General features: G+C 72.1%; 112 protein-coding genes and 1 pseudogene (2 of these 113 only partly in view). 45 read left to right on the forward strand and 68 right to left on the reverse strand.

Going from position 1 to position 109,520, the window contains the following annotated elements:
* Both ACFT32_RS12980 and ACFT32_RS12985 read right to left on the reverse strand, forming a co-directional pair.
* A protein-coding gene (locus ACFT32_RS12980) for a chemotaxis protein (protein ID WP_382488480.1) crosses the window boundary here: on the reverse strand, positions 1 to 134 show its 5' portion. 961 nt of this gene lie to the left of the window's left edge; the window shows 134 of its 1,095 coding nt (coding positions 1–134); it begins with the start codon at positions 132 to 134; its stop codon lies beyond the left edge, outside the window.
* 77 nt (positions 135 to 211) lie between these two features.
* The gene (locus tag ACFT32_RS12985) at positions 212 to 1,783 is read right to left on the reverse strand and encodes an alpha/beta hydrolase (RefSeq protein WP_382488481.1); all 1,572 of its coding nucleotides are present in this window, start codon (positions 1,781 to 1,783) and stop codon (positions 212 to 214) included.
* Positions 1,784 to 2,057: 274 nt separating this feature from the next.
* On the opposite strand from ACFT32_RS12985, the gene ACFT32_RS12990 reads away from it, so the two are divergent.
* Positions 2,058 to 2,741 (forward strand): chaplin, encoded by a 684-nt coding sequence (locus tag ACFT32_RS12990; protein ID WP_382488482.1) that lies wholly within the window; start codon positions 2,058 to 2,060, stop codon positions 2,739 to 2,741.
* A 500-nt stretch (positions 2,742 to 3,241) separates the two neighbouring features.
* Here the strand turns inward: ACFT32_RS12990 and ACFT32_RS12995 are convergent, their stop codons facing one another.
* Together ACFT32_RS12995 and ACFT32_RS13000 are read right to left on the reverse strand one after the other, a co-directional pair.
* The gene (locus tag ACFT32_RS12995; RefSeq protein ID WP_382488483.1) at positions 3,242 to 3,976 is read right to left on the reverse strand and encodes a class I SAM-dependent methyltransferase; all 735 of its coding nucleotides are present in this window, start codon (positions 3,974 to 3,976) and stop codon (positions 3,242 to 3,244) included.
* Positions 3,977 to 4,140: 164 nt separating this feature from the next.
* Positions 4,141 to 4,626: a nucleoside deaminase gene (locus ACFT32_RS13000; RefSeq protein WP_382488484.1), complete on the reverse strand. Its 486-nt coding sequence runs from the start codon at positions 4,624 to 4,626 to the stop codon at positions 4,141 to 4,143.
* A gap of 135 nt (positions 4,627 to 4,761) precedes the next feature.
* Here ACFT32_RS13000 and ACFT32_RS13005 point away from each other — a divergent pair, with 135 nt between their 5' ends.
* Positions 4,762 to 5,685, forward strand: coding sequence for an NAD-dependent epimerase/dehydratase family protein (locus ACFT32_RS13005; RefSeq protein ID WP_382488890.1), 924 nt, complete (start codon positions 4,762 to 4,764; stop codon positions 5,683 to 5,685).
* A gap of 125 nt (positions 5,686 to 5,810) precedes the next feature.
* Here ACFT32_RS13005 and ACFT32_RS13010 read toward each other — a convergent pair whose 3' ends face one another.
* Positions 5,811 to 6,074 (reverse strand): GlsB/YeaQ/YmgE family stress response membrane protein, encoded by a 264-nt coding sequence (locus ACFT32_RS13010; protein WP_184595905.1) that lies wholly within the window; start codon positions 6,072 to 6,074, stop codon positions 5,811 to 5,813.
* A gap of 161 nt (positions 6,075 to 6,235) precedes the next feature.
* Positions 6,236 to 6,676: an SPW repeat protein gene (locus ACFT32_RS13015; protein ID WP_382488485.1), complete on the reverse strand. Its 441-nt coding sequence runs from the start codon at positions 6,674 to 6,676 to the stop codon at positions 6,236 to 6,238.
* A 228-nt stretch (positions 6,677 to 6,904) separates the two neighbouring features.
* On the opposite strand from ACFT32_RS13015, the gene ACFT32_RS13020 reads away from it, so the two are divergent.
* The 4 genes from ACFT32_RS13020 (at position 6,905) to ACFT32_RS13035 (ending at position 9,272) form a co-directional block, all read left to right on the forward strand.
* Positions 6,905 to 7,084, forward strand: a complete 180-nt coding sequence (locus ACFT32_RS13020) for a hypothetical protein (RefSeq protein WP_189725354.1) — start codon at positions 6,905 to 6,907, stop codon at positions 7,082 to 7,084.
* Positions 7,085 to 7,175: 91 nt separating this feature from the next.
* The gene (locus ACFT32_RS13025; RefSeq protein ID WP_351405193.1) at positions 7,176 to 7,253 is read left to right on the forward strand and encodes a putative leader peptide; all 78 of its coding nucleotides are present in this window, start codon (positions 7,176 to 7,178) and stop codon (positions 7,251 to 7,253) included.
* Positions 7,254 to 7,406: 153 nt separating this feature from the next.
* Positions 7,407 to 7,961: an NADPH-dependent FMN reductase gene (ssuE, locus tag ACFT32_RS13030; RefSeq protein ID WP_382488486.1), complete on the forward strand. Its 555-nt coding sequence runs from the start codon at positions 7,407 to 7,409 to the stop codon at positions 7,959 to 7,961.
* 99 nt (positions 7,962 to 8,060) lie between these two features.
* The gene (locus tag ACFT32_RS13035; protein WP_382488487.1) at positions 8,061 to 9,272 is read left to right on the forward strand and encodes a serine hydrolase domain-containing protein; all 1,212 of its coding nucleotides are present in this window, start codon (positions 8,061 to 8,063) and stop codon (positions 9,270 to 9,272) included.
* On the opposite strand, the gene ACFT32_RS13040 is transcribed toward ACFT32_RS13035, so the two are convergent.
* A complete protein-coding gene (locus tag ACFT32_RS13040) occupies positions 9,269 to 10,318 on the reverse strand; it encodes an acyl-CoA dehydrogenase family protein (protein WP_382488488.1) in 1,050 nt (349 codons plus the stop codon). The genes ACFT32_RS13035 and ACFT32_RS13040 overlap by 4 nt on opposite strands.
* Positions 10,319 to 10,448: 130 nt before the next feature.
* Between ACFT32_RS13040 and ACFT32_RS13045 the strand changes: the two genes are divergently transcribed.
* Together ACFT32_RS13045 and ACFT32_RS13050 are read left to right on the forward strand one after the other, a co-directional pair.
* Positions 10,449 to 10,799 (forward strand): YciI family protein, encoded by a 351-nt coding sequence (locus ACFT32_RS13045; RefSeq protein ID WP_382488489.1) that lies wholly within the window; start codon positions 10,449 to 10,451, stop codon positions 10,797 to 10,799.
* Positions 10,799 to 12,031, forward strand: a complete 1,233-nt coding sequence (locus ACFT32_RS13050) for an RNA polymerase sigma factor (protein ID WP_382488490.1) — start codon at positions 10,799 to 10,801, stop codon at positions 12,029 to 12,031. Before ACFT32_RS13045 ends, ACFT32_RS13050 begins: the two co-directional genes overlap by 1 nt.
* Here the strand turns inward: ACFT32_RS13050 and ACFT32_RS13055 are convergent.
* Positions 12,006 to 13,109, reverse strand: coding sequence for a substrate-binding domain-containing protein (locus ACFT32_RS13055; RefSeq protein ID WP_382488891.1), 1,104 nt, complete (start codon positions 13,107 to 13,109; stop codon positions 12,006 to 12,008). The two genes, ACFT32_RS13050 and ACFT32_RS13055, sit on opposite strands and share 26 nt — an antisense overlap.
* Before the next feature lie 77 nt (positions 13,110 to 13,186).
* Here ACFT32_RS13055 and ACFT32_RS13060 point away from each other — a divergent pair, with 77 nt between their 5' ends.
* The 4 genes from ACFT32_RS13060 (at position 13,187) to ACFT32_RS13075 (ending at position 17,121) form a co-directional block, all read left to right on the forward strand.
* Entirely contained in the window at positions 13,187 to 13,621 is a 435-nt protein-coding gene (locus tag ACFT32_RS13060; protein ID WP_382488491.1) for a MarR family winged helix-turn-helix transcriptional regulator, read from the forward strand.
* Between the two features lie 194 nt (positions 13,622 to 13,815).
* Entirely contained in the window at positions 13,816 to 14,706 is an 891-nt protein-coding gene (locus ACFT32_RS13065; protein ID WP_382488492.1) for a glycoside hydrolase family 19 protein, read from the forward strand.
* A 91-nt stretch (positions 14,707 to 14,797) separates the two neighbouring features.
* Positions 14,798 to 16,162, forward strand: a complete 1,365-nt coding sequence (locus tag ACFT32_RS13070) for a phospholipase (RefSeq protein WP_382488893.1) — start codon at positions 14,798 to 14,800, stop codon at positions 16,160 to 16,162.
* Positions 16,163 to 16,203: 41 nt separating this feature from the next.
* On the forward strand, positions 16,204 to 17,121 hold the full coding sequence (locus ACFT32_RS13075; protein ID WP_382488493.1) for an oxidoreductase: 918 nt from the start codon (positions 16,204 to 16,206) through the stop codon (positions 17,119 to 17,121).
* Here the strand turns inward: ACFT32_RS13075 and ACFT32_RS13080 are convergent.
* Positions 17,118 to 17,576, reverse strand: a complete 459-nt coding sequence (locus ACFT32_RS13080; protein WP_382488494.1) for a pyridoxamine 5'-phosphate oxidase family protein — start codon at positions 17,574 to 17,576, stop codon at positions 17,118 to 17,120. The genes ACFT32_RS13075 and ACFT32_RS13080 overlap by 4 nt on opposite strands.
* 153 nt (positions 17,577 to 17,729) lie before the next feature.
* Between ACFT32_RS13080 and ACFT32_RS13085 the strand changes: the two genes are divergently transcribed.
* Positions 17,730 to 18,122 (forward strand): VOC family protein, encoded by a 393-nt coding sequence (locus ACFT32_RS13085; protein ID WP_382488495.1) that lies wholly within the window; start codon positions 17,730 to 17,732, stop codon positions 18,120 to 18,122.
* Positions 18,123 to 18,168: 46 nt separating this feature from the next.
* Entirely contained in the window at positions 18,169 to 19,248 is a 1,080-nt protein-coding gene (locus tag ACFT32_RS13090) for an adenosine deaminase (RefSeq protein ID WP_382488496.1), read from the forward strand.
* Here ACFT32_RS13090 and ACFT32_RS13095 read toward each other — a convergent pair.
* Together ACFT32_RS13095 and ACFT32_RS13100 are read right to left on the reverse strand one after the other, a co-directional pair.
* Positions 19,230 to 19,745: a DUF664 domain-containing protein gene (locus ACFT32_RS13095; protein WP_382488497.1), complete on the reverse strand. Its 516-nt coding sequence runs from the start codon at positions 19,743 to 19,745 to the stop codon at positions 19,230 to 19,232. The two genes, ACFT32_RS13090 and ACFT32_RS13095, sit on opposite strands and share 19 nt — an antisense overlap.
* A gap of 41 nt (positions 19,746 to 19,786) precedes the next feature.
* Positions 19,787 to 20,671, reverse strand: a complete 885-nt coding sequence (locus tag ACFT32_RS13100; RefSeq protein WP_382488498.1) for a LysR family transcriptional regulator — start codon at positions 20,669 to 20,671, stop codon at positions 19,787 to 19,789.
* Between the two features lie 120 nt (positions 20,672 to 20,791).
* Between ACFT32_RS13100 and mgrA the strand changes: the two genes are divergently transcribed.
* On the forward strand, positions 20,792 to 21,784 hold the full coding sequence (gene mgrA, locus ACFT32_RS13105) for an L-glyceraldehyde 3-phosphate reductase (protein ID WP_382488499.1): 993 nt from the start codon (positions 20,792 to 20,794) through the stop codon (positions 21,782 to 21,784).
* Between the two features lie 45 nt (positions 21,785 to 21,829).
* On the opposite strand, the gene ACFT32_RS13110 is transcribed toward mgrA, so the two are convergent.
* Positions 21,830 to 22,117 carry a DUF1905 domain-containing protein gene (locus tag ACFT32_RS13110; RefSeq protein ID WP_382488500.1) on the reverse strand — a complete coding sequence of 96 codons (288 nt, stop codon included), beginning with the start codon at positions 22,115 to 22,117 and terminating at the stop codon, positions 21,830 to 21,832.
* Positions 22,118 to 22,186: 69 nt separating this feature from the next.
* A complete protein-coding gene (locus ACFT32_RS13115; RefSeq protein WP_382488501.1) occupies positions 22,187 to 22,570 on the reverse strand; it encodes a nuclear transport factor 2 family protein in 384 nt (127 codons plus the stop codon).
* Positions 22,571 to 22,898: 328 nt separating this feature from the next.
* On the opposite strand from ACFT32_RS13115, the gene ACFT32_RS13120 reads away from it, so the two are divergent.
* The 4 genes from ACFT32_RS13120 to ACFT32_RS13135 are packed head-to-tail and all read left to right on the forward strand — an operon-like array spanning position 22,899 to position 27,844.
* Positions 22,899 to 23,309: a hypothetical protein gene (locus ACFT32_RS13120; protein WP_382488502.1), complete on the forward strand. Its 411-nt coding sequence runs from the start codon at positions 22,899 to 22,901 to the stop codon at positions 23,307 to 23,309.
* 45 nt (positions 23,310 to 23,354) lie between these two features.
* Entirely contained in the window at positions 23,355 to 25,685 is a 2,331-nt protein-coding gene (locus ACFT32_RS13125) for an FHA domain-containing protein (protein ID WP_382488503.1), read from the forward strand.
* A 9-nt stretch (positions 25,686 to 25,694) separates the two neighbouring features.
* Positions 25,695 to 26,861 (forward strand): hypothetical protein, encoded by a 1,167-nt coding sequence (locus ACFT32_RS13130; RefSeq protein WP_382488504.1) that lies wholly within the window; start codon positions 25,695 to 25,697, stop codon positions 26,859 to 26,861.
* The gene (locus tag ACFT32_RS13135) at positions 26,858 to 27,844 is read left to right on the forward strand and encodes a serine/threonine-protein kinase (protein ID WP_382488505.1); all 987 of its coding nucleotides are present in this window, start codon (positions 26,858 to 26,860) and stop codon (positions 27,842 to 27,844) included. The genes ACFT32_RS13130 and ACFT32_RS13135 overlap by 4 nt, the downstream gene beginning before the upstream one ends.
* A gap of 10 nt (positions 27,845 to 27,854) precedes the next feature.
* On the opposite strand, the gene ACFT32_RS13140 is transcribed toward ACFT32_RS13135, so the two are convergent.
* A complete protein-coding gene (locus ACFT32_RS13140; RefSeq protein ID WP_382488506.1) occupies positions 27,855 to 29,153 on the reverse strand; it encodes a streptophobe family protein in 1,299 nt (432 codons plus the stop codon).
* 178 nt (positions 29,154 to 29,331) lie between these two features.
* On the opposite strand from ACFT32_RS13140, the gene ACFT32_RS13145 reads away from it, so the two are divergent.
* Positions 29,332 to 30,471, forward strand: a complete 1,140-nt coding sequence (locus tag ACFT32_RS13145; protein ID WP_382488507.1) for a DUF6777 domain-containing protein — start codon at positions 29,332 to 29,334, stop codon at positions 30,469 to 30,471.
* 1 nt (position 30,472) lies between these two features.
* Here ACFT32_RS13145 and ACFT32_RS13150 read toward each other — a convergent pair whose 3' ends face one another.
* From ACFT32_RS13150 to ACFT32_RS13160, 3 genes are read right to left on the reverse strand one after another with little or no spacing between them, the layout of a single operon-like run.
* Positions 30,473 to 30,889: a PRC-barrel domain-containing protein gene (locus tag ACFT32_RS13150; protein ID WP_382488508.1), complete on the reverse strand. Its 417-nt coding sequence runs from the start codon at positions 30,887 to 30,889 to the stop codon at positions 30,473 to 30,475.
* The gene (locus ACFT32_RS13155) at positions 30,886 to 31,470 is read right to left on the reverse strand and encodes a PRC-barrel domain-containing protein (protein ID WP_382488509.1); all 585 of its coding nucleotides are present in this window, start codon (positions 31,468 to 31,470) and stop codon (positions 30,886 to 30,888) included. The genes ACFT32_RS13150 and ACFT32_RS13155 overlap by 4 nt, the downstream gene beginning before the upstream one ends.
* Positions 31,467 to 31,607 (reverse strand): hypothetical protein, encoded by a 141-nt coding sequence (locus tag ACFT32_RS13160; protein ID WP_382488510.1) that lies wholly within the window; start codon positions 31,605 to 31,607, stop codon positions 31,467 to 31,469. Before ACFT32_RS13160 ends, ACFT32_RS13155 begins: the two co-directional genes overlap by 4 nt.
* Before the next feature lie 189 nt (positions 31,608 to 31,796).
* Here ACFT32_RS13160 and ACFT32_RS13165 point away from each other — a divergent pair, with 189 nt between their 5' ends.
* Positions 31,797 to 32,273, forward strand: a complete 477-nt coding sequence (locus ACFT32_RS13165) for an ATP-binding protein (protein WP_382488511.1) — start codon at positions 31,797 to 31,799, stop codon at positions 32,271 to 32,273.
* A 173-nt stretch (positions 32,274 to 32,446) separates the two neighbouring features.
* Here the strand turns inward: ACFT32_RS13165 and ACFT32_RS13170 are convergent, their stop codons facing one another.
* A complete protein-coding gene (locus tag ACFT32_RS13170) occupies positions 32,447 to 33,331 on the reverse strand; it encodes an RNA polymerase sigma factor SigF (protein ID WP_382488512.1) in 885 nt (294 codons plus the stop codon).
* A 244-nt stretch (positions 33,332 to 33,575) separates the two neighbouring features.
* Between ACFT32_RS13170 and ACFT32_RS13175 the strand changes: the two genes are divergently transcribed.
* Positions 33,576 to 33,968, forward strand: coding sequence for a helix-turn-helix domain-containing protein (locus ACFT32_RS13175; RefSeq protein ID WP_382488513.1), 393 nt, complete (start codon positions 33,576 to 33,578; stop codon positions 33,966 to 33,968).
* A 21-nt stretch (positions 33,969 to 33,989) separates the two neighbouring features.
* On the opposite strand, the gene ACFT32_RS13180 is transcribed toward ACFT32_RS13175, so the two are convergent.
* On the reverse strand, positions 33,990 to 34,592 hold the full coding sequence (locus ACFT32_RS13180) for a ClpP family protease (protein ID WP_382488514.1): 603 nt from the start codon (positions 34,590 to 34,592) through the stop codon (positions 33,990 to 33,992).
* A complete protein-coding gene (locus ACFT32_RS13185) occupies positions 34,592 to 35,233 on the reverse strand; it encodes an ATP-dependent Clp protease proteolytic subunit (RefSeq protein WP_382488515.1) in 642 nt (213 codons plus the stop codon). The genes ACFT32_RS13180 and ACFT32_RS13185 overlap by 1 nt, the downstream gene beginning before the upstream one ends.
* 196 nt (positions 35,234 to 35,429) lie before the next feature.
* Here ACFT32_RS13185 and ACFT32_RS13190 point away from each other — a divergent pair, with 196 nt between their 5' ends.
* Positions 35,430 to 35,912: a VOC family protein gene (locus ACFT32_RS13190; protein ID WP_382488516.1), complete on the forward strand. Its 483-nt coding sequence runs from the start codon at positions 35,430 to 35,432 to the stop codon at positions 35,910 to 35,912.
* Positions 35,913 to 35,951: 39 nt separating this feature from the next.
* On the opposite strand, the gene ACFT32_RS13195 is transcribed toward ACFT32_RS13190, so the two are convergent.
* The 5 genes from ACFT32_RS13195 to ACFT32_RS13215 all read right to left on the reverse strand — a co-directional run bounded on the left by ACFT32_RS13195 (position 35,952) and on the right by ACFT32_RS13215 (position 41,863).
* Positions 35,952 to 36,827, reverse strand: coding sequence for an aminoglycoside phosphotransferase family protein (locus ACFT32_RS13195; RefSeq protein ID WP_382488517.1), 876 nt, complete (start codon positions 36,825 to 36,827; stop codon positions 35,952 to 35,954).
* Between the two features lie 32 nt (positions 36,828 to 36,859).
* Entirely contained in the window at positions 36,860 to 37,765 is a 906-nt protein-coding gene (locus ACFT32_RS13200; RefSeq protein WP_382488518.1) for an SGNH/GDSL hydrolase family protein, read from the reverse strand.
* A 114-nt stretch (positions 37,766 to 37,879) separates the two neighbouring features.
* Positions 37,880 to 38,779: a geranyl diphosphate 2-C-methyltransferase gene (locus tag ACFT32_RS13205; protein WP_382488519.1), complete on the reverse strand. Its 900-nt coding sequence runs from the start codon at positions 38,777 to 38,779 to the stop codon at positions 37,880 to 37,882.
* A 44-nt stretch (positions 38,780 to 38,823) separates the two neighbouring features.
* On the reverse strand, positions 38,824 to 39,792 hold the full coding sequence (locus ACFT32_RS13210; RefSeq protein WP_382488520.1) for a family 2 encapsulin nanocompartment cargo protein terpene cyclase: 969 nt from the start codon (positions 39,790 to 39,792) through the stop codon (positions 38,824 to 38,826).
* Positions 39,793 to 40,405: 613 nt separating this feature from the next.
* The gene (locus ACFT32_RS13215; RefSeq protein ID WP_382488521.1) at positions 40,406 to 41,863 is read right to left on the reverse strand and encodes a family 2B encapsulin nanocompartment shell protein; all 1,458 of its coding nucleotides are present in this window, start codon (positions 41,861 to 41,863) and stop codon (positions 40,406 to 40,408) included.
* 296 nt (positions 41,864 to 42,159) lie between these two features.
* On the opposite strand from ACFT32_RS13215, the gene ACFT32_RS13220 reads away from it, so the two are divergent.
* Positions 42,160 to 42,294: a hypothetical protein gene (locus tag ACFT32_RS13220; RefSeq protein ID WP_382488522.1), complete on the forward strand. Its 135-nt coding sequence runs from the start codon at positions 42,160 to 42,162 to the stop codon at positions 42,292 to 42,294.
* Positions 42,295 to 42,312: 18 nt separating this feature from the next.
* On the opposite strand, the gene ACFT32_RS13225 is transcribed toward ACFT32_RS13220, so the two are convergent.
* Positions 42,313 to 43,320: a zinc-binding alcohol dehydrogenase family protein gene (locus ACFT32_RS13225; protein WP_382488895.1), complete on the reverse strand. Its 1,008-nt coding sequence runs from the start codon at positions 43,318 to 43,320 to the stop codon at positions 42,313 to 42,315.
* Between the two features lie 144 nt (positions 43,321 to 43,464).
* Between ACFT32_RS13225 and ACFT32_RS13230 the strand changes: the two genes are divergently transcribed.
* Both ACFT32_RS13230 and ACFT32_RS13235 read left to right on the forward strand, forming a co-directional pair.
* Positions 43,465 to 44,265, forward strand: a complete 801-nt coding sequence (locus tag ACFT32_RS13230) for a VOC family protein (protein ID WP_382488523.1) — start codon at positions 43,465 to 43,467, stop codon at positions 44,263 to 44,265.
* 41 nt (positions 44,266 to 44,306) lie between these two features.
* Positions 44,307 to 45,020, forward strand: coding sequence for a ribonuclease H (locus tag ACFT32_RS13235; protein ID WP_382488524.1), 714 nt, complete (start codon positions 44,307 to 44,309; stop codon positions 45,018 to 45,020).
* Here the strand turns inward: ACFT32_RS13235 and ACFT32_RS13240 are convergent, their stop codons facing one another.
* Both ACFT32_RS13240 and ACFT32_RS13245 read right to left on the reverse strand, forming a co-directional pair.
* Positions 45,021 to 45,842 carry a tyrosinase family protein gene (locus ACFT32_RS13240; RefSeq protein ID WP_382488525.1) on the reverse strand — a complete coding sequence of 274 codons (822 nt, stop codon included), beginning with the start codon at positions 45,840 to 45,842 and terminating at the stop codon, positions 45,021 to 45,023.
* 31 nt (positions 45,843 to 45,873) lie between these two features.
* The gene (locus ACFT32_RS13245) at positions 45,874 to 46,242 is read right to left on the reverse strand and encodes a tyrosinase cofactor (protein WP_382488526.1); all 369 of its coding nucleotides are present in this window, start codon (positions 46,240 to 46,242) and stop codon (positions 45,874 to 45,876) included.
* Between the two features lie 398 nt (positions 46,243 to 46,640).
* On the opposite strand from ACFT32_RS13245, the gene ACFT32_RS13250 reads away from it, so the two are divergent.
* Positions 46,641 to 48,104 (forward strand): MFS transporter, encoded by a 1,464-nt coding sequence (locus ACFT32_RS13250; RefSeq protein WP_382488527.1) that lies wholly within the window; start codon positions 46,641 to 46,643, stop codon positions 48,102 to 48,104.
* Positions 48,101 to 48,685, forward strand: coding sequence for a TetR family transcriptional regulator (locus ACFT32_RS13255; protein WP_382488528.1), 585 nt, complete (start codon positions 48,101 to 48,103; stop codon positions 48,683 to 48,685). Before ACFT32_RS13250 ends, ACFT32_RS13255 begins: the two co-directional genes overlap by 4 nt.
* On the opposite strand, the gene ACFT32_RS13260 is transcribed toward ACFT32_RS13255, so the two are convergent.
* The gene (locus tag ACFT32_RS13260) at positions 48,675 to 50,411 is read right to left on the reverse strand and encodes a cholesterol oxidase substrate-binding domain-containing protein (RefSeq protein WP_382488529.1); all 1,737 of its coding nucleotides are present in this window, start codon (positions 50,409 to 50,411) and stop codon (positions 48,675 to 48,677) included. The genes ACFT32_RS13255 and ACFT32_RS13260 overlap by 11 nt on opposite strands.
* A 138-nt stretch (positions 50,412 to 50,549) precedes the next feature.
* On the opposite strand from ACFT32_RS13260, the gene ACFT32_RS13265 reads away from it, so the two are divergent.
* Positions 50,550 to 51,533, forward strand: a complete 984-nt coding sequence (locus ACFT32_RS13265; protein WP_382488530.1) for an aldo/keto reductase — start codon at positions 50,550 to 50,552, stop codon at positions 51,531 to 51,533.
* 48 nt (positions 51,534 to 51,581) lie between these two features.
* Here the strand turns inward: ACFT32_RS13265 and ACFT32_RS13270 are convergent, their stop codons facing one another.
* Complete coding sequence (locus tag ACFT32_RS13270; RefSeq protein WP_382488531.1) at positions 51,582 to 51,926, reverse strand: hypothetical protein; 345 nt, start codon at positions 51,924 to 51,926, stop codon at positions 51,582 to 51,584.
* 148 nt (positions 51,927 to 52,074) lie between these two features.
* Here ACFT32_RS13270 and ACFT32_RS13275 point away from each other — a divergent pair, with 148 nt between their 5' ends.
* Entirely contained in the window at positions 52,075 to 52,572 is a 498-nt protein-coding gene (locus ACFT32_RS13275) for a DUF6328 family protein (protein ID WP_382488532.1), read from the forward strand.
* Between the two features lie 37 nt (positions 52,573 to 52,609).
* Here the strand turns inward: ACFT32_RS13275 and ACFT32_RS13280 are convergent, their stop codons facing one another.
* From ACFT32_RS13280 to ACFT32_RS13290, 3 genes are all read right to left on the reverse strand, one after another.
* Positions 52,610 to 53,035 (reverse strand): SsgA family sporulation/cell division regulator, encoded by a 426-nt coding sequence (locus ACFT32_RS13280; RefSeq protein ID WP_382488533.1) that lies wholly within the window; start codon positions 53,033 to 53,035, stop codon positions 52,610 to 52,612.
* A 62-nt stretch (positions 53,036 to 53,097) separates the two neighbouring features.
* Complete coding sequence (locus ACFT32_RS13285) at positions 53,098 to 54,129, reverse strand: hypothetical protein (RefSeq protein WP_382488534.1); 1,032 nt, start codon at positions 54,127 to 54,129, stop codon at positions 53,098 to 53,100.
* Positions 54,130 to 54,229: 100 nt separating this feature from the next.
* Complete coding sequence (locus ACFT32_RS13290) at positions 54,230 to 55,201, reverse strand: LLM class F420-dependent oxidoreductase (RefSeq protein ID WP_382488535.1); 972 nt, start codon at positions 55,199 to 55,201, stop codon at positions 54,230 to 54,232.
* 73 nt (positions 55,202 to 55,274) lie between these two features.
* Here ACFT32_RS13290 and ACFT32_RS13295 point away from each other — a divergent pair, with 73 nt between their 5' ends.
* Positions 55,275 to 56,708, forward strand: a complete 1,434-nt coding sequence (locus ACFT32_RS13295; RefSeq protein WP_382488536.1) for a serine hydrolase domain-containing protein — start codon at positions 55,275 to 55,277, stop codon at positions 56,706 to 56,708.
* Here the strand turns inward: ACFT32_RS13295 and ACFT32_RS13300 are convergent.
* The 6 genes from ACFT32_RS13300 to ACFT32_RS13325 all read right to left on the reverse strand — a co-directional run bounded on the left by ACFT32_RS13300 (position 56,700) and on the right by ACFT32_RS13325 (position 64,368).
* Positions 56,700 to 58,337, reverse strand: a complete 1,638-nt coding sequence (locus ACFT32_RS13300; RefSeq protein WP_382488897.1) for a serine/threonine protein kinase — start codon at positions 58,335 to 58,337, stop codon at positions 56,700 to 56,702. The genes ACFT32_RS13295 and ACFT32_RS13300 overlap by 9 nt on opposite strands.
* Before the next feature lie 344 nt (positions 58,338 to 58,681).
* Positions 58,682 to 59,641: a threonine/serine dehydratase gene (locus tag ACFT32_RS13305; protein WP_382488537.1), complete on the reverse strand. Its 960-nt coding sequence runs from the start codon at positions 59,639 to 59,641 to the stop codon at positions 58,682 to 58,684.
* A 101-nt stretch (positions 59,642 to 59,742) separates the two neighbouring features.
* Positions 59,743 to 60,906, reverse strand: coding sequence for a polyprenyl synthetase family protein (locus ACFT32_RS13310; RefSeq protein WP_382488538.1), 1,164 nt, complete (start codon positions 60,904 to 60,906; stop codon positions 59,743 to 59,745).
* Positions 60,903 to 61,970, reverse strand: coding sequence for a tetratricopeptide repeat protein (locus tag ACFT32_RS13315; RefSeq protein WP_382488539.1), 1,068 nt, complete (start codon positions 61,968 to 61,970; stop codon positions 60,903 to 60,905). Before ACFT32_RS13315 ends, ACFT32_RS13310 begins: the two co-directional genes overlap by 4 nt.
* A gap of 182 nt (positions 61,971 to 62,152) precedes the next feature.
* Positions 62,153 to 62,830, reverse strand: coding sequence for an AIM24 family protein (locus tag ACFT32_RS13320; RefSeq protein WP_382488540.1), 678 nt, complete (start codon positions 62,828 to 62,830; stop codon positions 62,153 to 62,155).
* Positions 62,831 to 62,910: 80 nt separating this feature from the next.
* Positions 62,911 to 64,368, reverse strand: coding sequence for a CAP domain-containing protein (locus ACFT32_RS13325; RefSeq protein WP_382488899.1), 1,458 nt, complete (start codon positions 64,366 to 64,368; stop codon positions 62,911 to 62,913).
* Between the two features lie 330 nt (positions 64,369 to 64,698).
* Between ACFT32_RS13325 and ACFT32_RS13330 the strand changes: the two genes are divergently transcribed.
* Positions 64,699 to 65,943 carry an SGNH/GDSL hydrolase family protein gene (locus ACFT32_RS13330; RefSeq protein ID WP_382488541.1) on the forward strand — a complete coding sequence of 415 codons (1,245 nt, stop codon included), beginning with the start codon at positions 64,699 to 64,701 and terminating at the stop codon, positions 65,941 to 65,943.
* 12 nt (positions 65,944 to 65,955) lie between these two features.
* Here ACFT32_RS13330 and ACFT32_RS13335 read toward each other — a convergent pair.
* The 5 genes and pseudogenes from ACFT32_RS13335 to ACFT32_RS13355 form a co-directional block, all read right to left on the reverse strand.
* A pseudogene (locus ACFT32_RS13335) lies at positions 65,956 to 66,240 on the reverse strand (coagulation factor 5/8 type domain-containing protein); the annotation flags it as partial.
* 55 nt (positions 66,241 to 66,295) lie between these two features.
* On the reverse strand, positions 66,296 to 69,232 hold the full coding sequence (locus ACFT32_RS13340; protein ID WP_382488542.1) for an AAA family ATPase: 2,937 nt from the start codon (positions 69,230 to 69,232) through the stop codon (positions 66,296 to 66,298).
* Between the two features lie 91 nt (positions 69,233 to 69,323).
* Positions 69,324 to 69,686, reverse strand: coding sequence for a UBP-type zinc finger domain-containing protein (locus ACFT32_RS13345; RefSeq protein ID WP_382488543.1), 363 nt, complete (start codon positions 69,684 to 69,686; stop codon positions 69,324 to 69,326).
* A complete protein-coding gene (locus tag ACFT32_RS13350; protein WP_382488544.1) occupies positions 69,683 to 71,128 on the reverse strand; it encodes an ATP-binding protein in 1,446 nt (481 codons plus the stop codon). The genes ACFT32_RS13345 and ACFT32_RS13350 overlap by 4 nt, the downstream gene beginning before the upstream one ends.
* Positions 71,125 to 72,801 carry an FAD-dependent oxidoreductase gene (locus tag ACFT32_RS13355; RefSeq protein ID WP_382488545.1) on the reverse strand — a complete coding sequence of 559 codons (1,677 nt, stop codon included), beginning with the start codon at positions 72,799 to 72,801 and terminating at the stop codon, positions 71,125 to 71,127. Before ACFT32_RS13355 ends, ACFT32_RS13350 begins: the two co-directional genes overlap by 4 nt.
* 187 nt (positions 72,802 to 72,988) lie before the next feature.
* Here ACFT32_RS13355 and ACFT32_RS13360 point away from each other — a divergent pair, with 187 nt between their 5' ends.
* Positions 72,989 to 73,870 carry a universal stress protein gene (locus ACFT32_RS13360; RefSeq protein ID WP_382488546.1) on the forward strand — a complete coding sequence of 294 codons (882 nt, stop codon included), beginning with the start codon at positions 72,989 to 72,991 and terminating at the stop codon, positions 73,868 to 73,870.
* Between the two features lie 15 nt (positions 73,871 to 73,885).
* Here ACFT32_RS13360 and ACFT32_RS13365 read toward each other — a convergent pair whose 3' ends face one another.
* The 3 genes from ACFT32_RS13365 to ACFT32_RS13375 all read right to left on the reverse strand — a co-directional run bounded on the left by ACFT32_RS13365 (position 73,886) and on the right by ACFT32_RS13375 (position 76,647).
* The gene (locus tag ACFT32_RS13365; RefSeq protein WP_382488547.1) at positions 73,886 to 75,118 is read right to left on the reverse strand and encodes a DUF4032 domain-containing protein; all 1,233 of its coding nucleotides are present in this window, start codon (positions 75,116 to 75,118) and stop codon (positions 73,886 to 73,888) included.
* Positions 75,119 to 75,159: 41 nt separating this feature from the next.
* Positions 75,160 to 75,906, reverse strand: a complete 747-nt coding sequence (locus tag ACFT32_RS13370; RefSeq protein ID WP_382488548.1) for an MBL fold metallo-hydrolase — start codon at positions 75,904 to 75,906, stop codon at positions 75,160 to 75,162.
* A 117-nt stretch (positions 75,907 to 76,023) separates the two neighbouring features.
* Complete coding sequence (locus ACFT32_RS13375; protein WP_382488549.1) at positions 76,024 to 76,647, reverse strand: alpha-ketoglutarate-dependent dioxygenase AlkB; 624 nt, start codon at positions 76,645 to 76,647, stop codon at positions 76,024 to 76,026.
* 118 nt (positions 76,648 to 76,765) lie between these two features.
* Here ACFT32_RS13375 and ACFT32_RS13380 point away from each other — a divergent pair, with 118 nt between their 5' ends.
* Positions 76,766 to 77,398 (forward strand): TetR/AcrR family transcriptional regulator, encoded by a 633-nt coding sequence (locus ACFT32_RS13380; RefSeq protein WP_382488550.1) that lies wholly within the window; start codon positions 76,766 to 76,768, stop codon positions 77,396 to 77,398.
* 17 nt (positions 77,399 to 77,415) lie between these two features.
* Positions 77,416 to 79,089 carry an FAD-binding dehydrogenase gene (locus ACFT32_RS13385; protein WP_382488551.1) on the forward strand — a complete coding sequence of 558 codons (1,674 nt, stop codon included), beginning with the start codon at positions 77,416 to 77,418 and terminating at the stop codon, positions 79,087 to 79,089.
* Positions 79,090 to 79,107: 18 nt separating this feature from the next.
* Here the strand turns inward: ACFT32_RS13385 and ACFT32_RS13390 are convergent, their stop codons facing one another.
* From ACFT32_RS13390 to ACFT32_RS13400, 3 genes are all read right to left on the reverse strand, one after another.
* The gene (locus tag ACFT32_RS13390; RefSeq protein WP_382488552.1) at positions 79,108 to 79,458 is read right to left on the reverse strand and encodes a DUF488 domain-containing protein; all 351 of its coding nucleotides are present in this window, start codon (positions 79,456 to 79,458) and stop codon (positions 79,108 to 79,110) included.
* A 73-nt stretch (positions 79,459 to 79,531) separates the two neighbouring features.
* Positions 79,532 to 79,783 (reverse strand): WhiB family transcriptional regulator, encoded by a 252-nt coding sequence (locus tag ACFT32_RS13395; RefSeq protein ID WP_193478998.1) that lies wholly within the window; start codon positions 79,781 to 79,783, stop codon positions 79,532 to 79,534.
* Between the two features lie 102 nt (positions 79,784 to 79,885).
* A complete protein-coding gene (locus ACFT32_RS13400) occupies positions 79,886 to 81,103 on the reverse strand; it encodes a saccharopine dehydrogenase family protein (RefSeq protein ID WP_382488553.1) in 1,218 nt (405 codons plus the stop codon).
* A gap of 103 nt (positions 81,104 to 81,206) precedes the next feature.
* On the opposite strand from ACFT32_RS13400, the gene ACFT32_RS13405 reads away from it, so the two are divergent.
* Positions 81,207 to 81,914: a TetR/AcrR family transcriptional regulator gene (locus ACFT32_RS13405; protein ID WP_382488554.1), complete on the forward strand. Its 708-nt coding sequence runs from the start codon at positions 81,207 to 81,209 to the stop codon at positions 81,912 to 81,914.
* Positions 81,915 to 81,924: 10 nt separating this feature from the next.
* On the opposite strand, the gene ACFT32_RS13410 is transcribed toward ACFT32_RS13405, so the two are convergent.
* Positions 81,925 to 82,833: a LysR family transcriptional regulator ArgP gene (locus ACFT32_RS13410; RefSeq protein WP_382488901.1), complete on the reverse strand. Its 909-nt coding sequence runs from the start codon at positions 82,831 to 82,833 to the stop codon at positions 81,925 to 81,927.
* 69 nt (positions 82,834 to 82,902) lie between these two features.
* Here ACFT32_RS13410 and ACFT32_RS13415 point away from each other — a divergent pair, with 69 nt between their 5' ends.
* Positions 82,903 to 83,520 carry a LysE/ArgO family amino acid transporter gene (locus tag ACFT32_RS13415; RefSeq protein ID WP_382488555.1) on the forward strand — a complete coding sequence of 206 codons (618 nt, stop codon included), beginning with the start codon at positions 82,903 to 82,905 and terminating at the stop codon, positions 83,518 to 83,520.
* Positions 83,521 to 83,603: 83 nt separating this feature from the next.
* Positions 83,604 to 84,896 (forward strand): MFS transporter, encoded by a 1,293-nt coding sequence (locus ACFT32_RS13420; RefSeq protein ID WP_382488556.1) that lies wholly within the window; start codon positions 83,604 to 83,606, stop codon positions 84,894 to 84,896.
* Positions 84,897 to 84,909: 13 nt separating this feature from the next.
* On the opposite strand, the gene ACFT32_RS13425 is transcribed toward ACFT32_RS13420, so the two are convergent.
* From ACFT32_RS13425 to ACFT32_RS13435, 3 genes are all read right to left on the reverse strand, one after another.
* Positions 84,910 to 85,365 (reverse strand): cyclic nucleotide-binding domain-containing protein, encoded by a 456-nt coding sequence (locus ACFT32_RS13425; RefSeq protein WP_382488557.1) that lies wholly within the window; start codon positions 85,363 to 85,365, stop codon positions 84,910 to 84,912.
* Positions 85,366 to 85,637: 272 nt separating this feature from the next.
* The gene (locus tag ACFT32_RS13430) at positions 85,638 to 87,116 is read right to left on the reverse strand and encodes an aminotransferase class I/II-fold pyridoxal phosphate-dependent enzyme (RefSeq protein ID WP_382488558.1); all 1,479 of its coding nucleotides are present in this window, start codon (positions 87,114 to 87,116) and stop codon (positions 85,638 to 85,640) included.
* A 69-nt stretch (positions 87,117 to 87,185) separates the two neighbouring features.
* Entirely contained in the window at positions 87,186 to 87,407 is a 222-nt protein-coding gene (locus tag ACFT32_RS13435) for a hypothetical protein (RefSeq protein WP_382488559.1), read from the reverse strand.
* A gap of 273 nt (positions 87,408 to 87,680) precedes the next feature.
* On the opposite strand from ACFT32_RS13435, the gene ACFT32_RS13440 reads away from it, so the two are divergent.
* The 5 genes from ACFT32_RS13440 (at position 87,681) to ACFT32_RS13460 (ending at position 90,914) form a co-directional block, all read left to right on the forward strand.
* Positions 87,681 to 88,115, forward strand: a complete 435-nt coding sequence (locus tag ACFT32_RS13440) for an ATP-binding protein (RefSeq protein WP_382488560.1) — start codon at positions 87,681 to 87,683, stop codon at positions 88,113 to 88,115.
* A 201-nt stretch (positions 88,116 to 88,316) separates the two neighbouring features.
* Positions 88,317 to 89,180: a SigB/SigF/SigG family RNA polymerase sigma factor gene (locus ACFT32_RS13445; RefSeq protein WP_382488561.1), complete on the forward strand. Its 864-nt coding sequence runs from the start codon at positions 88,317 to 88,319 to the stop codon at positions 89,178 to 89,180.
* Between the two features lie 29 nt (positions 89,181 to 89,209).
* A complete protein-coding gene (locus ACFT32_RS13450) occupies positions 89,210 to 89,443 on the forward strand; it encodes a DUF5133 domain-containing protein (RefSeq protein ID WP_382488562.1) in 234 nt (77 codons plus the stop codon).
* A gap of 168 nt (positions 89,444 to 89,611) precedes the next feature.
* Complete coding sequence (locus ACFT32_RS13455) at positions 89,612 to 90,451, forward strand: DUF1206 domain-containing protein (RefSeq protein WP_382488563.1); 840 nt, start codon at positions 89,612 to 89,614, stop codon at positions 90,449 to 90,451.
* A 28-nt stretch (positions 90,452 to 90,479) separates the two neighbouring features.
* On the forward strand, positions 90,480 to 90,914 hold the full coding sequence (locus tag ACFT32_RS13460) for a hypothetical protein (protein WP_382488564.1): 435 nt from the start codon (positions 90,480 to 90,482) through the stop codon (positions 90,912 to 90,914).
* Between the two features lie 34 nt (positions 90,915 to 90,948).
* On the opposite strand, the gene ACFT32_RS13465 is transcribed toward ACFT32_RS13460, so the two are convergent.
* The 8 genes from ACFT32_RS13465 to ACFT32_RS13500 form a co-directional block, all read right to left on the reverse strand.
* Positions 90,949 to 93,192 (reverse strand): FUSC family protein, encoded by a 2,244-nt coding sequence (locus ACFT32_RS13465; protein WP_382488565.1) that lies wholly within the window; start codon positions 93,190 to 93,192, stop codon positions 90,949 to 90,951.
* An 83-nt stretch (positions 93,193 to 93,275) separates the two neighbouring features.
* Positions 93,276 to 94,649 (reverse strand): NAD(P)/FAD-dependent oxidoreductase, encoded by a 1,374-nt coding sequence (locus tag ACFT32_RS13470; protein WP_382488566.1) that lies wholly within the window; start codon positions 94,647 to 94,649, stop codon positions 93,276 to 93,278.
* Positions 94,650 to 94,880: 231 nt separating this feature from the next.
* Positions 94,881 to 96,611: a PP2C family protein-serine/threonine phosphatase gene (locus ACFT32_RS13475; RefSeq protein ID WP_382488567.1), complete on the reverse strand. Its 1,731-nt coding sequence runs from the start codon at positions 96,609 to 96,611 to the stop codon at positions 94,881 to 94,883.
* On the reverse strand, positions 96,608 to 98,005 hold the full coding sequence (locus tag ACFT32_RS13480; protein ID WP_382488568.1) for a SpoIIE family protein phosphatase: 1,398 nt from the start codon (positions 98,003 to 98,005) through the stop codon (positions 96,608 to 96,610). The genes ACFT32_RS13475 and ACFT32_RS13480 overlap by 4 nt, the downstream gene beginning before the upstream one ends.
* Positions 98,005 to 98,445, reverse strand: a complete 441-nt coding sequence (locus tag ACFT32_RS13485; protein WP_382488903.1) for an anti-sigma regulatory factor — start codon at positions 98,443 to 98,445, stop codon at positions 98,005 to 98,007. Before ACFT32_RS13485 ends, ACFT32_RS13480 begins: the two co-directional genes overlap by 1 nt.
* Positions 98,445 to 98,864, reverse strand: a complete 420-nt coding sequence (locus tag ACFT32_RS13490; protein ID WP_382488569.1) for an STAS domain-containing protein — start codon at positions 98,862 to 98,864, stop codon at positions 98,445 to 98,447. The genes ACFT32_RS13485 and ACFT32_RS13490 overlap by 1 nt, the downstream gene beginning before the upstream one ends.
* Positions 98,861 to 99,748 (reverse strand): STAS domain-containing protein, encoded by an 888-nt coding sequence (locus ACFT32_RS13495; RefSeq protein WP_382488570.1) that lies wholly within the window; start codon positions 99,746 to 99,748, stop codon positions 98,861 to 98,863. Before ACFT32_RS13495 ends, ACFT32_RS13490 begins: the two co-directional genes overlap by 4 nt.
* Before the next feature lie 208 nt (positions 99,749 to 99,956).
* Positions 99,957 to 100,358: an STAS domain-containing protein gene (locus tag ACFT32_RS13500; protein ID WP_382488571.1), complete on the reverse strand. Its 402-nt coding sequence runs from the start codon at positions 100,356 to 100,358 to the stop codon at positions 99,957 to 99,959.
* A gap of 343 nt (positions 100,359 to 100,701) precedes the next feature.
* Here ACFT32_RS13500 and ACFT32_RS13505 point away from each other — a divergent pair, with 343 nt between their 5' ends.
* Positions 100,702 to 101,073 (forward strand): PRC-barrel domain containing protein, encoded by a 372-nt coding sequence (locus ACFT32_RS13505; protein WP_382488572.1) that lies wholly within the window; start codon positions 100,702 to 100,704, stop codon positions 101,071 to 101,073.
* Positions 101,074 to 101,134: 61 nt separating this feature from the next.
* Here the strand turns inward: ACFT32_RS13505 and ACFT32_RS13510 are convergent, their stop codons facing one another.
* On the reverse strand, positions 101,135 to 101,569 hold the full coding sequence (locus ACFT32_RS13510; RefSeq protein ID WP_382488573.1) for an ATP-binding protein: 435 nt from the start codon (positions 101,567 to 101,569) through the stop codon (positions 101,135 to 101,137).
* Between the two features lie 114 nt (positions 101,570 to 101,683).
* Positions 101,684 to 103,582 carry an AMP-dependent synthetase/ligase gene (locus ACFT32_RS13515; RefSeq protein ID WP_382488574.1) on the reverse strand — a complete coding sequence of 633 codons (1,899 nt, stop codon included), beginning with the start codon at positions 103,580 to 103,582 and terminating at the stop codon, positions 101,684 to 101,686.
* Positions 103,583 to 103,733: 151 nt separating this feature from the next.
* Here ACFT32_RS13515 and ACFT32_RS13520 point away from each other — a divergent pair, with 151 nt between their 5' ends.
* Complete coding sequence (locus ACFT32_RS13520) at positions 103,734 to 103,967, forward strand: DUF6480 family protein (protein WP_382488575.1); 234 nt, start codon at positions 103,734 to 103,736, stop codon at positions 103,965 to 103,967.
* 52 nt (positions 103,968 to 104,019) lie between these two features.
* Here the strand turns inward: ACFT32_RS13520 and ACFT32_RS13525 are convergent, their stop codons facing one another.
* The 4 genes from ACFT32_RS13525 to treS form a co-directional block, all read right to left on the reverse strand.
* Entirely contained in the window at positions 104,020 to 105,108 is a 1,089-nt protein-coding gene (locus ACFT32_RS13525) for a glutamate--cysteine ligase (protein WP_382488576.1), read from the reverse strand.
* A gap of 112 nt (positions 105,109 to 105,220) precedes the next feature.
* Positions 105,221 to 107,428: a 1,4-alpha-glucan branching enzyme gene (glgB, locus tag ACFT32_RS13530; RefSeq protein ID WP_382488577.1), complete on the reverse strand. Its 2,208-nt coding sequence runs from the start codon at positions 107,426 to 107,428 to the stop codon at positions 105,221 to 105,223.
* A 3-nt stretch (positions 107,429 to 107,431) separates the two neighbouring features.
* Positions 107,432 to 108,802, reverse strand: a complete 1,371-nt coding sequence (locus ACFT32_RS13535; RefSeq protein ID WP_382488578.1) for a maltokinase — start codon at positions 108,800 to 108,802, stop codon at positions 107,432 to 107,434.
* Positions 108,803 to 108,830: 28 nt separating this feature from the next.
* Positions 108,831 to 109,520, reverse strand: partial view of a maltose alpha-D-glucosyltransferase gene (gene treS / locus ACFT32_RS13540; protein WP_382488579.1) — the 3' end only. 1,029 nt of this gene lie beyond the right edge of the window; the window shows 690 of its 1,719 coding nt (coding positions 1,030–1,719); the start codon falls outside the window, past its right edge; its stop codon occupies positions 108,831 to 108,833.

Genomic DNA, 109,520 nt, shown 5'->3' on the forward strand with positions numbered 1-109,520 from the left:
ACATTGCGCAGCCGGACCTGGTCCTGGGCGTTGTAGGGCTCGCGCCGGTGGGTCGGCGTCAGCACGGAGACCGCGGGGTAAGGGCGCGGGCGCCGCAGCTCGGCAAGGGTCGCGGGACTCAGAACGTGCTCCATGACAGAACGATAGAGCCGATTCGCGATTGGGGCATTTGGGGCAATCGGTTCGCCGGTTCGAGTGGGGGAGCGGCGACTCACTCGGTGTCGTGGTCGGAGCCGCAGGAGCTGCCGTCCGGGGGGAGGGTGCCGTACAGCAGGAAGGCGTCGACCTTGGCGTGCACGCACTTGGAGGACCCGTAGCCGGTGTGGCCCTCGCCCCGGTTGTCGAGCACCACGGCCGACGAGCCGAGCCGCTCGGCCGTCTCCACCGTCCAGCGGTACGGCGTGGCGGGGTCGCCACGGGTTCCGACGAGCAGCATCCTCGGCGCGTCGACGTCCTTGACCTCGTCGCGGATGAAGTCGGTGCCCTTGGGGCGGCCGTAGCACAGCAGCACCTGGGTGAGCCGGTACCGGCCGAAGACCGGTGACGCCTGCTCGTAGCGGGCGCGCAGCCGGCCGAGGTCCTTGGTGACCTGCGCGGCGGCGGGGCGGTCGGGATCGTCCGCGCAGTTGATCGCCATCAGCGCCGCCGGCAGGTTGTCCAGGGGCACATCATCCGGGTCGACGAGTCCGCGGTGCTTGCCCCGCAGCGGCGGGAGCGTGACGCCTCCGGACGCGAAGGCCTCCAGGCCACGCGTGTCGCCCTCCTCGAGCAGCTGGGCGATCGCCCGCTGGAGCAAGGGCCACAGCTCCCTGCTGTAGAGGCCCTGCCCGAGCGCGCCCGCGAAGTCCTGGCCGGAGAAGGCCTCGCCGAAGTCCGTCGGCACCGGGTCCTCGTCGAGCGACTGGACCACCTGTACGACGTGTTCCCTGGCCTTTCGCGGATCCTGCCCGAACGGGCAGGCGATGTCCTCCGTGCACCAGGTCAGGAAGTTGTCCAGCGCGGTCTGCAGTCCCCGGGCGCTCACCATGCCCTGCTCGGACAACGGCTCGGTCAGCGTGTCCACGCCGTCCAGCGCCACCCTGCCGACCTTCTCGGGGAACCGGGCCGAGTAGACCGCCCCGAGCCGGCTGCCGTACGAGAAGCCCAGGTAGTTGAGCTTGTCGTCGCCGAGCGCGTCGCGCATGACGTCCAGGTCGCGGGCGGCGTTCACCGTGCCCATGTGACGCAGCACGGGTCCCGAGTGCTCGGCGCACTCGGCCGCAGCCGCGCGCAGCTTCTCGAGCACGGCCTGCGGATCGGCGACCTCGGCGTTCCCGTCTGTCGCGTCCAGTGCGCCGTTGGAGGAGTTTCCGCAGCTCACCGGTGCGGAGCGGCCGACGCCGCGAGGGTCGAAGCCGACGACGTCGTAGCCGTTCGTCAGGCCCATGAAGTGTTTGCCGCCGAGGGCGAGTTGGGTCACGCCCGGGACGCCCGGTCCGCCGAAGTTCAGCAGCACCGAGCCCCGGGACTTGCCCGTGGCCCGGTAGCGGGCCACGGCGAGATCGAGAGTGCCCTTCTCGGGCCTGGCGTAGTCGAGCGGCACGGTGACCTTGCCGCACTGCAGATCCTTGGGCATGTCCATGCCCTCGCACGGCGACCACTTGACCTTCTGGTCGTAGAAGCGCGACAAACCGGGCGGGGGGTCGTCGGCCGCCGGCAGGCCCGCGCCCAGCAGGGCCAGCCCGGCCACGCCGGTGACCGCGCAGCGCCGGATCGAGAGGTGCGTGGACAGCTTGGCCAGCATCAATGCCTCCAGGGGCGCCCCACAGCGGACCGGGAACCGGCGCCCTCGCCCACCATAAGCGGGCCCCTGAAGCGCCGCCTCCGGGCGGGTGCGGCGGCTCGCAGTGCCTCGGAGTGCGCTGCTCCGTGCCGCATACGAAGGGCTTTACCGCTAGTTCGACAACCGGGCCGCTCGATGGAGTGAAAGGCCGATAAGCCATAACTCGGATCGTGCGCCCCGCGTTCTATCCCGTGCGGGTGAGTGCCCGCGACGATGTCTGGAAGGCAGGGAACCTATGAGACGGGTTACCCGAAACGGTGTGTTCGCCGTCGCCGCCGCCTCGGGCGCGATGGCCATGGCCGTCCCCGCGTACGCGGATTCCGCGGCGGACGGATCGGCGGCCGGTTCGCCCGGGGTGGTCTCCGGCAACACCGTTCAGCTGCCGGTGCATGTCCCGGTGAACGTGTGCGGGAACACGGTGAACGTGGTGGGGGTCCTGAACCCCGCCGCGGGCAACAGCTGCGCGAACAAGGGCGACGGGCGGGCGGGCCGGCCGGGCAAGCCCGGCGGTGCGGTCGCCGAGAGCAGCGGAAAGGATTCGCCGGGCGTGGTCTCCGGCAACGGCGTACAGCTGCCGGTCGATGTCCCGGTCAACGTCACCGGCAACAGCGTGAACGTGGTCGGCATCGGCAACGCGGCGACCGGCAACCAGTCCTCCAACACCTCCGGAGGCCGGCCGGTCCGCCCCCACCACCCTCCGAAGCCGGCGGCCCCGAAGCCGTCCGTCCCGCCCCGGGCGCACCCCGCCCCCGACCCTGCCCCTGTCCCGCACTCCGTGCCGCAGGCCACGGGCGCCCTCGCCCACACAGGCTCGGACCACACCCTGCCGGCCGTCGCGGCGAGCGCGGCGCTGGTGCTCGGGGGAGTGGTGCTGCGCCGGCGATTCCGCCCGGCGACGGACGGCGCGCAGCGACGCTGACGCGGCGGAGCCCTGGCGGTCCCTCGGCGCGTTGACACGCGATCCCGCTCCCCTGCCCGGAAACGACAGCGCCCTCGCGGCCCCGCCGTCCGGTGGCAGGCGACACCGGACGGCGGGGCCGCGAGCCGGGGCATCCTGGCGGCGTTGCCGAGTGGTGCTACGTCGTGGCGCTCTCGTGTGGGAAGCCGCGCAGCGTTTCGGTTCCCGTTGGGCGGAGGCATGCGGTGCCGCTGCGGGGCCCGGGGGCTGTGTGGTGCCCGCGGCGTCGCCTGGGCGGCGGCACTCGACATTCCTTCCGGGCCCGGGAGCGGCGACGCTCCGAGCTCGCCGGACCCGAGCTGGTGGGGCCGCGGTCCGGCCGGTGGTCGGCCGCATCGGCGTCGTCAGTGCGCCGTCGGGCGGTGTATCGGGTCGCCGGACGGGCAGATGTCGCAGGCGGCGGTGCCCGGTGTGCGCAGTCGAGGCCCGTGCAAGCGTCGGCGGCCGGCGGAATCGTGTCGTCAGAGCGGCTCCGCCACCCCCGTGAGCAGCACCATTCCGGAGTCGCCGTGGTCCGGCAGGGTGCGGTCGGTGTCGATGTGGGATACGTCCAGGTCGTGGGTCAGAGGGGTGAAGACCTCGGTGACCGTCGTCGGGTTCACCGGGCAGCCCGGCCAGCGGGACGCCGGGCCGATGCGGTAGGTCGGCAGGTTCTCCATGAAGGCGGCGACCAGGTGGCCGCCGGGCGTGACCGTGCGGACGAAGGTGCGGCAGAAGTCGGCGAACTCGGCGAAGTCCTCCGTGGCGCCCTCGGCGACGAAGTGCATGGAGGCGAGTCCGTAGAAGCCGGGCGGCAGGGTCCGGACGTCGGCGTGGACGACGTTCACCGGAGCCAGCGCCCCGGCCAGGGTCGCCGGCACGTCGGGGTTGAGCTCCCGGCACAGCGCGTGGAAGGGGAGCCAGCTCGCGTCGAGGCGGTGACAGATCTGTTCCTGGAGATAGGCGACGCTGCTCGCCCCCGCCTCCACGGCGTCGATCCTGCGGCACGCGGCGGACGCGAGGATCAGCGGGTAGAGGTTGGGGCCCGCCCCGAACTCCACCGAGCGGTCGATGCCGCCGGGCGGGATGCGCCGGTAGAAGGCGCTGTGGTGCGCGATGATCGCCGCGTCCGAGGGATGCACCTCGCGGTACTTCTCCGCGAGGTAGTCCGCGACCGGCCAGCGGTCCCAGTCCACGTCGTCGTTGTGCGTCGTCATGGCCGTTCAGCCCTTCAGCCGCAGCGGGAAGCGCTCGGACAGCCGGGTCAGGGTCCCGTTGAGGTGATCGATGCCAGTGACGCCCGGGAGACTCCAGTTGAATTCGATCGTAGATTCGCCCATGCGGCCCTGCATCTCGGGCGGGCGGGGGGATCAGGGGCGACTCAGCCGCGCCCGCTATGGAACCGCACGTGCAAATCCCGGATCCGTTCCGTCAGTTCGGGCACCGGACCGTCCACGATCACACCGGGTGCCACCTCATGGACGGGGAGTGTCCGCACCGGGGGTGCTGGGACGCCCAACTCGCCCAGCCAGGACACGAGTTGCTCGGACGAGGCGACATAGGCGATGCGTCCCAGACCGACCCAGGCGTGCGCCGCCGCGCACATCGGGCAGTGCTCGCCGGAGGTGTAGACCGTGGCCGCCGCCCGCTCCTCGGGCGTGAGACGGGCGGCCGACCAGCGGGCCAGCTCGAACTCGGGATGCCGGGTGCGGTCGCCCGAGGCCACGCGGTTGCGGTCCTCGGCGAGCACCGTGCCGTCCCTCCCCACCAGCACCGAACCGAACGGTTCGTCCCCGGCGTCCAGTGCCTCGGCCGCGAGTTCCACGCAGCGACGCAGGTGAGGCAGTTCCGTGTCCTTCACGACCATGGTGCCGGGCCCTTCCTCGTGACGAAGTGATCAGCAGGACTGTACGGCGGGCGGGGCGTACGGCCCCACCGGACATCGCGCCGCCCGGTCGCCGTCGGATGTCACATCCACACCCGTCCGATCCGTCGCATGGTCATGACGACGAACCAGAAGCACCAGAGCATCCTCCTCGCCGGCGCGAGCGGTGTCCTCGGCCGGCACATCACCCACGCGCTCACCGAGGAGGGCCACAAGGTCACCGGACTCGGCCGGAGCCGGGACAACGGCATCCGCGCCGACCTCATGGACCGCGACGCGCTGCTGCGCGCCGTCGACGGGCACCACTTCGACACCGTGATCCACGCCGCGACCGCCCTGCGCAAGCCCCCGATGCGCGACCGCGACATGGACGCCACCGACGCGCTGCGCACCCAGGGCACGGCCCACCTCGTCGAGGCCGCCCGCGTCACCGGTGCCCGCCGCTTCGTCGCGGAGTCGATCGTCTTCGGCTACGGCTACGGGGACCACGGCGACCGCCCGCTCACCGAGGACGACCCCTTCGGCCCGCTCGGCAGGACACCGCAGCTGGAGCAGCACATCGCCGGCATGCGGACCAAGGAGCGGCTCACCTTCGAGTCGGAGGCACTGGAGGGCGTCGCGCTCCGCTTCGGCCTGTTCTACGGCCCCGGCGGCACCGACACCCTGCTGCCGCTGCTGCGCCGGAGGCGGTTGCCGATGCCCGGGGACCGCGACCGGGTACTGCCGTGGGTGGAGCTCACCGATGCCGCCCGCGCGGTGGCCGCCGCCGTGGAGCGCGGCCGGCCGGGGCAGGCGTACAACATCGCGGACCGGACACCGCTCGGCTTCCGCGCCCACATCGAGAGCGTGGCCGAGACGTTCGGACTGCCGAAGCCGATGATGGTGCCGCTGTGGCTGATGAAGCCCATGTCGTACGCGCACACCGTGATGGCGTCGCGGCTCCGGGTGTCCTGCGCCAAGGCGGAACGCGAACTGGGCTGGACTGCGCGCTACGCGTCCAGCGGCGAGGGGCTCGCCGCGATGCGGTCGGCGGGCCGTTGACGCCGGGGGAGTACCGGCCGGGTCCGGCTCCGGTGCGCCGGGCCGCAGGGCCGTGACACACCGGTTCCGGTCAACTCCTGGTGTCGCGCACGTACTGTCGATATACGCCGTCGTTCGCTACGCCGTCAGCGGCCTGCCTTCGAACGGTCCAGCGCGGCGACGCCGAGCGCGGCGAGGCCGATCTGGATGAGCCATTCGACCCAGTCGACACCCTTGGTGTCGGCCACGCCGAAGGCGCCGGCGAGTGCGGAGCCGATCAGCGCGGCGATGATGCCGACGACGATCGTCCACAGAATTCCGATGCGCTGACGGCCCGGGACCACGAGCCGGCCCAGGACGCCGATGACGATGCCGATCACGATGGCACTGATGATGCCGTCGACTTCCATCTCCGCCCCTCCTCCTCAGGACCCCCGCTGCAGTGCGTCTGCCCCCTGGCGGCCCGGACACTCCGGGTCCAGCGCCGCTTGGCCGTTCCCGGCGCGGGTGCGGACGCGAAAGGGCCGGTCCGGGAGCGCGGACCGGCCTTCGTTTCCCTTCCGGCGGGGGGCTACGGCTTCGGGGAGGCCTTCGCCGCCGTGCCGGCGCACACCAGGCCGAGGATCACGGCCAGTGCACCGATGATGATGTTGTTCCACACGACCCCGGCGTCCGGGCTCTCGCCGACGATCCACGGCGAGACGATCATCCACACCCCGAGGGCGCACATGGCCCAGCTCAGCCCGTACATACGCTCCGGAGCACGAGTGAACCCGAGCGCCAGCAGACCGATCGCGATCCCCATGATCAGGTTGTGCGTCACGAGCGGCGGCTGACTGGTCGTGTAATGGACTATCCACGGGGAGGCCGCGCAGTACAGACCCAGCAGGAACACCGGTCCGTCCACGAGCGCCACATCGCGTCCACCGAGCATGCGGGCATACCGATCCCGCATCTCGGAGGCATCAGGGTGGCTGGTGATGTCACCTCTGGTGGGCGAGACGTTGGCCATGACTCGTCTCCTTCGTCTTACAGGGCGACCGCGTCTGGTGGGGTATGCGGTAAGCGCCGCGTAAGCACATTCTGCTCTTATTTTTCCTTTATGTGTAGGGGTTGTGCGGGGGTGTGGACTCCTACCGGGCGGTACATGTCCGGGCGGATCGCGGGCAACCGGAGGGATACGGCAGTGACCGATCGACGTCGCCCGGCGGGCGGCGCGGGACAGCGGAGGGCAGCGGACATGTCTACGGCGATCAGCGCGAAGGTGTTGGAGCGGTTCCCGGCGGGAGCCCCGCGCGGATCGTGGCCGGCGGAGGAGTACGCGGCACGCTGCCGCGCCGAGGGTGAGCCCGCCACCGTCGTGATGGACCTGGAGTCGGACGCCTTCCTCGTGGTGGTTCCGTCGGACGACGACGCCTGAGTCCGGCTGGAATCCGGGGTCCGGGATACGAGATGAGCCGCGCGTTCCTTGACGGTCCTCGTCCCCCGCTGCGACGATCCATGGCATGACCATGCGACTGGACCTCACGCGGCGACGCCACGTCGACCTCGCACGCGTCTCCAGCGCTTCCTGTCGCGCAGCAGCCTGAGCCTTCCCGCTCGCAGCTTCCCCGCACGCCTGAATTCGTCGCTCTGTCACGTCCTTCGAACACCGCGGGACGTGGCAGAACGCGGCTCAACCCGGCGTCCCCGATTACGGCTCTGCCGCGCGCAGTCGCGCCTTCTCCCCGGAAAGAGAATCCATGGCCACCGTCCTGTCCGTCTCCGGCAGCCCCTCCGCCTCCTCCCGCACCAGCCGACTGCTGCGCCACCTTGACGAGCGGCTGGCCGCCCAGGGCCATGACGTCATCCCGCTCGACGTCCGCACCATCCCCGCCGAGGCCCTGCTCGGCGCGGACTTCCGGCACCCCGCGATCGTCGAGGCCACCGAACTGTTCGCGCGTGCCGACGGCGTCGTCGTCGGCACACCCGTCTACAAGGCCTCCTACTCCGGTGTCCTCAAGGCCCTGCTGGACCTGCTCCCGCAGTACGCCCTCACCGGCAAGACCGTGCTGCCGCTCGCCACGGGTGGCAGCATCGCCCATGTCCTGGCCATCGACTACGCGCTGCGCCCGGTGCTCACCTCCATGGGCGCGGCCCACACCGTGCAGGGCTGGTTCACCCTCGACAAGGACCTCGCCGTGCAGGACGACGGCACCCTGACCGTCGCGCCGGCCGCCGCCGAGGCACTCACCCAGGTGGTGGACCAGTTCTCCGCGGCGCTCGGCCGCACCCCGCTGCTGGCAGTGGCGGGCTGACGTCTCCGACTCTCCAAAGATCAACCCTGGAGCCCGACTTCGGCGTCATCCGCACCGAGGGGCAGGCCTTGCCCCTCGGTGACCAGGAGGCATACACGCATGAAGCAGCGGGCCGCACACACCGTCTTATTGGCTCTGGCCATGGCACTGTCCGCCGGAACGGCGGCCCTCGCCCCGTCCGCACAGGCAGCACAGTCCGAGCACGGCCACGAGGCGACCCGAACCGCACTGCGGAATCTGGTCGAGAAGGGCGGACTGCCCGGCGTGGCGGCCGAGGTCCGTGACGGCAAGGAGAGTTGGTCGGCCGTGTCCGGTCACTCGGACACCGGCACCGGCCGCGAGCGTTCGCCCGCCGACCACTTCCGCGGCGCCAGCATCACCAAGACGTTCGTCGCGACCGTCCTGCTCCAGTTGGAGGCCGAAGGAAGACTGAGCCTGGACGACACCGTCGAATCGTGGCTGCCCGGCCTGGTGCGGGGCAACGGCTACGACGGAAACGGGATCACCCTGCGCCGGCTCCTCAACCACACCAGCGGCATCGCCAATTACACCGACGACCCCGCGTTCATCCACGACGCCGCCGGCCCCGGCTTCCCGGAGCACCGGTACGACACCCACACGCCCGAGGAACTCGTGGCGATCGCGCTGAAGTACCCGCCACTGCCCGACCCGGAGACGGCGCCGGTGTACTCGAACACCAACTTCGTCATCGCCGGGATGGTCATCGAGAAGGCGACGGGCCGCTCCTACGCGCGGGAGATCACCCGTCGCGTCATCCGGCCGCTGAAGCTGCGCGGGACGTCCTTCCCCGGGACGTCGCCGAGGATGCCGAACCCGCACCCCGTCGGCTACTCCCGGCTCCATGAGGAAGCGCCGGACGCCGAGATCCATGACGCCACCGAACAGAACATGACCTGGCTGGGCGCGGCCGGCGACGTCATCTCCACCAGCGGCGATCTCAACCGCTTCCAACGAGCCCTGATGACGGGCAAGTTGCTGCCACCTGCCCAGATGAAGGAAATGCTCGACGAGGTCCCGTCGGGGGAGGGGCTGGGGTTCGGGCTCGGGGTCGAGTTCGCGGAGCTGTCCTGCGGGGTGAAGGTGGTGGGCAAGTCCGGCCGTACCAACGGCTCGCTGTCCGCGATGGTGGGCACACAGGACGGCAGGCACCAGCTGACGTTCAACATCAACGGTGACTGGCTCCAGAACGGATCGCTCTATGTCGATGTGATCGAAGCGGAGTTCTGCGACAAGGCGCCGTCCCCGGCCGGAAGCCCGACCGACAAGCCGCTCCTGCCTCAGCTCGGCTAGCCGGACGCCAGCGACCCGAGGTGCGTCCGGCGTGCCTCGGCCGTCTGGCCCTGCACCAGCAGGAACATCCCCTCGCGGGCCAGCCGCTGCGCCCGGCTGTCCAGGGCCATGGACCGGCCGCCCCCGGCCACGACCGCCGCGGTCGTGGCCGCGCGCATGAGGTCGTACGCGCGTGTCTTGACGGCCAGTCGTTCCGGGACGCACTCGTGGGGGACCGGATGGTCGGCCAGTGTGTAGGCCTCCTGCCGGACCTCGTCGATCCGGGCCCGCAGCGAGCGGGCCGGCTCCTGGCCGTCCGGGGAATCCGCCACCAGGTCCAGCGCCGCGTACGCCACTCCGAAGACGGCCGGACTGGCGTTGGCGGCCCTGGGCAGGTCGACCAGGGCGAACTCCTTCTGCGGCACACGCAACACGACGGCCTCGTCCGGCACCCACAGGCCGTCCAGTTCCAGAGAGACCGTACGGGCGGCGGTGAGGGCCGCGAGCCGCATCGGCGCCGACGGAGACAGCCCCGGCTGCTCGCGGGCCTCGGCGAGGACGAACACCACCTCGGCCGCGTCCGTCACACCGGCCAGCAGCATCACGTCGTTCAGACCCCAGCCCGTGAACCAGGGCACCGTTCCCTCGAAGCGCCAGCCGCCCCGCTCGGGAACCGCCCGCACAGAGACGCGGGGGAAGGCGCGGACATGGGCGAACGCGATACCGGCCATCACCTCGCCGGTCGCCAGCGGACGCAGGAACTTCTCGCGGACGGGCGAGTCATATGTGGCGATCAGCTTCACCGGAGTGTGGTGCTGTGTCTGCACGAACCATGTGGAGCAGCACGCCCCGGCCAGGATCTCCGCGGTCTCCCGCGCCACGCCGACGGGCGCGTCCGCCCCGCCGTACTCCTCCGGCGCGCCCACGCCGAGCAGCCCCGACCGCTTCACGGCCGCGATATGGCTCGCCGGCACACCCTCCTGGTCGACGCGCTCGGCATGCGGGACGAGGAGATCGTGCGCCAGTCGCTGTGCGCGGGTGACGAGGGGATGGGGTGTGGTGGTCATGGGAGAAATTCTCCCGGTCGCGCGGCGCGGGGTGTCGATCCGGGGGCGTGTCGTTCGTGTAGGAGGTGCAAGGACACCCCGACACCCCCCTACCTCGACAGCCCGACACCCGGACGCCATGGAGGCCGTCATGAAGTACTACCTGCTCAGTGTGATGCAGCCGGTCGGCGATCCACCCGCCCCCGAGGTCCTCGCGGAGATCGGCGAGAACCTCGACTCCTTCCACCAGGAGCTGCGCGAGGCGGGCGCCTGGGTCTTCGCAGGAGGACTGCACGGCCCGGAGTCCTCCACCGTGCTGCGGCCCCGCGACGGCGACGTCCTGATCACCGACGGCCCGTACGCGGAGGGCAAGGAGATGCTCGGCGGCATCTGCCTCGTCAGGGCACCCGACCTGGACGCCGCCCTCGAATGGGGGCGCAAGGCGGCCCTGGCCACCACCCTGCCGATCGAGGTGCGCCCCTTCATGGGGGACGCCGGCTGATGGGCGTGGACGTCGAGGCGGTCTTCCGCGCCGAGTACGGCCGCGCGGTCGCCGTCCTGGTCCGCTTCCTCGGCGACATCGACCTCGCCGAGGAAGCGGTCCAGGACGCCTTCGCCAAGGCCGTGCGGCGCTGGCCGGAGACCGGCGTCCCGCCGAGCCCCGCCGGGTGGATCATCACCACGGCCCGGAACCGGGCCATCGACCGGCTGCGCCGCGAGTCGTCCCGACAGGCCCGGCACGCCGAGGCCGCCCTGCTGCACGCCTCCGACGCACCGCCCGAGGAGGGTCCCGTGCGCGACGACCGGCTCCGCCTGATCTTCACCTGCTGCCACCCCGCGCTCTCCCTCCAGGCCCGGGTCGCCCTGACCCTGCGGCTGCTCGGCGGGCTCACCACCGCGCAGCTCGCCCGCGCCTTCCTGGTGCCGGAGCCGACGATGGCCCAGCGGCTGGTCCGGGCGAAGGCGAAGATCCGCGACGCCGGGATCCCGTACCGGGTGCCCCGCGACGCCGACCTGCCCGACCGGCTCGACGGGGTCCTGGCCGTCGTCTACCTGATCTTCAACCAGGGCTACGAGGGCTCGCCCGACCTGTGCGCCGAAGCCGTAAGGCTCGGCCGTCTCCTGGCCGCGCTCATGCCGGACGAGCCCGAGACGACCGGCCTGCTCGCGCTGATGCTCCTGGCCGAGGCGCGCCGCGACGCCCGCGAGGACGACCAGGGCGAACTGGTGCCGCTGCCCGAGCAGGACCGGGCCCGCTGGGACAGGGAGCTGATCACCGAGGGGCAGACACTCGTCCGCCGCTGCCTGCGCCGCGACCGGCCCGGGCCCTACCAGGTCCAGGCCGCCATCCAGGCCGTGCACAGCGACGCGCCGAGCGCGGACGCCACCGACTGGGCCCAGATCCGGCAGCTGTACGACCAGCTCATGACCCTCGCCCCGAGCCCGGTCGTCGCCCTGAACCGGGCCGTCGCCGTCGCCGAGACCGAGGGCCCCGGGCCTGCCCTCGCCCTGGTGGACGCCCTCGACCTCGCCGGCTACCACGTCCTGCACGCCGTCCGCGCCGACCTGCTGCGCCGCCTGGGCCGGGAAGCCGAGGCCGTAGCGGCGTACCAGGCGGCCATCGCCATCGCGGAGAACCCGGCGGAGCGGGCGTTCCTCGACCGCCGCAGAGAGGCGCTCGTACGGCGGCGCCGGGCGGACAGCCCCTTCAGGGACGGACATCCAGCTCCGTGAGCACGTCGAAGTCGAGACCGTCGGCACGGGCCAGATAGATGCGCTGGCGCACATGACTGCCCTTCAGACGCAGCAGCCCGCGCGGGCCCTCGTACGACACCGTGCCCGCAGTCGCCCCGATCGACGACACATCCAGCGTCCCGGCCCTCCTCAGCAGCGCGGCCAGCAACAGCACGCCCTCGTAGCAGGACTCGCCGAGGCTGCCGAGGGCGGGTGCCTCGACGCCGTACCGGGCCGCGTACCGCCCGTGGAAGTCGAGGGTGTCCCGGTTGGCCAGCGAGGCGAAGAAGCCGGCCGTGCTGTAGAGGTCCTCGGTGGCCGCCGGGCCGCTCGCCATCAGCATGTTCTCGTCCATCAGCGTGCTCAGCCGCAGACAGCGGGCGTGCAGGCCGTACGCCGCGAACGCCCGGTTGAAGCGCACCGCGTCGCTGCCGACGAGCAGCATCAGCACCCCGTCGGCGTCCGCGCGCTCGACCCGGCGCAGCACCGGCTCGAAGTCGTCGGTGCCGAGCGGGAGATAGGCCTCATCTGCCACACACCCGCCGGACGCGCGGGCGTACGCCCGCGCTGCCCGCGCCGTACGCCGCGGCCACACATAGTCGTTCCCGACGACGAACCACCGCCGCACCCCGCGCTCGTGCGCCAGCAGGTCCATCGCGGGCCGCAGTTGATCGCGCGGGGTCTCGCTCGTCAGGAACACGCCCGCCGTGTCCTCCCCGCCCTCGTACAGTGCCGTGTACACATAGGGGACGCGGTGCGCGATCCTCGGCGCCAGCACCTGGCGCACCGAGGAGATGTGCCAGCCCGTGACACCCTGCACGACGCCCAGGTCCACCAGCGCCTCGACCCGGCCGGCGACCTCGTGCGGCGGGCCCGAGCCGTCGACCGGCACCAGCCGCAGCTCCCTGCCGAGCACGCCGCCGTCCCGGTTGACCTCCTCGGCGGCCAGCCGCGCGCACAGCTCGCACGTCGGCCCGAAGATCCCGGCCGGCCCCCGCAGGGGAAACACGAGGGCCACGCCGAGCACGGAGTCGTCGGCCGTGAACCACTCGGGCGCGGGGAGGTCGTGCCGGAACATGGCGTCATGATCCCGGCTCCACCGTACGAACTCCAGTGCGTCTCTTACCATGGACGCACCTCTGAGCTAGGAGCGGCATGCCCACCCCACCCCTGCGTCGGCCCGACGACCTGGTGCAGTTGCTGACGCGGGCGGAGCGGCTCGCGTCGGGGCGGCTGCAGGCCGTTCTGGAGGAGGAGGGCTGCTCGCTCGACGCGTGGCGGGTGCTGGCGCTGCTTTCCGACGGCGAGGGGCGCCATATGACGGCGATCGCGGAGGCCGCCTTCCTGCCGCCTCCGACGCTGACCAAGCTGGTCGACCAGCTCGTCGACCAGAACCTCCTGCACCGCCGGGTCGACCCGTTCGACCGCCGCCGCATCCTCGCCCACCTCACCCCGCGCGGCCGCGAGTACTGGCAGCGCGTGGACCGAGCGGTCCGGGCCGGCCGGCCCACGCTCGGCGACGACGACGAACTGTTGCGGTCCCTGTTGGACCGACTCGCGGCGACCCTGGCGGAGTCGGCCCCCGTGTGAGCCCCCGAGAGCCGCGAACGCGGATGACTGGTCTACACCCTTGACTGGTACAGACCAACGCGGTTGAGTGTGCCTCCACAACCCCCCACCACGGCCGCCCCCACGCCGTGACCGGCCCGGCCGGCGCGTGCGCCGAGGCTCAGCTTCGCCCTGCCCCGCCGGGTGCGGCCGTGCTCCGCAAAGGAGTTGATCCCGTGTCGAGACGCCGTGTGTCCGCCGTCCTGGTCACCCTCGCCCTCGCGGGCACCGCCCCGGTGCTGCTGCCCGCCTCGAACGCCTCCGCCGCCGCGTGCTCCAGCTACCCGAACTGGGTGGCGGGCAAGTCGTACGCGGCCGGCGACATCGTCCGCTACACCGACGGCAAGGCGTACATCGCCGAGCACGCCAACCCGGGCTACGACCCGGTCATCAGCACCTGGTACTGGGAGCCCTACGCCTGCGACAGCGGGCCGGGCACACCCAACGCGCGCTTCGTTGTCACCGAGGCGCAGTTCAACCAGATGTTCCCGAACCGGAATTCCTTCTACACGTACAGCGGCCTCACCGCGGCCCTCAGTGCCTACCCCGGCTTCGCCAACACCGGCAGTGACACGGTGAAGAAGCAGGAGGCCGCGGCCTTCCTCGCCAACGTCAGCCACGAGACCGGCGGTCTGGTGCACGTGGTGGAGCAGAACCAGGCCAACTACCCGCACTACTGCGACTGGAGCCGGCCGTACGGCTGTCCGGCCGGCCAGGCCGCCTACTACGGGCGCGGTCCGATCCAGCTCAGCTGGAACTTCAACTACAAGGCCGCGGGCGACGCGCTCGGCATCGACCTGCTGAACAACCCCTGGCTGGTCCAGAACGACTCGGCCGTCGCCTGGAAGACGGCCCTGTGGTACTGGAACACCCAGACCGGCCCCGGCACCATGACCCCGCACAACGCCATGGTGAACAGCGCCGGCTTCGGCCAGACCATCCGCAGCATCAACGGCTCCCTGGAGTGCGACGGCAAGAACCCGGCGCAGGTGCAGAGCCGCGTCAACAACTACCAGCGGTTCACGCAGATCCTCGGGACGTCACCCGGCGGCAACCTCTACTGCTGACGCCGGACCCCAGGGCGTGGTGTCATGCAGGATGTCATGCACCTGATCAGACCACTCCTGATCGGTACGAGGAAGGACATCCCTCATGCGACTGCGCACCCCCCACGTCCTGTTCGCCACGACCGCCGCGCTGGCCGCCGCGGTCGTGGCCCCGCCGCCCGCCACTGCCGCCGCCGTCCCGGCCCCGGGCACGTACTACGTCCAGAGCGCCACGACCGGGCTCAACGCGGCCGACAGCGGCGGAGCGGTCGAGCAGCACAGACCCCGCGGCAACGAGGACCGCCAGCAGTGGCAGTTGAAGGCGAACGGGCCGGACCACCTGCTGGAGAACACCGACACACCGGGCAGTTGCCTCGGCCGCAACGGCGACCAGGCCGCGGCCGTCGCCTGTACGAGCGCGGACGCCGTCTGGGAGATCGCCCCGGCCGGCACCGACCGCTACACCCTCAAGGCCCCGGGCACCGCGCGCCACCTCACGGTGGCACCCAAGCCGTCCGGCGCCACCTACCCCGCCCGGCTCGCCGTCGGCGGCGCGGGCGACCTCGCAGCGTGGTACCTCACCCCCGTCGACCCCGCCACCGGCCCCATGCCGCCGCAGGGCCAACGCACCCTGGACCAGGTCACGTTCCTCACCTCTCACAACGCCTACGCCAACGGCGTCGACGGCGGCTTCGCACCGCCCTTCATCAACCTCGTGCCCAACCAGACCCGAGGTATCGAGCGGCAACTCACCGACGGAGTGCGTGGATTCATGCTCGACGTCCACCAGACCCCCGACGGCGCGATCCTCTGCCACAACAGCTGCACCCTCGTCAGCAGGCCGGTCGCCCTCTGGGTCGACCTCCAGCGCATGGTGGACTTCCTCAAGGCCCATCCCGACCAGTTCGTCACCGTCTTCCTGGAGGACTACGTCGACCCGGGCGTCCTGCGCGCCGAACTCGCCCGCGTCAACGGCCTGTCGGACGTGCTGTACCGGCCCGACAGCACCGGCGTACGGCAGAACGGCTGGCCGACGATGGCGGACCTGGCCGCGGCCGGCGACCGGCTGCTGATCTTCACCGACCACAGTCGCTCCGCCGACCAGGCGGCGGGCCTGACCCGGGACAGCTTCGGCGTCATGTACCAGCGCGAATGGACCGTCGAGAACTACTGGTCCATGGGCTCGGGCATCGGCTCCTCCGACTGGTCCTGCTACAGCCGCTGGTACGACGCCGGCACGAACATCCCGCTGACCCGCACCGAACCCGGTTTCCGCCCGCTGTTCGTCATGAACCACTTCCGCGACGCCGGAATCACCTCCACGGCCACCACGGACAACACCAAACTCGCCGACCGCGCCCGGCGGTTCTGCCAGCCGGCCGCCCGCAAGAAGCCCAACTTCCTCGCCGTGGACCACTACGACCGGGGCAACCCGGCCTCCGCCGTGGCCACCCTCAACTCGTACACGTATCCGTAAACGACTGAGCCCGTCCGCACGGCGTGTGTGAGACTCCGCCGATGAGCTCACAGACGATCACCGCGGACGCCGCGGGCACCTGGAAACTCGGCGACCTGCCCGTCCACCGCCTCGGCTACGGCGCGATGCGGCTGACGGGCAGCGCCGCCTTCCACCACGGCACACCGAGCGACCGCGACCGGTCGATCGCCGTCCTGCGCAAGGCGGTCGACCTCGGTGTGAACCACATCGACACCGCCGCCTTCTACTTCTCGTCGCTGCGCTCCGCGAACGAGCTCATCAACACCGCGCTGGGGCCCTACCCAGACGACCTCGTCATCGTCACCAAGGTGGGCCCGCACCGGACCCACGACGGGGAGTGGGGCATCTCGGCCCGCCCCGAGGATCTGCGCGGCCACGTCGAGGAGAACCTGCGCCAGCTCGGCCGCGACCACCTGGACGTCGTCAACCTGCGCCGGATGCCGAAGTACGACTCGATCGCCGAGCACTTCGGGGCCCTCGCACAGCTCCGGGAGACGGGTCTGATCCGGCACCTGGGGGTCTCCAACATCGAGCCACGCCACCTCGCCGAGGCACAGGCCATCGCGCCCGTGGTCTGCGTGCAGAACCGGTACGCCCTCGACCGTCCCGACCCGGCGTCCGACGAACTGCTGCGGATCTGCGGCGAACAGGGCATCGCCTTCGTGCCGTTCTACGCCGTCGCCGGCGAGGGCGGGGAGCAGGGTGCCACCACCGCCCACGACAAGGAGGTGCGAGCCGTGGCCCGCGCCCACGGTGCGAGCCCCGCGCAGATCCGCCTCGCCTGGACGCTGCACCAGGGCCCGCACGTCCTCGCCATCCCCGGCACCGGCAACCCCGAGCACCTCGCGGAGAACGTGGCGGCGGGTGCCATCCGCCTCACCGATGAGGAGCTGGACCGGCTGGGCGCACCGCGGCAGAGGGCCGGGGCGACCGGCTAGAGCGCCCAGACCCCGTCCCGCATGAGATGCCTGCGGGGCAGCTCCTGCACCTCGCACCACGCCTGCACCGCACGCGGCCGCACCCGGAAGAACGCGTACGACGCGTGGTCCTCGCGCGGATCCCAGCCGGTCTTCGCGAGGAACGCCTCGGCCGCGGCGGGCGGCACCCCGGCGCATGTGAAGGTCTCCACCTCACCGTCGACGAGCACGACGTCCCGGGTGTCCCCGAGGGCCAGCCGGGCCCGCCGGCCGTCCCGCAGATTGCGGCCGGTGGGGTTGGTCAGCCGGGTGCACAGCCAAACGGCCTCGTCGTGCCGGACGAACCACAGCGGAACCAGACACGGCACCCCTTCGGCGTCGGCCGTGGCGACCCAGATGTCCATCTCCCGCTCCAGCCGGGCCAGCAGGTCCGCCTTGCGCTGTTCCGGGGTGCGAGGTGGCTCGGTGATCTTCATGGAGGGGACGCTAGCGGGCGGGCCCGGGGTCCCGCCTCGGGCCGAGGGCGTAGGCCGAAGACCTAGGACTTCGAAGAAGCCGGGAGCGTAGTTGGCACCCCACGAGTTTTACGTATAACCTCTCCCGTCAACCGCACGCTCCGAGAGGTCCCGATGAGCCGTATCGCCCTGGTCACCCTCGTCGTCGACGACTACGACGAGGCGATCCGCTTCTACACCGAGGCCCTCGGATTCCGGCTCGCCGAGGACGCGCCCCGGCCCGACGGATCCCGCTGGGTCGTCGTCGAACCCGGCGCCCCGGGAACCGGCGGCGGCCTGCTGCTCGCCCGGGCCAAGGGGGAGGCCCAGGCCGCCCGGGTCGGCGACCAGACCGGAGGGCGGGTCGGGTTCTTCCTGCACACCGACGACTTCACCCGCGACCACGCCCGGATGACCGCCGCGGGCGTCACCTTCCTGGAAGAGCCACGGCGCGAGCCGTACGGCGTCGTCGCCGTCTTCCAGGACCTGTACGGCAACCGCTGGGACCTGCTCCAGCCCACCGGCTGACCCTCTTCCCTCCGATTCGAACCACCCGCTCAAGGAAAGACCCGCCATGACTGCTACGCGCGTAGACGCCGAAGTGATCCACCGTCTCCCGAAGGCCGTGCTGCACGACCACCTCGACGGCGGCCTACGCCCCGCCACCGTCGTGGAGCTCGCGGACGCGGTCGGCCACACCCTGCCCACCACCGACCCCGACGAGCTCGCCGCCTGGTACTACGAGGCGGCCAACTCCGGCGACCTGGTGCGCTACATCGCCACCTTCGAGCACACCCTCGCCGTCATGCAGACCCGCGAGGGCCTGCTGCGCACCGCCGAGGAGTACGTCCTCGACCTCGCCGCCGACGGCGTCGTCTACGGCGAGGTGCGCTACGCCCCCGAGCTGATGCTCAACGGCCGGCTGACCCTGGCCGAGGTCGTGGAGACGGTCCAGGAGGGCCTCGCGGCGGGCATGGCCAAGGCGGCCGCCGCTGGCACGCCGGTGCGGGTGGGCACCCTGCTGTGCGGGATGCGGATGTTCGACCGGGTGCGCGAGGCCGCCGACCTGGCCGTGGCGTTCCGGGACGCCGGTGTCGTCGGCTTCGACATCGCCGGTGCCGAGGACGGCTTCCCGCCCGCCGACCACCTCGAGGCCTTCGAGCACCTGCGCCGCGAGAACGTGCCGTTCACCATCCACGCCGGGGAGGCGCACGGCCTGCCCAGCATCCACCAGGCCCTCCAGGTGTGCGGCGCCCAGCGCATCGGGCACGGCGTGCGCATCACCGACGACATCCCCGACCTCGCGTCGGGCAAGCTCGGCCGTCTCGCCGGCTGGGTGCGCGACCGGCGCATCGCCCTGGAGATGTGCCCGACCTCCAACCTCCAGACCGGCGCCGCGACCTCCATCGCCGAGCACCCGATCACCGCGCTGAAGGACCTCGGCTTCCGCGTCACCCTCAATACCGACAACCGGCTGGTCTCGGGCACGACGATGACCCGCGAGATGTCCCTGCTGGTCGAGCAGGCGGGCTGGGGCGTCGAGGATCTGCGCACGGTCACGGTGAACGCCCTGAAGAGCGCGTTCCTCCCCTTCGACGAGCGGAACGCCCTCATCCGGGACGTCGTGCTGCCCGGCTACGAAGCCGCGCTCTGAAGAAGTCCCCGCAGGTAGGCGGCCTGTCCGATGTGCTGGAGATCGTCGGACAGGACGCTGACCAGCCGGACCCCCAGGGTGACCGGCGGGTCCCAGCGCTCGTCGACGACGCGCTCCAGGTCCTTGGCGGCCAGGCCGCGCAGCGCGTCCTGGCTCTGGTCGTGCACGGCGTCGTAGTAGCCGGTCAGCATCTCGCCCGAGTCGACCCGGACCTTGGCGACCTTGGCGGGGCTGTGGCCGTAGCCCGTGTCGTGGCGGGACAGGCCCAGCCCGAAGCGCTTCTCCCAGCCCTGGGAGAGCCACACCTGCTCGAGGCCGAAGGCGTCGGCGATGTGATCGTCCTGGACCCGGGTGAGATGCCAGACGAGCCAGGCGACGGAGTTGGCGTCGGGGGAGGGGCGGGCGGCCAGTTCGTCGGGCCCCAGACCCTCGACGGTGGCGTGGACTTCTTCGCGGATGCGGTCGTAGCCGTCGATGAGGATGTCCTTCGCATGCATGGCTCCACCATCGCGCATCGCCGCGCGGCGTGCGCCCCCGCTCACGCGCCGGTGGTCTCCAGCAACCCCATCAGCGCACGGGCCGCCGGACTGGTGGCCTGCGGGGGCGGCAGCAGGGCCACCGTCTCGTACACCGCCTCGCCCGTGCCCTTGACGGGCAGCGCGGTCAGGGAGGCGCGCTTGTGCGCGAAGTGCCGCGGTACCACGGCGACGCCGAGGTTCTCGTCGACCAGGTCGAGCAGGGTGTGCACGTCGTTCACCTCCAGGGCCACGGTCCGCCGTACGCCCGCGGCGGCGAACACCGTGTCGGTGCTGCGACGCGGCCCCCAGTCCGGGTGGAAGTCGACGAACACCTCCCTGCCCAGCTCCTCAGGCGTGACGGCCGCACCGGTGGCGGCGAGCCGGTGGCTGGAGTGGCACAGCAGCGTCATCGGCTCGCTGGTCAGCGACACCGACCGCAGCTGGTCGCCGTCCTCCTGCGTGCGCACGGCGAACGCCAGGTCCAGCCGGCCCGCCGCGACGTCCTCGGCGAGGGCACCCGACCCGGCCTGCCGCAGACAGATCTCCACGTCCGGGTGCCGGTGCCGGAACGCGGCGAGCAGCCCCGCCACATGCACCCCGGCGATGCACTGCTCGCTGCCGAGCGCGAGCATGCCGCGCAGCACGCCCTGTACCGCCGCCACCGCCTCATGGGCCGTCCGCACCTGCGCCAGGATCCGCTCCGCCTCACCGAGCAGTGCCCGCCCGGCCGGGGTCAGCGTGACCCGGCGGGTCGTCCGCACGAACAGCGGCGTCTGCAGCTCCCGCTCCAGCGCCCGGATCGAGGCCGACAGGCCCGACTGGGAGACCAGGAGGCGTTCCGCCGCCCGGGTGAAGTGCTGGTCCTCGGCGACCGCGACGAAGTGCTGCAAGTGGCGCAGTTCCATGACTGAGAAGCGTAACCGCTGAATTCGATCGGATTCTTCTGTTGGACGCATGGGCGCAGGTCACGCCAGAGTGGACACCGGTTTCATCCGACCGCGCCAGCCAACCCCTCTGGAGTCGCGTTGTACACCGCACACCCCGACCGCTACGCGGACATGCCCTACCGGCGCACCGGACGCAGCGGCCTGAAGCTCCCCGCGCTCTCGCTCGGCCTGTGGCACAACTTCGGTCCGGACCGGCCCGTCGAGACCCAGCGCGCCATTCTGCGCCGCGCCTTCGACCTCGGCGTCACCCACTTCGACCTCGCCAACAACTACGGCCCGCCGCCCGGCTCCGCCGAGTCCGCGCTGGGCGGCTTCCTGAAGTCGGACTTCGCGGCGTACCGCGACGAGCTGGTCATCTCCACCAAGGCCGGCTACCTGATGTGGCCCGGCCCGTACGGCGAGTGGGGCTCGCGCAAGTACGTGCTGTCCTCGCTGGACCAGAGCCTGCGGCGGATGGGCCTGGACTACGTCGACATCTTCTACTCGCACCGCCCCGACCCGGACACTCCGCTCGAGGAGACGATGGGAGCCCTGCACTCGGCGGTGCAGCAGGGCAAGGCGCTGTACGTCGGTGTCTCCAACTACTCCGCCGAGCAGACCCGCGAGGCCGCCCGCATCCTGGGCGAGCTGGGCACACCGCTCGTCATCCATCAGCCGCGCTACTCGATGCTGGACCGCCGGCCCGAGGACGGGGGCCTGCTGGACACCCTCGACGAGCTCCAGGTCGGCTCCATCGTCTTCTCCCCGCTGGAGCAGGGCATGCTCTCCGCCCGCTACCTGGACGGCATCCCGGAGGGCTCCCGGGCGGCGAGCGACAGCCCGTTCCTGAACTCCGACGCGCTCACCGAGGACCTGGTGGGACGGCTGCGCGACCTGAACGACATCGCCAAGTCGCGCGGCCAGACCCTGGCCCAGCTGGCGTTGGCCTGGGTGCTGCGCGGCGGCCGGGTCACCTCCGCGCTGGTCGGCGCGAGCAGCGCGCAGCAGATCGAGGACAGCGTCGGCGCCATCCGCAACCTGGACTTCGACGCGGACGAGCTGGCCCGGATCGACGCGATCGTCAAGCAGTAGCGGTCTCCTCGGCCGGGGGCGGCCACCCGCCCCCGGCCGAGCCGTCTAGGAGCTGATCCGCTCCTCCAGGCGCACGGTCACCGTGTCGCCCTCCTCCTTGCCGATGGCCTTGCGGATGCCGGCCTTCACCGGCAGCTTGTGCGTGCCGTCGCCCAGCGCCATGAACGAGCTGCGGAACGGGTGCCCGTCGATGGTCCCGCGGACCTTGACCAGGCCGCGGGTGCCGAAGAACTCGACGGACCGGGGCCAGACCAGATAGGTCCAGCCGCCCTCGGCGGGGCTCTTGCGCAGGACCGCGGTGAACTCCGCGTCCAGGTCTGCGGTCGTGGCCATGGCGTCCTCCGGTGCTCGGCGGCCTCTCACACATCAGACCGCCGGACACCGGAGAACTCATCGCCGGCCTCACGCCCCGGCCGGGACCCGGTCCAGAAAACCGAGCACGGCCCTGATCCGGCCCTGTCCGTCCAGCGTGATCACATCCGAGCCGGCCACGGGCGCCGAGCCGTCGGTCCCGCTCACCAGCTCCCACGAGAAGCGGGCGGTGTCGTGGTGCCCGTCGACGGCCCCGGCGAGCCGGAACACCAGCCCCGGGAACTGCTCGCGGACCGCCGCGATCAACCCGGCGATCTGCTCATGACCCCGGACGTCGGCGAGCGGGTCGGTGTAGCCGCCGTCCTCGGTCCAGGCGGCGGCTACCGCTTTCTCTCGCGCCGACGGGTTCTCGGCGTTCCAGGCCTCGAAGTAGCGGGCGACGGCGTTCTCGTAGCGCTGGGCGGGTGCGGACATGGGAGATCAGCCTCCGGAAAGGTCGTGCCTGCTGGTCAGAGCCCGGATCACCGCTCGCGGCGGACCCGGTACGCACCACCCTGTCCGCGTCCGGCGGGACCGTCGATTACCTCCGGAGTCATGCGCTCTGAGGCACCCTGCCGGGTTTCGGCCAACTCGGGGTGTGAATATGCCAGGAGAGTGGCCGGAAAGTCGTGGTGACAGTGTTTCAGCAGTGAACATACTGACCTGCGAGAGCGTTTTCACATCGAGCGACGGCGCCCTCACGCACAGCACGCGAGCCGCGGAGGCGAGTCCGGCGGGCGGGCAGGGCAACGGGGGAGGTCACGTGCACGACGAGTTCCTGTGTCACGTCACTGCGTACGGGGTCTGCGACGGCCGCCGCATAGGCGTCCCCCTGGGGACCTACCGGGCGCCCACCCTCGCCCTCGCCCTGTGGTGGCTGCGCGACCGCGCCTCCTGGATCGCCCAGCGCCTCGACCCCCAGCCCGACGCCGAGCACTTACCGCCGGGCGCGCTCGTGCCGGTCGCCGACACCGTGCCCGACGTGCCCACACAGCTGCGCGCCTGGTGTGCCGACCCCGGCTACCAGGAGCGGGTCGCCGAGGAGTTGGCGGCCGGACGGCTGGTGCGCATCGCCACCAGCGACGACACCACCGAATACGAACTGCTCGCCGAGTCCGTGGACGCCCTCCGGATGCAGCGGACGGCCCCCGGGCTGGGAATCCCCGTGGCCTGACCGCTCGCAGAGGCACACACCAGGCAAATCGGTAGAATCTTGGTCATGGCGCAGTCGTCGGTAGCACCAGAACTCGTCCTGGAGACCGAGACGGGCTCCACCGTGATGATTCCGGGTCACGACTATCACGTCGGACGCGACCCGTTGAGCGAGATCGTCATCGACGACGACCGCGTCTCCTGGCACCACGCCGTGCTGCGGCCCACCGACGGCCACTGGACCATCGAGGACGAGAACAGCACCAACGGCACCTACGCCGAGGGCCGCCGCATCCACGAGTGGGCCGTCGGCCCCGGCACCGTCATCCGCTTCGGCAACCCTGCCGACGGACCGCGCGTGGTCCTGCTGGGCCGCCCCGAACCCGCCCCCGAACGCCCCTCCGCAGTCTCCATGCCGGCGGCGACAGGCACCTACCGGCAGCCCACCACCGTACGGCCGCTGCCCGCCCGCACCGTCCACATCGGCCGCGCGACCGACAACGACCTGGTCATCGACGACCTTGTGGTCTCCCGCCGGCACGCCGAGCTGCGCGCCCTGCCCGACGGCACGTACGAGATCACCGACCTGGGCAGCCACAACGGCACGTACCTCAACGGCAGCCGCGTCTCCAGCGCCCCCGTCCGCCAGGGCGACATCGTCGGCATCGGCCACTCGGACTTCTGTCTCGTCGGCGACGAACTCCAGGAGTACGTCGACACCGGCGAGATCTCCCTCGACGTACAGGACCTCGCGGTCACCGTCGACCGCGGCCGCAAGACGCTGCTCGACCACGTGTCGTTCCCGGTGGGGGAGAAGTGCCTGCTCGCCGTCGTCGGCCCGAGCGGCGCCGGAAAGTCCACGCTCCTCAACGCCCTCACCGGCCAGCGGCCCGCCGACCACGGCACCGTCCTCTACGACGGCCGCGACCTCTACCGCGACTACGCCGAGCTGCGCCAGCGCATCGGCCTCGTCCCGCAGGACGACATCCTGCACGCCCAGCTGACCGTCCGCAAAGCCCTCTCCTACGCCGCCGAGCTGCGCTTCCCGCAGGACACCGCCAAGGCCGAACGGCGCGCCCGGGTCGACGAGGTGATCCGCGAACTGGGCCTGGAAGAGCGCGTCGACCAGCCCGTGCACAGTCTGTCGGGCGGCCAGCGCAAGCGCGTCAGCGTGGCCCTGGAACTGCTGACCAAGCCGTCGCTGCTGTTCCTCGACGAGCCGACCTCCGGCCTCGACCCCGGCATGGACCGATCGGTGATGCACATGCTGCGCGGGCTCGCCGACGACGGCCGGACCGTCATCGTCGTCACCCACAGCGTGCTCAGCCTGGACGTGTGCGACCGGCTCCTCGTGCTCGCGCCCGGCGGGAAGATCGCCTACTACGGGCCGCCCGAGGACGCCCTGGCGTACTTCGGCTTCGAGCAGTGGCCCGAGGCATTCGAGGCCTTCGAGCGGGACAAGGACCGGGACTGGGCGGGGGACTACCGCGCCTCGCCGTTCCGGGACCACTACGTCGCCGACGCCACCGCCCAGCCCCGGCAGCCCCGGTCCGGGCCCGTCGTCATCACCGCGCCGCCCCGGCCGCGCAGCCGGACCGCCCAGCTGGGCACCCTGGTGCGCCGGTATGCCTCCGCGCTCAGCGCCGACCGCACGTTCCTCATCATCATGATCGCCCTGCCGTTCGTGATGGGAGTGATGGCGCGGGCCCTGTCGGGCGGCAAGCTGAGCTTCGACACCGCGATGAACACCCTGCTCATCCTGTGCGTCGGCGCGGTGCTCACCGGCGCGGCCAACGCCGTGCGCGAACTCGTCAAGGAACGCGTGATCTACCAGCGGGAACGCACGGTGGGCCTGTCCAGATCGGCGTATCTGATGTCGAAGGTCGTCGTCCTCGGGGTCATCACCGTGCTCCAGGCGGTGGTGCTGACCCTGGTCGCCCTGCTCGGCGTGGACCTCGGCGCGCCCGGCGACGAAGGCGTGCTGATGCCGCCCCTGGTGGAAATCGCGGTCGCCGTCGCCCTGTTGGCGTTCACGGCCATGATGCTCGGGCTGCTCATCTCGGCGCTGGTGCGCAAGGAAGAGGTGACGATGCCGCTGCTCGTGCTCGTCGCCATCGTCCAGGTCGTCTTCTGCGGTGCCCTGCTGAAGCTGTCCGGGGTGCCCGGGCTCGAGCAGCTCGGCTGGCTGGTTCCCGCGCGCTGGGCGCTGGCCGCGATGGCCGGCACCGTCGGGCTGGGCCGGATCGTGCCCGACGATCTGACCAAGGATCCGCTCTTCGAGCACTCGGCGGGCATGTGGCTGCTCGACATCGGGATGCTGGTCGTGCTGTCGGCGCTCTTCGGCTTCCTCGTGTCCCGGCTGCTGCGCCGGCACGAACCGGCCGTGATGCGGAAGTAGGGAGCCCCTATGACGACTCCCGGTTTCCGGCCCACGCACGTCGTCCCGCAGCACGGGATGCCCGCCTGGGAGGCCCCCGACCCGGCACGGCCCACCGTGGACCTCGACCCCCTGCTGCCGGTCCAGCTCGTCGAACAGCAGGGCGACTGGGGGCATGTGCTCTGCTTCAACGGCTGGTCGGCCTGGGTCGACGGCCGCTGCCTGGTCGCCGTACCGCAGGATCCGCCCGCCGCGGACGGGCCGCTCACCCGGACCGCCGATCCGCGTCCGCTGCTGACCCGCGCGCAGGAGGCCCTGGCGCGCTACCGGTCCGCGGTGGAGGACCTCGCGGGCGGCCTCGACCGGGAGTCCTTCCACTCCCGCACTCACGGTCTGCGGATCGGCGTCGTCGTCGACGGCGAGTCGGTGTGGCTCTACGACGCCGCGCACGGGCACTGGGTGTACGCGGACGGCACCCGGGCGACCACGTACGCGACGGACGAGACACCGAGTTCCCGGCCGGAGTCCCGGCCGTCCGAGACTCCGGCGCCGGCGCGTACACCCACTCGGGTGGTGCCCCCGGAGGCGGTCGAGGAGCATCCTCGGGTCGAGGAACCGCCCAGGGTTGCCGAAGAGCCGCCCAGGGTTGAGGAGAGGCCCCGGGCCGAGGAGGCCGCGCAGCCGGCCGCGGCGCCGCCCACGGCGGTCGTTCCGCCTGAGCCGACGCGGGTGGTGTCTCCTGAGGCGCCCGAACCGGCGAGTGCCGTGCCGCCTGAGGCGCCCGAGCCGACGCGGGTGGTGTCTTCCGAGGCGCCCGAGCCGACGCGGGTGGTGTCTCCTGAGGCGCCCGAACCGGCGAGTGCCGTGCCGCCTGAGGCGCCCGAGCCAACCCGTGTGGTGCCTTCCGAGGCGCCTGAGCCGACGCGGGTGGTGTCTTCCGAGGCGCCCGAGCCAACCCGGGTCGTGTCTCCCGATGTCCCCGAGCCCACTCGCCTCGTGTCCCCCAAGGAGGCCGGGGAGGCCGGGGAAGCCGAGGAGACGGCCCATCCCGCGGAGGCGCCGCCCACCCGTGTCGTGTCTCCCGAAGAGGCGGAAGAGGAGGCCGAAGAGCCGGACGGCCCCGCCGAGGCGCCGCCCACGCGCATCGTGGGGTCCGAGCCCACCCGGGTCGTGTCGCCCGAGGGTGACACCCGTTGACCCGCGAGACGAGCCTGTTCTCCGGGCGGCCCTCCGAGCTGCTCGGACAGCAGATCGCCGGGTACCGGATCGAGAAGGAGATCGGGCGCGGCGGCATGGCCGTCGTGTACCGGGCCCGCGACCTGCGTCTGGAACGCACCGTCGCCCTGAAGCTGCTCGCCCCGGAACTCGCCCGCAACGACACCTTCCGGCGCCGCTTCACCCACGAGTCCCGGGCCGCCGCCGCGATCGACCACCCGCACATCGTGCCGGTCTTCGAGGCCGGGGAGACGGACGGCGTGCTGTACATCGCCATGCGGTACGTCGTCGGCAGCGATCTGCGCCATCTCCTCGACCGGGAGGGCCCGCTGTCGCCCGCCACCACACTGCGTGTCGCCGCCCAGGTCGCCTCCGCGCTCGACGCGGCCCACGACCACGGCCTGGTGCACCGGGACGTGAAGCCCGGCAACATCCTCGTGGCCCGCGGCACCGACAGCGACCACCCCGAGCACGCCTACCTCACCGATTTCGGCCTGACGAAGAAATCGCTGTCCCTGACCGGCTTCACCACGGTCGGCCAGTTCGTCGGCACGCTCGACTACGTCGCCCCCGAGCAGATCTCGGGCCGCCCGGTCGACGCCCGCTGCGACGTGTACGGCTTCGCCTGTGTCGTCTACGAGATCCTCGCCGGCCATCCGCCCTTCCGCCGGGACGACGACATGGCTCTGCTCTGGGCCCACCAGTACGACGAGGCGCCGCCGCTGACCGAGGCCCGGCCCGACCTCGACCCGCAGGTCGACCCCGTCCTCGCCAAGGCCCTCGCCAAGAGCCCCGACGACCGGTATCCGTCCTGCCTCGCCTTCGTCGCCGCCCTGCGTGCCGCGACGGCCGGCGGCGGGCCCGACGTCGGCCACACCCCTGCCCGGACGGGCCGGGAGCCGGGGGCGGAGCGGCCGAAGCCGCCGCCGCGCTGGGCCGAACCGGTCTTCCCGCAGCGGACGTAGCGCCCCGGCGTCAGCTCTCGCTCTCGGAGCGGACCTCACCTCGGCGCCGTACGCGCCGTGCCAGCAGGGCCCCGGCGAATCCGGTCACAAGCCCCCAGGGGACGGCCAGGCCGACAGCACCCCACAGCCGGGGTCTGAGGAAGAGTTCGCCCCCGAGGCTCCCGCCCAGGTCGCCGATGCCGAGCACGGACAGGCCGTAGTGCGCGGAGATGCGTCCGACGAGGCAGATCATGAACACCGTGAGCATCAGGGCGACCGCCATGTGCACGGCGTGCTGCCAGGCCCGGACCCGGGCCGGTGACCGGGCCGCCATCACGAACGCGGCGGCCAGCAGCAGCACCACGTCGACGACCAGCAGCCACCACACCCGGCCGTCGTGCTCGGAGAGCGTGCGCAGATTCAGCTCCGAGATGTCCGGAGTGCGCAGCACCTCGTCGAGCACCTGCGGCATCGGCAGCCCGAACGGCCCCTCCACCCGGCCCGTCCAGGTCGCGCCGAGGCCGATCGTCAGAGCCAGCCACACCAGGTTGGGCATGCCGAGCAGAATCACGGCGAACGTCTCCGCCGCGTGGCCCCGCGTCGCTGCGACGACCAGCGCGATGACCACACCGATGGCGACGTACGCGAGCAGCAGCGCGACCATCGCGTACGCGGCCGGCCGCACCGACGCCTGGAAGCGCAGCAGCCCGGCCGGCAACGGTGCGCCGCGCGACACCAGCAGGGCCAGCACCAGCACACCGGCCAGCCAGACCATGCCGACGAACACGGACAGCGGAACGTCGGTGGTGAAACCGATCTTCGGGGAGGCGCCGAACAGGTCGCCGAGTTCCCCCAGCTGCTCGTCGCCGAGGGAGATGTCGAACGTGTGGCGGGCGGCGAGGGTCACGCCGATCAGCGCGACCAGCCACAGGGCCGCGATCCTGGCGGCCCAGCCGGCCAGCTCCGCGGCGCCGGCGACCGCGCGATGGCGCAGCGGACGCAGGAAGCCCCAGGCGATCACCAACGCCCCCGTGAGCGTGACGGACAGCGGGATCACGGTCAGTCCCGCCTGGGTGTCGGCGAAGTCGCCGGCGCTTCCGGAGAGCTTCACCGTGCCCCCGAAGGCGGTGGCCACGGTCGCCATGACGACCGGGCCGAACGCGCCGTCGGGAAGGTCCGTGGCCCCGGCGGCCCACAGGCCGAGCGTGGCCACCACAGCCATGGCGAGCAGCCCGCCGAGCACCGTGACGAGGGCGGGCACCCAGCCGTGGCGGGCGACGGCCCGCGCGCCGGAGGTACGTGCCTGGCCGGAGGAGGTGCGCGAACTCACGCTGCCACGCTAAGCAGCGCCCGCGCCGGGCGCCCGTCGGGAGGTCCGTCCGCGTCGGCTTGCGGGCCGGACGGGACCGGAGCACACAATGAACTCGTAATGGAAGAAGCGGTATACACAGGACTGATCGCCTCGGGTGTGCGAAGGCCGCACAGAACCCACGTGGGAAGAAGAGCTCGTGAGCGTCGAACCGCCGTCGTCCGGTCGCCCCACAGGACCTCCCTCGGGCCCGCTGTCGGGCCCCTCCCAGCCGCCCTCGGGCGGTGGCGGCCCGCCCTCCGAACCTCCGAGCGGGGGCGGTGAGCCGCCGGAGCCCCGTCGCCCGTGGTGGGGCTCCGTACCCCGTGTCGCGCTGATCGCCGGCGCGGTCGTGGCCGCCGTGGTGCTGGCCGTGGTGTTCACCCGCCCCGACGGCGGCACCGGCGCGTCCGACGGAGGCACCAGCACCTCCGACGGCGAGGTCCTGCTGCAGCCCGCGGCCGACACCGGCCCGGACCCGTTCACCGACTCGACGGCCAAGGAGAGTTCCGCCCCGTCGGCCACTCCGACGCCCGGCGGATCGCCGTCGCAGAACGCCGTCCGGGCGGTACGGGGCGGGGCGCCCGGCCTGTACGGCGGCACCCGCAATGTCGCCAGCTGCGATGTGGAGCGGCAGATCAAGTACCTCAAGCAGGCCCCGGACAAGCAGCGCGCGTTCGCTTCGGTCCAGCGCATCGAGCCGTCCGAGGTCCCCGCCTACCTGCGCTCGCTCACCCCCGTGCAACTTCGTCTGGACACCTGGGTCACCAACCACGGCTTCAAGAACGGCCGCCCCACGCAGTACCAGGCCGTCCTCCAGGCCGGCACGGCCGTGCTCGTCGACGACCGCGGCGTGCCCCGGGTGCGCTGCGCGTGCGGCAACCCGCTGACCCCGCCGGTCGCCCAGCAGAAGAAGACGACCGGGGACAAGTGGCCGGGGTACAAGGCGTCGGACGTCGTCGAGGTCAGGCCCGCCGAGGAGCCGGTCGACGTCTTCGTCATGTGCGAGCCCGACGGCGAGTGGTTCAAGCGCGACAAGGGCGACACGGGCGAGAACGACCGCAAGACCGCTCCGCCCAGCAAGCCCACCCCGTCGGCGACCGTCACCACGCCGACCGGCTCGCCCACGTCACAGCCGACCACGAGCGAACCGCCGACCACGGAGACGTCCGGACCGACGACGGACGAATCGCCGCCGACGGACGAATCGCCGCCGGCGGACGACTCACCGCCACCGCCCGCAAACGACACGGGCCAAGACACCGGGGGCGGCCCGACGGACCAGGCCCCGGCTTCCTGAGTCACCCGGCGCGGACCACCAGGGCGTAGTCCCCGAGCCCGAGCAGCCGGTCGGCAGGCACATCGCCCTGGGCGGTGACGACCGCCTCGATGCGGCCGGTGTCCGGTTCGAACGCGACGTCCTGGACCGTGCCGAGCCAGTCGCCCGTCTCGGTGAGGATCCTGAGGCCCGGCAGCTCGTGGTGCGAGGGCACCTCGGCCGGGACGGCGGCGGAGCGGACGAGCACGGCGTCCGGGCCGAGCGCGTGCAGGGCACCCCAGGCCAGCACGGTCTCCTTGCGGGAGTGCCGGCCCCGCACCCGGACATGCGTGACCACACCGGCCGCCGCGTCGACCGTCAGCGACCGCACGACGCCGAGCTCGTCCGCCTCGGCCAGGGTCAGCACCGGCAGGCCGCGCGCCTGCGAGAACAGCATCATGACGGCGTCCCCTCGTGCCCCTCCTGGAAGGCGCCCACCCGGGCGACGAAGGCAGGCAGGTCGTCGGCGACGTAGCGGGTGGCGTCCGCCGGGATGACCAGGGCGCGGCCGGAGACCGCGAGCGTCTCGCCGCGCGGTACGTACACCCGGTGCCGGCGCCGCCGGGAGGCCCGCACCAGTTCCTTGGCCGCGGCGATCCGGAACCCCACGACCCGGCCGCTGGTACCGCCCTCGACGACCACGTCGAGCACCGTGCCCACCTCGGCGCCCTCGTCGGTCAGCACCTTGGCGTGCAGTACCCGGCCCTGCTGTGCCTCGCGGCGTGCCACCACGACGGGCGTGTCCGCCAAGGCTCCGGCGTCGACGATCATGACCGCGTACGGGCCCAGCGCGTGCACCGCCGGCCAGGGCAGGCTCTGCCTCAGCGGACCCGACAGCAGACCCCTGCCGCTGAGCGTGAAGCCGGTGATACGCCCGGCCGCGGCGTCGAAGACGGTGTCCTTGATCTGCGCGACGGCGTCGCCGCCCAGGGTGACCACCGGCAGGGTCGTCAGGCTCCGTGCCGCCATCAGCTGGTTCATCGCAGACCCTTCCCGCCGGGCCGGCGCCGGACCGCGATGACCGTGCCCGACCGCCGGCCGGCCTGCACGGCGAGCGTCACCACGGCGATGCCGACGAGCGCCGCGACCACCACGACCAGCCATATCCACCAGGCCACCGCACACCTCCGGCGAACCGGCCCGGCCGCCCTCGACCGGTCCTGATTCCTTCCGAGTGCCCCGCGCGCGGGGGACAATGCCCAGGGCACGGGACGGGCCAGAACGTGTCAGGACTGCGAAGCCCGGCTCGGGGTACGAGCACTGGTGCAGAGCGTCCGGCCAGTCCGGCTTCTCCCAGAAAGAAACGAATGATCGACCACCTGGACGGGGCAGTGATACCGACTGGTTTCGACGTGCCCGTTGAACCGCTGAGGCGGGCGGCACACTACTCAGGCGAGCAGGGATGCATCGCCGAGGCGCGGTCTTTCGCCGCGCTCTTCCTCGATCAGCTCCGGACCGAGTGGTGCGCGAGCATCGACGACCGGGCCGACGGCGCGGTGCAGCTCGTGGTCAGCGAGCTGGTCACCAACGCCGACCGGCACAGCAACGGGCCGTACATCCTGGAGCTCGTGGGCACGGACACCGCCGTGACCGTTGCGGTCTACGACAGCAGCTCGGCCCTGCCCCGCATCTTCCCGCGCAACCCGGAGCGCGTCGGACGGCACGGCCTGGAGATCGTCCACGCGCTCGCGGAGCAGGTCAGCGTGGAGCGGGTCCCGGTGGGCAAGCGCGTGCGCGCCGTGCTGCCGCTCGCCGAAGCCACCGTGTCTGAGCCGTCCGCCTGAGCCGAGCCTGAACCGTCCGGATGAGGCGTCCCCTCCCCGGGGGGTGCTCCTGCTCCTGTGCCGTGCGAGTGCTCCTACGCCGTACGAGCCGACACGGTCGCGGGTGCCGTCCCCTCCCGCATGGGGGACAGCACCCGCTGGTCGCCGTATGCCCGGACCGCCCGGCGTCTGCGTCAGGCGCAGCCGAGCTCGCCCAGCATGCCCTCGCGCAGCCGGGTGATGATCCGCTTGATCAGGCGCGAGACGTGCATCTGCGAGCAGCCGAGCTCCTCGCCGATCTCCGCCTGGGTGGCCTCCTCCACGAACCGCATGTGGATGATCTGCCGGTCGCGCTCGCTGAGCTCCGCCATGAGCGGGGCGAGCGAGTGGAAGTCCTCGACGAGCCGCAGCCCGTTCTCCTCGACGCCGATGAAGTCGGCCAGGACCGCCTCGCCGCCCTCCGGCCCGTCGCCGGTGAGCGCGGCGTCCAGCGACGACGAGTTGTACCCGTTCGCTGCGATCTGTCCCTCGACGACCTCGTTCTCTGAGATGTTCATCAGCGTGGCCAGCTCGGCGACGGTCGGCTCGCGGTCCAGCCGACTCGCGAGTTCCTCACGGGCCTTGGCCAGCTCCACGCGCAGCTCCTGGAGCCGCCGCGGTACATGCACCGCCCACGTCGTGTCCCGGAAGAACCGCTTGATCTCACCGACGATGTACGGCAGCGCGAAGGAGGTGAACTCGACCTCGCGCGACAGCTCGAACCGGTCGATGGCCTTGATCAGGCCGATCATGCCGGTCTGGACGATGTCCTCCATGTCGTCGCCGCGGCCCCGGAAACGGCCGGCCGCGAACCGCACGAGCGACATGTTCATCTCGATCAGCGTGTTGCGCGCGTACTGGTACTCGTGCGTGCCCTCTTCGAGTTCCGTCAGGCGCTGGAAGAACTGGCGGGACAGCGCCCTGGCGTCCCGCGGGGCCACGGACCGCGGGTCCACGACCGGCAGTGCTCCGTCACCCGTCCCGGCCTCGGCGTTCTCCCCGGCGACCTCTGCCTTCGACCGGATCACGGCGGTCTCCATTACCTCTCCCCACGAAGTCACGGCTACATCTGCCTAGGTCCTTCCGGGTTGCGGGTACCCGGGGAGGCGCAACACATGCCCGCGAATGCACTGCGGCGGAAAATCGGTGGAGCACGGCAATTCCGGCCTGTCCATGCTCACCCATTCGGCCGACTGCGGGCAAGAGACGTGCCCCGCCCGTGATTCCACCCAGGGCGCAACGCCGCTCCCTTCCCTCCGCGTCCGGCGCTCCTAGGCTGGACGGGTGACCAACCACGTGCCGAACGAAGCCCGCGTCATCCCGCTGCGCCCGCACGGCGCGAGCCCTCCGGCCCCCGCCGTGAAGGAGCCGCTCTGGCGCGACCTGGTCGGCGACGTACTGCGCCGTGAACGCCTCGCGCAGGAGCGCACGTTGAAGGACGTCGCCGACCAGGCACGGATCTCCATGCCGTATCTGTCGGAGGTCGAGCGCGGCCGCAAGGAGGCCTCCTCGGAGGTCCTCGCGGCCGCCGCCCGCGCCCTCGGACTGGGCCTCGGCGACCTGTTGTCGAGGACGCAGGGCGAACTGACCCGCGTCACTTCGCGGTACACGAGCAGTGCGAGCCGCCGCGGGGCGGCGTCCCCGTCGTCGCACGACGGAATGTGCCTGGCCGCCTGAGTCCGTCTGCCGGCCGGCGCCTCAGACCTGCACGAGGCGCCGGCTGAGCACCTCGTCGGCCAGCCCGTAGCCCACCGCCTCCTGCGCGGTGAACACCTTGTCGCGGTCCATGTCGGCCCGCAGGGTCGCCACCTCGTGGTGGGTGTGCCGCGCCAGCACCTCCTCGACCTGGGAGCGGATCCGCACCATCTCCCTGGCCTGGAGCGCCAGGTCGGAGACCATGCCGCGCTGCCCTCCGCTCGCCGGCTGGCCGAGCAGCACGCGCGCGTGCTCCAGCACGAACCGCCGCCCGGGGTCCCCGCCGGCCAGCAGCACGGCCGCCGTGGAGGCAGCCTGCCCGACACAGAACGTCGAGATCGGCGCCCGCACGTACGACATCGTGTCGTAGATGGCCATCAGCGAAGTGAACGAGCCCCCGGGCGAGTTGATGTAGATCGCGATCTCGCTCTCCGGGGACGAGGACTCCAGATGGAGAAGCTGTGCGATGACGACGTTGGCGACGCCGTCGTCGATGTCCGTGCCGAGGAAGATGATCCGCTCGGACAGCAACCGGCTGAACACGTCGTAGGACCGCTCGCCCTGCGGGGTGCGCTCGACGACGTTCGGAATCGTGTAGCTCCCCATCACTGCAGCCCCATCCTGCGCCGGCCGGCCGCCGGGCGGACGTCCTGGAGGGACTCCACCACCCGGTCGACCATGCCGTACTCCCTGGCCTCCTCGGCCGTGAACCAGCGGTCCCGGTCGCCGTCCCGGGAGATCGTCTCCTCGCTCTGGCCGGTGTGCTCGGCGGTGATCCGTTCGATGGTCCGCTTGGTGAACTCCAGGTTCTCCGCCTGGATCTCGATGTCGGCGGTGGTGCCGCCGATCCCCGCCGACGGCTGGTGCATCATGATCCGCGCGTTGGGCAGGGCGCAGCGCTTGCCGGGCGCGCCGACGCTGAGCAGGAACTGGCCCATGCTCGCGGCGAAGCCCATGGCCAGCGTGGAGACGTCGTTGGGGACGAGCCGCATGGTGTCGTAGATGGCGAGGCCCGCGTGCACCGCCCCGCCGGGGCTGTTGATGTACAGGCTGATGTCGGTGCGCGGGTCCTCGGCGGACAGGATCAGCAACTGGGCGCAGACCCGGTTCGCGGAGACCTCGTCGACCTGGGTGCCCAGCAGCACGATGCGCTGCGCGAGCAACTGGGCGGCCAGTTGGTCGTCGAACCGGGTCGGAGGGGTGTCGCCCTCCTCCGCTCGTGGGGCGAGATTCGTGAATGGAGTCATCGGTTCTCCTCGTGGTCGGTAATGCCCTCGACTCCACTCTTGACCTCGGACGACGCAGTTGTGCGGATTCTCTGCCCGCGGCAGATTCGCTACGGGCAGAGCGGCCGTTCGAATGTGCCGGCCGGCCGACCGATGAGTTCCGGGGCGGGGGCCGGTCGACAGTGGTGACAGCGTTCCACGCGCCCAGGAGGTACTCATGGCCACCGACGGATTCACCACGTGTCTCTGGTACGACGACCAGGCCGAGGAGGCCGCCCACCACTACGTCTCGATCTTCAAGAACTCCAGCATCGGCGAGGTCGCCCGCTACCCCGAGGGAACGCCCCACCGGGCGGGCACCGTCATGACCGTCGAGTTCACGGCCAACGGCCACAAGTTCCTCGCGCTCAACGGCGGCCCTCAGTTCAAGTTCACCGAGGCGGTCTCCTTCATGATCTTCTGCGCGGACCAGGAGGAGATCGACTACTACTGGACCAAGTTCACCGAGAACGGCGGAGAGCCCGGTCCCTGCGGCTGGCTCAAGGACAAGTACGGCCTGTCCTGGCAGGTCGTCCCGGACCGGCTCCAGGAGATGATCACGGACCCGGACCCGGCGAAGGTGGCCCGCGTGACCACGGCGTTCATGGCCATGAGCAAGTTCGACATCGCGACCCTGGACAAGGCGTACGCAGGCGAGTGAGGTGCCCCCTCCGGTCGAGGGGCAGGATCCTGCCTGCCCCTACGCCGCCTCGGCCAGGATCTCCCGGATCACATGCCGGGAGTTCTCCGCGACCGGCGGGTTCGTCTCCCAGTAGTACGGCAGCGCGATCAGCGCGATCGACAGGGCCCAGCCCCGGCCCCGCGCCCACTCGGCCTCACCGGCGCCCGCGGCCTCGCGGAGGACGCCACGGACCCCGGCGGGCAGCACGCACCAGGCGCTGATGAGGTCGACGGCGGGATCTCCCACCCCCACCGTGCCGAAGTCGATCACGGCACTCAGCCGCCCGCCCGTGACCAGCAAATTCCCGGCCATCAGATCGCCGTGCGCCCAGACCGGCGGCCCGGCGTACTCCGGGGCGCGCAGGGCCTCTTCCCACAGCTCCGACACCGCCGCGGTGTCGACCCGCCCCGCCAGCTGTTCGAGCGCCTCGCGCACAAAGCGGTCCCGGGCCGCCAGTGGCACTCCCCGGTAACCGGTCGGGCCCTCCGCCGGGTCGATCCGCCGCAGGGCCGCGACGTAGGCGCCCAGATCCTCGGCGAGCAACCGCGGCTCGTCGAGGGCACCGGGCACCGGATTGCGGCCGTCCAGCCACCCGTACACGGACCAGGGCCACGGGAAGCCCTCGCCGGGCTCGCCCCGTCCGAGGGGTTCGGGCGAGGCGGCGGGCAGGCCCGGGCCCAACCGGGGCAGCCAGCGCAGTTCGTGCGTGATGGCATCGACGGCGCGGGGATGCCGGGGGAGCCGCACGACCTTGTCCGCGCCGAGGCGGAACATGGCGTTCTCGGTCCCGGAGGACTCCAGGCGCCGCAGGGGCAGCCCCGCCCACCGCGGGAACTGTTCCGCGACCAGCCGGCCGACGAGGGTGACGTCGACGTCCCGCTCGTCCTCATGCATTCGCACAGCGCACATGACGCCCATTCGAGCGGTCAGTTCACCGACTGTCGAATGGTTTTGGTGATCTCCCGGGCGATGCGCAGGATGCCGGGGGAACGCACCGGGCAGGGCTTCGGCGTGGACGTCGTGGGGGCCAGGCAGAAGTGCAGGTAGTCGTCGTCGCGGTGCAGGGCCGTCCGGTCGCGGCCGGGCTGGGTGCAGTAGTCGGGGTGGGCCCGCTCGTAGGCCGTGCAGGGGAGGTGCTGCGTCCATGTGTAGCGGTCCGAGCCGGGGCTCACCGTCCTTCCGGCGTCGGCGACGATGCCGTCCGAGCCCGCGGCCAGCCGCTCGTACAGCCCGTTCACCCGCCGCACCCGGTCGGGCGTGATCGGGTCCGGGCCCTGGAGCACCCACACGATCCGAGGCCGGCGCGCCCCGCCGGCCGTCGCGATCTGCTCGACGAGCCGGCGCGCGTCGGCCTCGTACCGCTCGAAGTACCGCTCCCGCGAACCGTCGTACGTGATCTTGTCCATGCACCAGGTGAAGTCCCAGGCGTTGCCCCAGAACTGCAGCACCACGAAGTCCGGCCGCAGCGACCGCACCAGGGCGGCCGCCTTGTCGCGTGCCGGTACGAGCGACCGCTCCGCCGTGCCCTCCAGGTAGTCGCACAGGGTGGTGCCCGAGTAGGGGGCGCTCGTGTACGTCGCCCGCAGGTCCCGGCGCAGCTCCTGGCCGAGGACCCTCTGGTTCTCCATGGCCAGCGAGTCGCCCAGATACAGCACGCGGGGTGCCTTGGCTGGGGCACGGGGGGCAGATGAGGCCGGGGCCCGCTGGTGCGTGGTCGTCGTGGACACCTCCGGCGCGGACGGCGGGGACGCGCCAGGTCCGGACGACGGATCCCCGCACGCCCCGAGCAGCAGCCCGGCCAGCAGGACACCCACGATCCACGGTCCGCGCATACGGCAACTCCCGCCCCGGCCGGTGAAACGGCTCCCCAGGCAAGCACAGCCGGGCCCGGGGCGGAAGAGGCGCGTCGGCCACGAGGTGCCCGTGGCCGACGATATGACGACCGGTCAGACGCGGTCGGCCGCGATCATCAGGTACTGGAAGCTGCCGTTCTTGTAAGCGGTGAGGAACGTGTCCTCGATGCCCGTGACGAGATGGTCGGCCCGCTTGCGGAGTTCCCAGTAGGGGATGGCTGTGTCGGTGAGGTCCTGCACATGGACGGGGACCAGCCGGTTGCGGGCCATCGCCCTGAAGTACTCCGACCGCGGATGGATGTCGCAGATGTAGTGGGCGTTGATCAGGGACACCTCGCGGGAGGCCCGCCCGTAGGTGTCGTTGTAGCAGCCGGTGATCACCACGTAGCGTCCGCCGCGGCGCAGCAGCCGGGCATGCTCGGCGAACAGCAGGTCCAGCTCCACGTACATGGTCGACTCGTTGTTCCACGACGCCGCGAACGCGCCCGACGGGAAGCCCGTGTCGAGCATGTTCCGGCAGTGGTAGCGGACCTTGCCGTCGATGCCGCGCTGCCGGGCCTGCTCGTTCGCGAAGTCCGCCTGCTTGGCCGAGAGCGTCACGCCGTCGGCGCGGCAGCCGTACCGCAGGTTCGCCACGACACTGCCGCCGCCGCGCCCGCAGCCGGCGTCGAAGACGCGGTCGGCGGGGGAGAGGGGGCCGAGGTGGGTGGCGAGCAGTTCCGCCTGGGCGTGCTCCAGGCGGTGCAGTTCGGTGGTGACACGCTCGCGGAGCAGCGCCGGGTCGGGCTCGTCGAGCACGGACCAGTCGGCGTCTCCGACGCCGTAGTGATGGTGGTACAGGTCGTCGATCTTCCCCAGTTCGAGGTTGACCGGGTTCTCCTCGGCGTTCCAGTAGTCGGCCACGCGGGTCTGGTACGTCGACTGGGCGGCGGACGGGGACCGCAGTGCTGCGGTGGTGGCGTCGGCGGTGGTGGCGTCGGCGGTGGTGGTCAAGGACAGCTCCTCGTGCTTCTCGCGTGACGTCAAGGGATCGTGCTCTACCAGTAGTCGGGCAGGTGGTAGCGGTGGGTGTTGGTGGCGTGCCACTCGTGGTTGCCGGACACCCAGGCGGCCAGGCTCCGGGCGTAGCGCTCGACGAGCGGCGAGGCGGCGGACAGGACCGCGGACTCCTCCTCGAAGGCGTCCATGATCTGGTTGTGGATCTCGACGGCCTTCAGATAGGCGGCCTTGAGTCCGCACTGTTCGTCGGCGGCGATGACCAGCGGCAGGTTGAAGTGGTCGGGTTCGGCCGCCAGCTCCTTGGTGAAGGAGTACAGGTCGTTGACGATCGTGGTGGCGTTGCAGGCCAGCGCCGTGATCCGCTGGATCTCCGGCCGGGCGTAGACCGCCTCGGGCAGTTCGTAGCCGTCCACGGCGTCGACGATCGACAGGCAGGGGCGGAAGTTGTTGAACTGCCGCATCACCAGGTACTCCCAGACGCGCGGCACGTACCGCGTCTCCGCCCAGGCGGCCTCGGCGACGTACCCGAGGTGCAGCCGGGCGATGTCGTGCACGAACCGGTCGGTCTGGCTGGGCGTGGCGAAACCGGCGTAGTCCCGCAGCGCGCGGTGGTACGAACGCAGTGGACCGTCGGCCGTCAGCCCCTGGCGCCACTCCCTCTCCGCCTCGGGCGGGCCGTGGAAGGGGTCGAGTGCCGACTGGGCGATGACCAGCCGTCCGCCGAGACCGCGGGAGGACCCGCCCCGGTCCTCGTCCTCGGAGCAGTAGCAGCTGTCGACGAGGTTCTCGGCCAGCAGCAGCTCGCCTGCGACGGTGAGGCGGTCCAGATCGGCGGCGCCAGGATGCTGGAGCACCACGGCCCGGCCGAACTGGAACCCCGCGAAGTCCCCCGTCCACGCCGGCGGAAACAGATCGAGCCCGTGCGCCCAGGCCTCCAGCCTCCGGTCGACCTCCTTGACCTTCTCGGGATCGGCGGGCACGGCGGCCCGATACCGAAGCCCGGGCACGGGCCCACCACGCCGGGCCCGTCCGTCACGGGGGAGGCTCGGGGGGCCGGGTGGGGTGCGGCGGGGCGTGGGTCGGGCCGGGGAGTCGGAGGTCGGTCGGGCCGATGGGCTCGGGCGGCTTGGGATCGAGAAGCTGAGCGTTGGTGGGGCGGGAGGGCGGAAGGCCGGGCGGGGCGCGGAGCCCGGGGTAATCGCGGAGCCCTCGGGCAGTGGCGCAGGCGCCGGAGACCTGAGGGCCGGCAGGGCTGAGAAACCGAAGGCCGGAGGGGACGGAGGCCGGAAGACCGCCTGGTGTGCGGAACTCGGTGGGGTCGGAGCACCCGGGCCCGGTGGGCCGGGTCGGGGCGCGGAGTTCGAGGGCAGTGGGGCCGGGGACTCGGCGTTCGCTGGGGTCGGCAAGCCGGGGTGTGGTGGGGTCGGAGCCTCTGGTCCCCGTGCACCGGGTTGGGGCGCGGAGGCTGAGGGCAGTGGAGCCGGGGAGCCGGTAGTCGGTCGGGCCGGAGGGCCGGGCGTCGGGTGGGGCTCTGGGGTGGATGGCTGGTCGGTGTCGGCGGCGGGGCGTTGCGAGCCCGGGGACGGGGGAGTGCTCATCGGCGTGATCGAGTCCACCCCGTCAGCCGGCCGTCCGGCCGATCTGGACGTTCTCCAGGATGCCCGCGGCGTCGGGAACCAGGATGGCCATCGAGTAGTACGCGGTGACCAGGTAGCGGATGATCGCCGTCTCGTCGACGCCCATGAACCGTACGTTCAGGCCGGGCTGGTACTCCTCCGGGATACCGGTCTGGAACAGCCCGACGACCCCCTGGTCGGCCTCCCCGGTGCGCAGCGCGATGATGCTGCTGGTGTGGTGGTCGTTGACCGGGATCTTGCCGCACGGGAAGAACGGCACACCCCGCCAGGCGGGCACCTCGTGCCCGTCGACGTTCGCCGTGCCGGGCACCAGCCCGCGCTTGTTGCACTGCCGGAAGAACGCCGCGATCGCCTTGGGATGAGCCAGGAACATCCGCGTCTTGCGCCGCATCGACAACAGCTCGTCCATGTCGTCCGGGGTCGGCGGCCCCGAGAACGTGCTGATGCGCTGGCTGTAGTCGATGTTGTGCAGCAGCCCGAACTCGCGGTTGTTGACCAGCTCCCACTCCTGCCGCTCACGGATCTCCTCGATGGTCAGCCGGAGCTGCTGCTCGGTCTGGTCCATCGGGTCGTTGTAGAGGTCGGCCACCCGGGAGTGGACGCGCAGCACGGTCTGCGTGAGCGACAACTCGTACTCGCGCGGGACGAGTTCGTAGTCGACGAAGCCGCCGGACAGCACCGGCTCGCCCACGTGCCCGGCCTGCACCGGTACATCCGCCTCGCCCTTGCGGTTCATGGGCTTGCTCTGCCGCTTGGCGTACGCCTCCAGATGGGCCGCGAGGGACGGAACACGGTCCGTGTACTCCCGGAGGGCGTCCCAGGACAGCACCAGCACGACACCCGAGGTCTCCGCCCGTACGGACGTCAGCCACAGCGGGTCGGCCCGCCCCACGGCCTCGTCACCGAGCCCCTCGCCGTCCGTGACGACCCCGATGACCTCCTCCTCGCCGTACTTGCCGGCGGCGTACCTGGTGAAACGGCCGTGCACGATCAGATAGGCCTCGGTGACGGGCTGGCCGGCCTCGAAGAGCACCTCGCCGACGCGCACCTCACGGACCTCGAAGCGCGACGCGATCTGCTTCAGCACCTCGGCGTCGGAGTAGCCGCGCAGCACGGGCAGTTCGGTGAGCGTCTGGGGGATGACCCTGATGTCGTCGGCACCGTTCTGCTCGAACTGCACCCGGCCCCGGCCCAGACGCAACGTCAGACGCCGGTTGACCCGGTAGGCACCGCCCCTGACGTCGACCCACGGCAGCATCTTGAGCAGCCAGCGCGAGGTGATGGCCTGCATCTGCGGCACTGACTTGGTGGTGGTGGCGAGCTGGCGTGCCGCCTGCGTGCTGAGACTGGTGAGCCGGTCCTCGGCCGCGCCGGGGCCTGCGGTGGGGTCGGGGGCGGGGTCTTCGGTGGCGGGGCCGGTGGTGCTTTCGGGGGCGGACACATTCCCTCCCTGGGATCGAACGAGGTGTTCGCTGGGTGAGCGGGGCGAGGCCTTTGCGGAGCGGGGCCGGCCCGGGAGGCCCGGGACACGGGTGCGCCCTGCCCCCCCCCGCTGAGCTGAGTGGTCGGCCGGGATGGGGTGGAGTGGTGGCAGGGACGGTGGGGTGGCGGGCGAAGGCGGCGACTCGTGGCGCCCGTGAGCCGGACGCGCCGCGAGGCATAGCCAAACAGCGGCAGAGGTGACCGGATAACCGCGTGAAGGGGGCGGCTTCTCGCGCCGGAGGTGGCAAACCCACGATGGGGGTGGAGGACGAGCGGGCGTGTGCCCTCACGCCGCTCGCCGACCCGGCCGCGCCCGGCGCACAGGGTGCACGGACACCGCGGATCGCCGCAGTCACCGCCCGTACCGCTCCGGCGCACACCCCGTGGTGACTCGCGCGCCGACACCACTCACACCCAGTCGTTCACCAGCACCGCCGCCCCGTCGAACCGCCCAGCCTTCAGGTCCCCGAGCGCCTCCGCGGCCCGCGACAGCGGGTAGGGACGCGTGGTCGCGCGGACGCCGTAGCGGGCCGCCAGCGTCAGGAACTCCCGGCCGTCCGCGCGCGTGTTGGACGCGACGCTGCGCACCTGCTTCTCGTAGAACAGCTCGGTCTCGTAGTGCAGGGGAGGCGTGTCGGTGAGATGGATGCCGGCGATGGCGAGGACGCCGCCCCGGTCGAGGGCGCGCAGGGCGACCGGGACCAGTTCGCCGACCGGGGCGAAGAGGATCGCGCTGTCCAGCGGCTCCGTCGGCCTCGCGTACGCGTCCTGCGCGGAGGCGGCGCCCAGCTCCAGCGCCAGCCGCCGCGCCGCCGCACCACGCGTCATGACGTGCACCACGGCGCCCTCGGCCAGGGCCACCTGCGCGCACAGGTGGGCACTGCCCCCGAAGCCGTACAGCCCGAGCCTCCCGCCGGGCGGCAGCGCGGCCCGCCGCAGCGCGCGGTGGCCGATGATGCCCGCGCACAGGAAGGGCGCCAGCGCCACGTCCGGCACGTCGGCCGGCATCCGATAGGCGAACGCGGCCGGTACGGTCGTGTACTCCGCGTAGCCGCCGTCGGTGTACCAGCCCGTGTACTGGGACTCGGGACAGAGGTTCTCCGCGCCACGAGCGCAGTACGAGCAGTCGCCGTCCGTGCGGCGCAGCCAGGCCACACCGACCCGGTCGCCCACTGCGAAGCCGCGCACCGCCGCACCCGCCCCGGCCACCGCCCCGACGACCTCGTGACCGGGCGTGACACCGATCCGGCGCACGGGCAGATCGCCCTCGGCGACATGCAGATCGGTACGGCACACTCCGCAGGCGCGCACCCGCACCAGCAACTCGTCGACCGCGGGCACCGGCACCGGCTTCTCCACCAGCCGGAGCGACCCCTCCTCGACCGGCCCGGGCCGCTCCACCGACCACGCGCGCATCGTCCCGTCCGCCATAGCGCTCCCCGTCCTGCTGAGGGCTCCCGCCCAGTGTGCGGCGGAACCGACTGTTCGGCGCGCGGGCCGACCCGAGGGTGACTAGCGTGAGGAAACGGACCATCCACCCGTCCGGAGAGGGCCGTAGCCATGGCCGTGCAACCTGAAGGAGCCCCTTGCTGGGCCGACGCGACGTTCAGTGACCTCGAAGGGGCCAAGACCTTCTACGGAGACGTCCTCGGCTGGACCTTCGCCGAGGCGTCGGCGGAGTACGGCGACTACACCCAGGCCTACGCCAACGGCAAGGCGGTCGCCGCCGTCGTCCCGCCCATGCCCGGCCAGCCGGAGGCCCCGTCGCAGTGGTGTCTGTACATCGCCGCCCGGGACACGGCCGCCACCGCCGCCCGGATCCGCGACAACGGCGGCGAGGTGCTGATGGAGCCGATGCAGGTCGGCGACTTCGGCACCATGTGCCTGGCCCGCGACCCGGGCGGTGTCGTCTTTGGCGTCTGGCAAGGGGGCACCCACGAGGGCTTCGAGGTGATGGCCGAACCGGGCGCCTACACCTGGGCCGAGGTCTTCACCCGCGAGCCCGAGAAGTCCGACGCGTTCTTCCCCGCCGTCTTCTCCTACCGGCAGCGGGACATGGAGGACGGCGAGATTGACTTCCGCATCTACGACCTCGGCGAACGCAGTGTGCTGGGCCGGATGAAGATGACGGAGGAATTCCCGCCCGAGGTGCCGCCGTACATCAACGTCTACTTCGCCGTCGAGGACTGCGACGAGGCAGTGGCGAAGGCGACCAAGCTCGGCGGCGTGCTGCGGTTCGGTCCGATGAACACGCCGTTCGGCCGGTTCGCGGCCATCAGCGATCCGCAGGGCGCGAACTTCTCGGTGATCGACGTCACGACGACCGAGGGGGACATGCCGAAGCTGACCGACGTGTCGTAGCCGCCCGGCCCTCCCGGCGGGGCGGTCCGCGCGGCCATGGCATGATCGAGCCCATGCGTGAACGTGTTGTGGCCGCGTGCGACGGGGCTTCGAAGGGAAACCCGGGGCCGGCGGGCTGGGCCTGGGTCGTCGCCGACGCTTCCGAGAGCCCGGTGAGCTGGGAGGCCGGGCCGCTCGGCAAGGCCACCAACAACGTCGCGGAACTGACCGCGCTGGAGCGCCTGCTGACGGCGACCGACCCGGGCGTACCGCTCGAGATCCGGATGGACTCGCAGTACGCGATGAAGGCCGTCACGACCTGGCTGCCCGGCTGGAAGCGCAACGGCTGGAAGACGTCCGCCGGCAAGCCGGTCGCCAACCAGGATCTCGTCGTGCGCATCGACGAGCTCCTGGACGGCCGCTCGGTCGAGTTCCGCTATGTGCCCGCCCACCAGGTCGACGGTGACCGGCTCAACGACTTCGCCGACCGCGCCGCCAGCCAGGCCGCCACCGTCCAGGAGTCCGCGGGCAGCGAGCTCGGTTCCCCCGAGCCGCCGCCCGCCCCGGACACCCCGGCCAAGGCCCCGCGCTCCCGGCCCCGCGGCGGCTCGGCGCGCACCGCGAAGGGTCCCGCGTCGAAGGGCTCCTCGCGTACCATCAAGGCGAAGTTCCCCGGCCGCTGCCAGTGCGGCCGCTCCTACGCGGCGGGCGAGCCCATCAGCAAGAACGACAGCGGCTGGGGACACCCGGAGTGCCGCACGGCCGCGACCGCCTGATCAGGCGTCGAACGTGTAGTGCGGCGTGTGGTCCAGCAGATCCGCCGGGCTCGTGTCGTGCCAGGGCCGCATCGTCTCGTTGAGGTCGATCACGTTCGGCGTGCCCGAGACCGGCAGATAGCCGGAGCCGGGGTGCCGCTGCTGCCACTCGGCCCACAGCTTGTCGATGTACGCGTGGTGCAGCCAGAACACCGGGTCGTTGGGCGAGGCGCCGGTGGCCATGTGCCCGCCCACCCAGACATGGACGCGGTTGTGCAGATTGACTCCGCGCCAGCCTTCGAGGTGGTTGCGGAAACCGTCCGAGCCGCTGTTCCAGGGCGCCATGTCGTACGTCTGCATCGACAGCACCGACTCGACCTCGGCCGCCGTCGGCAGCTGGCGTCCCCCGGAACCGAGGGAGCGCCGCAGGAACGTACGCCCGTCGACCCGCACGTTGATCGCCCAGTTCCCGGCGGACGCGGCGAACGGTCCGTCCGGCACCCGGCCGTCCCGCTCGCGCCCGGTGCCCCCGAGGAAGTCGGGCGCCCACAGCGAGGCACGCGGCGTACGGTCGACGGTCCAGTCCCAGTACGGCAGGGCCACCGACGCGTCCACCGACTGGAGCGCCCGCTCGAACTCCAGGAGGAATCTTCGGTGCCAGGGCAGGAAGGACGGTGAGCGGTGGCCCGTCCGCTCGCCATTGTCGGTGTCGGAGATGATGAAGTCGTTGTGCGTCGTGACGAATTCGTCGTAGCGGCCGCTGCGCTTCAGCTCCATGAGGGCGGCGACGAAACGCCGCTTCTCGTCGGCGGTCAGGGCGGACTGGTTCTTGCGGACGGTCATGTGCGGGTGCTCCAGAGCCTTTCGGGGCGGGTCAGTTGGCGGGGAAGGGCAGCAGCGGCGCGCCCTGCAGCTCGTCCACGGCGGCGCGGGCGGCGGCGCGCGGGGTGGCCACCGGGTCGTAGTGGCTGACGACGCTGATCCAGGTGCCGTCGGCGTTACGCATCACATGCAGTTCCACACCGTCGACGAACACCGCGTAGCCGGCGCCGTGGTGGTGATGACCGGTCCCGGTGGCCGGCCGGCCCTGTATCCGGCGGCCCTTGTAGACCTCGTCGAAGGTCCCGGGGGAGTCATGGTGCCCGGTGGCGGCCGTGGCGGGTACGACGGCGGGCAGGACGCCGGCCGTCCCGGCGAGGACGGCCGCGGCGGTGAGCGCGCGGCGACGGCTGAGTTCCGGCATGCGGACCTCCTGGGTCGGTTCGGGTGTTGACCTGGGCATGCCTACCGGTCCGTCCGGTACCGGGAGAAATCCGCGCGAGCCGGTTGGCTGTGATCCGGGCAATTCCCCCTATGTCGTGCAAGGTTGAACGAAGGTGATCTTGCTGCCAGGGGTGGGGGCGCGGGTGCGGAAGGGGAAATTCCGCCCGCGAGGGGTGTCGAGGCGGTTGTTCCTCCCCGCGCGGCCCGCTGCCCGTGGCGCACGTCACGCCGCGAAAGTGGCGCGATCCGGCGGTCCGGTCCCTCGGCGGGCCCCAGGGCCGGACCTGACCTCCCGGCTGGGTGAATGACAATTCACCGGCTATGGTGAATTGTCATTCACCCGCCGCCTCGCCCGGGCGCCGCCCTACTGGAGTGCCGATGGACCGGACCGCCGCGATACGCAACCGGCTCACCGTCCCGGTGCTCGCCTTCGGCGGCATCCTCATGGCCGTCATGCAGACCGTGGTCGTGCCCCTGCTCCCCGATCTGCCCCGGCTGACCGGCGCCTCGGCGGGCACGGTCTCCTGGATGGTCACGGCCACGCTGCTGTCCGGGGCCGTCCTCACCCCGGTCCTGGGCCGGGCCGGCGACATGTACGGCAAGCGACGGGTGCTCATGGCGGCCCTCGGGCTGATGACCCTGGGCTCGGTCCTGTGCGCCCTGACCTCCGACATCGGCGTGCTGATCGCCGCCCGCACCCTGTCCGGGGCCGCCGCCGCGGTCGTCCCGCTGTCCATCAGCATCCTGCGGGACGAGCTGCCGCCGGAGCGCCGGGGCTCGGCCGTGGCGCTGATGAGCTCCACCGTCGGAATCGGTGCCGCGCTCGGCCTGCCGCTGGCCGCGGTGATCGTGCAGTACGCGGACTGGCACACCATGTTCTGGGTGACCGGCGCCCTCGGGGCCGCGGGCGTGACGCTGGTGTGGTGGGCGGTGCGGGAGTCGCCGGTGCGCGAACCGGGCCGGTTCGACGTGCCGGGCGCGCTGGGACTGGCCGTCGGGCTGGTGTGCCTGCTGCTCGGGGTCTCCCAGGGCGGGCAGTGGGGCTGGGGCAGCCCGCGTGTCGTCGGCCTGTTCCTGGCCGCCGCAGTCGTACTCGCGCTGTGGTGGTGGCTGCAGCTGAGGGCCGAACAGCCGCTGGTGGACCTGCGGTTGGTGGCCCGGCCCCGGGTCGGACTGTCCCATGTGGCCGCACTGCTCGCCGGATTCGCGTTCTACGCCAACACCCTGGTCACCGCCCAGCTCGTGCAGGCGCCCGAGGCGACCGGGTACGGGCTGGGACTGTCCATCGTCGCCACCGGCCTGTGCCTGCTGCCCAGCGGTGTGGTCATGCTGCTGCTGTCGCCCGTCTCCGCCCGGATCTCCGCCGCGCGCGGGCCGCGTGTCACGCTCGCTCTCGGGGCGGCGGTCATCGCCGCCGGGTACGCGGTCCGTATCGCCGACAGCCGCGATCTCTGGATGATCATCGCGGGGGCCACGGTCGTCGCTACCGGGACGACCCTGGCCTACTCGGCGCTGCCCACGCTGATCCTGCGTGCCGTGCCGGCCGGGCAGACCGCCTCCGCCAACGGCGTCAACGTCCTGATGCGGACGATCGGCCAGGCCTGCTCCAGTGCCGCCGTGGCCGCCGTCCTCGTGCACCACACCAGCCTGGTCGGCGGGGCTCCGGTGCCCACCCTGCACGGATACCTGCTGGCCTTCGCGATGGCCGGTGCGGTCGCGCTCCTGGCCGTCGTCGCGGCACTGTGCATCCCGGGCGACTCCGTGTCCGGCGAACCGGACGGTCCTGAACCGGCCGGGGACCGCACCCGGGGCGCGCACGACCGGGCGATGGAGGGAGCATGAGTGCCGTGAGCACTCCACCCGTCACGCCCACGCCGGCCCGCAGGGACGCCGAGGCCACCAAGGCGGCCATCCTCAAGGCGGCCCGCCATCTGCTGGCCCGGCACGCGCACGCCGACATCACGCTCAAGGCGGTCGCCGAGCGCGCCGGTGTGAGCCCGCCGCTGATCCTCAAGTACTTCGGCAACAAGGACACACTGTTCGCCCGGGTCATGTCCTTCGAGAGCGATGCCGCCGCCCTGCTGTCCGCGCCGCTCGAGGAACTCGGACCGCACATGGTCCGGCACGTCCTGGTCAGCCAGTCCGAGCAGGGCGCCGACCCGCTGCTGCGGATCGTGTTCGCGCCCCTGCACGGCGAGCAGGGCGACATCCTGCGCGCCAACTTCCGCACCCAGGTGACCGACCGCCTCACCGACCGCCTCACCGGCCCCGACGCGGGCCTGCGCGCCGAACTGGCCGTCGCCACCCTGCTCGGCCTGGGCGTGATGTACGGCATCGCCCGCGGCACCGAGGTGCGGGCGAGCACGGTCGACGCTCTGGTGGACCGCTACGCGCCCTCGGTGCAGGCGCACCTCACCCCGTAGCGCCCTGGCCGAACAGCCGGTCCAGGAAGGCGTTGCCGTAGACGCGGTGCGGGTCGAGCCGGTCCAGCGCCGCGTCCGCCTCGGCCCACTGGGCCGGACCGACCGCGGCCGGCACCACCGAGCCGAGCACCTCCTGATCGCTCCACACCCCGTCCTCCGTGTACGCCCACCCCTTGGACCATTCCACCCGGGTGAGCGCGAACCCGCCGTCGAAGGTGCGCAGCAGGAACCGCTCGATCTCGCGCAGGAACGTCTCCGCGTCCGGCGTTCCCGGCAGCGTCAGGACGTCCAGCCACACCGCCGTGTCCCACTCGGGGTGGTCCTCGCGCGGCCGGAGCGCGGACAGCAACGGCGGGCGGGCCCCGGCCACCCCGGCGTCGTCCGGCTCGTCCAGGCCGGTCACCCGGATCTCCACCGAGCCGTTGACCGGGAAGCTGCCCCGGGCCGCGTACGCCGCCAGCCGCTCCCGGTAGAAGGCGGCGAAGTCGGCCAGCACCCGCTGCACCTGTTCCCGCGAGGTCAGGACCGCGTAGCCGTCGGCATGCACCCGCAGGGTGCTCGGCTTCAGGTACAGCAGCGTGTTCTTGGACGGCCCCCAGAGGTCGGCGGACAGCGTCGTCACCAGGCCGAGCGCGGCCGCGTCGTACTGCGCGGTGCCCAGCACCGGCGCCAGATACCAGGCCGCGTCCGACGTCATCCGCCCCACCAGCTCCGCCACCGGCGTCGGGATGTTGTCGGAGAACGGGTAGTTGTACGGCCGTGTCACGCGCCGCGAGGTCAGCGGCCGGGTGGGGGAGACGCTCCACACCTTCAGCCAGGGATGCTCGGTGAAGGCGAACCAGATCGCCTCGACCCGCCCGGCCTCGTCCAGGAAGCGTGAGAAGGTATGCCCGTCGGAGCCGGGCGCGGCGAACAGCTCGCCCGCCGGGATGTCCGTACGGCTCACGCACCGCAGGTTCGTGTTCGCGCCCACCCGCAGCACCACCTCGGTCACCAGGGACCGTCCGAGATGGGTCAGCAGCGCGGCGCAGTCCGCCTCGTCGCGACGGAACGTGCGCACCACGTACGCGCCGGCCCGGGAGTCCCAGACGACCGCCGTCAGGGACAGGATCAGATTGCTGAGCGAGCCGTACGTGTGCCCGGGCCGCCGGTGTTCGCCCCGCGCGGGGACGGCCGTGCCGTGCGCGTCGATCGCCAGGGCGCCGCCCAGGGTGAGGACACCGGGAGCGGGAGCGGCCGTGACGCCCAGGCCGTGTCCCTCGAGGAAGGTCAGCAGCGCCTCCATGGTCACGCCGGTTCCGGCACGCACCGCCGTCGGCGAGTCCAGCGCCAGGCCGGTCAGACGGGGCGTGGTGTCGACGAGGAGTACGGGCGCGCCGGACGGCGTCCCCTCCGTCACGGTCAGGGGCGACCAGCCGTGCGAGGCGCCCCGGGCGCGCACCCGCCACCCGTGCCGCCACGCCCAGTTGACGACGTCGGCCACCTGTTCCGGGCCGTCCGGCGCGCAGGCCCACAGACCGTCGGCGGTGATCTCGCCGACCCAGTTCCGGTACGCCGAGCGGTACAGGGCGACGTCCGCCGGGAAGTCCGGCAATTCCGCCGCCGCGGCCGCAGGATCCGCGGGCAGGCCCGGCACGGCGGCCAGGGCGGCCGCCGTGAGGAGGAAGCCCCGGCGCGTCCAACGCGGGTCCTGCGAAGGGACGTTGCTCACTGAACCAGTAGTCACGTCGAGCACGCTAGGCGCCGGTTGACACGTGACACATTCTTGTCGCATCTATTCACTCGTGTGAGTGAATTTGGCGGGTTCGGCGGGCCGGAGCGATACCTTCCGCGCGAACCCGTGACGGATGACAGACTGACGCCCATGGACGAGCGCACATTCGACAGGTCGGGTCAGCACGCTTCCGTCGTAGGCCTGGGCACATGGCAGCTGGGTGCCGACTGGGGTGACGTCGACGACAAGGAAGCCCTCGCGGTACTGGAGACGGCGGCCGAATCCGGGGTGACCTTCTTCGACACCGCCGATGTGTACGGCGACGGCCGCAGCGAGCAGACCATCGCCGCGTTCCTCAGCGGCAGGCCGGACCTGCACGTCCTGGTCGCCACGAAGATGGGCCGCCGCGTCGACCAGATCCCCGAGAACTACGTGCTCGACAACTTCCGCGCCTGGAACGACCGGTCCCGGCGCAACCTCGGCGTCGACCGGATCGACCTGGTGCAGCTGCACTGCCCGCCGACGCCCGTCTACTCCACCGACGAGGTTTTCGACGCCCTCGACACCCTGGTCGAGGAGGAGCGCGTCGCCGCGTACGGCGTCAGCGTAGAGACCTGCGAGGAGGCGCTGACCGCGATCGCCCGGCCGAACGTGGCGAGCGTGCAGATCATCCTCAACCCGTTCCGTATGAAGCCCCTGCGCGAGGTGCTCCCGGCCGCCCGTGCGGCGGGGGTCGGCATCATCGCCCGTGTCCCGCTCGCCTCCGGCCTGCTGTCGGGCAAGTACACGCGGGAGACGGTCTTCCCCGAGAACGACCACCGCGCCTACAACCGGCACGGCGAGGCCTTCGACGTGGGCGAGACGTTCTCCGGCGTCGACTACGCCACCGGTGTCGAGGCGGCCGCCGAGTTCGCGGCGCTCGCCCCCGAGGGATACACCCCGGCCCAGCTGGCCCTGCGCTGGATCGTCGAGCAGCCCGGCGTCACGACCGTGATCCCCGGCGCCCGCTCACCCGAGCAGGCCCGGGCCAACGCGAACGCCGCCCGCCTGCCGGAGCTGTCCGGCGAGACGCTGGCGGCGGTCCGCGACCTCTACGAGCAGCGCGTCAAGGACCAGGTCGAATCCCGCTGGTAGAGACGGTCTCCCTCACGGCTTCCCACCCGGGATCCGTCACAGCACCTCTCAGGGCACCAGGAGCAGTTGCCGTTCCTGCTCCTGGTCGCCGGAGGCGACACCGTCGTCGCGGGCCGTGAAGGCCCGGGTGAGCGTGTCGCTCGCCCGCCGCACCGCCTCCGGGGTGCCCTGCACGGTGACGGTCACCGGCGCGGACAAGCGTTCGGCACTCGCCGCGGCGCTTCCGGCGTCACCGGCCTCCGCGTCGCCGAAGGTCGCCATGTGCACCGTCGCGTTGTCGTCGGCGGGAAGCTCGTCCGGCGCCCCGAACGTGCCTTCCAGGGCGCGGACGACCGCTCGTGCGTCGTCCGTGCCACCGCCGCTGAGCGTCACGGTGAGCTGCGTTCCGGACATGCGTCCACGACCTCCTCGGGTTCTGCGTCATTCGCGTCGTCCGTGTAACCGTCGCCTGATCGCTCAAACCGCCGTGCGGCCCGGGACGACGGCGTTTTACGGGGAACTCGCGGGACAGAAGGACGCGAGGCTCACACCGGGAGGAACAGTGTCGGACACGGCAGAGGGCGGGGCCAGGCGCCGGGGGCGCGACGAGACCGAGGAGGAGAGAGCGGACCGGATGTGGCAGGAGCTCATCCAGGAGGTCCGCGTGGCCCAGATGGGCGTGCAGATCCTGTTCGGTTTCCTGCTCACCGTGGTGTTCACCGAGAAGTACGACAACCTCACCAGCACGGACCAGACGATCTACCTCGTGACGGTCGTCCTCGGTGCCTGTGCGACCGGGGCGCTGATAGGGCCCGTCGCGCTGCACCGCCTCGTCTCCGGGCGGCGCGTCAAGCCGCAGGCGGTTCGGCTGGCCTCCCGGCTGACGTTGCTCGGCCTCCTCCTGCTGCTGGCCACGACGACGGCCTCGCTGCTGCTGATCCTGCGCGTGGCCACGCACGACGGCTTTGTGCCCTACCTGGTCGCCGGAGTGGTCTGCTGGTACCTGCTGTGCTGGTTCGTCCTGCCCCTGTGGACCCGGTACCGCCATACGTCGGAGTGACGGCGGTACCCGCCGGGCCCGCCCGTGGCCCCGGGGATCAGCCCCCGGCGATGACGTCCGCCAGGAAGTCGTCCACATGGACCTCCTCGCGGCCCGGCGGGACCATCTCATGGGTCTCCCGCAGGAACGCCGCGAACCCCGGGGCCCACGCGAACACCAGGGCGTGGTGGCGGCCGCCGTCGGGGCGGGCGTCACCGAGGAACTCCAGGCGCAACTCCTGCCACATGCCCCGCGACACCGGGCGGATCCGCACGTCGCCCATCCCGACCGGACGCCGCAGCCCGTCGGCGAGCATCTCGCGGTCCAGCTGCCACCGGGCGAGGACCCGCCCGTCGTGACTGAACACGAGGGTGACGGCGAACGGGTCCGCGGTGTCGTAGCTCAGGTGGGCGAGTACCGAGAAACGGTCCGTGTCACCGGCCTGGAGCTGCACCACCAGGGTCTTGTGCACGAAGGAGTTCACGAAAGGGCCTCCGGGATGAACCGACGTAGAGCCCTCTAGTACCCCTCACACGCGCAAGATGCTCAGCCCTCCGGGTGATTCCCGCGGGCACCGCGCAGGGACTCGATGCACACGGCCACGGCCCGCTGCAGCTCCTCCAGGCGCTCCACCATGTCGTCCTCGAAGAACTCCGGGGTGTCGTCGAAGGTCAGCTCCTCGAACACCTTGGTCGCCTTCTGCAGGCTGCTGTAGAACTTCGTGCGCCGCTCCTGCACCCGCAGCCCCGGGTCGGCCTCCACGGTCTCCACGACGAGGGTTTTCATCGTGTCGTATGCCTCGGTGGCCCACTCGCCGGAGTCCTCGTTCTCGTCCAGCTCGTCGATGAGCGACAGGTGCCGCTCGGCCTCCTGACGCAGATCGGCGGGCGCGTCGAGGGTCTGCCCGGCGGGCGTCTTGATCTGCCCCGACTCGGCGATCTGGCGCACGTATCCGATGCGGTCGGCCGCCCTGCTCTCGCCGGCGACGGCCTTCTTCAGCTCGTCGGTGCGCACGACGTCACGGGCCAGCTCGGCCTGCAGGTCGGGGTCCTCCCGGACCCGGTCCAGCAGGGCCTGACGGGCCGCGCGGGCGGTGGAGGGGTCGGCGAGGATCGCGGCACGCAGGGCGGTCGGATTCTCCGCGACCTCCAGCGCCTTCGTGGGCCGGATGCCCTCCGCCTCGGCGGCCTCGGTGATGGCGGTGCCGCGCTCGGAGGTGGCGCTGTTGCGGGAGACGTAGTAGCTCAGCCACACGTCCGCGTCCGGCAGTTCCACGTCCTCCCCCGGCGCCAGCGCCTCGAAGTGCGGGACCAGACCGTCGTCCGCCGCCCGGTCCCACGCCTTGTAGTAGCGCATGACGCGATCCGGGGAGCACCCGGCCAGTTCCGCGAACTCCTTCGCCGACACCTTCGGCGTCTCGTCAGCGCCCTGCCCGCCGGGCCGCACGCTGCGCGCCACCTTCAGCCCGAAGGCCCATCCTCCGGTCCGGGCGTACGCCCCGAACTCCCGCGCGTCCAGCGCGACCTGGTCGGAGACGGGCGCCGGGGAGGTCTCGGGCGGGGTGATGGCTACGGTCACGGACGACTCTCCTGAGGGGGGTTGGCTGCGTCGAGTACGTGCAGGCCAGCAGCCTATATCCACCGTCGGAGAGCCTTCGCGCCACGGAGCGCCGCCGACCTCAGCCGAACGCGTCGCGCAGCGCGGGCAGCAGGGTCTTCTCCGACCAGTCCAGGTACGCCGGCTGCGACTCGCCGCCGATCTGGACCAGGGCGATCTCGGTGAACCCCGCCTCGGCGTACGGGCGGACGGCCTCGACGAACGCGTCCGGGTCGTCACCGCACGGTATGGCGTCGGCCACGTCGTCGGGTGTGACGAACTGGGTCGCCGCCTCGAAGGAATCCGGGTGCGGCAGCTCCGAGTTGACCTTCCAGCCGCTGCCGAACCAGCGGAACTGGGAGTGGGCGCGCTTGACGGCCGTGTCCCGGTCGGGGTCGTAGCAGACCGGCAGCTGGCCGATGCGGGGCTTGCCCGCGCCGCCGTGCCGGTCGAACGCCTCCAGCAGCCCCGCCTTGGGCTCCGTGGCGATCACCAGGTCACCGAGCCGGCCCGCGAGTTCGCACGACCGCTCCCCGGAGACCGCGACGCCGATGGGCGGCGCCTCGTCCGGCAGGTCCCACAGCCGGGCCGACTCCACGTCGAAGTGCGTGCCGCGATGGTTGACGTGGCCGCCCTTGAAGAGGGCCCGGATGATCTCCACGGCCTCCTCGAACATCTCGTGCCGCACGTCGACGGACGGCCAGCCGCCGCCCACCACGTGCTCGTTGAGGTTCTCGCCGGAGCCGAGTCCCAGCCGGAACCGGCCCTCGGAGAGCAACTGCAGCGTCGCCGCCTTCTGCGCCACCACCGCCGGGTGGTAGCGGAACGTCGGGCACGTCACGTACGTCATCAACGGGATACGTGACGTGGCCTGGGCGGCCGCGCCGAGCACGGCCCACGCGTAGGGCGAATGGCCCTGCGAGCGCAGCCACGGGAAGTAGTGGTCGGAGGTCACCGAGAAGTCGAAGCCCGCCTCCTCGGCCCGCACCACATGGTCGACGAGCTCTCGGGGGCCGGCCTGTTCGGTCATCATCGTGTATCCGATTTGCACCATAACCGGCGAGTCCCCTGACAGCGGGCGTGAAAACGGCTCGATCAAGGTCCTTCGGCAGGGGGAGGATGCCTCCATGAGTGCCTCCGCCCTGCCCACCGGCAGCCCCGCCTCCCAGGGCGTCGACGCCTCCGGTGTCCACGCCTTCCTCGACGCCCTCGAAGCGGCCCCGGAGATCGAGCCGCACAGCCTGATGATCACGCGGCACGGACACCTCGTCGCCTCCGGCTGGTGGGCGCCCTACACACCCGGGCGACCCCACCTGCTGTACTCGCTCAGCAAGAGCTTCACCGGGACCGCCGCCGCCCTGGCCGAGGCCGAGGGGCTGCTCGACTTCGACGCGCCCGTGATCTCCTACTTCCCGGAGTTCGAGGCCGACATCACCGACCCCCGCAGCCGCGCCATGCTGGTACGGCACGTGGCGTCCATGTCGAGCGGCCACGAGCGGGAGACCGTCGAGGAGACCTACGGGCTGGACCGGGCGGAGCCCGTGCGCGGGTTCCTGCTGCTGCCGCCCGACCGTGACCCCGGCACGGTCTTCGCCTACAACCAGCCCACCACCTACACCCTCGCCGCGATCGTCCAGCGGGTGACCGGGCAGCCCCTCACCGAGTATCTGCGCCCGCGGCTCCTGGATCCGCTGGGCATCGGCGAGGTGTTCTGGCAGCGGGACCGCGCCGGCCGCGAGATCGGCTACAGCGGTCTGCACGCCACGACCGACGCCGTCGCCCGGCTGGGTGAGCTGTATCTGCGCGACGGGGTCTGGGAGGGCAAGCGGCTGCTGCCCGAGGGGTGGGCGGCCCGGGCCGCGCGTCCCCACATCCCGACCGCCGGTGCCATGGGAGACATGGACCGGCAGGACTGGGACCGGGGCTACGGCTACCAGTTCTGGACCTCCCGGCACGGCTACCGGGGAGACGGCGCGTACGGCCAGTTCTGTCTGGTGCTGCCCGAGCACGACGCGGTGATCGCGACGACCGCGGCGACCGAGCGGATGCAGGACTTCCTGAACCTCGTCTGGAAGCATCTGCTGCCCGCCTTCGGCCCCGGGCCGCTGTCCGGCCGGGAGACCGCCGACGCGGCCCTGCGTGAGCGTCTCGCCGGGCTCGCGCTGCCGCCCGCTCCGGGCAGTCCCGTACCGCCCGGAGGTGCGGAGGACTGGGCCGCCGCCGAGTTCGGCTCCCCGGAGGAAGACGGCCCGGCCTGGTCGGCCGGGCTCGTACCTGACGCGGACGGCTGGACGCTCGGGCTCACCGAGGGCGAGAGCCGGCTGGACCTGCGGATCGGGAAGGCATGCTGGACGGTGGCGGAGGAGCCGCTCCCGACCGCGGTGAGCGGCGGCTGGACCGATGCCGGCACGCTGGCCCTGGAGGTGGTGTTCCTGGAGACTCCGCACCGCCTGGAGCTGACGTGCTCCCTCGCGGACCGTACGCTCACCGCGCGCTGGCGCACGGAGCCCCTGCGTCCCGGCCCGCTCACCTCCCTGCGCGCACCGCGCGGCTCAGTCTGAGCCGGGCCGGAAGGTCTTGAGGACGGTGCGCAGCGTCTGCTCGTTGGCGCTGTCCTCCCAGTCGGCGGCCGGGGTCGTCCAGCGCAGCGAGAAGCTCCGGCCCTCGCCCAGCAGGATGCCCCGGCCGAAGGTGCGCACGCGGGTGTCGCCGACGTCCGCCGTCCACTCCATGTCGGCGGCCTCGCGCCCCTGGTACGTCGTCGCGCGGATCGCGCCGATCCGGTCGTAGTCACCGGACTGCTTCAGGTTCGGTTCGACGTCGTCCCGCCACACGGCCACGGGGTCCGGGCCCGCGTCCGCGCTGAAGGTGACGGCCAGCGTGCGGTCGTCCCCGTCGGCGCCGAAGACGACCCGGTACGCCAGGCCTTCGCGGTCGGTGTCCAGGCGCTTCCAGTCCTCGGGCAGCGCGACGGAGAAGCCCTCCGGCGCGTTGTAGCGGTGGAAGCCGGGCGGCAGGCCGGTGGCCGGGGCGGACGGCGTGGGCTCGGGGGACGACGGGGCGGGCGTGGGGGAGGAGGGCTTTTCCGTCGGGCTGGGCGTCCGGGGCGGCTCCGGAGCGTCGCCGCCGGTGCTCTCGCCCGGCGAGGCGGCGGAGGCGGGCGGCCGGGCCGGCGAGTCGGCCGCCTCGCTGCCGGTGTCACTGCCGGGCAGCCCCTGGGTCGCGGCGAGCACGGCGACCGCGACGGTGACCACGGCCAGGGCCGTCCCGGCCACCATGGTCCGTCTGCTCCAGGCCGGGGTCCCCGGCAGCATGGCGGCATAGGAGCCGCGCAGCCGCGGGGCCCGCGCCGACCCCAGGGCCGCTTCCGGGTCCTCGCTGAGCGCGCGGGTCAGCGCCTCACGGACCACCGGGCGGGTCAGCCGCTCCCGTGAGTCTTTGCGGAGCAGCCCCTGCACGACCTGGGTGAGCGGCCCGGAGCGCACCGGCGAGCGCAGCGGCAGCCGGTCCACGGCCTTCAGGGTGTTCTCCGGGCGCCCCCGGTCACGGAAGGGCGGGCGTCCCTCGGCCATCGTGTAGAGGATCGCGCCCAGCGCCCACAGGTCGGCCGCCGGGCCGATGCGCTCGTCCCGGGCCTGTTCCGGAGAGGCGTAGGCGGGGGCCGTGAGCCGGGGCGCGAGGGTGGCGCCCGCCAGGCCGTAGCCGGTGACGACGACCGAGTGGTCCTCGCGGACGAACACCTGGCCGGGGCTGAGTTCGCCGTGGGTGATGCCTTCGGCGTGCGCCGCGTCCAGCACGTCGAGCAGCTCCAGGCCGACGCGCGCGGCCCGCACGTAGTTGAACGTGCCCTGCTCCGAGAGGAGTTCGCCCAGGGGAGTGCCGTCGATCCACTCGTTGACGGTCCACAGGGCACCGGCCTCCTCGACGATGTCGACGACCGTGGCGATCCTGCCCGGGCACAGCAGTGCCATGTTCTCGGACGTGCGCAGCAGCCGGGCGGAAGCCCGGCGCTCGGGCTCGAGCGGGTCGTCCGGAAGCCCGATCTGGGTGACGAGACACGGCCGCGAGACCTCGCCGGCGCCGGTGTCCTCGGCGTACCAGCAGATGCGGTTGGTCTCGCGCTGGATGATCTCGAGCAGCCGGTACCGGCCGGCGACCAACTGGTGTGTGGAGACGTGCGCCCTGCCCATGGCCATCCCTCGACTGGAAACCTGGCTTTCAACCTTTTCCAGAGGTACGGGGAGTGAGGCGCACTCCGTTCAATCGGAGAGCAACTCCGTGTTCATTCTTGTCTTTTGTTCAAGAGACGGGGGCAAGTGTGCGAGGAAAAACGGTCTTTCACGGGCTCAGGGCCCCCTTACCTCTGCCGCCCGGGCCGCCATGGCGCGGAGAATTCGCCCCGCCTCCGCCCCCGGATTCGCAAATTCCGGGCTGGCCTGGTGGTAACCGCCGGTAAATGCGGCGGTGTACAACATCTGAACTCAGAGCCCTCCGATGAATTCCGCGACGGATTCCCCGCGGGGCGGGCCCGATCTCAGCGCAGACCGAAGCGATGCGACCAGGCGATCATGTCCCCCGTGGTCGCGTTGCCCCCGCACACCACCAGTCCGAGCCGGGCTCCCTCGCCGACCCGCTCAAGGACCTGCCGGGCGGCGGGCAGCAGGCAGCCGGCGGCCGGTTCGGCCCACACCTTGGCGTGCTCGGCCAGCTCCAGCGAGCCCCGCACGGCCTCCCGGTCCGGGACCACGAGCACCTCGGTGACCAGGGCCGAGACATGCTCGTACGTCAGCCGCGACACGGACGGGGCGCTGAGCGTGGAGACGATCGACGACAGGGCGACCGGCAGCGGGCCGCCCGCCGCCAGCGCCTCGGACATGGCCTGGGCGCCCTCGGTCTCCACGCCCCAGACCCGCACCCCGGGCCGCCGCGCCCGCAGTGCCGCGGCGACACCGGAGATCAGCGCGCCGCCCCCGATGCTGACGAGCACGTCGGTGAGGTCCCCGGCGTCGTCGGCGAACTCCAGGCCGACCGTGCCCTGCCCGGCGATCACCACCGGGTCGTCGAAGGGGTGGACCAGGGTCAGCCCCTCCTGCTGAAGCCGCGTCATGAGCGCGAACGCGCCGTCCATGTCGTCGGTCAGCCGCACCGACGCGCCGGACGCCTCCGCGATCTCCACGGCACGGGAGGGCGCCGAGCGGGGCATCACCACCGTGGCCTTCACATCGAGGGCCGCCGCCATGACCGCGACGGCGATCCCGTGGTTGCCGCCGCTGACCGCCACCACCCCGGCGGCCCGTTCCGGCTCGCCCAGCGACAGCAGCTTCGCCGTCGCCCCGCGCGCCTTGAACGAGCCGGTGCGCTGCAGCAGTTCCAGCTTCGCGGTGACCGGGGCGCCGAGCAGTGCCGACAGCCCCGGGCTCGGCACGGTCGGGGTGCGCACGACATGCCCGGCGATCCGCTCGGCCGCCGCTTCGATCTCCGAGATGCCGATCACGGCTGCCGTCCTTCCGGCGCGGGGTCGTGGAACACGCCTGGTCACAACCCTCGCCCGCCGACCCGGCCGAGGTCAATCACGGCCGGGCGGACGGCACCGGATCAGACGTCGCGCCGTACCAGGAAGCCGAGCAGCGACCGCAGTTCCCCGGCGGCTCCCGCCGCCAACGGCACCCCGGCGAGCGCCGTCTCGACGGCGGCGAGGTGACGCCGGGCCTCGGCCAGGGCGGCCGAACGGCCGCCCGCCTCCTCGATCAGCGCCGCCGCCGCATCGGGCTCCTCGCCGCGCTCCAGGAGCGCGGCGATCCTGCCGCCGCTCGGCGAGCCGAGCGCGACCAGCACCGGGAACGTCTTCTTGCGCTCCCGCAGATCGCCGTGGACCGGCTTGCCGGTGACCCGGGGGTCACCCCAGATGCCCAGCACGTCGTCGACGATCTGGAAGGCGATCCCGAGGTGCCGGCCCGCCCGGTCGAGCGCGGTGGCCGTCTCCGGTGCGGCACCCCCGAGCACGGCACCCAGCGCGGCAGCGCAGCCCAGCAGGGCGCCCGTCTTGTGCTCCGCCATCGTCCGGTACTCGTCGGGGCGCACCCGCCGCGGTCCCGTCCAGGGCCGCTCGGCGAACAGCAGGTCGTCCGCCTGCCCGCGCACCAGGTCGCCCAGCGCCCCGGACAGCGTCCGCACGCCACCGGCGCCGCCCGGCTGCGCGGCGAGCGTCTCGACGGCCAGCGCGAACAGGGCGTCACCCGCGAGCACCGCGGGTCCCGTGCCGTAGGCCTTCCACACGGTCGGGCGGCGTCGCCGGTCCGCGTCGCCGTCCATGATGTCGTCGTGCAGCAGGGAGAAGGTGTGCACCAGCTCCACCGCCACGGCCGCGGCCACCCCGGCCCGGCCAGGGGCACCGGCCGCCTCGGCGCCGAGCACCGCGAGTGCCTGCCGTACGCCCTTGCCGCCGGAGGCGACGGCCGGCGCACCGCCCACCTCGCACCAGCCGAAGGAGTACGCGGCCATCTCGCCGACCCAGGGATGCAGTCGCCCGACGGCCTCGGACAGGGCGGGGCGCACGAGGGCACGGCAGCGATCGAGGACCGCGTGGGCGTCGCGGGAGTGGCCGGAGTCGCCGACGAGACCCTGCGGCTCGCCAGGCGTCGCGGTGTCCTGCCGGGTCGCGTGCGGGGTGGTCGGGGACTGCGTCGCCGTGTCCTGCCGCGCTGTCCGTACCGCCGCGTCTCGCCGGGCCGCCTGCACCGCCGTGGGGAGCGCCGTCATCGTGCCGCCTCCGTCGCCCCCGCGAGAGCGAGCCCCGTGTCCGGTATGCCGAGCTCCTCATGGGCGCGGGCCACCATCCTGCGGGCGTGCTGGAGGCCGATCCGCTCCAGCACGCCGGCGAGGTCGGCCAGTTCGGCCGCCGTCTCGCCGCGGTCGCGGCCCAGCCGGGCCAGGGACTTGGCCAGTCCGAGGCGCGAGAGCGCCTCACCGCGCGGCTCGCTCATCTCGCGGAACTCCGCGAGCGCCTGCTCGTACAGGGCGCGCGCCTCGGCGTAACGCCCGGCCCGGTACAGCACGTTGCCGCGCATCTTGTGGTTGTAGGCCAGCGCGCTGGACAGCCGCATCGCGCGGCATGTCGTCTCCGCCTCGCTCAGCAGTTCCAGGGCCCGCTCGGTGTCCCCGTCGCGCACCGACACGACGTCGGCCAGACCGCGCAGCGCCCAGGCGTGTCCGCGCCGGTCCTCGGCGCGCGCGGCGATCTCGGCGGACTCCTCGAACAGGGCGTACGCCCTGTCGTAGTCCCCGGTGTTGCGGTGCATCTGCGCGATGCCCTCCAGCGCCCACACCGTGTGCCGCGCCTCCCCGCGCCGCCTGGCCTCGGCGAGCAACTGCTCGTGCAGGCGGCCGACGGCCTCGTAGTCGCCCTGGATGCGGCCGGTCTCGGCCAGGCCGGCCAGCGAGTAGCCGCGTACGACGATGTCCCCGCCGCGTTCGCCCAGGTCGGCCGCGAGCTGGAGGAGGCGGCGGGCCAGCGGGAGCGCGCCGCGCTGCCGGGCCAGCGTGCCGCCGCTCCACAGGGCCCAGGCCATCGCCCCGGTGTCCTCCGCCTCGCGGGCGGCGCGGTAACTCGCCTTCCAGGCGCGGTCCGCGTCCGCGACCCGGCCCAGCCGGCGCTGCGCCTCGGCCACCGCGAGTCCGGAACGCGCGACCTCCCCGGGCTCGCCGGCGCGCTCGGCCGCCCTCAACTGCTCGGTGCCGGCGGCCAGTACGTCGGTCAGTGAGGAGTTGACGGACAGAGTGGTGAGCGCGCCCTGGTACTCCGGGGCGAATGCCTTGCCGTACATCGATGCCTTTCGGTCCGTATACGCATCATGTATACACACTGCGTATACATGCCGAGTATAGAAGGGGGGAAACCGGCCCTGGCCACAAGGGCCAGGGCATCACCTGTTGTCGATCAAGACGACAGGTGAACGGACCGGGTTGCCTGTGAGGCGTAGATCACCCGAGCGGCCTCGGTGCGGAATCAGTGCTGTCCGGGCTTCTGCGGCGTCGCCTCGCTCGGCCGTACGACGACGTATCCCTCGCCCTGGAGCAGCAGTTGCACGGCCTCGCCGGAGCCGCCGCGCAGCATCGACCCGATGGACTGGGAGCGGTGCAGGGAGGTCCCCAGGCCCGCCGTCCAGCCGACGATGGCGTCGGTGTCGACGTACACCGGGTACTGCGCGGAGACCGGGATGACGAGCGGGGTGCCCTCGCAGACCAGGCCCAGTTTGCCGTGCCCGGTGAAGACGCTGTTGAACAGACCGCCGCCGGTGATGCCGGCGCCCTTCACGGTCGCGATGCGATACGACAACGAGGCGTCGAAGCACAGCACGTTGCGGCCGTTGACGGTGAACTCGTCGCCGGGTTCTACGTCGACGATGAAGCAGTTCTGCGCTTCGTGCGCGAACCATGCCTCGCCCTGCCCGCGCACCGCCATCAACGGCAGTCCCTCCCCGGTGACCGCGCGCTTGAGCATGCCGCCCACGCCCTGGCCCTTGCGCTCGAACTGGAGATTGCCGCGGTAGGCGATCATCGCGCCCTGGCGGGAGAGCATCTCGCCGTTCACCGTGTACCGGACGCACTTGGCGTTCTCGATCGTCATGCCCGCCGCGACGGCCGGCTGTGCCATGTGCTCGCTGGAAAACAGGTCACCCTTCATGGGGGCATCCTCGCCCGGAGCGTCTCCCTCCGCCAAGATCGCGGGCAGGGCCGACGGTTGCGGAGCGCGGTGGTGCGGTGTCAGGCGCCGAAGAGCTGCGTCCAGTAGGTGCCCGCCCGGCCGCCGCCGGCGAAGCCGACGCCGATGTGGGTGAAGCCGGGCTTGAGGATGTTGGCCCGGTGGCCCGGGCTGTTCATCCAGCCCTCCACGACATCGGCGGGGGAGCGCTGGCCGCAGGCTATGTTCTCGCCGATGGAACGCCGGGTGGACCCCGCTTCGGAGGCCCGGTCCCAGGGCCGGCTGCCGTCGGGTGCGGTGTGCGAATAGAAGGCGCGGGCCACCATGTCGGCGCTGTGCGCCTGCGCGGCGGTGGTGAGCAGAGGGTCGACGGCCAGGGGCGGGAGTCCGGCCCGTGCCCGCTCCCGGTTGGTGAGGTCGGTGACCGCTGATGCCGTGGCCCGCAGCCCGTCCGGTGTGAACGGCCCGGCCCACAGGGCGGTCCAGTAGGTGTCACCGGAGGGACCGTCTTGGACGTGGGCCAGTCCGGTGTGGGTGAACGCCGGGTCGAGCAGGGTGCGGCGCGCGGTGTCGGTGCGCAGGCAGTACGCGACGAACTCGGCGGGTGAGCGCGGGCCGGACACGAGGTGCTCGCCGATGGTGAGATACGCGTACCCGGCGCCGGTGACGCGCTGGTAGACGGAGACACCGTCCCGGCTCTCGACGCCGAGGCGTCCCGTCATCGCCATGGCGGCCGCGTGCTCCCGGGCCGCGGACGCCAAGCGGGCGTCGAGGGCGGCCGCACGCGAACCGGCTTCGGCCCGCGCGGAGTTGACCAGGGCGACGAACCCGTCGGGATCGGGTGCCGAGGGCACGTAGGCGGGAGGGCCGGGGGAGTGGGCGGCACGGCCGGCGGGTCCGGTGGCGGTCCCGTGCCGCGCGGCCGGGACCCGCGCCGGCCCGGCCGCGGGTGCGAAGGCCGCTCGCCGCGCCCCGCCGTCGAGCGGTCCGGGCCGCGCGCCCGGCGCCCCGGCTGTCGCGCCCGGCCCGGACGGGGTCGTGTCGTCCGCGACGTCCACGCCGAAGTCCCGGGCGACTCCCGCAAGTCCGTCGGCGTACCCCTGGCCCAGGGCCCGCAGCTTCCAGCGGTCGCCGCGTCGGTAGAGCTCCGCGAGGAGCAGCACCGTCTCCTGGCGGGGGCGCGGTGGGGTGAACCGGGTGAGCGGGCGGCCGTCGGCGTCGGTGACGTGAAGCGTGGGAGAGGGCAGCCGGCCGAGGGCGGTTCCGGGCTCGGCGGGGCTGACGGCGACCGTGACCCGGGTGGCACCGGTACGCAACCTCGCCGGGTCCACCGTGAGTGTGTCGCCCCGCAGCACGGATCCCGGAGCGGCCGGCTGGTTGTAGAAGACGAAGTCGCCGTCGCCCCCGACCTTTCCGCTGTCGTCGGTGATCAGCGCGGACACGTCGAACGGCCCGGGCACCCGGACGGTCACCGCACCGCCCGGCAACGCCAGATTGCCACCGGGGACCAACTCGCTCACCACGCCCGGACAACGGCCCCGGAGGGACGAGGGTTCCCGCCGTCGGAGGCCCGCGGCACCGCCACGAACCGGAGCATCCGGCCCGTGGGGGATCGGGCCCGCCGACTGCCGGGCCTGCTCCGGCGACCGCAAGGCGGTCGACCTCTACGGGGCGGCGAAGCCGTCCTGACCGGCCCGGGAGACTCCTGGCCGGACTCGAACCCGGCTCTCCGGCCCCTCCACCCGCACGGCGTCGGAGGCGGCACCGATACCGTGTCGTACGCCGGGACGACCCGGACGATCCGCCTCGCGCATGAGAACGCCCGCCGACCGGCCGAAGGAGCGCCGACGATGCCCCGCGCCGCACGCCCCCGCCGCCGCACCGCCCTGGCCGCCCTCTCCACCTGCCTGGTGCTGGGCTGCGGAGCCGGTGCGACACCCCAGGGGGCCGGGCAGGCCCCGCCGCCCAGCGGCCCGGCGGAGCGGGGGGACGGCGTGGTCACCTGGGCCTCCTCGGCCGACCGCATCGGCGAGGCGGTCGACGGCCGCGGCTACCGGCTGGTGGTGCACACCAGCGTCGGCGGCAGCGGCCTGCGGGTGCGGCTGTCCAACGCCTTCGGCGACCAGCCGGTGACCTTCGGCAACGTCCACGCGGGCCTGCAGCGGGACGGGGCCGCGCTCGTCCCGGGCAGCAACAGACGCCTCACCTTCGACGGAGCGCGCTCCGTCACCGTCCCGGCCGGCGGCATCGTCTACAGCGACCCGCTGCCCGGCGATGTCCCCGCCGCGAGCACGCTCGTCGTCAGCCTGTACGTGCCCCGGGCGGGAGGCGCGCTCACCGGGCACTGGATGGCGATGCAGACGTCGTACACCGCCGGGGGCGATCACACCGCCGAAGAGAGCGCGGCCCACTGGAAACAGCGGACCGGCTCGTGGTTCTACCTCGACGCCGTCACCGTGCGGCCACGGTCCGCGGCGGGCGCCGTGGTGGCCCTCGGCGACTCCGTCACCGACGGCTGGCAGTCCACCACCGACCTCAACCGGCGCTGGCCCGACTACCTCGCCCGCCGGCTGGCCAAGTCCCCCACGACGACCGTCGAAGGGGTGGCCAACGCGGGGATCGCCGGCAACAGGGTCCTGACCGACGTTCCCGGGCAGAGCGCCCTGAACCGCCTCTCGCGGGACGCGCTCTCGCTGCCGGGCGTGCGCACGGTGTTCCTCTTCCAGGGCGTCAACGACATCAAGGCCGAGCCGGGCGCCACGGCCGCCAGGCTGATCGCCGGATACCGCGCCCTGGTCAACCGGGTGCACGCGGCCGGCAAGTGCGTCGTCGGCGCCACGATCGCCCCCTTCAAGGGCTGGCAGGAATGGGACCCCGCCGGGGAGGCCGTGCGCCAGGAGGTCAATGCCTTCATCCGTACCAGCGGCGAGTTCGACGCGGTCGCCGACTTCGACCGCGTCCTGCGCAGCCCCTCCGACCCCGAGCGGATCCTGCCCGTCTTCGACGGCGGCGACCATCTGCACCCCAACGACAAGGGGATGCGGGCGATGGCCGACGCCGTCGATCTCGAGAGCCTCGACTGCGGGAACCGTTAGCCCGGGTCAGGGCCCGTTGCCGCGCAGGGAGACGGTCACCATGCTCCGGAAGCGGACGTTCGGGTTGTTCGGCGCCTCGATGGCGTGCTCGGCCGTCACACTCCGGTCGACGTTGAAGTAGCAGTAGCTGCCGAGCCCGTACGCCTCGTGGCGCGTCACCGAGTTCGCCACCTTGTAGGCGGCGTAGCCCTGCGTGGATCCGTTCATCCACGCCGACTGGTTCGGCGGGTCGTACGGCATCTCGTTCTGGTAGAAGTACGTCCGGCCGCCGTTGCCGTTCCAGACCGTCTGGTGGCGCGGGGCCCGCCGCCCAGGCCCGCCCGGCAGTCGGCCGGGCGGCCCGCCGTGCCGGTCAGCCGGACGCCGACGGCTCAGGGGTGATCAGACCCTCCCGGTAGGCGATCGCCACCGCCTCGCCGCGGCTCGACGCGCTCAGCTTGGCGAGGATGTTGGAGACATGGACGCTCGCCGTCTTGCCGCTGATGAACAGTTCGTCGCCGATCTGCCGGTTGCTGCGGCCGAGGGCGAGCAGCCGCAGCACCTCCTGCTCGCGTGCGGTGAGCGCGCCGGCCCGGTCGCCGGTGCCCGGTGTGTCCGAGAGCCGGCCGCGCCGGACCAGGGCGTCGATCTGCTCCCGCAGCGGCGTGGCACCGAGAGCGTCGGCGGTCTCCCGGACCTCCCGGGCCTCCGCCACCGCCTCCTCGCGACGCCCGGCCGCCACCAGCGCCTCGGTGTACCGCAACCGGCAGCGCGCCCGCTCGTAGACCTCGCCGTAGCCGAAGGCCTTCACCGCCTCCGACCAGGCCGCCGTGTCCGGCCCCGACACGGCGCGGAGCCACTCCGCCTCCGCCCTGGCCAGCCATGCTTGTCCCTCGGGGCCCTGGGGAGTGCCGTACTCGCCGTGGGCGGCGACGGCCCGCGCCATTTCCACCAGCTCGGTCGCGGTGTCCGTCCAGCGGCGGGCCGCGGCCTCGTCGCCGGTCAGCCGCAGTCCGGCGGCCGTGTCGGCCACGGCGGACAGCGCCAGGGCGGCGAGCCGGACCGTGACGCCCGGGCGGGGAACCGCCTCGTCCGCCAGGGCCGTGACCGTGGACCGCATCCACCGCACCGCGTCCTCGGGATCGCCGCGCAGCCCCGCGGCGTCGGTGAGCACGATGCCCGCGATCAGGGTGGCCATCCACTCGAAGGGCCCCTCCAGCAGGGCACGTGCCCGGTCGGCGGCCGCCAGATCGCCACGCGCCAGCGCCACGTACAGCGCGGGACCGACCGTGTAACCGCCGACCGCCGGCAGCACCTCGGCGTCGGCCGCCGCCGCGCGCACGCACTCGTCCCAGCGGCCCAGCACATGCAGCACCAGCAGTCGCAGGTACCGCATCTCCAGCGGGTACGTCGAGGACATCAGCCCGGCGCGCCGGGCCCGGTCCAGGCCCTCCGTCAGCCAGGGCACGCACTCCGCCAGGGCACCGGACTCGTAGTAGCCCATCGCAAGGTTGAACAGGGCCCGCAGCTCCACGGTCGCGTTGCCCGAACTCCGGGCCAGCTCCCGGGCCTTGAGCAGCCGCTCACGGCCCTCGGGGCCGCGCCGCCCGGCACCGTCGAATACGGCCAGTGAGATCAGCAGGTCCGCCTGGGCGTCGGTCACCCGCAGACCCTCCGCCGCCCCCAGGGCCCGGCGGGCGACCCGCAGCGCTGTCTCGTTCTCCCCGACATGGCGTGCGGCCAGGACATGGGTGGCCGCCGCCCAGACCCAGGTACGCGACGGGGGATCCTCGGGGATCATCGCCAAGGCCTCGCTGCTGTAGGCGAACGCCGCCGTCAGGCTGTCCACGCTCAGCAGGTTCCCCGCGAGGGTGTAGCGGACCCGGGCGGCGAGCTCGGAGCCGGTGTCCTGGCCGAGTTCGGCCAGCGCGGACCGGCTGAGGGAGACCGCGCGGTGCAGCTCCCCGGCATGCGCGGCCGCCGCCGAGGCGCGCAGTGTCAGCGTCACCCGGTCGACGCCCCCGCCCGAGGGCCTGGCCTCGGGACCCACCGCCGGCCACAGATCGAGCGCCGCCTCGAGATGCCGGTGCTCCTCGGCGGGCGCACCGACGCGCTGCGCGTGGTCGGCGGCCTCCAGTGAGGCGGTCAGCGCCTCGGCGAGGTCGTGGCTCTCCCGGTAGTGGTGCGCGCGCTCGGCGGCGCTCTCGGCGGTCCGGCCGCGCGCGGCGAGCAGCCGCGCGAACGCGCCGTGCAGCCTCGCCCGCTCCCCGGGGAGCAGATCCGCGTAGACGGCCTCACGGGCGAGGGCGTGCCGGAACGAGTACGTGTCGTCGTTCGCGGCCACGAGAAGCTGCCGCCCCACCGCCTCGCGCAGCGCCGACTCCAGTTCCTCCTCGGGCAGCCCGACAGCCTCCCGCAGCACATCGTGCTCCACCCGGCGCCCGGCGACGGCCGCGGTCCGCAGCACCTGCTGCGCGGTGTCGGAAAGCTGCTCGAAGCGGATCAGCAGCACATCGGCGAGCCCGCCGGGCACCCCAGCGGGCTCCGAGTCGCAGGCCGCCAGCAGTTCCTCCGCGTAGAAGGCGTTCCCCTCGGCGCGCTCCACGATCCGCCGCACGGTGGTGTCCGGCAGCGGCCGGTGCTCCAGGGCACGCACCAGCCGGGCCACATCGGGATCGGCCAGCGGACGCAGCTCCAGCCGCTCGACGGCGGGCAGCCGCACCAACTCCGCCAGCAGCGGCCGCAGCGGATGCCGTCGGTGCAGGTCGTCGGCCCGGTACGAGGCGAGAACCGCCAGCCGGTGCCGGAGGACACCCCGGCCGAGCAGGAACCGCAGCAGATCCCGCGACGACTGGTCGGCCCAGTGCAGATCCTCCAGCACGAGCAGCAACGGGGCGACATCCGCCGCATCGGCCAGCAGCCCCGCCATCCCCTCGAACAGCCGCAACCGCCCGTCCACGTCCCGCACGCCACCGGTCCCGGCCCCCAGCAACCGCTCGACCACGGGGTGCGCGGCCAGAGCGCCCGCGAACCGCTCGTCGGCGGCCAGCACCCCGAGAATCTCGGTGAACGGCAGATACGGCAGCCCGACGTCCCCGAGATCCACGCAATGCCCCGTGACGACGGTCATCCCGGCCCCGGCGGCCCGCCCGGCCATCTCGTCCAGCACCCGGGTCTTACCGACTCCGGCATCCCCGGCGACCAGCACGGCCCGCGCTTCTCCGGCACGCGCACGCTCCAGTACGCCGGAGAGCCGCTCGAGTTCGGCATCCCGTCCGACGACCGGCGTGACCAACGAAGCCTGCGGCACTGAACCAACCTTCTTTTCTCAGGGGCGCGGGGAACTGCGCGAACAACCACGAACAACCCGCAGCCGCCGTGTCTCGGACAGCCCCGAGCTCCTAGGCCCGCAACACCTTCGCCCAATCAACCGGCACCCGCCCCGCAGGCCCCGGCGTCGGCTGATCCGCAGGATGACTCACCGGCGGAGCCAGTTCAGGCCCGGCCTCGTACAACTCGTTCGCCGAGTAGTCCCAGTACCAGTTCTCCCCGGGCTCGAAGCTCTGCACCAAGGGATGCCCGGTAGCCCGGAAATGCCCCGTCGCATGCTTCGCGGGCGAACTGTCACAGCACCCCACATGCCCGCACCGCGCACACCGCCGCAGATGGAACCACCATCCCCCGGCCGCATCACAGTCGACGCACCCGTTGCCGCTCGGCGGCACGCCCGGGTCGATCCCGTTGTCACGACTGTCGTCGCTCATGAAGGCTCCTCCTCGACCGATGTGAGCGGAAGCAGCACCTGGAACCGTGTGTCCCCCGGCTCCGACTCCACCTGGATGCTCCCGTGGTGCTTGTTGACCACGATCCGCCAGGAGATGTCGAGGCCGAGCCCGGTCCCCTCACCCACCGGCTTCGTAGTGAAGAAGGGATCGAAGATCCGCCCCCGGTCCGCCGCCGGGATACCGACGCCCGTGTCCCGGAACTCCACCAGCAGCCGGTCGTGGTCCGGAGCCGTCCGCACGGTGAGCGTCCCTTGGCCGCCCGCGCTGTTGATGGCCGACACCGCGTTGTCGATCAGATTCGTCCACACCTGGTTGAGCTCCGCCGGGTACGCCGGGATCCTCGGCAGCGTCCGGTCGAACTCCTTGACGACCTTGATCTCCTTGCCGATCTTGGCCGACAGCATCAGCAGGGTGGAGTCGAGGAGTTCGTGCACATCGGCGTTCTGGAAGGGCGCGCGGTCGAGCTGCGAGTACTGCTTCGCCGCGTCGACGAGATGCGAGATGCGCGTGGTGGAGTCGTTGATCTCGTCCATCAGCAGCTCGGTCTCGACCGTGTAGTTGAGCCAGCCGATCGCGCTCGGCAGGATCTCCTCGTCCACGGCCGCCGCGACCTGGTCGAGCCAGTCCACGTCGAGACCGGCCTGGACAAAGGTGGGCGCGATCCGCCAGCCGTCCGGGATGCCCTGGTCGTCGAGCCAGTCGCTGAGCGCGTCCTCCCGGTCGGAGGCCTCCAGCGGACTCAGTGTGGGGGCCTTGGCGACCCGCTCGGCGGTGCGCTCCTGGATGTCGATGAGGTTCGCCATGACCTCGGGGGAGTACGAGCCCTGCGCGATGATCGCCAGCTTGTGCCGCATCTTGCCGACCCGCTCCCGCAGCGTCGCGGTCGCCCGTACGGCCGCGGCGGCGGGGTTGTTGAGCTCGTGGGTGAGCCCCGCCGACAACGAGCCCAGCGCCAGCAGCCGTTCGCGCTGCCCGATGGCCCGCTGAGTGCTCTTCGAACCGAAGAACAGCCCCTCCAGCAGATGCACGGCCATCGGGAACCACTCCTGCATGATGTCCGCGAAGGTGTCGGCGGGCAGCACGAAGAACCGCGTCGGCTCAGTGACGCGCATGGAGTTGTTGTAGACCTGCCGCACCCGGTCGCCCAGATACGCCTGCATGGACCCCGCGTACACCCCGCGCTGGGAGGTCCGGGTCACCTCCACGTCGTCCCCGCCGACCCGGCGGTACAGCACGACCGTGCCCTCGAGCATCACGTAGAAGCAGGTGGCGGGCTCGCCCTCGGTGTACACGGGGCCGGGCTCGAACCGCTCCACCCGCCCCTCGCCGCACAGCCTGCCGAGCTGCTCGGGCGTGAGCTTCTCGAACAGGAACAGCGCCCCGATCTCCTGGGGGTTGCACGGCAGCGACTGCCCGCTCATGACTGCTCCAGATACCGGTGGACGAGCATCACGGCCATGGCTCCCTCTCCGACGGCGGACGCAACGCGCTTGGCGGACTCGGCGCGGGCGTCGCCCGCCACGAACACGCCGGGCACATTCGTCTCCAGGTGGTACGGCGGCCGGTCCAGCTCCCAGTCCTGCGGCGGGCGGCCGTCGGCCGTCAGGTCGGGCCCGGCGAGGATGAACCCGCGCTCGTCCCGCAGCACCGTGCCGTCCAGCCAGTCGGTCAGCGGGGCCGCGCCGATGAACACGAACACCCACTGGGCGTCGACCTGTTCGGTGTGCCCGCTGTCCACGTCCCGCAGGGTCAGCTGTTCCAGGTGGCCGTCGCCGTGCGCGGCCTCGACGACCGTGCGGGAGCGCACCTGGATGTTGGGCGCCTCGTCTATCTGCTGGATGAGGTAGTGCGACATCGAGGCCGACAGCGACGGGCCGCGCACCAGCAGCGTCACCGACTTGGCGCCCCGGGACAGATACATCGCCGCCTGCCCGGCGGAGTTGGCGCCGCCCACGATGTACACGTCCTGCCCCTGGCAGGAGGGGGCCTCCGTCAGGGCCGACCCGTAGAACACCCCGCACCCGGTCAGGTCGTCGCAGCCGGGCGCGGTGAGCTGCCGGTAGGACACGCCGGTCGCCAGGATCACGCTGTGCGCGGCGACCGCCGAGCCGTCGGAGAACCGTACGATCCGGGCGGCGCCGTTGACCTCCAGCGCCGTCACCTCGCGCGCGGTGAGGATCTCGGCGCCGAACTTCGCCGCCTGCCGCCGGGCCCGTTCGGTGAGCTGCGCCCCCGACACACCGTCGGGGAAGCCCAGGTAGTTCTCGATGCGCGAGCTCTGTCCCGCCTGGCCACCGGTCGCCGACCGCTCCACCAGCACGGTGCGCAGCCCCTCGGAGGCGCCGTAGACGGCGGCGCCGAGCCCTGCCGGTCCGCCGCCGATCACGACCAGGTCGTAGAAGTCGGCGGTCGGGGTCGTCGCCAGTCCGACCCGGGCGGCGAGGTCGACGGCTTCGGGTTCCACCAGGGGCGTCCCGTCCGGCGTGATGACCACCGGCAGCCGCATCCCGTCCGTGCCGGCCGCGGCCAGCAGCCGCCGCCCTTCCGGTTCGTCGGCGGAGTACCAGCGGTACGGCACCTGGTTGCGGGCCAGGAACTCCCGTATGTCCGAGGAGCGCGAGGACCAGCGGTGCCCGACCACCTTGGTGCTGGGCACCGGCCGGAAGTCGCTCGTCCGCCACGCCTGGAGCAGGTCGTCGAGGACCGGGTAGAGCTTCTCCTCGGGCGGGTCCCACGGCTTGAGGAGGTAGTGGTCGAGGTCGACGACGTTGATCGCGTCGATCGCCGCGTTGGTGTCCGCGTAGGCGGTCAGCAGCACCCGCCGGGCGCCCGGGTAGACGTCCAGGGCCTGTTCGAGGAACTCGATGCCGTTCATCTGCGGCATCCGGTAGTCGGCCAGGATCACCGCCACGAGATCGCCGCGCAGCTTCAGCTCCCGCAGCGCGTCGAGCGCGGACTCGCCGGACTCCGCGCGCACGATCCGGTACGACGCGCCGTACCGCCGCCTCAGATCACGGGCCACGGCCCGGGAGACCCCCGGGTCGTCGTCCACGGTCATGATGACGGTCCGTGCCGCGTCGGCGGCCTGTGCCATACGTCCCCCACACCGGGCGGTCGACTACCGGTACGGCGCCCCGGGGCACCGCACCGACCTTCGCCCATCGTATGTTCGATCGCCGCGCCGCGCTCCGATACGGAGATCGGCTCCGGCGCCTCGGCTCGCCAGTGGGGGGTAGTGAAGACTGAGCAGTACCCAGTGACTTTCCACAGGAGGCAGCCGGATGACACGCCCGATCACCGCAGGGGTCGACGGATCGCAGGAGAGCATCGCCGCCCTGGCCTGGGCGGCGCGCGAGGCGGTGCGGCGCGGGGCGGGGCTCAGGGTGGTGCATGCCTGGCGGCCCCAGCCGCAGGAGGCACCCGAAGCGCGCATCGCCGGGGACGCCGACGGCCAGGCGGAGTGGGTGCACAGCGCGGTGACCGAGGCCGTACGGACCGTCACCGAACGGCATCCGGACCTCGATGTGACCACCGACGTCGTGGAGGGGCCGGCCGTCGACACCCTGGTCGCCGCCGCTGCCGACGCCGAACTGCTGGTGCTGGGCTCGCGCGGGCACGGACCGATCGTCGGCTTCCTGCTCGGCTCGGTCGGCCAGCAGGTGATCGCCGGGGCCGCCCGGCCCGTGGTGCTCGTCCGCGCGGGCGACGAAGCCTCGGCCGAGGCCGCCGGGCGCGAGATCGTCGTGGGCCAGCAGGGCGACCCCGAGGACAGCGCCGGCGCGCTGCGGTTCGCGTTCGAGACGGCGGCCGCGCGCGGGGCGACCGTGCGGGTCGTACGGGCGTGGACCCTGCCGCCGGTGTTCGCCTACAGCCCGGGCTCGCTGAAGCTCCTGGACGAGGCCGGGGGACTGGAGCCGTACGAGAAGCAGGGCCTGGACGCGGCGGTCCGGCCGTGGCGGGAACGCTTCCCGGACGTGCCGGTGACGGAGCATGTGGAGATGGGCAGTGCCGGCCAGGTGCTGCTGTCGGTGGCCGGGACGGCCCAGCTGATGGTCGTCGGCCGCAGGGCGCACCGTACGGCCGTCGGCGCCCGGATCGGCTCGGTGGCGCACGGGGTGCTGCACCACGCCGACTGCCCGGTCGCCGTGGTGCCGCACGGCTGACGGCGCCACGGCGGCTCAGTCCGCGGTCGGCTGCAGGGTCTTGCGGGCCTTGGGCAGGATGTTCCGGATGTAGTCCTCGACCGCGGTGTCGATGCCGATGTCGTGCTGGGCCCGCTCGGACATGTACCAGCGGTGTTCGAGGAGCTGGTGGTAGATCTCCGCCGGGTCCACGGCGCCGCGCAGCTCGGGCGGCACGGCCCGCACGGTCGGCCGGAACACCTCCCGCACCCAGCGGTGGGCGAGGACCTCCGGGCGGGCGCCCAGGGGATCGCCCGGGGCGTAGTCGTCCTGGGTCGCCATCCAGCTCTCCAGGTCGTTCAGCAGCCGCCGGGCCTGGTTCTCCTCCGTGTCGAGGCCGGTCAGGCGCAGCAACTGCCGCTGGTGGTGGCCCGCGTCGACGACCTTGGGCACGAAGCTGACCGTGTCACCGTTCGAGGCGTGCTCGATCTGCATCTCGGCGACGTCGAAGCCGAGTTCGTTCAGACGGCGGATCCGGCGCTCGATGTACTGGTACTGGCCGGCCGGGTAGACGGAGGTGCGGGTCAGCTCGTCCCACAGGCTGCGGTAGCGGGCACAGATCTCCATACCGAACTCGATGGGGTCCACGGACGGGTGCAGAGCCCCGGACGCCTCCAGGTCCAGCAGCTCCCCGCTGATGTTCACCCGGGCGAGGTCCAGGTCGTACTCGCGCTGTCCGAGGCTGAGCTGCGGATGCAGATCACCGGTCTCGGCGTCCACCAGGTAGGCGGCGTAGGCACCCGCGTCCCGCCGGAAGAGGGTGTTGGAAAGCGAGCAGTCGCCCCAGGCGAACCCGGCCAGGTGCAGCCGCACCAGCAGCACGGCGAGCGCGTCCATCAGCCGGTGCATGGTGGCCGGGCGCATGGTCGTCTCGAACATCGAGCGATACGGCATCGAGCCGCCCAGATGCCGGGTGATCAGGACGCTCTCCAGCGGGGAACCGTCCGCGGCGGTGCGACCGGTCACCACGGCGAGGGGGTCCACGGACGGAATGCCGAGCCGGTCCAGGTCGCGCAGCATGTCGTACTCGCGTTGCGCGGGCCGCTGGGCCAGTTCCTTGACGGCGATCACCTCGTCGCCGGCCCGGGAGTAGCGCACCACGTGCCGGGAGATACCGCGCGGCAGCGGCACCAGGTACTCCTCCGGCCACTCCTCGAGGGGCACGTCCCACGGCAGTTCCAGCAAGAGCGCGGGATGCTCCGGATTGGTCGCGCTGATCTGCAGTGCCATGGGCCGGGTGTCCTTGTCTCGCCGCCGGTCGTCACATCAGATTAGACGGCGAGTTCGCGGGCCCGGAGCGCGGCGTCCCGCACCGGACCGCGGTGCACCGGCCCGTGCCCGGGCAGCAGCAGCTCGCCCTCCAGCTTCGCGAGCAGATCCAGGGAGGCCACGGCACGCGGGCGCTCGTGGTGGAACATGTCCGGCAGCAGCTGCGGCCCCTCGAGCCGCGAGGTGGCGTGCCCGCTGACCAGGGCGTCGCCGGAGATGAGCACGCCGGTGCCCGGCACGTGGTAGGCGCAGTGTCCGTCGGTGTGGCCCGGTGTGTGCACCGGCACGGGCCGGCCGGGCAGGTCGAGGGCACCCGCCGTCGGGAACGGCTCGGGGGCCGTGACCGGGTTGTGCGTCGTGCCGCCGGAGCGCAGCGCGTGCACCACCCACGGCAGGACACCCGGCCGCCAGGCGTTCTTCAGCACCGTCCCGACGGACACCTGGTGCAGGAACTCCCGGCGCGCGTGCGGCACTTCGGCCTCGTGCAGATAGACGGGCGTGCCGTACGTGGCGCGCAGGTACTCGGCGGAGCCCAGATGGTCGTTGTGCGCGTGCGTGATCAGCACGGCAGCGACCGCCTCCGGGGAGCTGCCCACCTCCGTGAGCGAGGCGAGGACCTGCTCCCGGTCGCCGGGGTAGCCGGTGTCGACCAGCGTGACGGCGTCCCCCTCCGTGAGGATCACCCAGTTGGTGTTGGAGCCGTGCACCAGGTAGGTGCCGTCCGCGACTTGCCGTACGTCTGCCCGCATGATCGCCCCGCGTTGTGTGGTCCCAGCCCGATGTGAGAAGGAAAGCAGACCCCAGGGCAGGCGGAATCACCGGGTCCGCAGTCAAGGGACCCGCGCGACAGGGCGGTTCGGTCCGCCTCAGTTCACGCCGTGCGGGCGGAACTGGACGCTGATGCGCGGCCCCGCCGCCCGCGTGCTCTTGGGGACGGAGTGTTCCCAGGTGCGCTGGCAGGAGCCGCCCATCACGATCAGGTCCCCGTGGCCCAGTGGCCGGCGCACGGTGCCCCTACCGCCCCGCATCGGGCGCAGCAGCAGATCCCGGGGTGCTCCCACCGACAGGATGGCCACCATGGTGTCCTCGCGGGCGCCCCGTCCGATCCGGTCGCCGTGCCAGGCCACGCTGTCCCGGCCGTCGCGGTAGTAGCAGAGCCCGGCCGTGGTGAACGGCTCGCCCAGTTCGCCGGCGTAGTGGGCGGACAGGGCGTCCCGCGCCTCCTCCAGCACCGGGTGCGGCAGCGGGTCGTCCGCGCCGTAGAACGCGAGCAGCCGGGGGACGTCGACGACGTGGTCGTACATCGTGCGCCGCTCCGCACGCCACGGCACCTCGGCGGCCAGCTGTTCGAACAGGTCGTCGGAACCGCTGAGCCACGCCGGCAGGACGTCGAGCCAGGCGCCGAATCCCAGGTCGGTGCGGCTGATCCCGTCGAGAGGACCGAGGCGCAGCTCGTCGGTCTGGTCGAAGAGGGAGCCCTGGAGGTGCATGCGCCCAGCGTACTCCGTAATCGAAAATATGTTCCATCGAATCGGAAGGGCTCCATGACGCGAGGCTTTCGATACGTCGGTGTATCGAATACAGTCATGTATCGAAAGGAGGCCGGAGATGGCCGTGGAGGGAACGACGGGGCGTGTGACCAGGCGCCGGGTGCGCACGCGGGCCAACCTCCTGGACGCGGCGTTCTCGGTGTTCGCGGCCAAGGGCTTCGGGCACGTCTCCATCGAGGAGGTGTGCGAGGCCGCCGGCTACAGCCGAGGCGCCTTCTACTCCAACTTCTCCAGTCTCGACGAGCTGTTCTTCGCCCTCTACCGCGAGCGGGCCGACCTGATCGCCGAGCAGGTGTCGGAGGCCCTCGCCCTCGACGGCCCCGGCCTCGACGTGCCGGCCGCGGTGGACCGCGTCACCGAGGTGCTGCTCCTCGACCGGGACTGGCTCCTGGTGAAGACGGACTTCCTCGTGCACGCGGCCCGCGCCCCGGACGTGGCGCGCAGTCTGCTGGAACACCGAGCGCGGCTGCGGCAGGCGATCGCCGACCGGCTCGGCCGGGCCCGCGGGCACACCGCACTGCCCGCCGTCCTGGGCGACACGGACGGCGCCGCCAGCGCCGTGGTCGCGGCGTACGACGGCGTCACCACGCAACTGCTGCTGGACCGGGACCTCGAACACGCCCGCGCCTGGCTGAAGCAACTGCTCACGGCCCTGCTGACCGACGGCAGCGGCACCCCGGATCAGAACTGAGGAAGGGAACGGTCGCCATGGATGCCGACGTCATCGTCGTAGGAGCGGGCCTCGCCGGCCTGGTCGCGGCACACGAGCTGACCAGCAAGGGCCGCAGAGTCGCCCTCGTCGACCAGGAGAACGCCGCCAACCTCGGGGGACAGGCGTTCTGGTCCTTCGGCGGGCTGTTCCTCGTCGACTCGCCGCAGCAGCGGCGCCTGGGCATCAAGGACTCCTTCGACCTCGCCTGGAGCGACTGGCGCGGCAGCGCCGGCTTCGACCGGCTGGAGGACGAGGACTCCTGGGCCGTGCGCTGGGCGCGCGCCTACGTCGAGTTCGCCGCCGGGGAGAAGCGGTCCTGGCTGGACGGGCACGGCATCACGTTCCTGCCCACCGTCGGCTGGGCCGAGCGCGGCGACCTCACGGCGCACGGGCACGGCAACACCGTGCCCCGCTTCCACATCGCCTGGGGCACCGGCACCGGCGTGGTCGAACCGTTCGTGCGCTACGCCGAGCAGGCAGCGCGCGACGGCCTGCTCACCTTCCACCACCGCCACCGCGTCGACGAACTGGTCGTCGAGGGCGGCACCGCCCGGGGCGTACGCGGCACGGTCCTGGCCGACGACTCCTCACCCCGCGGCGTCGCCTCCAACCGCGACCCGGCGGGCGAGTTCGAACTCACCGCCCAGGCCGTCATCGTCACCAGCGGCGGCATCGGCGCGAACCACGACATCGTCCGCCGCCACTGGCCCGAACGCCTCGGCACCCCGCCGCAGGAGATGGTTACCGGCGTACCGGCCTACGTCGACGGGCGGATGCTCGACATCAGCGCCGAGGCGGGCGTACGGCTGGTCAACCGCGACCGTATGTGGCACTACACCGAGGGTCTGAGGAACTGGGACCCGATCTGGCCCGGCCACGGCATCCGCATCCTGCCCGGGCCGTCCTCGATGTGGTTCGACGCCCTCGGCCGCCGTCTGCCCGGCCCCTGCCTGCCCGGCTACGACACCCTCGGAACCCTGAAGCATCTGCGCACCACCGAGGACATCGCCGGGTACGACCACTCCTGGTTCATCCTCACCCAGAAGATCATCGAGAAGGAGTTCGCGCTGTCGGGCTCCGAGCAGAACCCCGACATCACCGCCAAGGACCGCGCCGGGTTCCTCAAGGAACGCATCCTCGGCAAGGGCGCGCCCGGACCGGTCGACGCGTTCCTGCGCAAGGGCGCCGACTTCGTGACCGCGACCGGCGTCGAACAGCTCGTCGCGAAGATGAACGACCTCACCGACAAGCCGCTCCTCGACGTGGCCGGGATCAAGCGCCAGATCGAGGCGCGCGACCTGCAGATCGCCAACCCCTACGCCAAGGACGCCCAGGTGCAGGGCATCCGAAACGCCCGCCGCTACATCGGCGACCGCCTCGGCCGGGTCGCCACCCCGCACCGCATCCTCGACCCGGCGGCCGGCCCCCTGATCGGCGTCAAGCTGCACATCCTCACCCGCAAGACCCTCGGCGGCATCCAGACCGACCTCGACTCCCGCGCCCTCGGGGCGGACGGCAAACCGGTGGAGGGGCTGTACGCGGCCGGCGAGGTCGCCGGTTTCGGCGGCGGCGGTGTCCACGGCTACAACGCCCTGGAGGGCACCTTCCTCGGCGGCTGCCTCTTCTCGGGGCGGGCGGCGGGCCGGGCGGCGGCGAAGCAGACGGCCTGACGGGCCCGGCCCGCCTCCTCAGCCTTCGAGGAGGCGGGCCAGTACCGTCGCGTGGCTCTGTTCCGGCGTCTTGGACGCGGTCAGCAGAGTTACGTCACCCTTGCGGACCAGGTCCCGCACCCGGCCGAGGAGTTCGGCGGCCTCGTCGCCGGCGAGCTCCGCCTCGTACCGCGCGGCGAACTCCTCGTAGGAGGCCTCGCCCGTGTGGTACCAGCGGCGCAGCTCCGTCGACGGGGTGACCGCCTTCGGCCACTCGTCCACCCGGGCCGCGTCCTTCGACAGCCCGCGCGGCCACAGCCGGTCGACCAGGACACGTGTCCCGTCGCCCGGCTCAGGCGGATCGTAGACACGGCGGACGCGCACGCTCATGGCCGGCCCCTTCTGTGACGGACGGGTCTGCCGTGAGAGTAACCCCGGCCGCACCGAACGGCCGGACGGGACGTCAGCCGGAGCGGCGCCGGGCTGCCGCGCGCCGCTTCAGCGCACGCCGTTCCGTCTCGCTCGTGCCGCCCCACACCCCGATGGACTGCCCCGTGTCCATGGCCCATTGCAGGCACTCGTCCTGGACGGGGCAGCGCCGGCACACCGACTTGGCCTGCTCCGTCTGCAGCAGGGCCGGTCCCGTCGTGCCGATCGGGAAGAAGAGCTCGGGGTCCTCGTGCCGGCAGGCAGCGTGGTCTCGCCAGTTGTCCATCGAAGTCACCTGCATCACAGTAGAAACGTGCCCGTTCGGATGCTTACTCCTTTTCGGGTCACCTGTCGATGCCTCGTGAAACAACGCCTCCCGGCCAACCGGTCACTGCTCGCGCATGCCCCAGGGCGAGCCGTAGGCCGTCAGCAGGTCCAGGAACGGGCCGGCCGGGAACGCCTCCGGGCCGAGCACGCCCGTGCCGGACCAGGCGCCGGTGGCGAGGAGTTCGAGCGCGACGACCGGGTTGACGGCGGTCTGCCAGACCACGGCCTGGCTGCCGTACTCCTTCATCGACCACTGGTTGTCGACCACGTGGTACAGGTACACCTCGCGCGGCTTCCCGTCCTTGACACCCCGCACCCAGGTGCCCGCGCACGTCTTGCCGTGCATCCGCTCGCCCAGGGTCGCCGGGTCGGGCAGGCACGCGGCGACCACGTCCCGGGGTGAGACCGCCACCGGGCCGTCCGGCCCCGGCACGGTCACCGGGTCGGTGCGGTCCAGACCCAGCAGGTGCAGCGTCTTCAGCGTCTCGACGAACTCCCGGCCCAGACCGTACTTGAAGGTGACGCGGCGCGCGTCGACCCAGCGGGGGACGAGCAGCACCTCCTCGTGCTCCACGTTGACGCACTCGACCGGGCCGATGCCCTCGGGGAAGTCGAAGACCTCGGGCTCGCTGAAGGGCGCGGTGGTGAACCAGCCGCGGTCGGCCTCGTAGACGACCGGCGGGTTGAGGCATTCCTCGATGGTGGTCCAGATGCTGAACGAGGGCGCGAAGTCGTAGCCGTCGACGGTCAGGTTCGCTCCGTCCCGGATGCCGATCTCCTCGATCTCGTCGAAGAGTTCGTCGGCGGCGTACCGCGCGAAGACGTCCGACAGGCCCGGCTCCACCCCCATGCCGACGAGGGCCAGGACCCCCTCCTTCTCCCAGTCGGCCGCCTCGGCGAACTGCTCGTCGCCGAGCTTCACGCCGCACTCCGCGTACGGCCGTTCCTCGTGCGGGCGGGACAGCGACATCGCCATGTCGAGATAGGTGGCGCCCGCGGCGCGGGCCGCGCGGAACAGGGGCATCACGAAGCGGGGGTCGGTGGCGTTGAGCAGGACGTCGCAGCGGTGCCGTGCCAGCAGGCGGGCCACCGCCGCCTCGTCGCCGGCGTCCACCCGCTCGGCGGTGAACCGCGCGTCGCCGCCGAGTGCCGCGACCGCCGCCTCGGCCCGGGCCGGGTCGTAGTCGGCCACCACCATCGCCTCGAAGAACGGCCGCCGGGCCGCGATCCGGGTGATCGCGCCGCCCACACCGCCGGCGCCCACGAGCAGTACACGCATGTCAGAAACTCCCTTTTTGCGAAGAACGTGGAGGGCCCTTGAGGAGATGAAACGCCGCCGTCTGGCTTAAGGTCAATGGCGTTGGCATAAGGAGGGAGCCGTCGTGCCGAAGCCCGTGGTGCCGGAGGAGAAACGCCGCCGGCGCAGGCCCACCAAGAGCGGCACCGTGCTGTCCGAGGAGCTGATCGTCGAGACGGCGCTGCGCATGCTGCACGAACACGGCAGCGCCGGACTGACCGCCCGCAGGCTCGGCCTGGCCCTGGACGCCGACCCGAGCACGCTCTACCGGTACTTCCGGGGCATGGACGACCTGACGCTCGCCATCGGCGACGCGCTGATCGGGCAGGCGCTCGGCGGCTGGGCACCGACGGGGGAGTGGCGGGCGGACCTGCGGGCCGTCGGGCTGCGCATCCACGCCGCGTACGTGGCGCACCCGCAGGCGGCCGTGCTCACCGCCAGCCGGGTCTCGGGCCGGGCCCACGAACTCGCGGCCGACGAGGCGGTCCTGGGCCTCCTGCGCACGGCGGGCTTCCCGCTGCCCGACGCGGTGCGGATCTACCACGCCTTCGTCGACACCACACTGGCCTTCGCCGCACTCGACGCCGCCTCGCTGGCGCTGCCCCGTGCCTCACTGCACGCCGACGAGGAGATGTGGCGCTCGACGTACGCCCGCCTGCCCGCCACCACCCATCCCCGCATCGCGGAAGCGGCACCCCTGCTCGCCACTCGCATGCTGACCAGCGCCTATCCGACGGCCCTGGAGATGCTGCTGGACAGCGCGGCGACGCAGCTGGACGGCGTGGGGGAGTAGGGGCCGTGCCTCAGTTGCGCAGCGCCTCGGCGGCGGTCGCCGTCAGCGTCTCCGCGACCTGCGCCAGCGCCGGCGAGTCGAGCTTCCACTGCTGCCAGTACAGGGGCACGTCGACCGGTCGGCCCGAGGCGAGTCCCACGAGCCGGCCGGTGCGCAGCAGCGGGTCCGCCTGGGCCTCGGGAACCAGGCCCCAGCCCAGCCCGGCGGCCACCGCGTCGACGAACCCCTCCGAGGTCGGCACGTAGTGCCGCAGCGCGCTCGCGCCGCTCCGTCCCCCGGTGAGCCGGCGGACGAAGCCGTCCTGGAAGTCGTCCCGCCGGTCGAAGGTCACGACGGGCACGTCGAGCAGCACCTGCTCCAGGGGGCCGCCGAGGTGGCGCGCGGCGAAGTCCGGCGCGGCCACCGGGAGGTAGCGCATCCGCCCGAGGGAGCGCACCGAGCAGCCCGGCACGGCGTCCGGTGACGAGGTCACCGCGGCCATCACCACCCCCTCCCGCAGCAGCGCCGCCGTGTGGTCCTCGTCCTCGCGGCGCAGCTCGAAGTAGAGCCGCAGCTCCTCCGGTACGCGGGTGAGCACCCCGAGGAACCAGGTGGCCAGCGAGTCCGCGTTCACCGCGACCGAGACCCGGGTCGGCTCGCCGGTACCGCTCAGCCCGAGCTCCGCGTACGCGTCGCGCTCCAGCCGAGCCACCTGGCGGGCCAGCCGCACCAGCACCTCGCCCGACTCGGTGGGCCGCACCGGCTTGGTCCGCAGCAGCAGGACCCGCCCCGTGCGCTGCTCCAGCGCCTTCACGCGCTGGCTGATCGCCGACGGTGTCACATGCAGCGCGGCCGCCGCCGCGTCGAAGGTGCCCTCGTCCACGACCGCGAGCAGGGTCCGCACCTGGTCCAGAGGCAGGTCCGGCATCACCGATGTCATCACGTGCCCTAATGATACGTAAGAATCTTTAGCTGTACCTGAGCCGGGTCCGTCCGTAGCGTCAAGGTCATGACCAGCACCTTCACCGCCGCGGCCGCGGGTTTCGGCACCGGACTGTCCCTCATCGTCGCCATCGGTGCCCAGAACGCCTTCGTCCTGCGCCAGGGGGTCCGCCGCGAGGCGGTCCTCGCCGTCGTCGGCATCTGCGCCCTGTCCGACGCCGCCCTCATCACGCTCGGGGTCGGCGGCGTCGGCGCGGTGGTGGTGGCGTGGCCGGGCGCGCTGACGGCGGTCGGCTGGATCGGCGGCGCGTTCCTGCTCTGCTACGGCGCCCTGGCCGCCCGCCGGGTGTTCCGGCCGGGCGACGGCGGCCTCCGGGCGGAGGGAGAGGCGGCCGGATCACGCCGCCGGGCCGTGCTCACCTGCCTGGCGATGACCTGGCTCAACCCGCACGTCTACCTCGACACCGTGTTCCTGCTGGGCTCCGTGGCCGCCGACCACGGCACGCTGCGCTGGACGTTCGGTCTCGGCGCCGTGCTGGCCAGCCTGTGCTGGTTCACCGCACTCGGCTTCGGCGCCCGGCTGCTCGGCCGTCACCTCGCCAAGCCCGCCGCCTGGCGCGTCATGGACGGCGTGCTCGCCGCCACCATGATCGTGCTCGGTGCCGCGCTCATCGCCGGAAGCTGACACCTCGGCTTCGGGCCGCTCGGCGGCTGGTGAAATAGTGATCCCCGGCCGGGTAGCTGTAGCGAGCATCCAGGAAGCGGCGAGTGGACACGAGCGAGAGCAGGACACAAGAGCAGGATCCGGTGCCGGAGGCACCCCCGCGCCGCGGCTGGCGGCGCTGGGCCATGGACACCCGCCCCCTGCGCCGCCCCGCCTACCGGAGGCTGTGGGGCTCGACCATCGTCACGGCCGTCGGCAGCCAGCTCACCGCGGTCGCCGTGCCCAAGCAGATCTACGACATCACCGGCTCCTCGGCCTGGGTGGGCGCGGCGAGCCTCGCCGGCCTCGTGCCCCTGGTCGTGTTCGCGCTGTGGGGCGGGGCGATCGCCGACAGCATGGACCGGCGCAAGCTGCTGCTGATCACCAACAGCGGCATCGCCGTCACCTCGGTGCTGTTCTGGCTCCAGGCCTTCGCCGGTCTGGAGTCGGTGGCCGCGCTCATGGTGCTGCTCGCGATGCAGCAGGCCTTCTGGGGCCTGAACGCACCGGCCCGCACCGCCTCCATCGCCCGGCTGGTCCCCGAGGACGAACTGCCGGCGGCGGGCGCCCTCGGCTCGACCGTGATGCAGACGGGCCAGGTGGCGGGTCCGCTGCTCGCGGGCGCCCTCATCCCCGTGATCGGCCTGCCCGAGCTCTATCTGATCGACGCGCTGGCCCTGTGCGTCACGGTGTGGGCGGTGTACCGGCTGCCGTCGCTGCCGCCCCTGGCGGGCACGGGCAAGCGCCGCGCGGGCGTGCGGGAGATCGCCGCCGGTTTCCGCTATATCTCCGGGCACACCGTGCTGCTGCTGTCGTTCCTCGCCGACATCATCGCCATGGTCCTCGGCATGCCGCGCGCCCTGTTCCCGCAGCTCGCCGCCCAGACCTACGCGCCGTACGGCGAAGGCCTCGCGCTGGGCCTGCTGTTCGCGGCGATCCCCATCGGCGCCGTGCTGGGCGGACTGTTCTCCGGCACCTTCTCCCGGGCGCGCCGGCACGGCTGGATGGTCATCGGGGCGGTGGTCGCGTGGGGTGCGGCCATCGCGGGCTTCGGGCTGAGCGGCAGTCTGTGGGTCGGGGTGGCGTTCCTCGCGCTGGCCGGTGTGGCCGACATGGTCTCGATGGTCTTCCGGGGCGCGATCCTGCTGTCCGCCGCCACCGACGAGATGCGCGGGCGCATGCAGGGCGTCTTCACCGTCGTCGTGGCGGGCGGCCCGCGCCTCGCCGACGTACTGCACGGCACGGCGGGCTCCGCCTTCGGCCCCCGCACCGCCGTCACGGGCGGCGGCCTGCTGGTCGTCGCCGTGATGCTGGCCCTGGCCGCCGCGGTACCGGCACTGCGCCGCTACCGCGTCTGAGGTCTCACAGCGCTCACAGTGCTCCTCGCCGGTGCAGTGTGTACTGCTCCATCAGTTTGCCGCGGGTCATCTCCAGCCGGTGCGCGAGCACCTCGGCCACCGATCGCACCAGCAGCAGACCCAGCTGGGAGTCCTCCTCACACAGCTCCAGCACGGCCGCCGCGTCGAATTCGTAGGCCCGTACGGGACTGAACGCCACCGCGCCGAAGTCCCAGGTGTGCGGCGGGAACAGCCAGGACCAGCCGAGCAGGTCGCCCGCGCCGAGGCTGGCCACGGTGACCCGTTGCAGGGAGTTGACCTCCTGATCCAGGGAGACCGCACCGGAACGGATGACCCAGAAGCGGTCGGCCGCGCCGCCCGCCTCGAAGATGCGGGTGTCCTCGGGGAAGGACACCTCCCGCGCGAGCGCCATCAGACGCTGCCGCTGGGGCGGAGGCAGGGCGGTCAGGAGTTTGATCGCTTTGGTCATGACGCGGAGCTCCTCGCCGGGCGGTCGACTACCGGTGCTTTCTCCCTACGCCCATTTCAGCCGCTGGCGGGGCCTCGGGCACCTCGGCGTGGGCAACTTTCTCCGGGCATGAAAAAGCCCTGGCTGGACGGGGGAGACCAGCCAGGGCCGTTAGCGGTGACGGACGGAGGAACGCGGGTTCGACCCCGTCATCACGTATGAATGAACGATAAACCATCCAGAGGGTGTGCGTGCACCCCAGGCCGGGTCGGGTGACCCGTTTCACGTCGGAGTCACCGCGCGCCGTCGGCGAGGACACGGACGGTATCCAGCTCCGGGTCCGTGGGATCGGGGAGGTGCATGCCCGCCGCCAGCCCGGTGCGCAGATACGCCAGCACCGGCTCGGTGAGACGCTCACCAGGGAGGACGGCCGGGATGCCGGGCGGATACGGCGTGATCATCTCCGCCGCGACCCGTCCGGCCGCCTCGCCCACCGGCGCGTCCTCGGCCGGGCCGAAGAACGCGTCGCGGGGCAGCACCACCTGCTCCATCCGCAGCTCGGCCGGCGACGGCACCTCCACCCGCGGCGCCCGGGGCAGATCCCGCGCGGCCCCGGCGAGATCGCGCAGCGCCTCCAGCAGCTGCCCGGTCGTCTCCCGGTCGTCGCCGTGGGTGATCTGCATGCCGATACGGCGGTGGTCCACCAGATGCGCGTCGATGCGCCGGTGCTCGCGCAGCCAGTCCGCCGCCTGGAAGCCCGTGATCCCGAGCCCGGTGAGATCGATGACGCCGGGCAGCGGGTCGAAGTCGTCGGACAGCCCCGGGCCGCAGAAGTCCCGCCGGTCGTTGACGTGCAGCCCGTCGATCTCCTCGACGGCGGACCGGACCTCGGCCGCGAGAGCCAGCGCGCCGCCCATCAGCTCCTCGCCGTGCAGCGCCATCTGCCGCCGCCAGCCGTCCAGACCCGCGAAGATCAGCACCGACGGACTGGTGGTGCCCAGCAGGTCCGCGCGCATCCCCAGCAGCTGCGGCGGGACCAGGTCGCCCCGCAGATGGAAGACGGAGCCCTGTTCCAGGCCGCTGCCCATCTTGTGGATGCTGGTCACGCAGATGTCCGCGCCCGCGTCCATCGCCCAGGACGGCAGATCGGGGTGGAACGGCAGATGCGCGCCCCACGCCTCGTCCACGATCAGCGGCCGCGCACGCCGGTGGCACACCTCGGCGACCGCCCGGAGATCCGCGCAACCCCCGTACGGTGTGGGGCTCGTGACCAGCGCGCCCCGCGCGTCCGGGTGGGCCCCGAACGCCCGCTCGAAGTCCTCGGCGGACGGCGGATGGGCCAGTTTCCGCTCGGCGTCCCAGCGGGGGTCGACCCAGACGGGCTCGATACCGGACAGGATCAGCCCCGCCACCACCGACTTGTGCGCGTCACGCCCGATCAGCAGCTTCTCGTGCGGCCCCGCGACCGACAGCATGGCCGCCTTCACCGACAGGGAGCTGCCGCACGTACTGAAATGCGTGTGCTCGGCGTGCACCGCGTCGGCCATCAGCTCCTGTGCCCGCTGCAGCACCCGTCCCCGGGTGAGCCGGTCGTCCAGACCCCCCGAGGCCAGCACGTCGCCGTGGAACACCGCGTCACCGAGGACCTCCCGGACCATCGGATCGGCGCCCCGCGCCTGTTTGTGCCCCGGTGGCGTGAACGACAGATGCCCTTTGCGGCGGTACTCGTCCAGGGCTTCCAGAACCGGTGCTCGGGTGTGATCGACTGTCATCGGCACCGGGTTCCCGGCGCGTCCCCTCGCAATCGGCCGTTGTCCGCTCCGGGGTAGGGACCCTCCCGGTCAGCCCTCCGTACTGTGCTTGCCCGGCGTCAGGATCTCGTCCAGCACCGTGACCACCGCCTCGTAGGACATTCCTCGTACGGTCGCGTCCCTGGCCCCCTTCGGGTCGGTCGCGCTCAGTTCCTCACTCCTGGCCCGCCACGTCCGCTCCTCGCGCACCGCGCAGGTCCTCGCGCGCCGGATGCGCCGCAGCAGTTCGTCGGAGTCCACCACATCGGTCATGCACCCCGCCTACCCACGCAATGCGCCGAGATGGCACCGACCGGCGGCCGTTCGGGCGCTTTTCGGCAGGAGTAGGCGGACCGGAGGTTTGCAGGTGCGGGGAGAGGTCAGCCGAAGAGAAGAGGCCCGCGGCGCTCGCGAGGTGCGCGCCCCGAACGCCGCGGGAGGTTGAAGGAAGCAGCGGGCACCGTGAGCCCCAGGCGTGCCCGTGCGGGCGGCCGCGGAACGCGGGCCGGACCCGGCTTCCGTCTTCACCGACCAGGGAGCTGAAGGATGTGCGACGAGCACATGATCGAATCCGTACTCGGGCCGCTCGGCGCGGACCGGGACCGGCCGTGCAAACCCGCTGAGGCGCGCCGGGCCGTGGAGCGCGCCGTGGCCGAACGCTGCCGCACCACTCACACCCCGTGCGACGCGGACGCCCTCTCCGACGCGCTGCTCGTCGTCTCGGAACTGACGACCAACGCGATCCTGCACGGCGGCGGCGTCACCGACTTCCGGGTCGACGTCGACGGCCCCGGCGTGCGAGTGTCGGTGAGCGACCGCAGTGACGAACTGCCCGTGACCGCGCCGCCCGTGGATCCGCACGGACGGCTGCGGCACGGGGGCCACGGCTGGCCCATCGTGTGCCGGCTCTCCCGCGACGTCCGCGTCGCGGACCTGCCTGCAGGCGGCAAGTGCATCACCGCCGTCGTACCCCTCGCCTGAAACCCGGTTGCCGGCTCCCGGGCAGATTGCACAGCAAAGTGGAGTTTGTTCCACCGGGGGCAGGGCAGTCGCAATCTCGTGCTTCGGACCGGAGGCGCGCCAGCGGGAGCGGTATGGCTGCCCCGGAGGCCCTCCAGGCGATCCGGGCAGCGACCTTCCTGCGGTAGACCCTGAAATCACCGTTGTCAGGAGCGAATCCGCATGCTCATCGACACGCCCACGAACCGCCCCGACACGCCCGGAACCACGACCACCGCCACTCGGCGGCGGCACGACGACGCCCCGGACACCGCGGCCCTCTTCACCCGGCTGGCGGAACTGGAGGAGGGCCCCGAGCGGGAGGCCGTCCGTGACGAGCTCGTCACGCTGTGGCTGCCCATGGCCCACCGCATCGCCGGCCGCTTCCGCGAGCGCGGAGAGTCGCTCGAGGACCTCAAGCAGGTGGCGGCCCTGGGGCTGGTCAAGGCCGTCGACCGGTTCGACCCGAGCCGGGGAGCCTTCGAGAGCTACGCCGTCCCCACCATCACCGGCGAGGTCAAGCGGCACTTCCGGGACCGTATGTGGGCCCTGCGGGTCCCCCGCCGGGTGCAGGAACTGCGCAACAAGGTGCGGGTGGCACGCCGTGAACTCACCCAGAACCCGGGCAGCCCCGAGCCCTCCGTGGCGGACCTCGCCGCCCGCACCGGCCTGACCGAGGAAGAGGTCGGCGCCGGGCTCGAAGCGCTGGAGAGCTTCAGCACCCTGTCGCTGGACGCCGAGCTCTCGGCCGACGACGACGGCTACAGCCTCGCGGACACCCTCGGCGCGGCAGACGCCTCCTACGACGTCGTGGTCGACCGCGAGTCCGCCAAGGAAGGCCTGCGCCGCCTGCCGGAACGCGAACGGGCCATTCTCTACATGCGCTTCTTCGAGGACATGACGCAAAGCCGCATCGCCGACCACCTCGGCATCTCCCAGATGCACGTCTCCCGCCTCATCAGCCGCAGTTGCGCCCGGGTGCGCGACGAGGCCATGGGGCAGCGGGCGGGCGCCCGGGACAGCGGCGGCACCTCCACGACGGCCTGACCATCCGACCCACGAGGAGCGAGAACCACATGCTGAGACCCCATCCCGCGGTGCTGCGCCGCCTCGTCGACGAGTACGAGGCACTGGTGCCGGCCGTCGAGGCCGCACACGCCCGCGCGCAGACCCCGCGGGCACGCGACCTGGCGTACACGCTGTGCGTGTCCACCGGCACCCGGGATGTCGGGCGAGCCCTGGAAGTCGCTCACCAGTGGCTCGCGACCGCACCCGCACCGGCCCGGGAGACCGCTGCCCTGGCCACCTGACAACGGGCGGAACAGGGGCCCGGCCGACGGCATCAGCCGCGGCCGGGCCCTTTCGCGTCCTGCGACGGCCGGGCGTCCCCGGGGCGGCCGGGCCGGAACGCGCTGGTCCGGCGGTCGGCCGGGTGTGTGGGCGCCGAGCCGGGGCATCCGGAACGCCGGGAGGTCGACATGAACACGAGTGCGCTGGCACAGACCGGACGGTTCCGGGCCCGACGGGCGGCACGGGGTTCGGTGACGGAGGGGGCGGCACGGGCGGGACTCGCCGCCCGGGGCGTGATCTATCTGCTCGTGGGCGCGCTCGCGCTGCAGATCGCCTTCGGCGACACCAAGGAGCAGGCCGACCGCGGGGGAGCCCTGGCGGCGATCTCGCAGAAGCCGTTCGGGGCGGTGCTGCTCTGGGCCCTGGGCATCGGGCTGGTCGGCATGGCCCTGTGGCGGCTGTCCGAGGTGTTCTTCGGCTCCGTCGGACAGGACGGCCGCAGCGCCCGCAAGCGACTGATGGCGGGAGTCCGCTTCGCGTTCTACGTCTTCGTCGCCTACTCCGTGCTGTCGTTCGCGGCCAGCCGTGACCAGAGCGGTGGCGGCTCCAGCGACCAGCAGTCCCGGGACGCCACCGCCAGGGCACTGGAGCTGCCCGCCGGGCAGTGGCTGGTCGGCGCGGCCGGGGTCGCGATCGTCGCCGCGGGCGGGTGGATCGGCGTGCGAGCGGTCCTGCGCAAGTACCACGACAAGCTCCGGCTCGGGCAGATGGGCCCCCGCACCCGGCGGCTGGTGGACATCACGGGCGTGGCCGGCGGCGCCGCCCGCGGGCTGGTCTTCGCCGTGGCCGGTGTCTTCGCCGTGCGCGCCGCGATCGAGTACGAACCCGACAAGGCGAAGGGCCTGGACGACACCCTGCGCACCTTCGCCGGCACCCCGCTCGGCCCCTGGCTGCTGGTCTGCGTCGCGGCCGGGCTCGTGCTCTTCGGAGTGTTCTCCTTCGCCATGGCCCGCTGGCGACGCGTCTGAGCCGCGTCGTGCGGGGAACACGAAGCCAATGAGCGATTCCGAGATTCCGCATGGCGACGACCGGCCCGTGGACATGTACCTGGACCTCCTGCGCATCCGGATGGACACCGAGGACTACCGCCTCCTGATGCGCGTGGTGGAACCCGTCCTCGAGGCGATCGACGAGGAGCGCCTGTCCAGCCTCGACTTCGCGCTCGACTCAGGGGCCGGCGACGAACTGCCCCAAGAGGTGCGTGACGAGGTGGCCCTCGTCATCGCCACCGCCGTCACCGGCCGCCTGGACAACGAAGTGGTCGAACTCGACGTCGACGACACCGGCCCGGTCAGGATCGTCACGGACGCGACCACCGCGTCCGACCCGGACCGCCTCGGCGAGATAGCCGACTACATCAAGGAACGGCACAAGCAGACCGAGGAGCTCCGGGGCATCGCCGAGGTGAGCGGACTGCCCACGGACTTCTGAGCGGTACCGGCCGGACTTCTGAGCGGTACCGGCCTCAGCCCCGGGGTTCCGCCACCGGCACGCCCAGCGGCCGGGCCAGGCCCACCACGGCCTCGTCCAGCCGCTCCAGGTGCCGCAGCACGCGGTCGGTGATCCGGCCGTAGCGCGGTGTGCCGGCGTCGGAGCCCAGCAGCGAGGCGATGCTCGGGCCCGTCTCCACCCGGGCCCCGGTGTGCTCGTCCTCGACCCGGGCCGCGATGGTCCCGATGTTGCGCACGGTGCGCGCCGCGGCCCCGCGCAACCGCGGGTCCGCCGCGATCGAGGGATGCGTGGGCAGCAGCTCGGCGGTCGCCGCCAGCGTCCGCGCGTGGTACGCGCATGTCTCCAGCAGCGCCACCACGTACCGGGCCGTGTGGCGCCGGGCCCGCAGCGGCGTGACCGGGTGGGTCAGCGGCTGCGTGGCGGCCCGCAGATCGGCCAGCGCCTGGTCCAGGTCACGCGCCTTGTCCAGCAGCTCGTCCGCGGGCCCGCCGCTGAGCTGGCCGACCGCCGCCTCGGTGACATCGGCCAGCCGTTCCAGCACGGTGCCGAGCAGCTCGTTCGTACGGCGGTCGGTCCGCACCGGCAGGACCAGCGCCGCCGCGACCACGCCGCAGGCCGCACCGAGGGCGGTCTCCTCCACCCGCAGCACCAGCACGTCGAGGCTGTAGGTGTGCAGCAGCGTGTACAGCAGCCCCAGCATCGCCGTGACGAAGAACGACATCAGCGTGTACGACAACGGCGCCGAGTAGAACATCGCGAAGATCAGCACCAGCACCAGCGCGAACGCCGTCCACGTGTGCTGCCCGACCAGGCCCGCCAGCACGATTCCGGCCACGACGCCGAACACCGTGCCGAGCAGCCGCCGATAGCCCTTGACGAGGATCTCGCCCGTGGAGGCGGTGTTCAGAAAAACGATCCAGCAGGTCAGCACGGCCCAGTACCAGCGCTGTGTGGACAGCAGCTCGCCACCCACGATGGCCAGCGTCGAGCCGACGGCGACCTGTACCGCGGCACGCGTGGTGGGCCGCCGCAGACCCGTCTCCTCCTCTACGGTCGGCTCTTCGCCGCCGCCGTCGATCGCCGCGTCCTCGGCGTCCAGCTCCTCGCGGGAGCGGGCCGTGGCGGGGGTGTCGTCCGACTCGTCCTGCGGGCCGTCCAGCGCGATCCGCAGACCCATGACCGCGCGGGCCGACTCGCCGATGCCCCGGAAGACGTCCTGGGCGGCGGCGGGCGCGGCCGGCAGGTTCTCCTCGTCCCGGTAGCCGAGAAGCCGGTTGCGTACGTGGGCCAGCCCTGTGCCCGTATGGCCGCTCCCGGCCCGCAGCACGAGGGTGTGCAGCGCCTGGAGATCCCGGCGGAGCGTGGCGGTGGCCTCGTCCGGCACCGCCGGCGCGCTCAGCGACGGCGCGGGCGCGCCCGGCAGGTGCAGGGTGAGCGTGTCGGCACGCTCGGCGGTGCGGGCGGTCAGCAGCAGCAGACCGAGCCGCTCGGCGGCGATCTCCGCGTCCGCGACCCGGCGCTGCACGAGCCGCGCCACCGACTCGTCCTGGGTGCCCTCGTCCAGCTGCGCCTGGATCATCATCGCCGTCTCGTGCAGCCGCGCGGTGCCCTCGCGCACGGCGTCCAGAGCCTTGTCCATCTCGTCCCCGTCGGCGTCGAGGAGGTCGAGCTGCGCGGACACCAGCTGGGCCAGCCGGGCGCGGAAGGCCAGCCGCAGCCGCATCAGGACGCCCGTGGGCGTCGCGGGCACCACCGCGAAGCGCAGCACCGCGCTGGAGCAGAACGCCACGGCCATGACGCCGCACAGCGCGGGCAGCGAGGAGACGGTGACGCCGACGAACAGGGACAGGAAGTAGACCTGGAAGCCGATCAGTCCCAGTGCGGTGCCGCGGTCGCCGAACCGGCGGCCGTAGACCGCGCAGAAGATCAGGACGACGAAGAAGATGTCACCGACGTAGACACGCGCGTTGAGCGCCGCGCTCAGGGACACCGAGGCCAGCGCCACCGGCAGCCCCAGTGCCAGAGTCACGGCCTGGGGGCCGAGCTGCTTCTCCCGGATGGCGAAGGTGGCGACCATCGCCGCCATGGCCCCCGCCACCAGCTGGTGCACATCGGCCCCGAACAGGCTGAGCACGGCGAGGGTGAGCGCGATGGCGCCGACGGTCCGCAACCCGGCCGTCAGGCGCAGCAGTCCGGGGTCGTTCGCCGCGATCCGGTCCCGCAGTCCTGTCCACACCGACCGTCCTGCTGCCCTCACTCCGCCGCACTCTCTCCCGACTCATACCAAGATCCGCATCTCAGCATGTCATGCCGGAATCGGAAGCTCCCCTTCGACCCCGTCTAGTCCCGCCGAGCGGTCCCGTCGATGTGTTCCCGCACCTGCTCCGGCGTCAGATAGGCGTCCGTGTACTCGAAGTCCTTCAGCCGGGCGGCCTTGCGGGTCTGGAACCCGGTCCGTACGAAGTCGTCGCCGGCGACCGCGTTGAGCAGCCAGTTCGTCATCACCCGCGTCTTGGCCACGTTGGTGCGCAGCGCGGACCAGTGGTAGCCGCGGGCGACGGCCTGGGCGGGCAGGCCACGCAGTTCGATGCCCAGCGGCTTGGAGACCGCGTCGGTGCCGCCGAGGTCGACGACGAGCCCGAGGTCCTTGTGGACGTACGGCTGCAGCGTCTGTCCCCGCAGTGTCGCGATGACGTTGTCGGCGACGTGCTTGCCCTGCCGCAGGGCGTGCTGCGCGGTGGGCGGGCACATGGCGCCGTCGTCGCCCTTGGCCAGATCCGGTACGGCGGCCGAGTCGCCGAGCGCGAACACCCCGTCGTTGCCCGGCAGGTTCATCTCGGGGGCGACCGCGAGCCGTCCCTTGACCGTCTCGGCGCCGAGCGTGGCGATGAGCGGGCTGGCGACCACCCCGGCGGTCCAGATCAGCGTGCGCGTCGGGATCACCCGGCCGTCGGTGAAGGTGACCTCCTCGGGGCCCGCCTTCGCGATGGAGACGCCCAGCGAGATCTCGATGCCCCGCCGTCGCAGGATCTCCTGCGCGCTGCTGCCGAGCTTCTCGCCGAGCTCCGGCATCAGCTTCGGCGCGATGTCGATCAGATGCCACTTGATCAGCCCCGGGTCCAGCCGCGGGTAGCGCTTCACGGCGGCGTGCGTCAGGCGCTGCAGGCACGCCGCGGTCTCGGTGCCCGCGTAGCCGCCGCCGACCACCACGAACTGCAGCCGCGAGGCCCGCTCGTCCGGGTCCTGGCTCGCGTCGGCCAGATCCAGCTGCGAGATGACGTGGTCACGGACGTACGCCGCCTCGGCGAGCGTCTTCATCCCGAACGCGTGGTCCGTCAGACCCGGGATGTCGAAGGTACGGGTGATGCTGCCGGGGGCCAGCACGATGTAGTCGTACGGCTCGTTGACGATCTGGTCGGTGATGGTGCGGATGACGCAGACCTTGGACTTCAGGTCGACGCCGACGGCCCCGCCCGGAATGATCCGCGTGCGGTACTTCTTGCTGCGGCGCAGGGAGACGGCGATCGACTGCGGCGTCAGCACGCCGGAGGCGACCTGGGGGAGCAACGGCAGGTAGAGCTGGTAGGCGAACGGCGTCACCAGCGTGACGTCGGCCTCGTCCGGGGAGAGTTTCCGTTCCAGACGGCGGACGCACTCCACGCCGGCGAAGCCTGCGCCAACCACCAGGATCCTGGGTCGTGTCACGGTGTTCATCCCTTTCTGCGGCTCCAGGCGGTCTGCCTCGAACGCCTTTCGACTGCCCATGGATCGCCGGTTCGCACCCCTTCGATCCCACCGTGTGTCCGGCCGGCACGCCAGTCGGACGCGGCAGGCAGACGAACGCGTCGATCACCACCATGCCCGCCCCGTGGCCGAAAAGCACCAGGCGGGAGTGAAGAACGCGTGCAAGGCACGGCCGCCCCGAGCCGCTGCCGGAACGCGCCGTCAGGACGCGGCGTCCCCTTGGAGATGACACAGCAACAGACACACATCGTCGTCGCGCTCGGAATCGCTCAGCAGCGGATGCAGGATCCGGTCCGCCGAGCCCTCCAGATCCGCGTCCAGCTCCGCGGAACGGAACCCGCCGAGCGCCGCGGCCAGCCGCCCGATACCCGGGTCTATGCCCTGCGCGCGCCGCTCGACCAGCCCGTCCGTGTACAGCGCGAGCGTCGAGCCGGGCTCCACCCGCTCCGTGTGGTCGTCGATCTCCTGGGTGAGAGGGATGCCGAGCATGGCGCCGGGTTTGGCGTCGAGCGTGCGCACGGTCCCGTCGGGCAGCCGCAGCACCGGCGGCGGATGCCCCGCGGCGGCCCAGGTCAGGGTGGGCTCGTCCGGGTGGAAGCGCGCGATGACGGCGGTGGCGTACAGATCGGGCTGGAGATGGTGCAGGAACCGGTGCAGCCGGGTCAGCAGCCGGCCCGGGCTGTCGCCGTCGACGGCGTACGCCCGCAGCGCGGTGCGCAGCTGGCTCATCATGACGGCCGCGTGCAGCCCGTGCCCGGTCACATCCCCGATGACCGTGATGAGACCGCCGTCCCGCTGGCGGAACGCGTCGTACCAGTCACCGCCGATGTTCATCCCGTGCGTGGCGGGCAGATACCGGGCGGCCAGGCTCAGGCCCGGCGTCGTCGGCAGATCCGTGAGGAGGGCGCGCTGCAGCGTCTCGGCGATGTCGCGGTTGTGCTCGAAGCGCCGGGCGTTGTCGATCGCGATGCTGGCCCGCCGGGTCAGCTCGATCAGCATCACCGCGTCGTCCGGGTCCCAGCGCGCACCGGGCGGCGACAGGGTCAGGACTCCCAGCGGCGCCCGCCGCGTCGGCAGCGGGACGCACAGCAGCGGCCGTCCGGGATCCAGCGCCGACGGCGGCTGGTCCTCGACGCCGGGCAGGCCCCCCGGATGGTCGGCGGCGTACTGGGGCCGGCCCGTCCGGGCCGCGACCACGGCGGCGGCCGGATGCGGCGCCGACCCGTGCCGGTCGTCCTCGTGGTCGAACAGCCAGATGTCGACGCTGCGCGCGTACTCCGGCACCAGCAGGTCGGGCAGCCGGCGCACGATCTCCTCGTGGTTGAGCGAGGCCGTCAGCACGGCACTCGCGTCCGCGAGGAAGGTCAGCCTGCGGCGGGCGCTCTCCGCCTCGTTGCGTGCGCTGCGCTCGGCGGCGAACGCCTCGCGCTGGGCCCGCCCGGCCGCGTCCAGCTCCGCGTGCAGCGCCAGGACGCCCTGGTTCGTCTGGTGCAGCTCCTCACGGTGGAAGGAGACCAGGTCCTCCTGCTCGGTGAGCTTGTCCAGCACCACGGCCGTGTCCTCGTCGGCGCCGAGCAGCGCCTCCGCGAGGGCGGCAGGGTCGTCCGCGACGGTGCCGCTCTCCCCGGCCCGGGCCGCCTCGGGACAGGGGACCGTGACCTCCCACGGTGGCTCCCCGGCCGCGGCGGACGCGTCCGGGGACGGTGTCACCACGGCGTGCAGCAGCCCCTCCTCGGCGGGGGAACCGGCCAGGTCCATGGTGAGCAGCCAGGTGCCGCCCTTGGTGAGGCACTGGCGCAGCTGTGCGCTGAGGGCGGCGGCCAGCCTCGTCCGTTCGACGGTGGACACCCCGTAAGCGGCGGCCAGGCGCGCGAGAGCGATGCGGGCGCGTGCCGCATCGGTGACGGTGGTGATCTGCCAAGTGCGCATCATGGGAGTTCCGGCGGGGTCGGAGTCAGCACGGCCACGGCGGTGTCGTCCCGCACCGGCCGGGCGGGACTGCTCGCGTCACGTATCGTCACGGCGGCCGTCACGGCCGGGTCGGCCGGGGGCAGCCCGCCGTCGGCCGTCGGCGTCCAGCGGCTGGGCAGGCCGTCGGTGTGCAGGATCAGCAGCGGGTCGTCCCTCCAGTCGGCCTCCTCCTCGCGGAGGGTGCCGGGCCGGTGGACCCCGACGATGCCGGGCCGCGACAGCAGGTGGCGCCAGGTGCCGTCCGTGCGCAGCCGCGCCCCCACGTTCCCGATGCCGGCGAACCGCAGCCGCCCGGCCCGCAGGTCGAGCTGGGCCACGGCCACGGCCGCGCCCCGGGTGCCCTTCAGCGCGTCGTGCAGCCGCCGCAGCGCGTCGGCGGGGGAGAGGTGGGACCAGCGGTGCAGCGCCCCGACCGCGGCGGACGAGGCACGAGCGGCCTCCGGACCGTGCCCCAGACCGTCCGCCAGCATCAGCGTCACCCGCTCCCCGGCCCGCACCCACGCCCAGGCGTCGCCCGAGCACTCGGCACCGGCGTAGGGGATGTTCACGCCTCCGGCCCGCACACCGGCGACCGGCGCCGGACTGTCGTCAGACCGGCCGGGACGCGCTTCACGCCCCGGGGCACCGGAGACCTGCCGGGACCAGGGGCCGTTCTCGGGTTCGTTCCCGGCTTCGCGCTCCAGGACGCCGTCGGCCACCGCCGCGTGCCCCGTCGGACCGCCGCACGCCATGGCTCCGACCTCCGGCCGGTCACCTGCCGGAGGACCTCCCGGCACGCCCGAAGGCCACGACCCGACGCCGGAAACCCCGCCGCCGGACCACCCCGGGACGGTACCGCCCGGTGTGTCGGGCCCGGGCAGGCCGCCCCGGCTCCCCGAGGCCCCGTCGGCCCACACCCGCACGGCCGGCCCGGCGGGTGTGCCGTCGCCGCGGGGCGTGACGCCCACACGGGCCACCACGACCGTGCCGCGGCCCGGCGTGCTGTGCAGGCCGAAGTCGTCGGCGAGACGCAGACATGTGCCGAGGCCCGCGCCGAGCGAGCGCGTCGTGGAGAAACCGTCGCGCAGCGCCGCGGCCACGTCGGGAATGCCCGGACCGTGGTCGATCGCGGCGATCTGCACGGCCCGGGACTCCTCACGCCCCTCCCGCAGCACGGGCGGCGCCACTACGTCGATGAGCACCTGACCACCCTCGGCGTGCTTGAGCAGATTCGTGGCGAGCTCGGTCGCCACCAGCGCGGCGGCCGCGGTGCGCCGCTCGTCGAGACCGGCCGTCGCGGCCGCGTCCTCCGCGGCGACCCGCGCGTCGCGCACCCGCGTCGAGTCGCGCACCGGGACGTCCCACACGCGCGGCATCAGGCCTCCTCGCGCGGACGCGGCGGCTGGGCGACCCAGCAGGTCACCCGCACGGTGGTGCCGTCGCCCGGCGTACTGTCGATGTGGAAGTCGTGCACCAGGCGCCGCGCGCCGCTCAGCCCCATCCCCAGCCCGCCGCCGGAGGTGTAGCCGTCGCTGAGCGCCCGGTCCAGATCGGCGATGCCCGGCCCCTCGTCGGTGAAGGCCAGACACAGGCCCCGCGCACCCGCGCTGCTGACCCGCGTCACCTGCATCTGCCCGCCACCGCCGTGCACGAGGGTGTTGCGGGCCAGCTCACTGGCCGCGGTGACCAGCTTGGTCTGCGCCACCAGGCCGAAGCCGAGCCGGGCCGCGGCCTGCCGCACGTGCTGTCGCACCCACACCAGGTCCATGTCCGACCGGATGGGCAGGCAGGCCTCCACGCCCGCGGCGGTGTGCATCACGGACTCTCCTGACGCGGGCCGCCGGGACGGGTCACCGGGGTCTGCCGCGCGAGGAGCTGCATGCCCGCCTCGGTGCTGAGCGCGGTGTGCAGCCCCGGCAGCGTCAGCCCCAGTTCCACCAGGGTGATGGCGACCGCCGGGCGCATGCCGGCCACCACGGTCCGCGCGGCCAGCAGCTTGGCCTGCGCGGCGATCTCGGCCAGCACCCGGCCGAGGAAGGAGTCGACGATCTCCACGCCGGAGATGTCGATGAGGACACCGCGCACCCCGGTACGGGAGATCGTCTCCGCGAGGTCCTGTTCCAGCTGCTGCGCCGTGCTGTCGTGCAGGTCCCCCTGGAGCGTGACCAGGAGGACGTCGCCGAGCCGCAGGACCGGCACATGGCCCGGGACGGGACGGAGGTAGGCGTCGCTCACCGCTGTCCCGCACCCGCGTTCACGATGTCCGCGCCCAGCTGGTGCAGCGCGTACCCCAGCGCGTCGGCGAGGTTCGCGCGGGTGATCACGTCCAGGTCCAGACCGAGGTGGACGATGGTCTGCGCGATGGCGGGACGGATGCCGGAGACGATGCACTCGGCGCCCATCAGCCGCGCGGCGGCCACCGTCTTCATCAGGTGCTGCGCCACCAGCGAGTCGACCGTGGGCACGCCGGTGATGTCCAGGATCGCGAACCGGGCGTGCTGCTCGACGACGGCGTCCAGCAGTGTCTCCATGACCACCTGGCTGCGAGCGCTGTCGAGCGTCCCGATCAGCGGCACGGCCACGATGCCGTCCCACAGCCGGATGACGGGCGTGGCCACCTCCATCAGCTGCAGCCGCTGCCGGTCGCTGAGCGCCTCCCACTCGCTCAGCGCCGTCTGCATGGCCACCAGCCGCAGGGTCCCCATCAGCACGGTGAACGCCGTCGAACACGCCCGCAGGTGCTCCGGCGGGGTCTGCTCCAGGTCGGCGGTCAGCAAATTCTCCACGGGCGGCCGCAGGGCGGCCAGCTCGCTGGACACCTGGGTGTTGGACAGCCCGGCACGGGAACGGGCCGCGCCCATCCGGGCCAGCTGCTCGCGCACCCCGCTGAACCCCGCGGCGTCCGGGTCCTCCACCTGGTCCGAGTCGGCCACCTGGGCCAGCGCGTCTACGACGGCCTTGCCCGCCTCCACCGCCTCGTCGCGCGAGACGGTGAACACGGTGCGGAACAGGTGCTCGTCCGCCCACCGCTGGGCGATCTGTTCCCGCCGGCGGTGCAGGAAGTCCCTGACCTCCCGGGTGGGCGTGGCGAGCTGTCCGTCCGCTTCGTGCTCCGGCACCTGGTTCTCTCCTCATCCGCGTTGCGTCGACCGAGCCCGCTTCGGAAACGAGAACGGCGTGGGGACACTTGCCGGGCGACAACTCTAACCATGCCCCGACCTCGTACGACACCTGATCCGGCGCAAGCGATCCGCCGCAGGGGCAGCGCGGAGCGAGGGCACCGGGCCGCCGGTCCGGCCGGCGGCCCGCCCGAGGGGCACCCGGTCGTCAGGCGCCCGCTTCGCCCGGCTCCTCGGGGGTGTCCGGTACGTCGTCGGCACGGGCCAGGGCCTCGTCCACGCTCTCCGATATCGGAACCGTGATGCTGACGCCCGTCAGGTCGAGGATGCGTCGTACGGCGGACGTCGGGCTGATGACGTGCACACTGCCGGCGGTCTTTCGGGTCTCCTGGTACACCCGGAGGATGATGTTCATCCCCGACGAGTCCATGAAGGGGACGGACGACAGGTCGAGCAGGAAGTGCCGTCGGCCGTGGTGGAGTTGGTTGGCCAGATGGGCCTGGAACTCGGTCGCGGTGTCGACGTCCAGGTAGCCGTCGACCGTGATCAGGGCCACGTCCTCCCGGGGCAGCTCGACTTCCACGGACAGCGGGTTCTGGGCGAGGGGCACGGATACCTCCAACAAGTGCTACGGCCTGGTCTGGTCACCTCTCAGGGGTGACCGCGGTACGGGGCGACGCCGGTCGTGGGACGGGCTCGAATGCCATGTCTCATCTGCCTCCCTTCGCCACCGGGCTCCGTATTTCACCGCGCCCCCGCGATTACCCCGGAAACAGCCCTCCATTCACTCTGCCCCGAACCTCTGCGAGACCTGCCGCTGCGCGTCGTACGGTGGCAGGGGTGTGCGCCGAATGCGCTTGCGGCAGGAGGGTAATTGCTGCTGTGGAGCCGGGTGGGCGGGACCGTCCGCCGGGGATCCGCTATCCGCACACCGCGAGGGAGGATGGAGCAGCGTGGCCATCGACAGAATCTGGTCGTACGCGCCGGGCAGCGGTCACGTCGAGGGGCAGGACCTGACCGGGTTCACCGTCGCCGCGACCGACGGCACGATCGGGCACCTGGACCGCGAGGCCGCCCCGCACGGCATGCGGCACCTGGTCGTCGACACCGGAGTCTGGGTGTTCGGCCGCAGCGTGCTGGTGCCGGCCGGAGTCGTCATCGGCGTCGACACACAGGCCCGGAAGATCACACTGGCCTGCACCAGGGGAGACGCGAAGGCGGCCCCCCGCTTCCAGACGGACAGCGAGACCAGGGACCGGGGGTACCTGACGGCCGTGGGCGACTACTACGACCGGCTGCCGCCACGTGCGGCGACTTCGGTCTGAGCCGGTCCGAGCCGGTCACGGGCGTACCGCGCCCGTGACGCTCCCGGCTCCTCAGGGCGGCTCACCAGGGCAGGAACACGTGCACGTCCTTGCCGCGCTCGTCGGCCACCACGCTGACCTGGTCGCACAGGGTGTGGATCAGATGCCAGCCGATGCCGCCGCCACCGCTGCGCGGATCGAAGGGCCGCGGGGCGGGCTCCGTGCTGCTGGTGTCGTGCATCACCACATGCACCCCGTCGAAGGTCCGGCGCATCCGCAGCGCGAACGGGCCCGGGGCGTACTGGACCGCGTTGGCGGCCAGTTCCGTCACCACCAGCAGGATGTCGTCCCAGTACTCGGGGGCGGAGGGCGGCGAGGATCGTGCCAGGTCACGCAAGAACCCCTCCGCGGCCAGCCGCGCACCGGTCACGTCGTGCGGCTCGCCCACGAAGCTGTTCGTGCGGCTCGGGATGTCCTCGGAGGTCAGTGCGTCGTCCCCACGCGGCTCGGTTGACATATCGCCTTTCCGGCCCGGTCGTCAGCAAGGGCTGTCGTCAGGGCTGTCGTCCTTTCTCTTGTGTCGCCACTGTCGTGTTCCCGTGCGAGCGCGGACTACGCGTCCGGTCCGCGTTCAGCGGAACACGTTGTCCGAGTCGTCCCAGTGCGACGGATCCTCCGGGGTGCTCGGCCGCGAGGGACGCCTGCGCGACTCGTACATCGCGTCGATCTCGGCCGCGTAGTGCCGCACGATCTCGTCCCGGCGCAGCTTCATCGACGGCGTCAGCAGCCCGTTGGTCACGTCGAACGGCTCCGGCAGGACCCGGAACACCCGGATCGACTCCGACCGCGACACGGCACTGTTGGCCGCGGCCACGGCCCGCGCGACCTCCTCCCGCAGCGCGTTCTCCTCCCGCGCCTCCCGCATCTCGCCCTGCAGCGCCAGCGCCGCCCGCCAGTGCGCCAGGAAGTCCGGATCCAGCGTGATCAGGGCGCCGACACAGGGCCGGTTGTCACCCACCACCACGGCCTGGTGAATGAGCGGGTGCATCCGCAGCCGCTGTTCCAGGGCCGCCGGGGCGACGCTCTTGCCGCTGCTCGTGATGATGATGTCCTTCTTGCGGCCGGTGATCGTCAGATAGCCCTCCGGGTCCAGTCGCCCGAGGTCACCGGTGGCCAGCCAGCCGCCGCGCAGCGCGGCCCGGGTGCCGGCGTCGTCACCCACGTACCCCTGGAACACCGACGGGCCGCGCACCAGGATCTCCCCGTCGTCGGCGACCTGGATCTCCGTGCCCGGCAGCGCCTGCCCCACGGTCCCCGACTTCTCCCGGCCCAGCGGCTGCATCGTCACCCCGCCGCTGGTCTCCGTCAGGCCGTAGCCGTCGTTCACATAGATGCCGATGCCCTCGTAGAAGAGGGACAGGTCGCGGCTGAGGGGAGAACCGCCGGATGTCGCCCGCCGTACCCGGCCGCCCAGCGCGGCCCGCAGCCTGCGGTACACCGTGCGGTCGTAGAGGGCGTGCTGGAGCCGCAGATCGAAACCGGGTCCGCGGCCCCGGCCCAGCCGCTGGCGTTCGAGGGCCGCGGCGAAGTCCCGCGCCGTCTCGGCGGCCCGCTCGAACAGCCCGCCGTGGCCCTCCTGCTGCGCCGTGCGCAGGAAGTTCTTGTAGATCTTCTCGAAGACCGACGGGACCGCGTAGAAGTACGTGGGCCTGAAGGAGCGCAGCGCCGAGAACAGCGCCTCCCCGCCGAGGTCGGCCTGGTGCCCCATCAGCAGGCCGCCGCGTACGCACAGGCCCTGGATCATGAGCCCGTACACATGGGAGAAGGGCAGGAAGGCCAGCACGGAGCCCTGCTCCCCGCGCGGGGCCGCCGTCCGGCCCCATCCGGCCAGCAGCGTGTCGCAGGGCCCGGCCAGGTTGCGATGGCTGAGGGCGCAGCCCAGGGCGTGGCCGGTCGTGCCGGAGGTGTAGGCGATGACGGCCGTGGAGTCCGGCAGCACGATGCGGCGCATCGAGTCGACCGTGGCGATCGGCACGGACTCCCCGCGCACCGCCAGCTCCTCCAGCGCCCCCGCGTCCAGCTGCCAGACGTGGCTCAGTAACGGCAGCGCCGCGCACACCGAGCCGACGGTCATGACGCCCTGCTCGTCCTCGACCACCACGGCCACACAACCGGAGTCCCGCAGGATCCACTCCACCTGGTCGCGCGACGACGACGGATAGACCGGGACGACCTCGGCGCCCACGGCCCACAGCGCGTAGCACAGGACCGTCCACTCGTACCGGGTGCGCGCCATGATCGCCACACGGTGGCCCGGCGCGATCCCGGACGCGATCAAACCCTTGGCCACGTCCACCACTTCGTCGCGCAGCTCGATGGCCGTCACCTCCTCCCAGACGGCGGAGGCGGGGTCGGTGCGGCGGGCGAGCATCGGCCGGGTGGGTTCGCGGTCCGCCGTCTCGAAGACGCTGTCGGCGAGCCCGCCGGTCAGGGGCGAGAAGGCCGGTGGAGCGAGGGCCGTTTCGCGCATGCACTGCTCCTGACGTGTACGGGGTGTGACATTGCCGACGGGTACCGTCATCGGCGGTGCTCGAATGTAGTCGAGTCGGGACCCTTCGGGGTCGGGAAATACGGAAGTGACACCGCTGATGATCTCGGCGTGATCGGGGGACACGGGAGGCATGAGTCACATCAGTCCCGATCCCGAACCCGAACGCACCCCCGGCCTGGAACCGGGCGGCGGCGTACCGCCGGGCGAAACCCCGCCCGCGGAAAGCAGCATGCCCGAGGCGGGCCCCCGGGAGACGCACAACCCTCCCAAGGGCTGGGCCAGGACACCTCTGACCCTGATCATCGTCCTCGTGGTGCTGATCGCGGCGTTCTTCCTGGCCTACGCCATAGTCCTGATGGTCTGAACACCTGTCGCTCCGAGCCCGAACACCCGTACAACAAGAGGGGCGGGACGCCTCACGCCTGGGTGTGGCGCACGCACTCCGTGACGACGTCCCGCAGGCTGCCCGTGCGCTCCATGAGCTCGCGCTGCACCTGTGCGCCGTTGCCCTCCCGCAGCAGTTGCTCGCAGGCGGCCCGGGCCCGCTCGAAGTCACCTGCGTCCGCGAGGGCCTCACCGACATGGTCCAGCAGGGCACGGACCACTGCCTCGACGGGCAGGCGCCGCATGGTCGCGGGGTGCAGCAGCTCGCCCGTCAGACCGGACCGCGCGGCCTGCCAGTGGGCCAGCCGCAGCAGGCTGACGCTGTGGTCGAAGGGCTCCCGGCCCGCCCGCCACTCGCGGGCGGCGGTCTCGACGAGCCCGCGGACCAGGGTGGCGACCAGCGCGGCCGTGCGGGAGTGCAGACAGACGTCCGAGACCCGCACCTCCACCGTCGGGTACTGCCGGGACAGCCGTGCGTCGAAGTAGATCATCCCGTCGTCGAGGATGACCCCGGTGGCCACCATCTCCGCGACCAGCCGGTGGTACCGCTCGGCCGAGCCGAAGATCTCGGTCGGACCGGCCGACGGCCAGCGCTGCCACACCCGGCTGCGATAGCTGCTGTACCCCGAGTCATGGCCCTGCCAGAAGGGCGAGTTCGCGCTGAGCGACGTCAGGACCTGAAGCCACGGCCGCACCCGGTCGATGACCGCCACGCCCTCCTCGTCGGACTCGACCGACACGTGCACATGGCAGCCCATGACGAGCTGCTCCCGGGTGGCGATGCCGTACCGCTCCGCCATCCACTGGTAGCGCTGGTTGACGCTGATGGCAGGGCTCACCGGCAGCGGGGAGGTGGCGAGCGCCGCGACGGTGCAGCCGATCTCCCCGGCGTGCCGGGCGGCCTCCTCGCGGCAGCGGGCGATCTCCGCGCGCAGGCTCTCCATGGACGACTGCGGATGGGTGGCGAACTCCAGCATCTGCTCGTGGAGTTCCTTCTCGAAAACGTCCTGATCCGCGTCGTCCCGTTCCGCGTGGGCGAGCACCGCCGCGGACAGCGCTCGCGGCTCGCCGGTCTCCGGATCGACGAGGAGGAGCTCCTCCTCCACTCCGACGGTGCGCACCTGATGCCCGCCCTTCTGCGACCCTGCCGCGTCGTACCACCGGATTCTCCCGGTGGTACGACCCCCAGTGCCCCTCACAGGCGGGTCGGACACCTGGTGCGCCCCCGGGACTTCACGGAGCGAACGGCCTCAGCCACACGGTGGCCAGCGGCGGCAGCGTGATCCGGACCAGGCCGTCCTCCGGTTTGGCCGGATCCGGGTTGGTGACGCCGCCGCCGCCGTAGCGCGTGTCGTCGGTGTTGAGGGTCTCCTGCCAGGCGACGACGTCGCCCGGGACCCAGAGGCCGTAGTCGTGCCGGACGACGGGGGAGAAGTTCGACACCGCCAGCAGCGGACTGCCCTCGGCGTCGTACCGGAGGAACGCGAAGACGTTGTCGTCGGCCGAGTCCACCGCCACCCACCGGAAGCCCTCGGGACGGGTGTCGCACTGCCACAGCGCCGGTGTCGCCCGGTACGCCGTGTTCAGGTCGCGGACCAGATCGCGCACGCCCCGGTGGTCACCCGCCGAGTGGTAGCCGTCGTCGAGCAGCCACCATTCCGGCCCGTGCTCCACCGACCACTCGGCGCCCTGCGCGAACTCCTGCCCCATGAACAGCAGCTGCTTGCCGGGGTGGCCCCACATGAAGCCGAGGTAGGCGCGGGTCGTGGCGCGCCGCTGCCACCAGTCGCCCGGCGCCTTCGACACCAGCGCCTGCTTGCCGTGCACGACCTCGTCGTGGGAGATCGGCAGGACGTAGTTCTCGCTGTACGCGTACACCATGGAGAACGTCATCTCGTGGTGGTGGTACTTGCGGTGCACCGGCTCATGGCTCAGGTACTCCAGCGAGTCGTGCATCCAGCCCATGTTCCACTTCAGCCCGAACCCGAGCCCGCCGGTGTCGGTGGGCCGGGTCACGCCGCCCCAGGCGGTGGACTCCTCCGCGATGGTGACCACGCCGGGAGCACGCCGGTACACGGTCGCGTTCATCTCCTGCAGGAACGCCATGGCCGCCAGGTCCTCCCGGCCGCCGTAGGCGTTGGGCTCCCACTGGCCGTCCTCGCGCGAGTAGTCCAGGTAGAGCATCGAGGCCACCGCGTCGACCCGCAGCCCGTCGATGTGGAACTCCTCGCACCAGTACACCGCGTTCGCCACGAGGAAGTTGCGCACCTCGGTGCGGCCGAAGTCGAACTCGTACGTGCCCCAGTCCGGGTGCTCGGCACGCCGCCCGTCCCCGGGCTCGTACAGCGGGTCCCCGTCGAACCGGGCCAGCGCCCAGTCGTCCTTCGGGAAGTGCGCCGGCACCCAGTCCATGATCACGCCGATGCCGGCCCGGTGGCAGGCGTCGACGAAGAACCGGAAGTCGTCCGGAGAGCCCAGCCGGGCCGTCGGCGCGTAGAAACCCGTGACCTGGTAGCCCCACGAGCCGTGGAAGGGGTGCTCGGCGACCGGCATCAACTCGACGTGTGTGAAGCCGAGGTCCTTGACGTACGCCGGGAGTTCCTCGGCGAGCTGCCGGTAGGTCAGCCCCGGGCGCCAGGACGGCAGATGCACCTCGTACACCGACATCGGCGCCTCGTGCACGGGCGTGTCGGCGCGGTGGGCCATCCACTCGGCATCGGCCCACTCATGGTGCGAGGCCGTCACGATCGACGCCGTGTTGGGCGGCTCCTCGGCACGGCGGGCCATCGGGTCCGCCTTGAGGAAGCGCTGCCCGTACCGGGAGTGGATCTCGAACTTGTACGCCGTGCCCTCGCCGACGCCCGGCAGGAACAGCTCCCACACCCCGGACGCGCCCAGCGACCGCATCGGGAACTGCGTCCCGTCCCAGTGGGTGAAGTCCGTGGCGACCCGCACGCCCTGCGCGTTCGGCGCCCACACCGTGAACCGGGTGCCGGTCACGCCCTCGTGGGTCATGGGCTCGGCGCCGAGCGCCTGCCACAGCTGCTCGTGCCGGCCCTCGCGGATCAGGTGCAGGTCGAGCTCGCCGAGGGCGGGCAGGAAGCGGTACGGGTCGTGCGTCTCCTGCTCGCCGCCCTCGTACGCCACGTGCAGCGTGTACGCGGGGATGGCTTCCAGCGGCAGTACGGCCGAGAAAAGGCCGCCGCCCTCCGAGACGAGGGCCGTACGCCGGCCGTCGATCACGACGCTCACGGAGTGGGCGAAGGGACGCAGGGCCCGGAACGCGATCCCGCCGGGGACCGGGTGGGCGCCGAGCAGCGCGTGCGGATCATGGTGGGCGCCCGCGAGCAGACGCCCGCGGTCCTCCGGGCTCAGGGCGGGCGCGGTCACGCTTGGGACCGGGCCTGACGGCTCCGGGATTGAGGTGTCTCGCAGGGCCACGGCTCAGTCTCCTCTCACAGCGAGGCGCTCGATCGCCGCCATCGGTACAGGCAGCCAGTCGGGGCGGTGCCGTGCCTCGTACAGCACCTCGTACACGGCCCGGTCCGTCTCGTAGGCCCGGAGCAGTCCGTGCTTCTTTCGCGGGTCCCAGCCGGCACGGGCGGCATAGCCCGCGCAGTAGGCCTCGCGGCAGCGGCGCGCCCACTCCGGGCGCCAGGGGCGGCGCTGCCGGGCGGCGTAGTCGAAGGAGCGCAGCATCCCGGCGATGTCCCGCACGGGGGAGTGGGCGCTGCGCCGTTCGGAGAGCGGCCGGGACGGCTCGCCCTCGAAGTCGATGACGAACCACTCACGCCCGGCCCGCAGCACCTGGCCCAGGTGCAGGTCGCCGTGGATGCGCTGGGCGGGCGGCCCGGCATCGCAGGTGGTGAGGGCGGCGAACGCGGTCCGCAGGCCCGGCACGAACGGCTGGAGCGCGGGCACACAGTGCGCGGCGGCGTCCAGCCGCTCGGTCATCGCCGTCGCCGTACGCCCGTTCTCCCCGGGCGCGCCGACCGGGAAGGCCGAGGCCAGCGCGAGATGCACATCCGCCGTGGCCGCGCCGAGCGCCCGCGCCTGGACCGTGAAGTCGTCCCCGGCGGCCAGGGCGTGCAGCGCCAGCGTCCAGCCGTCGGAGGCGTCCCGCAGATACGGCTGGAGCACACCGAGCGTGGCCTTGAAGGGATGGTTCATCTGGAACCATGCCACGGGCGCGGGGACGCGGTGGCAGCCCTGGCGGGCCAGCGCCCCGGGCACCTCCAGGTCCGGGTTCACGCCCGGCTGGATGCGTCGGAAGATCTTCAGGATGTACTCGTCGCCGTACACCAGCGAGGAGTTGGACTGCTCGGCGTCGAGCAGCCGCGGCACCAGCCCGGCCGGCACCTGCTGGTCCGGGTCGCAGTCGAAGCGCAGCGGGCCGGCGGTGCCGGGCTGCCGCAGCCGGTCCAGGAGCAGCTGGGCCGAACGGGGATCGTGCAGCGCGTCGTAGACCGTCAGGCCGGCCAGCGGCCCGTCCTGCACCTGCCCGATGAGCGCCCGGCCGAGGCGCGGTGACGGGTGTTCCCGTACGCCCAGCAGGAGCTGGTAGCAGTCGCCGGCCGGGGGAGCACCGCCCGGCGACGGCACACCCGTGTGCCCGGCGTGCCCGGCGTGCACCAGCAGGTGCAGACAGCCCGGGAACAGCTCGGTCATCGACAGCAGGCCGAGCTCAGTGACGGGCCGGTCCTTGCCCGCGAACCAGCGCTGGCGGGGCAGCCAGTCGCGCAGCAGAGCGCCGAGCGACTCCATGGGCTCGGCAAGGCGCGTGAGGCTCGGGCGCAGGGATGCGGTCTTCGGCATGGTCACGCCTCCTTGTCCCGGCGCGTGCTCACAGCCGCCGGCCGATGCGGGATGCGACTCGGGTGAGCCGGAACCAGTAGAAGCCGTGACCCCCGAGGGTCAGCAGATACGGCAGCTCGCCGATGGCCGGGAAGCGGACCCCGCCGAACAGCTCCACCGGATGGCGTCCGGCGAACTCGCGCAGATCGAGTTCGGTGGGCTGGGCGAACCGCGCGAAGTTGTTCACGCACAGCACCAGGTCGTCCTCGTACTCCCTGAGGAAGGCCAGCACCGCGGGGTTGGAGGAGGGCAGTTCGGTGTATGTGCCGAGTCCGAAGGCGGGGTTCTGCTTGCGGATCTCGATCATGCGGTGGGTCCAGTGCAGCAGCGACGACGGCGAGGACATGGAGGCCTCGACATTGGTCACCTGGTGGCCGTAGACCGGGTCCATGATCGCCGGCAGGAAGAGGCGGCCCGGGTCGCAGGTGGAGAACCCGGCGTTGCGGTCCGGGGTCCACTGCATGGGGGTCCGGACGGCGTCCCGGTCGCCGAGCCAGATGTTGTCGCCCATGCCGATCTCGTCGCCGTAGTAGAGGATCGGCGAGCCGGGGAGGGCCAGCAGCAGCGCGGTGAACAGCTCGATGGTGTGCCGGTCGTTGTCCAGCAGGGGAGCGAGGCGCCTGCGGATGCCGATGTTGGCGCGCATGCGGGGGTCCTTGGCGTACTCGGCCCACATGTA

The organism is Streptomyces sp. NPDC057002, from assembly GCF_042673825.1.
Taxonomy (GTDB): Bacteria; Actinomycetota; Actinomycetes; order Streptomycetales; family Streptomycetaceae; genus Streptomyces.

Bases quoted from the DNA above. Each gene is read 5' to 3' on its own strand.
- ACFT32_RS12985 (WP_382488481.1), bottom strand. From the start codon at position 1,783: ATGCTGGCCAAGCTGTCCACGCACCTCTCGATCCGGCGCTGCGCGGTC.
- ACFT32_RS12990 (WP_382488482.1), top strand. From the start codon at position 2,058: ATGAGACGGGTTACCCGAAACGGTGTGTTCGCCGTCGCCGCCGCCTCG.
- ACFT32_RS12995 (WP_382488483.1), bottom strand. From the start codon at position 3,976: ATGACGACGCACAACGACGACGTGGACTGGGACCGCTGGCCGGTCGCG.
- ACFT32_RS13000 (WP_382488484.1), bottom strand. From the start codon at position 4,626: ATGGTCGTGAAGGACACGGAACTGCCTCACCTGCGTCGCTGCGTGGAA.
- ACFT32_RS13005 (WP_382488890.1), top strand. From the start codon at position 4,762: ATGACGACGAACCAGAAGCACCAGAGCATCCTCCTCGCCGGCGCGAGC.
- ACFT32_RS13010 (WP_184595905.1), bottom strand. From the start codon at position 6,074: ATGGAAGTCGACGGCATCATCAGTGCCATCGTGATCGGCATCGTCATC.
- ACFT32_RS13015 (WP_382488485.1), bottom strand. From the start codon at position 6,676: ATGGCCAACGTCTCGCCCACCAGAGGTGACATCACCAGCCACCCTGAT.
- ACFT32_RS13020 (WP_189725354.1), top strand. From the start codon at position 6,905: ATGTCTACGGCGATCAGCGCGAAGGTGTTGGAGCGGTTCCCGGCGGGA.
- ACFT32_RS13025 (WP_351405193.1), top strand. From the start codon at position 7,176: ATGCGACTGGACCTCACGCGGCGACGCCACGTCGACCTCGCACGCGTC.
- ssuE (WP_382488486.1), top strand. From the start codon at position 7,407: ATGGCCACCGTCCTGTCCGTCTCCGGCAGCCCCTCCGCCTCCTCCCGC.
- ACFT32_RS13035 (WP_382488487.1), top strand. From the start codon at position 8,061: ATGAAGCAGCGGGCCGCACACACCGTCTTATTGGCTCTGGCCATGGCA.
- ACFT32_RS13040 (WP_382488488.1), bottom strand. From the start codon at position 10,318: ATGACCACCACACCCCATCCCCTCGTCACCCGCGCACAGCGACTGGCG.
- ACFT32_RS13045 (WP_382488489.1), top strand. From the start codon at position 10,449: ATGAAGTACTACCTGCTCAGTGTGATGCAGCCGGTCGGCGATCCACCC.
- ACFT32_RS13050 (WP_382488490.1), top strand. From the start codon at position 10,799: ATGGGCGTGGACGTCGAGGCGGTCTTCCGCGCCGAGTACGGCCGCGCG.
- ACFT32_RS13055 (WP_382488891.1), bottom strand. From the start codon at position 13,109: ATGTTCCGGCACGACCTCCCCGCGCCCGAGTGGTTCACGGCCGACGAC.
- ACFT32_RS13060 (WP_382488491.1), top strand. From the start codon at position 13,187: ATGCCCACCCCACCCCTGCGTCGGCCCGACGACCTGGTGCAGTTGCTG.
- ACFT32_RS13075 (WP_382488493.1), top strand. From the start codon at position 16,204: ATGAGCTCACAGACGATCACCGCGGACGCCGCGGGCACCTGGAAACTC.
- ACFT32_RS13080 (WP_382488494.1), bottom strand. From the start codon at position 17,576: ATGAAGATCACCGAGCCACCTCGCACCCCGGAACAGCGCAAGGCGGAC.
- ACFT32_RS13085 (WP_382488495.1), top strand. From the start codon at position 17,730: ATGAGCCGTATCGCCCTGGTCACCCTCGTCGTCGACGACTACGACGAG.
- ACFT32_RS13090 (WP_382488496.1), top strand. From the start codon at position 18,169: ATGACTGCTACGCGCGTAGACGCCGAAGTGATCCACCGTCTCCCGAAG.
- ACFT32_RS13095 (WP_382488497.1), bottom strand. From the start codon at position 19,745: ATGCATGCGAAGGACATCCTCATCGACGGCTACGACCGCATCCGCGAA.
- ACFT32_RS13100 (WP_382488498.1), bottom strand. From the start codon at position 20,671: ATGGAACTGCGCCACTTGCAGCACTTCGTCGCGGTCGCCGAGGACCAG.
- ACFT32_RS13110 (WP_382488500.1), bottom strand. From the start codon at position 22,117: ATGGCCACGACCGCAGACCTGGACGCGGAGTTCACCGCGGTCCTGCGC.
- ACFT32_RS13115 (WP_382488501.1), bottom strand. From the start codon at position 22,570: ATGTCCGCACCCGCCCAGCGCTACGAGAACGCCGTCGCCCGCTACTTC.
- ACFT32_RS13125 (WP_382488503.1), top strand. From the start codon at position 23,355: ATGGCGCAGTCGTCGGTAGCACCAGAACTCGTCCTGGAGACCGAGACG.
- ACFT32_RS13130 (WP_382488504.1), top strand. From the start codon at position 25,695: ATGACGACTCCCGGTTTCCGGCCCACGCACGTCGTCCCGCAGCACGGG.
- ACFT32_RS13150 (WP_382488508.1), bottom strand. From the start codon at position 30,889: ATGATGCTGTTCTCGCAGGCGCGCGGCCTGCCGGTGCTGACCCTGGCC.
- ACFT32_RS13155 (WP_382488509.1), bottom strand. From the start codon at position 31,470: ATGAACCAGCTGATGGCGGCACGGAGCCTGACGACCCTGCCGGTGGTC.
- ACFT32_RS13165 (WP_382488511.1), top strand. From the start codon at position 31,797: ATGATCGACCACCTGGACGGGGCAGTGATACCGACTGGTTTCGACGTG.
- ACFT32_RS13170 (WP_382488512.1), bottom strand. From the start codon at position 33,331: ATGGAGACCGCCGTGATCCGGTCGAAGGCAGAGGTCGCCGGGGAGAAC.
- ACFT32_RS13180 (WP_382488514.1), bottom strand. From the start codon at position 34,592: ATGGGGAGCTACACGATTCCGAACGTCGTCGAGCGCACCCCGCAGGGC.
- ACFT32_RS13185 (WP_382488515.1), bottom strand. From the start codon at position 35,233: ATGACTCCATTCACGAATCTCGCCCCACGAGCGGAGGAGGGCGACACC.
- ACFT32_RS13190 (WP_382488516.1), top strand. From the start codon at position 35,430: ATGGCCACCGACGGATTCACCACGTGTCTCTGGTACGACGACCAGGCC.
- ACFT32_RS13195 (WP_382488517.1), bottom strand. From the start codon at position 36,827: ATGCATGAGGACGAGCGGGACGTCGACGTCACCCTCGTCGGCCGGCTG.
- ACFT32_RS13200 (WP_382488518.1), bottom strand. From the start codon at position 37,765: ATGCGCGGACCGTGGATCGTGGGTGTCCTGCTGGCCGGGCTGCTGCTC.
- ACFT32_RS13220 (WP_382488522.1), top strand. From the start codon at position 42,160: ATGGGGGTGGAGGACGAGCGGGCGTGTGCCCTCACGCCGCTCGCCGAC.
- ACFT32_RS13225 (WP_382488895.1), bottom strand. From the start codon at position 43,320: ATGCGCGCGTGGTCGGTGGAGCGGCCCGGGCCGGTCGAGGAGGGGTCG.
- ACFT32_RS13230 (WP_382488523.1), top strand. From the start codon at position 43,465: ATGGCCGTGCAACCTGAAGGAGCCCCTTGCTGGGCCGACGCGACGTTC.
- ACFT32_RS13235 (WP_382488524.1), top strand. From the start codon at position 44,307: ATGATCGAGCCCATGCGTGAACGTGTTGTGGCCGCGTGCGACGGGGCT.
- ACFT32_RS13240 (WP_382488525.1), bottom strand. From the start codon at position 45,842: ATGACCGTCCGCAAGAACCAGTCCGCCCTGACCGCCGACGAGAAGCGG.
- ACFT32_RS13245 (WP_382488526.1), bottom strand. From the start codon at position 46,242: ATGCCGGAACTCAGCCGTCGCCGCGCGCTCACCGCCGCGGCCGTCCTC.
- ACFT32_RS13250 (WP_382488527.1), top strand. From the start codon at position 46,641: ATGGACCGGACCGCCGCGATACGCAACCGGCTCACCGTCCCGGTGCTC.
- ACFT32_RS13255 (WP_382488528.1), top strand. From the start codon at position 48,101: ATGAGTGCCGTGAGCACTCCACCCGTCACGCCCACGCCGGCCCGCAGG.
- ACFT32_RS13265 (WP_382488530.1), top strand. From the start codon at position 50,550: ATGGACGAGCGCACATTCGACAGGTCGGGTCAGCACGCTTCCGTCGTA.
- ACFT32_RS13270 (WP_382488531.1), bottom strand. From the start codon at position 51,926: ATGTCCGGAACGCAGCTCACCGTGACGCTCAGCGGCGGTGGCACGGAC.
- ACFT32_RS13290 (WP_382488535.1), bottom strand. From the start codon at position 55,201: ATGGTGCAAATCGGATACACGATGATGACCGAACAGGCCGGCCCCCGA.
- ACFT32_RS13295 (WP_382488536.1), top strand. From the start codon at position 55,275: ATGAGTGCCTCCGCCCTGCCCACCGGCAGCCCCGCCTCCCAGGGCGTC.
- ACFT32_RS13300 (WP_382488897.1), bottom strand. From the start codon at position 58,337: ATGGGCAGGGCGCACGTCTCCACACACCAGTTGGTCGCCGGCCGGTAC.
- ACFT32_RS13310 (WP_382488538.1), bottom strand. From the start codon at position 60,906: ATGACGGCGCTCCCCACGGCGGTGCAGGCGGCCCGGCGAGACGCGGCG.
- ACFT32_RS13315 (WP_382488539.1), bottom strand. From the start codon at position 61,970: ATGTACGGCAAGGCATTCGCCCCGGAGTACCAGGGCGCGCTCACCACT.
- ACFT32_RS13320 (WP_382488540.1), bottom strand. From the start codon at position 62,830: ATGAAGGGTGACCTGTTTTCCAGCGAGCACATGGCACAGCCGGCCGTC.
- ACFT32_RS13330 (WP_382488541.1), top strand. From the start codon at position 64,699: ATGCCCCGCGCCGCACGCCCCCGCCGCCGCACCGCCCTGGCCGCCCTC.
- ACFT32_RS13345 (WP_382488543.1), bottom strand. From the start codon at position 69,686: ATGAGCGACGACAGTCGTGACAACGGGATCGACCCGGGCGTGCCGCCG.
- ACFT32_RS13350 (WP_382488544.1), bottom strand. From the start codon at position 71,128: ATGAGCGGGCAGTCGCTGCCGTGCAACCCCCAGGAGATCGGGGCGCTG.
- ACFT32_RS13355 (WP_382488545.1), bottom strand. From the start codon at position 72,801: ATGGCACAGGCCGCCGACGCGGCACGGACCGTCATCATGACCGTGGAC.
- ACFT32_RS13360 (WP_382488546.1), top strand. From the start codon at position 72,989: ATGACACGCCCGATCACCGCAGGGGTCGACGGATCGCAGGAGAGCATC.
- ACFT32_RS13365 (WP_382488547.1), bottom strand. From the start codon at position 75,118: ATGGCACTGCAGATCAGCGCGACCAATCCGGAGCATCCCGCGCTCTTG.
- ACFT32_RS13370 (WP_382488548.1), bottom strand. From the start codon at position 75,906: ATGCGGGCAGACGTACGGCAAGTCGCGGACGGCACCTACCTGGTGCAC.
- ACFT32_RS13375 (WP_382488549.1), bottom strand. From the start codon at position 76,647: ATGCACCTCCAGGGCTCCCTCTTCGACCAGACCGACGAGCTGCGCCTC.
- ACFT32_RS13380 (WP_382488550.1), top strand. From the start codon at position 76,766: ATGGCCGTGGAGGGAACGACGGGGCGTGTGACCAGGCGCCGGGTGCGC.
- ACFT32_RS13385 (WP_382488551.1), top strand. From the start codon at position 77,416: ATGGATGCCGACGTCATCGTCGTAGGAGCGGGCCTCGCCGGCCTGGTC.
- ACFT32_RS13390 (WP_382488552.1), bottom strand. From the start codon at position 79,458: ATGAGCGTGCGCGTCCGCCGTGTCTACGATCCGCCTGAGCCGGGCGAC.
- ACFT32_RS13395 (WP_193478998.1), bottom strand. From the start codon at position 79,783: ATGGACAACTGGCGAGACCACGCTGCCTGCCGGCACGAGGACCCCGAG.
- ACFT32_RS13400 (WP_382488553.1), bottom strand. From the start codon at position 81,103: ATGCGTGTACTGCTCGTGGGCGCCGGCGGTGTGGGCGGCGCGATCACC.
- ACFT32_RS13410 (WP_382488901.1), bottom strand. From the start codon at position 82,833: ATGACATCGGTGATGCCGGACCTGCCTCTGGACCAGGTGCGGACCCTG.
- ACFT32_RS13415 (WP_382488555.1), top strand. From the start codon at position 82,903: ATGACCAGCACCTTCACCGCCGCGGCCGCGGGTTTCGGCACCGGACTG.
- ACFT32_RS13425 (WP_382488557.1), bottom strand. From the start codon at position 85,365: ATGACCAAAGCGATCAAACTCCTGACCGCCCTGCCTCCGCCCCAGCGG.
- ACFT32_RS13430 (WP_382488558.1), bottom strand. From the start codon at position 87,116: ATGACAGTCGATCACACCCGAGCACCGGTTCTGGAAGCCCTGGACGAG.
- ACFT32_RS13435 (WP_382488559.1), bottom strand. From the start codon at position 87,407: ATGACCGATGTGGTGGACTCCGACGAACTGCTGCGGCGCATCCGGCGC.
- ACFT32_RS13440 (WP_382488560.1), top strand. From the start codon at position 87,681: ATGTGCGACGAGCACATGATCGAATCCGTACTCGGGCCGCTCGGCGCG.
- ACFT32_RS13445 (WP_382488561.1), top strand. From the start codon at position 88,317: ATGCTCATCGACACGCCCACGAACCGCCCCGACACGCCCGGAACCACG.
- ACFT32_RS13450 (WP_382488562.1), top strand. From the start codon at position 89,210: ATGCTGAGACCCCATCCCGCGGTGCTGCGCCGCCTCGTCGACGAGTAC.
- ACFT32_RS13455 (WP_382488563.1), top strand. From the start codon at position 89,612: ATGAACACGAGTGCGCTGGCACAGACCGGACGGTTCCGGGCCCGACGG.
- ACFT32_RS13460 (WP_382488564.1), top strand. From the start codon at position 90,480: ATGAGCGATTCCGAGATTCCGCATGGCGACGACCGGCCCGTGGACATG.
- ACFT32_RS13470 (WP_382488566.1), bottom strand. From the start codon at position 94,649: ATGAACACCGTGACACGACCCAGGATCCTGGTGGTTGGCGCAGGCTTC.
- ACFT32_RS13475 (WP_382488567.1), bottom strand. From the start codon at position 96,611: ATGATGCGCACTTGGCAGATCACCACCGTCACCGATGCGGCACGCGCC.
- ACFT32_RS13480 (WP_382488568.1), bottom strand. From the start codon at position 98,005: ATGCCGCGCGTGTGGGACGTCCCGGTGCGCGACTCGACGCGGGTGCGC.
- ACFT32_RS13485 (WP_382488903.1), bottom strand. From the start codon at position 98,445: ATGCACACCGCCGCGGGCGTGGAGGCCTGCCTGCCCATCCGGTCGGAC.
- ACFT32_RS13510 (WP_382488573.1), bottom strand. From the start codon at position 101,569: ATGTCAACCGAGCCGCGTGGGGACGACGCACTGACCTCCGAGGACATC.
- ACFT32_RS13515 (WP_382488574.1), bottom strand. From the start codon at position 103,582: ATGCGCGAAACGGCCCTCGCTCCACCGGCCTTCTCGCCCCTGACCGGC.
- ACFT32_RS13520 (WP_382488575.1), top strand. From the start codon at position 103,734: ATGAGTCACATCAGTCCCGATCCCGAACCCGAACGCACCCCCGGCCTG.
- ACFT32_RS13535 (WP_382488578.1), bottom strand. From the start codon at position 108,802: ATGCCGAAGACCGCATCCCTGCGCCCGAGCCTCACGCGCCTTGCCGAG.